The 109307-nt window shown below is 61.1% G+C and carries 111 protein-coding genes and 1 pseudogene (2 of these 112 running past the window's edge); 69 read left to right on the top strand and 43 right to left on the bottom strand.

Annotation, left to right across the window (positions count from 1 at the left end; all coding sequences use genetic code 11):
- The 3 genes in view from astA to astB are tightly spaced (at most 11 nt apart) and all read left to right on the top strand, a layout consistent with a single transcriptional unit that may run on beyond the window.
- Positions 1-354, top strand: the end of a protein-coding gene (astA, locus tag ACWHXT_RS12410; protein ID WP_447956069.1) for an arginine N-succinyltransferase. Its footprint begins 690 nt before the window's first position; only the last 354 of its 1044 coding nucleotides appear in the window; its start codon lies beyond the left edge, outside the window; it ends in the stop codon at positions 352-354.
- 11 nt (positions 355-365) lie between these two features.
- Positions 366-1838: a succinylglutamate-semialdehyde dehydrogenase gene (gene astD, locus ACWHXT_RS12405; RefSeq protein WP_447958040.1), complete on the top strand. Its 1473-nt coding sequence runs from the start codon at positions 366-368 to the stop codon at positions 1836-1838.
- Entirely contained in the window at positions 1835-3187 is a 1353-nt protein-coding gene (gene astB, locus ACWHXT_RS12400; protein WP_447956068.1) for an N-succinylarginine dihydrolase, read from the top strand. Before astD ends, astB begins: the two co-directional genes overlap by 4 nt.
- Before the next feature lie 4 nt (positions 3188-3191).
- Here astB and ACWHXT_RS12395 read toward each other — a convergent pair whose 3' ends face one another.
- Complete coding sequence (locus ACWHXT_RS12395) at positions 3192-3788, bottom strand: putative adenosine monophosphate-protein transferase Fic (protein ID WP_447956067.1); 597 nt, start codon at positions 3786-3788, stop codon at positions 3192-3194.
- Positions 3788-3952, bottom strand: coding sequence for a YhfG family protein (locus ACWHXT_RS12390; protein ID WP_447956066.1), 165 nt, complete (start codon positions 3950-3952; stop codon positions 3788-3790). The genes ACWHXT_RS12395 and ACWHXT_RS12390 overlap by 1 nt, the downstream gene beginning before the upstream one ends.
- Before the next feature lie 112 nt (positions 3953-4064).
- Between ACWHXT_RS12390 and ACWHXT_RS12385 the strand changes: the two genes are divergently transcribed.
- On the top strand, positions 4065-4490 hold the full coding sequence (locus ACWHXT_RS12385) for a GNAT family N-acetyltransferase (protein ID WP_447956065.1): 426 nt from the start codon (positions 4065-4067) through the stop codon (positions 4488-4490).
- A 44-nt stretch (positions 4491-4534) separates the two neighbouring features.
- Here ACWHXT_RS12385 and ACWHXT_RS12380 read toward each other — a convergent pair whose 3' ends face one another.
- Positions 4535-5467: an EamA family transporter gene (locus ACWHXT_RS12380; protein WP_447956064.1), complete on the bottom strand. Its 933-nt coding sequence runs from the start codon at positions 5465-5467 to the stop codon at positions 4535-4537.
- 84 nt (positions 5468-5551) lie between these two features.
- Between ACWHXT_RS12380 and ACWHXT_RS12375 the strand changes: the two genes are divergently transcribed.
- Both ACWHXT_RS12375 and ACWHXT_RS12370 read left to right on the top strand, forming a co-directional pair.
- Positions 5552-6088, top strand: coding sequence for a MarR family winged helix-turn-helix transcriptional regulator (locus ACWHXT_RS12375; RefSeq protein WP_447956063.1), 537 nt, complete (start codon positions 5552-5554; stop codon positions 6086-6088).
- A gap of 6 nt (positions 6089-6094) precedes the next feature.
- Positions 6095-6436 carry a GlpM family protein gene (locus ACWHXT_RS12370; RefSeq protein ID WP_447529457.1) on the top strand — a complete coding sequence of 114 codons (342 nt, stop codon included), beginning with the start codon at positions 6095-6097 and terminating at the stop codon, positions 6434-6436.
- A 7-nt stretch (positions 6437-6443) separates the two neighbouring features.
- Here the strand turns inward: ACWHXT_RS12370 and ACWHXT_RS12365 are convergent, their stop codons facing one another.
- Positions 6444-7328: a LysR family transcriptional regulator gene (locus ACWHXT_RS12365; protein ID WP_447956062.1), complete on the bottom strand. Its 885-nt coding sequence runs from the start codon at positions 7326-7328 to the stop codon at positions 6444-6446.
- 88 nt (positions 7329-7416) lie between these two features.
- Here ACWHXT_RS12365 and ACWHXT_RS12360 point away from each other — a divergent pair, with 88 nt between their 5' ends.
- The gene (locus ACWHXT_RS12360) at positions 7417-8166 is read left to right on the top strand and encodes an NAD(P)H-dependent oxidoreductase (protein ID WP_447956061.1); all 750 of its coding nucleotides are present in this window, start codon (positions 7417-7419) and stop codon (positions 8164-8166) included.
- A gap of 55 nt (positions 8167-8221) precedes the next feature.
- Here ACWHXT_RS12360 and ACWHXT_RS12355 read toward each other — a convergent pair whose 3' ends face one another.
- On the bottom strand, positions 8222-9211 hold the full coding sequence (locus ACWHXT_RS12355; RefSeq protein ID WP_447956060.1) for an alpha/beta hydrolase: 990 nt from the start codon (positions 9209-9211) through the stop codon (positions 8222-8224).
- Between the two features lie 330 nt (positions 9212-9541).
- Between ACWHXT_RS12355 and ACWHXT_RS12350 the strand changes: the two genes are divergently transcribed.
- On the top strand, positions 9542-10000 hold the full coding sequence (locus ACWHXT_RS12350) for a GNAT family N-acetyltransferase (protein ID WP_447956059.1): 459 nt from the start codon (positions 9542-9544) through the stop codon (positions 9998-10000).
- A gap of 50 nt (positions 10001-10050) precedes the next feature.
- On the opposite strand, the gene ACWHXT_RS12345 is transcribed toward ACWHXT_RS12350, so the two are convergent.
- Positions 10051-10425, bottom strand: coding sequence for a winged helix-turn-helix transcriptional regulator (locus ACWHXT_RS12345; RefSeq protein WP_447956058.1), 375 nt, complete (start codon positions 10423-10425; stop codon positions 10051-10053).
- A 156-nt stretch (positions 10426-10581) separates the two neighbouring features.
- Between ACWHXT_RS12345 and ACWHXT_RS12340 the strand changes: the two genes are divergently transcribed.
- The 9 genes from ACWHXT_RS12340 (at position 10582) to ACWHXT_RS12300 (ending at position 17959) form a co-directional block, all read left to right on the top strand.
- A complete protein-coding gene (locus ACWHXT_RS12340) occupies positions 10582-11196 on the top strand; it encodes an NAD(P)-dependent oxidoreductase (protein ID WP_447956057.1) in 615 nt (204 codons plus the stop codon).
- Between the two features lie 19 nt (positions 11197-11215).
- Entirely contained in the window at positions 11216-11692 is a 477-nt protein-coding gene (locus ACWHXT_RS12335; protein ID WP_447956056.1) for a nuclear transport factor 2 family protein, read from the top strand.
- A gap of 162 nt (positions 11693-11854) precedes the next feature.
- Positions 11855-12583, top strand: a complete 729-nt coding sequence (locus ACWHXT_RS12330) for a DUF1963 domain-containing protein (protein WP_447956055.1) — start codon at positions 11855-11857, stop codon at positions 12581-12583.
- 45 nt (positions 12584-12628) lie between these two features.
- Positions 12629-13279 (top strand): LysE family translocator, encoded by a 651-nt coding sequence (locus ACWHXT_RS12325; protein ID WP_447956054.1) that lies wholly within the window; start codon positions 12629-12631, stop codon positions 13277-13279.
- Positions 13280-13289: 10 nt separating this feature from the next.
- Positions 13290-13790 carry a GNAT family N-acetyltransferase gene (locus ACWHXT_RS12320; RefSeq protein ID WP_447956053.1) on the top strand — a complete coding sequence of 167 codons (501 nt, stop codon included), beginning with the start codon at positions 13290-13292 and terminating at the stop codon, positions 13788-13790.
- Complete coding sequence (locus ACWHXT_RS12315; protein WP_447956052.1) at positions 13787-14698, top strand: LysR family transcriptional regulator; 912 nt, start codon at positions 13787-13789, stop codon at positions 14696-14698. Before ACWHXT_RS12320 ends, ACWHXT_RS12315 begins: the two co-directional genes overlap by 4 nt.
- Positions 14699-14802: 104 nt before the next feature.
- Positions 14803-16200: an amidase gene (locus ACWHXT_RS12310; RefSeq protein WP_447956051.1), complete on the top strand. Its 1398-nt coding sequence runs from the start codon at positions 14803-14805 to the stop codon at positions 16198-16200.
- Between the two features lie 39 nt (positions 16201-16239).
- Positions 16240-16467: a hypothetical protein gene (locus tag ACWHXT_RS12305; protein ID WP_447956050.1), complete on the top strand. Its 228-nt coding sequence runs from the start codon at positions 16240-16242 to the stop codon at positions 16465-16467.
- Complete coding sequence (locus ACWHXT_RS12300) at positions 16460-17959, top strand: sodium:solute symporter family protein (protein WP_447956049.1); 1500 nt, start codon at positions 16460-16462, stop codon at positions 17957-17959. Before ACWHXT_RS12305 ends, ACWHXT_RS12300 begins: the two co-directional genes overlap by 8 nt.
- Here ACWHXT_RS12300 and ACWHXT_RS12295 read toward each other — a convergent pair.
- From ACWHXT_RS12295 to tmpA, 5 genes are read right to left on the bottom strand one after another with little or no spacing between them, the layout of a single operon-like run.
- A complete protein-coding gene (locus ACWHXT_RS12295; protein WP_447956048.1) occupies positions 17956-18684 on the bottom strand; it encodes a class II aldolase/adducin family protein in 729 nt (242 codons plus the stop codon). The two genes, ACWHXT_RS12300 and ACWHXT_RS12295, sit on opposite strands and share 4 nt — an antisense overlap.
- Positions 18681-19613, bottom strand: a complete 933-nt coding sequence (locus tag ACWHXT_RS12290) for a glycine betaine ABC transporter substrate-binding protein (protein ID WP_447956047.1) — start codon at positions 19611-19613, stop codon at positions 18681-18683. Before ACWHXT_RS12290 ends, ACWHXT_RS12295 begins: the two co-directional genes overlap by 4 nt.
- A 33-nt stretch (positions 19614-19646) precedes the next feature.
- Positions 19647-21251, bottom strand: a complete 1605-nt coding sequence (locus tag ACWHXT_RS12285; RefSeq protein ID WP_447956046.1) for a 5-guanidino-2-oxopentanoate decarboxylase — start codon at positions 21249-21251, stop codon at positions 19647-19649.
- Positions 21248-21847 carry an HD domain-containing protein gene (locus ACWHXT_RS12280; RefSeq protein WP_447956045.1) on the bottom strand — a complete coding sequence of 200 codons (600 nt, stop codon included), beginning with the start codon at positions 21845-21847 and terminating at the stop codon, positions 21248-21250. The genes ACWHXT_RS12285 and ACWHXT_RS12280 overlap by 4 nt, the downstream gene beginning before the upstream one ends.
- Entirely contained in the window at positions 21844-22989 is a 1146-nt protein-coding gene (gene tmpA / locus ACWHXT_RS12275) for a 2-trimethylaminoethylphosphonate dioxygenase (protein WP_447956044.1), read from the bottom strand. Before tmpA ends, ACWHXT_RS12280 begins: the two co-directional genes overlap by 4 nt.
- A gap of 100 nt (positions 22990-23089) precedes the next feature.
- On the opposite strand from tmpA, the gene ACWHXT_RS12270 reads away from it, so the two are divergent.
- Entirely contained in the window at positions 23090-24130 is a 1041-nt protein-coding gene (locus tag ACWHXT_RS12270; protein WP_447956043.1) for a GlxA family transcriptional regulator, read from the top strand.
- On the opposite strand, the gene ACWHXT_RS12265 is transcribed toward ACWHXT_RS12270, so the two are convergent.
- Both ACWHXT_RS12265 and ACWHXT_RS12260 read right to left on the bottom strand, forming a co-directional pair.
- Positions 24127-25365 (bottom strand): TauD/TfdA family dioxygenase, encoded by a 1239-nt coding sequence (locus ACWHXT_RS12265; RefSeq protein WP_447956042.1) that lies wholly within the window; start codon positions 25363-25365, stop codon positions 24127-24129. The two genes, ACWHXT_RS12270 and ACWHXT_RS12265, sit on opposite strands and share 4 nt — an antisense overlap.
- A 111-nt stretch (positions 25366-25476) precedes the next feature.
- Positions 25477-26469 (bottom strand): GlxA family transcriptional regulator, encoded by a 993-nt coding sequence (locus ACWHXT_RS12260; RefSeq protein ID WP_447956041.1) that lies wholly within the window; start codon positions 26467-26469, stop codon positions 25477-25479.
- Positions 26470-26691: 222 nt separating this feature from the next.
- Between ACWHXT_RS12260 and ACWHXT_RS12255 the strand changes: the two genes are divergently transcribed.
- On the top strand, positions 26692-27996 hold the full coding sequence (locus ACWHXT_RS12255) for a DUF2252 family protein (RefSeq protein WP_447956040.1): 1305 nt from the start codon (positions 26692-26694) through the stop codon (positions 27994-27996).
- A gap of 84 nt (positions 27997-28080) precedes the next feature.
- On the opposite strand, the gene ACWHXT_RS12250 is transcribed toward ACWHXT_RS12255, so the two are convergent.
- Together ACWHXT_RS12250 and ACWHXT_RS12245 are read right to left on the bottom strand one after the other, a co-directional pair.
- Positions 28081-29142 (bottom strand): SPFH domain-containing protein, encoded by a 1062-nt coding sequence (locus ACWHXT_RS12250; RefSeq protein ID WP_447926582.1) that lies wholly within the window; start codon positions 29140-29142, stop codon positions 28081-28083.
- A 2-nt stretch (positions 29143-29144) separates the two neighbouring features.
- Entirely contained in the window at positions 29145-29639 is a 495-nt protein-coding gene (locus ACWHXT_RS12245; RefSeq protein WP_447956039.1) for an NfeD family protein, read from the bottom strand.
- A 146-nt stretch (positions 29640-29785) separates the two neighbouring features.
- On the opposite strand from ACWHXT_RS12245, the gene ACWHXT_RS12240 reads away from it, so the two are divergent.
- On the top strand, positions 29786-30505 hold the full coding sequence (locus tag ACWHXT_RS12240; RefSeq protein WP_447956038.1) for a trimeric intracellular cation channel family protein: 720 nt from the start codon (positions 29786-29788) through the stop codon (positions 30503-30505).
- A 7-nt stretch (positions 30506-30512) separates the two neighbouring features.
- Here the strand turns inward: ACWHXT_RS12240 and ACWHXT_RS12235 are convergent, their stop codons facing one another.
- Complete coding sequence (locus ACWHXT_RS12235) at positions 30513-33332, bottom strand: hypothetical protein (RefSeq protein ID WP_447956037.1); 2820 nt, start codon at positions 33330-33332, stop codon at positions 30513-30515.
- Positions 33333-33541: 209 nt separating this feature from the next.
- On the opposite strand from ACWHXT_RS12235, the gene ACWHXT_RS12230 reads away from it, so the two are divergent.
- Entirely contained in the window at positions 33542-34249 is a 708-nt protein-coding gene (locus ACWHXT_RS12230) for a DUF3581 family protein (RefSeq protein WP_447926578.1), read from the top strand.
- Positions 34250-34269: 20 nt separating this feature from the next.
- On the opposite strand, the gene ACWHXT_RS12225 is transcribed toward ACWHXT_RS12230, so the two are convergent.
- The 3 genes from ACWHXT_RS12225 to ACWHXT_RS12215 are packed head-to-tail and all read right to left on the bottom strand — an operon-like array spanning position 34270 to position 40763.
- On the bottom strand, positions 34270-35133 hold the full coding sequence (locus ACWHXT_RS12225; protein WP_447926577.1) for a transglutaminase family protein: 864 nt from the start codon (positions 35131-35133) through the stop codon (positions 34270-34272).
- On the bottom strand, positions 35130-37520 hold the full coding sequence (locus ACWHXT_RS12220; protein WP_447956036.1) for a circularly permuted type 2 ATP-grasp protein: 2391 nt from the start codon (positions 37518-37520) through the stop codon (positions 35130-35132). The genes ACWHXT_RS12225 and ACWHXT_RS12220 overlap by 4 nt, the downstream gene beginning before the upstream one ends.
- A gap of 33 nt (positions 37521-37553) precedes the next feature.
- Positions 37554-40763: a transglutaminase family protein gene (locus ACWHXT_RS12215; RefSeq protein WP_447956035.1), complete on the bottom strand. Its 3210-nt coding sequence runs from the start codon at positions 40761-40763 to the stop codon at positions 37554-37556.
- A gap of 257 nt (positions 40764-41020) precedes the next feature.
- Here ACWHXT_RS12215 and ACWHXT_RS12210 point away from each other — a divergent pair, with 257 nt between their 5' ends.
- The 3 genes from ACWHXT_RS12210 (at position 41021) to ACWHXT_RS12200 (ending at position 45293) form a co-directional block, all read left to right on the top strand.
- On the top strand, positions 41021-42529 hold the full coding sequence (locus tag ACWHXT_RS12210; protein ID WP_447956034.1) for a circularly permuted type 2 ATP-grasp protein: 1509 nt from the start codon (positions 41021-41023) through the stop codon (positions 42527-42529).
- Positions 42510-43511, top strand: coding sequence for an alpha-E domain-containing protein (locus ACWHXT_RS12205; protein WP_447956033.1), 1002 nt, complete (start codon positions 42510-42512; stop codon positions 43509-43511). The genes ACWHXT_RS12210 and ACWHXT_RS12205 overlap by 20 nt, the downstream gene beginning before the upstream one ends.
- A 282-nt stretch (positions 43512-43793) precedes the next feature.
- On the top strand, positions 43794-45293 hold the full coding sequence (locus ACWHXT_RS12200; protein ID WP_447956032.1) for a CoA-acylating methylmalonate-semialdehyde dehydrogenase: 1500 nt from the start codon (positions 43794-43796) through the stop codon (positions 45291-45293).
- Positions 45294-45361: 68 nt separating this feature from the next.
- Here ACWHXT_RS12200 and ACWHXT_RS12195 read toward each other — a convergent pair whose 3' ends face one another.
- Entirely contained in the window at positions 45362-46048 is a 687-nt protein-coding gene (locus tag ACWHXT_RS12195; RefSeq protein ID WP_447926571.1) for a hypothetical protein, read from the bottom strand.
- A 166-nt stretch (positions 46049-46214) separates the two neighbouring features.
- On the opposite strand from ACWHXT_RS12195, the gene corA reads away from it, so the two are divergent.
- The 3 genes from corA to ACWHXT_RS12180 all read left to right on the top strand — a co-directional run bounded on the left by corA (position 46215) and on the right by ACWHXT_RS12180 (position 49537).
- Positions 46215-47183: a magnesium/cobalt transporter CorA gene (gene corA, locus ACWHXT_RS12190; protein WP_447956031.1), complete on the top strand. Its 969-nt coding sequence runs from the start codon at positions 46215-46217 to the stop codon at positions 47181-47183.
- Between the two features lie 112 nt (positions 47184-47295).
- Positions 47296-48468: an alcohol dehydrogenase catalytic domain-containing protein gene (locus ACWHXT_RS12185; protein WP_447956030.1), complete on the top strand. Its 1173-nt coding sequence runs from the start codon at positions 47296-47298 to the stop codon at positions 48466-48468.
- Between the two features lie 22 nt (positions 48469-48490).
- Positions 48491-49537, top strand: coding sequence for a proline racemase family protein (locus tag ACWHXT_RS12180; RefSeq protein WP_447956029.1), 1047 nt, complete (start codon positions 48491-48493; stop codon positions 49535-49537).
- A gap of 172 nt (positions 49538-49709) precedes the next feature.
- On the opposite strand, the gene arfB is transcribed toward ACWHXT_RS12180, so the two are convergent.
- Together arfB and ACWHXT_RS12170 are read right to left on the bottom strand one after the other, a co-directional pair.
- Positions 49710-50123, bottom strand: a complete 414-nt coding sequence (gene arfB, locus ACWHXT_RS12175; protein ID WP_447893888.1) for an alternative ribosome rescue aminoacyl-tRNA hydrolase ArfB — start codon at positions 50121-50123, stop codon at positions 49710-49712.
- A gap of 9 nt (positions 50124-50132) precedes the next feature.
- The gene (locus tag ACWHXT_RS12170; protein WP_447926567.1) at positions 50133-51080 is read right to left on the bottom strand and encodes a D-2-hydroxyacid dehydrogenase family protein; all 948 of its coding nucleotides are present in this window, start codon (positions 51078-51080) and stop codon (positions 50133-50135) included.
- A 162-nt stretch (positions 51081-51242) separates the two neighbouring features.
- Here ACWHXT_RS12170 and ACWHXT_RS12165 point away from each other — a divergent pair, with 162 nt between their 5' ends.
- From ACWHXT_RS12165 to ACWHXT_RS12145, 5 genes are all read left to right on the top strand, one after another.
- Positions 51243-51857: a flavin reductase family protein gene (locus tag ACWHXT_RS12165; protein ID WP_447956028.1), complete on the top strand. Its 615-nt coding sequence runs from the start codon at positions 51243-51245 to the stop codon at positions 51855-51857.
- Positions 51858-52094: 237 nt separating this feature from the next.
- Positions 52095-54134 (top strand): methyl-accepting chemotaxis protein, encoded by a 2040-nt coding sequence (locus tag ACWHXT_RS12160; RefSeq protein ID WP_447926565.1) that lies wholly within the window; start codon positions 52095-52097, stop codon positions 54132-54134.
- 80 nt (positions 54135-54214) lie between these two features.
- A complete protein-coding gene (locus tag ACWHXT_RS12155) occupies positions 54215-54841 on the top strand; it encodes an SDR family oxidoreductase (RefSeq protein WP_447956027.1) in 627 nt (208 codons plus the stop codon).
- Positions 54842-54849: 8 nt separating this feature from the next.
- Positions 54850-55323: a metallophosphoesterase family protein gene (locus tag ACWHXT_RS12150; protein ID WP_447956026.1), complete on the top strand. Its 474-nt coding sequence runs from the start codon at positions 54850-54852 to the stop codon at positions 55321-55323.
- A gap of 64 nt (positions 55324-55387) precedes the next feature.
- Complete coding sequence (locus ACWHXT_RS12145) at positions 55388-55726, top strand: hypothetical protein (protein WP_447956025.1); 339 nt, start codon at positions 55388-55390, stop codon at positions 55724-55726.
- Here the strand turns inward: ACWHXT_RS12145 and ACWHXT_RS12140 are convergent.
- Positions 55723-55959 (bottom strand): DUF3820 family protein, encoded by a 237-nt coding sequence (locus ACWHXT_RS12140; protein WP_447926561.1) that lies wholly within the window; start codon positions 55957-55959, stop codon positions 55723-55725. The genes ACWHXT_RS12145 and ACWHXT_RS12140 overlap by 4 nt on opposite strands.
- A 262-nt stretch (positions 55960-56221) precedes the next feature.
- Between ACWHXT_RS12140 and ACWHXT_RS12135 the strand changes: the two genes are divergently transcribed.
- Positions 56222-56647 (top strand): VOC family protein, encoded by a 426-nt coding sequence (locus ACWHXT_RS12135; RefSeq protein ID WP_106373480.1) that lies wholly within the window; start codon positions 56222-56224, stop codon positions 56645-56647.
- A gap of 33 nt (positions 56648-56680) precedes the next feature.
- Here the strand turns inward: ACWHXT_RS12135 and ACWHXT_RS12130 are convergent, their stop codons facing one another.
- Positions 56681-57574, bottom strand: a complete 894-nt coding sequence (locus ACWHXT_RS12130) for an AraC family transcriptional regulator N-terminal domain-containing protein (RefSeq protein ID WP_447529422.1) — start codon at positions 57572-57574, stop codon at positions 56681-56683.
- Positions 57575-57747: 173 nt separating this feature from the next.
- On the opposite strand from ACWHXT_RS12130, the gene ACWHXT_RS12125 reads away from it, so the two are divergent.
- Positions 57748-58809 carry an NAD(P)-dependent alcohol dehydrogenase gene (locus tag ACWHXT_RS12125; protein WP_447893879.1) on the top strand — a complete coding sequence of 354 codons (1062 nt, stop codon included), beginning with the start codon at positions 57748-57750 and terminating at the stop codon, positions 58807-58809.
- 83 nt (positions 58810-58892) lie between these two features.
- Here the strand turns inward: ACWHXT_RS12125 and ACWHXT_RS12120 are convergent, their stop codons facing one another.
- On the bottom strand, positions 58893-59681 hold the full coding sequence (locus ACWHXT_RS12120) for a class I SAM-dependent methyltransferase (RefSeq protein ID WP_447956024.1): 789 nt from the start codon (positions 59679-59681) through the stop codon (positions 58893-58895).
- Positions 59682-59865: 184 nt separating this feature from the next.
- Here ACWHXT_RS12120 and nfsA point away from each other — a divergent pair, with 184 nt between their 5' ends.
- Positions 59866-60603 (top strand): oxygen-insensitive NADPH nitroreductase, encoded by a 738-nt coding sequence (gene nfsA / locus ACWHXT_RS12115; protein WP_447926559.1) that lies wholly within the window; start codon positions 59866-59868, stop codon positions 60601-60603.
- 32 nt (positions 60604-60635) lie between these two features.
- Here the strand turns inward: nfsA and ACWHXT_RS12110 are convergent, their stop codons facing one another.
- Together ACWHXT_RS12110 and ACWHXT_RS12105 are read right to left on the bottom strand one after the other, a co-directional pair.
- Complete coding sequence (locus ACWHXT_RS12110; RefSeq protein ID WP_447956023.1) at positions 60636-63446, bottom strand: EAL domain-containing protein; 2811 nt, start codon at positions 63444-63446, stop codon at positions 60636-60638.
- A gap of 154 nt (positions 63447-63600) precedes the next feature.
- Positions 63601-64092, bottom strand: a complete 492-nt coding sequence (locus ACWHXT_RS12105; RefSeq protein WP_447956022.1) for a hypothetical protein — start codon at positions 64090-64092, stop codon at positions 63601-63603.
- A 342-nt stretch (positions 64093-64434) separates the two neighbouring features.
- Here ACWHXT_RS12105 and ACWHXT_RS12100 point away from each other — a divergent pair, with 342 nt between their 5' ends.
- From ACWHXT_RS12100 to ACWHXT_RS12075, 6 genes are all read left to right on the top strand, one after another.
- The gene (locus ACWHXT_RS12100; protein ID WP_447956021.1) at positions 64435-64701 is read left to right on the top strand and encodes a DksA/TraR family C4-type zinc finger protein; all 267 of its coding nucleotides are present in this window, start codon (positions 64435-64437) and stop codon (positions 64699-64701) included.
- Positions 64702-64802: 101 nt separating this feature from the next.
- Positions 64803-66404, top strand: coding sequence for a PQQ-dependent sugar dehydrogenase (locus ACWHXT_RS12095; RefSeq protein WP_447956020.1), 1602 nt, complete (start codon positions 64803-64805; stop codon positions 66402-66404).
- Positions 66405-66569: 165 nt separating this feature from the next.
- Entirely contained in the window at positions 66570-67613 is a 1044-nt protein-coding gene (locus ACWHXT_RS12090) for an SDR family oxidoreductase (RefSeq protein WP_447926556.1), read from the top strand.
- 71 nt (positions 67614-67684) lie between these two features.
- On the top strand, positions 67685-68089 hold the full coding sequence (locus ACWHXT_RS12085) for a hypothetical protein (RefSeq protein ID WP_447956019.1): 405 nt from the start codon (positions 67685-67687) through the stop codon (positions 68087-68089).
- 60 nt (positions 68090-68149) lie between these two features.
- Positions 68150-68986: a hypothetical protein gene (locus ACWHXT_RS12080; protein ID WP_447956018.1), complete on the top strand. Its 837-nt coding sequence runs from the start codon at positions 68150-68152 to the stop codon at positions 68984-68986.
- Between the two features lie 39 nt (positions 68987-69025).
- Positions 69026-69913 (top strand): hypothetical protein, encoded by an 888-nt coding sequence (locus ACWHXT_RS12075; protein WP_447956017.1) that lies wholly within the window; start codon positions 69026-69028, stop codon positions 69911-69913.
- Here the strand turns inward: ACWHXT_RS12075 and ACWHXT_RS12070 are convergent.
- Positions 69902-70831, bottom strand: coding sequence for a LysR substrate-binding domain-containing protein (locus ACWHXT_RS12070; RefSeq protein WP_447956016.1), 930 nt, complete (start codon positions 70829-70831; stop codon positions 69902-69904). The two genes, ACWHXT_RS12075 and ACWHXT_RS12070, sit on opposite strands and share 12 nt — an antisense overlap.
- 166 nt (positions 70832-70997) lie before the next feature.
- Here ACWHXT_RS12070 and ACWHXT_RS12065 point away from each other — a divergent pair, with 166 nt between their 5' ends.
- Genes ACWHXT_RS12065 through ACWHXT_RS12050 form a run of 4 tightly spaced genes read left to right on the top strand, consistent with a single transcriptional unit; the run spans position 70998 to position 74575 of the window.
- Positions 70998-71858, top strand: a complete 861-nt coding sequence (locus ACWHXT_RS12065) for an SDR family NAD(P)-dependent oxidoreductase (protein WP_447956015.1) — start codon at positions 70998-71000, stop codon at positions 71856-71858.
- Positions 71845-72723, top strand: coding sequence for an SMP-30/gluconolactonase/LRE family protein (locus ACWHXT_RS12060; RefSeq protein WP_447956014.1), 879 nt, complete (start codon positions 71845-71847; stop codon positions 72721-72723). The genes ACWHXT_RS12065 and ACWHXT_RS12060 overlap by 14 nt, the downstream gene beginning before the upstream one ends.
- 34 nt (positions 72724-72757) lie before the next feature.
- A complete protein-coding gene (locus tag ACWHXT_RS12055; RefSeq protein ID WP_447956013.1) occupies positions 72758-73639 on the top strand; it encodes a dihydrodipicolinate synthase family protein in 882 nt (293 codons plus the stop codon).
- The gene (locus ACWHXT_RS12050) at positions 73640-74575 is read left to right on the top strand and encodes a LysR family transcriptional regulator (protein ID WP_447956012.1); all 936 of its coding nucleotides are present in this window, start codon (positions 73640-73642) and stop codon (positions 74573-74575) included.
- 33 nt (positions 74576-74608) lie between these two features.
- Here the strand turns inward: ACWHXT_RS12050 and ACWHXT_RS12045 are convergent, their stop codons facing one another.
- Positions 74609-75544 (bottom strand): glycerophosphodiester phosphodiesterase, encoded by a 936-nt coding sequence (locus ACWHXT_RS12045; protein ID WP_447956011.1) that lies wholly within the window; start codon positions 75542-75544, stop codon positions 74609-74611.
- 288 nt (positions 75545-75832) lie between these two features.
- Between ACWHXT_RS12045 and ACWHXT_RS12040 the strand changes: the two genes are divergently transcribed.
- From ACWHXT_RS12040 to mmuM, 4 genes are all read left to right on the top strand, one after another.
- Positions 75833-76462, top strand: a complete 630-nt coding sequence (locus ACWHXT_RS12040; protein ID WP_447893863.1) for a LysE family translocator — start codon at positions 75833-75835, stop codon at positions 76460-76462.
- 52 nt (positions 76463-76514) lie between these two features.
- A complete protein-coding gene (locus ACWHXT_RS12035; protein WP_447956010.1) occupies positions 76515-77552 on the top strand; it encodes a DUF2235 domain-containing protein in 1038 nt (345 codons plus the stop codon).
- A gap of 239 nt (positions 77553-77791) precedes the next feature.
- The gene (locus ACWHXT_RS12030) at positions 77792-79222 is read left to right on the top strand and encodes an amino acid permease (RefSeq protein ID WP_447956009.1); all 1431 of its coding nucleotides are present in this window, start codon (positions 77792-77794) and stop codon (positions 79220-79222) included.
- Positions 79219-80175: a homocysteine S-methyltransferase gene (gene mmuM, locus ACWHXT_RS12025; RefSeq protein ID WP_447956008.1), complete on the top strand. Its 957-nt coding sequence runs from the start codon at positions 79219-79221 to the stop codon at positions 80173-80175. The genes ACWHXT_RS12030 and mmuM overlap by 4 nt, the downstream gene beginning before the upstream one ends.
- Positions 80176-80188: 13 nt before the next feature.
- Here mmuM and ACWHXT_RS12020 read toward each other — a convergent pair whose 3' ends face one another.
- Positions 80189-81088: a LysR family transcriptional regulator gene (locus ACWHXT_RS12020; protein WP_447956007.1), complete on the bottom strand. Its 900-nt coding sequence runs from the start codon at positions 81086-81088 to the stop codon at positions 80189-80191.
- 119 nt (positions 81089-81207) lie between these two features.
- Here ACWHXT_RS12020 and trpB point away from each other — a divergent pair, with 119 nt between their 5' ends.
- The 3 genes from trpB (at position 81208) to ACWHXT_RS12005 (ending at position 84978) form a co-directional block, all read left to right on the top strand.
- Positions 81208-82425, top strand: coding sequence for a tryptophan synthase subunit beta (trpB, locus tag ACWHXT_RS12015; protein ID WP_447958039.1), 1218 nt, complete (start codon positions 81208-81210; stop codon positions 82423-82425).
- Entirely contained in the window at positions 82422-83282 is an 861-nt protein-coding gene (gene trpA / locus ACWHXT_RS12010) for a tryptophan synthase subunit alpha (protein ID WP_447956006.1), read from the top strand. The genes trpB and trpA overlap by 4 nt, the downstream gene beginning before the upstream one ends.
- A gap of 178 nt (positions 83283-83460) precedes the next feature.
- Positions 83461-84978, top strand: coding sequence for a Fic family protein (locus ACWHXT_RS12005; RefSeq protein ID WP_447956005.1), 1518 nt, complete (start codon positions 83461-83463; stop codon positions 84976-84978).
- Between the two features lie 89 nt (positions 84979-85067).
- Here ACWHXT_RS12005 and ACWHXT_RS12000 read toward each other — a convergent pair whose 3' ends face one another.
- Positions 85068-85802 carry an SDR family oxidoreductase gene (locus ACWHXT_RS12000; protein ID WP_447956004.1) on the bottom strand — a complete coding sequence of 245 codons (735 nt, stop codon included), beginning with the start codon at positions 85800-85802 and terminating at the stop codon, positions 85068-85070.
- A gap of 320 nt (positions 85803-86122) precedes the next feature.
- On the opposite strand from ACWHXT_RS12000, the gene ACWHXT_RS11995 reads away from it, so the two are divergent.
- The gene (locus ACWHXT_RS11995) at positions 86123-86590 is read left to right on the top strand and encodes a 2TM domain-containing protein (RefSeq protein ID WP_447956003.1); all 468 of its coding nucleotides are present in this window, start codon (positions 86123-86125) and stop codon (positions 86588-86590) included.
- A 28-nt stretch (positions 86591-86618) separates the two neighbouring features.
- Here the strand turns inward: ACWHXT_RS11995 and ACWHXT_RS11990 are convergent, their stop codons facing one another.
- Positions 86619-87233: a LysE family translocator gene (locus ACWHXT_RS11990; protein WP_447956002.1), complete on the bottom strand. Its 615-nt coding sequence runs from the start codon at positions 87231-87233 to the stop codon at positions 86619-86621.
- 39 nt (positions 87234-87272) lie between these two features.
- Positions 87273-88103, bottom strand: a complete 831-nt coding sequence (locus ACWHXT_RS11985; protein ID WP_447926536.1) for an AraC family transcriptional regulator — start codon at positions 88101-88103, stop codon at positions 87273-87275.
- 174 nt (positions 88104-88277) lie between these two features.
- Between ACWHXT_RS11985 and ACWHXT_RS11980 the strand changes: the two genes are divergently transcribed.
- A complete protein-coding gene (locus ACWHXT_RS11980; RefSeq protein WP_447956001.1) occupies positions 88278-88664 on the top strand; it encodes an NUDIX hydrolase in 387 nt (128 codons plus the stop codon).
- Positions 88665-88705: 41 nt separating this feature from the next.
- Here the strand turns inward: ACWHXT_RS11980 and ACWHXT_RS11975 are convergent, their stop codons facing one another.
- The gene (locus tag ACWHXT_RS11975) at positions 88706-89197 is read right to left on the bottom strand and encodes a GNAT family N-acetyltransferase (RefSeq protein WP_447956000.1); all 492 of its coding nucleotides are present in this window, start codon (positions 89195-89197) and stop codon (positions 88706-88708) included.
- A gap of 98 nt (positions 89198-89295) precedes the next feature.
- Here ACWHXT_RS11975 and ACWHXT_RS11970 point away from each other — a divergent pair, with 98 nt between their 5' ends.
- Entirely contained in the window at positions 89296-90234 is a 939-nt protein-coding gene (locus ACWHXT_RS11970; RefSeq protein WP_447955999.1) for a LysR family transcriptional regulator, read from the top strand.
- 15 nt (positions 90235-90249) lie between these two features.
- Here the strand turns inward: ACWHXT_RS11970 and ACWHXT_RS11965 are convergent, their stop codons facing one another.
- Together ACWHXT_RS11965 and ACWHXT_RS11960 are read right to left on the bottom strand one after the other, a co-directional pair.
- On the bottom strand, positions 90250-90597 hold the full coding sequence (locus tag ACWHXT_RS11965; protein WP_447955998.1) for an antibiotic biosynthesis monooxygenase family protein: 348 nt from the start codon (positions 90595-90597) through the stop codon (positions 90250-90252).
- A complete protein-coding gene (locus tag ACWHXT_RS11960; RefSeq protein ID WP_447955997.1) occupies positions 90594-90941 on the bottom strand; it encodes an NIPSNAP family protein in 348 nt (115 codons plus the stop codon). The genes ACWHXT_RS11965 and ACWHXT_RS11960 overlap by 4 nt, the downstream gene beginning before the upstream one ends.
- Before the next feature lie 71 nt (positions 90942-91012).
- Between ACWHXT_RS11960 and ACWHXT_RS11955 the strand changes: the two genes are divergently transcribed.
- The 3 genes from ACWHXT_RS11955 (at position 91013) to ACWHXT_RS11945 (ending at position 92648) form a co-directional block, all read left to right on the top strand.
- Positions 91013-91768 (top strand): ArsR/SmtB family transcription factor, encoded by a 756-nt coding sequence (locus ACWHXT_RS11955; protein ID WP_447955996.1) that lies wholly within the window; start codon positions 91013-91015, stop codon positions 91766-91768.
- A gap of 93 nt (positions 91769-91861) precedes the next feature.
- A complete protein-coding gene (locus tag ACWHXT_RS11950) occupies positions 91862-92176 on the top strand; it encodes a hypothetical protein (RefSeq protein WP_447955995.1) in 315 nt (104 codons plus the stop codon).
- A gap of 40 nt (positions 92177-92216) precedes the next feature.
- Positions 92217-92648 carry a GNAT family N-acetyltransferase gene (locus ACWHXT_RS11945; RefSeq protein WP_447955994.1) on the top strand — a complete coding sequence of 144 codons (432 nt, stop codon included), beginning with the start codon at positions 92217-92219 and terminating at the stop codon, positions 92646-92648.
- Positions 92649-92706: 58 nt separating this feature from the next.
- Here ACWHXT_RS11945 and ACWHXT_RS11940 read toward each other — a convergent pair whose 3' ends face one another.
- The 3 genes from ACWHXT_RS11940 to ACWHXT_RS11930 all read right to left on the bottom strand — a co-directional run bounded on the left by ACWHXT_RS11940 (position 92707) and on the right by ACWHXT_RS11930 (position 94510).
- The gene (locus ACWHXT_RS11940) at positions 92707-93675 is read right to left on the bottom strand and encodes a zinc-binding metallopeptidase family protein (RefSeq protein ID WP_447955993.1); all 969 of its coding nucleotides are present in this window, start codon (positions 93673-93675) and stop codon (positions 92707-92709) included.
- A 177-nt stretch (positions 93676-93852) separates the two neighbouring features.
- A complete protein-coding gene (locus ACWHXT_RS11935; RefSeq protein WP_447926521.1) occupies positions 93853-94155 on the bottom strand; it encodes a helix-turn-helix domain-containing protein in 303 nt (100 codons plus the stop codon).
- Positions 94156-94165: 10 nt separating this feature from the next.
- Positions 94166-94510, bottom strand: a complete 345-nt coding sequence (locus ACWHXT_RS11930) for a type II toxin-antitoxin system RelE/ParE family toxin (protein WP_447955992.1) — start codon at positions 94508-94510, stop codon at positions 94166-94168.
- A gap of 244 nt (positions 94511-94754) precedes the next feature.
- On the opposite strand from ACWHXT_RS11930, the gene ACWHXT_RS11925 reads away from it, so the two are divergent.
- From ACWHXT_RS11925 to ACWHXT_RS11885, 9 genes are all read left to right on the top strand, one after another.
- Positions 94755-96104: a carboxylesterase family protein gene (locus tag ACWHXT_RS11925; RefSeq protein WP_447955991.1), complete on the top strand. Its 1350-nt coding sequence runs from the start codon at positions 94755-94757 to the stop codon at positions 96102-96104.
- A 68-nt stretch (positions 96105-96172) separates the two neighbouring features.
- Entirely contained in the window at positions 96173-96439 is a 267-nt protein-coding gene (locus ACWHXT_RS11920; RefSeq protein WP_447955990.1) for a DUF2442 domain-containing protein, read from the top strand.
- Between the two features lie 35 nt (positions 96440-96474).
- Positions 96475-96651 carry a hypothetical protein gene (locus tag ACWHXT_RS11915; protein ID WP_447955989.1) on the top strand — a complete coding sequence of 59 codons (177 nt, stop codon included), beginning with the start codon at positions 96475-96477 and terminating at the stop codon, positions 96649-96651.
- Between the two features lie 51 nt (positions 96652-96702).
- Entirely contained in the window at positions 96703-97215 is a 513-nt protein-coding gene (locus ACWHXT_RS11910) for a GNAT family N-acetyltransferase (RefSeq protein ID WP_447955988.1), read from the top strand.
- A 55-nt stretch (positions 97216-97270) separates the two neighbouring features.
- Complete coding sequence (locus tag ACWHXT_RS11905) at positions 97271-97486, top strand: hypothetical protein (protein ID WP_447955987.1); 216 nt, start codon at positions 97271-97273, stop codon at positions 97484-97486.
- A 188-nt stretch (positions 97487-97674) separates the two neighbouring features.
- Positions 97675-99291 carry an ABC-F family ATP-binding cassette domain-containing protein gene (locus ACWHXT_RS11900; protein ID WP_447955986.1) on the top strand — a complete coding sequence of 539 codons (1617 nt, stop codon included), beginning with the start codon at positions 97675-97677 and terminating at the stop codon, positions 99289-99291.
- Between the two features lie 156 nt (positions 99292-99447).
- A complete protein-coding gene (locus ACWHXT_RS11895; RefSeq protein WP_447955985.1) occupies positions 99448-99774 on the top strand; it encodes an HAD family hydrolase in 327 nt (108 codons plus the stop codon).
- Positions 99775-100263: 489 nt separating this feature from the next.
- On the top strand, positions 100264-101268 hold the full coding sequence (locus ACWHXT_RS11890) for a hypothetical protein (protein ID WP_447955984.1): 1005 nt from the start codon (positions 100264-100266) through the stop codon (positions 101266-101268).
- Positions 101269-101968: 700 nt separating this feature from the next.
- Complete coding sequence (locus tag ACWHXT_RS11885) at positions 101969-102154, top strand: hypothetical protein (RefSeq protein WP_447958038.1); 186 nt, start codon at positions 101969-101971, stop codon at positions 102152-102154.
- 85 nt (positions 102155-102239) lie between these two features.
- On the opposite strand, the gene ACWHXT_RS11880 is transcribed toward ACWHXT_RS11885, so the two are convergent.
- Positions 102240-102995, bottom strand: a complete 756-nt coding sequence (locus ACWHXT_RS11880) for a phosphatase PAP2 family protein (protein ID WP_447955983.1) — start codon at positions 102993-102995, stop codon at positions 102240-102242.
- 199 nt (positions 102996-103194) lie between these two features.
- Here ACWHXT_RS11880 and ACWHXT_RS11875 point away from each other — a divergent pair, with 199 nt between their 5' ends.
- Entirely contained in the window at positions 103195-103764 is a 570-nt protein-coding gene (locus ACWHXT_RS11875) for a DUF1993 domain-containing protein (protein ID WP_447955982.1), read from the top strand.
- Here ACWHXT_RS11875 and ACWHXT_RS11870 read toward each other — a convergent pair.
- Together ACWHXT_RS11870 and ACWHXT_RS11865 are read right to left on the bottom strand one after the other, a co-directional pair.
- Positions 103754-104077: pseudogene (locus ACWHXT_RS11870) on the bottom strand (ATP-binding domain-containing protein); the annotation flags it as partial. The gene ACWHXT_RS11875 and the pseudogene ACWHXT_RS11870 overlap by 11 nt on opposite strands.
- Positions 104078-104099: 22 nt before the next feature.
- Positions 104100-105965, bottom strand: a complete 1866-nt coding sequence (locus tag ACWHXT_RS11865; protein WP_447955981.1) for a putative bifunctional diguanylate cyclase/phosphodiesterase — start codon at positions 105963-105965, stop codon at positions 104100-104102.
- Positions 105966-106227: 262 nt separating this feature from the next.
- Here ACWHXT_RS11865 and ACWHXT_RS11860 point away from each other — a divergent pair, with 262 nt between their 5' ends.
- The gene (locus ACWHXT_RS11860; protein ID WP_447955980.1) at positions 106228-107007 is read left to right on the top strand and encodes a 2OG-Fe dioxygenase family protein; all 780 of its coding nucleotides are present in this window, start codon (positions 106228-106230) and stop codon (positions 107005-107007) included.
- 72 nt (positions 107008-107079) lie between these two features.
- Here ACWHXT_RS11860 and recD read toward each other — a convergent pair whose 3' ends face one another.
- Positions 107080-109307: the 3' portion of an exodeoxyribonuclease V subunit alpha gene (gene recD, locus ACWHXT_RS11855; protein WP_447955979.1), read on the bottom strand. Its footprint extends 70 nt past the window's final position; the window shows 2228 of its 2298 coding nt (coding positions 71-2298); its start codon lies beyond the right edge, outside the window; its stop codon occupies positions 107080-107082.

The following is a 109307-nucleotide window of genomic DNA, read 5'->3' as shown; positions in this document are numbered from 1 at the left end:
CAGGTGCACCGCCACACCCGCCCGGCGCTCGAGATGCTCAAAAAAGAGGGGCTTCGTTGGGAGGGTTATATCGATATTTTCGACGGCGGCCCCACCGTCGAAGCGTATATCGACGACGTGCGCGCCGTGCGTACCTCGCGGGTGTGCCCGGTAGAGGTCGTTAAAAACGCCGCGCCCCAAAGCGTGAGCCGCTGGCTAGCCGCGACCACCGCCATGGGCGATTTTCGCGCCGCCTGGGTGGGCCGCGGGCCCGACGACAACGGCACGCTCGTGCTCAGCGACGAAGAGGCCCGGCGCCTTGGCGTCGGCACCGGCGAATCGCTCAGACTACTCGATACCAGGGAGACGTCATGACCTCATCTTCTTTGAACGCCAAAGCGCAGCAGATGATTGGCGGCCAGTGGCAGGCCGGTGAAGGCGCGGCCTTGACCAAACGAGACCCGGTCGGCGGGCAAACGCTTTGGCAAGGCGAAGGCGCAAGTACCGACCAGGTCGGGCAAGCGGTCGCGGCCGCGCGCCAGGCCTTTGGCGGCTGGGCGCGCACGCCCTTCGAGGCGCGCCGCGCGCTGACCGAGCGTTTCGCCGAGGTGCTCAAGTCGCGCAGCGAAGAGCTCGCCCTGGCGATCGCTTCAGAAACCGGCAAGCCGCTTTGGGAGGCGCGTACCGAAGCCGGCGCGATGGTCGGTAAGGTCGCGCTCTCTGCCCGGGCGTACACCGAGCGAACCGGCGAGCGCGAGAAGGAAGTCGGCAGCGCCAAGGCCGTGCTGCGCCATCGCCCTCACGGCGTGATGGCGGTGTTCGGCCCCTATAACTTTCCCGGTCATCTTCCCAACGGACATATCGTACCGGCGCTTTTGGCGGGCAACACCGTGGTCTTCAAGCCCAGTGAGCAGACCCCGCTGACCGCGGACCTGACTCTGCAGTGCTGGTTGGAGGCGGGCCTGCCCGACGGGGTCATCAACCTGGTGCAGGGCGGGGCGGACGTGGGTCAGGCCCTGGCGGGCAGCGCCTATATCGACGGGCTGCTGTTTACCGGCAGCGCCAAGGTCGGTGGCCTGCTGCACCAGCAGTTTGCCGGCCAGTTGGATAAAATCCTGGCTTTAGAGCTTGGCGGCAACAACCCGCTGGTGGTCAAGGACGTGCAGGAAGAGCGCGCCGCCGTATTGACCATTTTGCAATCCGCGTTTCTCTCCGGCGGGCAGCGCTGCACCTGCGCCCGGCGTTTGATCGTGCCCCAAGGCGAGGCCGGCGACCGGCTGGTAGCGGCGCTTTCCGCGGCAATCGAGAAATTGCACGTGGCCGGGCCTTTTGAAGAGAATCCGGCGCCGTTTTACGCGGGGCTTGTAAGCGTTGCCGCCGCGAACGGCCTGCTCGAGGCCCAAAGTGGCCTCGAGGCGCTGGGCGGCCGGGTGATCAACCGAATGCAGCGCCTGGAAGAGAACACCAGCCTTTTGAGCCCGGCGTTGATCGACGTGACCGGGCTCGATGTGCCCGACGAGGAGCACTTCGGCCCGCTTTTGAAAATTCACCGCTACGGTGATTGGGACGAGGCGATCACGCTTGCCAACGACACCCGCTTCGGGCTCTCCGCGGGGCTAATTGGTGGCGACCAAGCGGACTGGGACGACTTTTTGCTGCGCATTCGCGCGGGGATCGTCAACTGGAACCGCCAGACCACCGGCGCCTCCGGGGATGCGCCCTTTGGCGGCGTAGGCGACAGCGGTAATCACCGCCCGAGCGCCTTTTACGCGGCGGACTACTGCGCCTACCCGGTGGCCTCGATGGAGGCCGAGTCGCTGGAGATGCCAGAGACCCTGCCGCCAGGAGTCACGCTATGAGCCACGGCCAGGCGGATGTTCGCGAGGTCAATTTCGACGGCCTGGTCGGCCCCACCCATAACTACGCCGGGCTGGCGGCGGGCAATCTGGCCTCCAAGCGCCACGAAGGCCACGTGGCCAACCCCAAAGAGGGCGCGCTGCAGGGGCTTTTGAAGATGAAGTCGCTCATGGAGGCTGGCTACGCCCAAGGGGTGCTGCCGCCCCAGCAGCGCCCGGATGTCGGCGCGCTGCGCGATCTGGGCTTTAGCGGAAGCGACGGCGAGGTGCTGGCGCGCGCCGGGCGGGATGCCCCCCAGCTTTTGCGCGCCGTCTGTTCGGCCTCCAGCATGTGGACCGCCAACGCCGCCACCGTCACGCCCAGTATGGATTCGCCGGACGCCCGCGCGCACTTTACCCCGGCCAACCTGCAGTCGAGCTTTCACCGCTTTTTGGAGCCCGACACCACCGGGCGCGTGCTTCGCTCGATTTTTGCCCATGAGCGCCACTTTAGCCATCACCCGGCGCTGCCCGCCACGCCGGCCTTTTCCGACGAGGGCGCCGCCAATCACACCAGGCTTTGCGGCGAGTACGGCGAACCCGGCGTGCACCTGTTCGTTTACGGGCGTAAGGCGTTCGGCGGCGAGCGCGAGCCTGGCCGCTACCCGGCGCGGCAAACGCTGGAGGCGAGCCAGGCCGTGGCTCGCCAGCACGGCCTGGGCGAGGCGCAAACCGTGTTCGCCCAGCAGCACCCGGACGCCATCGATGCCGGCGTGTTCCACAACGACGTGATCGCCGTGGGCAACGGGCCCGTACTGCTCTACCACGAGATGGCGTTTCTGGACGAAGAGGCGACGCTCGACGCGCTACGCGCCAAAATGACCACGCCTTTGATTGCGGTGCGCGTGCCCCAGGAGGCCGTCAGCCTGGACGACGCGGTGAGCTCGTATCTGTTCAACTCGCAGCTACTTTCCAACCCGGATGGCACCATGACCCTGGTCGTGCCCGGCGAGTGCCAGGAAAACGAGGCGGTATGGCGGCCGCTTCAGGATCTGATTCTGGCGGGCTACAACCCCATCAGCGAGGTCATCGTCAAGGACGTCAAGCAGAGCATGCAAAACGGCGGCGGCCCCGCGTGCCTGCGCTTGCGTGTGGTGCTTTCCGAGGTCGAACGCGACGCGATCGATGGCCGCGTGCTGCTCACGCCCGCGCTGTTCGAGGATCTTAGCGCTTGGGTCGAACACCACTATCGCGACCGGTTGGCCGCGGAAGATCTCGCCGACCCGCAGCTTGCTCGTGAGTCGCTCACCGCCCTCGACGAGCTCACGCAGCTTCTCGAGATCGGCTCGGTGTATCCGTTTCAGTTGAGGTAGCAGGTCAACTCGGCAGAGGTGAGCCGATACAGCGCTCAAAGAGGGATGCCAAAGGCCGATAGTTGCAATGAACACCTGCGATATTGGCCTCAATCCATTCACTGCGTTCGAGATGATGCCACGAAAGCTGATAACCACAGTTGATGATCAGGTGCTCGAAAAACAGTCTTTGGGCGCGACCGTTGCCGTCGCGAAAGGGATGCAAAACGTTTAGATCACCATACAACTCGGCACAGGCCGATATGAGATCTGCTTTGTTGAGCGTTGCAAAGTAATGCTGCTCTGCCAGTTTTGCGAAAAGCTTTTCTGCTTCGGGAGGGATGCGATTGACATTGCAAAATCGCGTATTGCCCTTGGCGATATCAATGGTACGGACATTACCCGCCCAACGATAAAGGTCATTGAAAAGCTGGTAATGAAGATGTTTTAGATATTCGAAATCGTAGGGGGGCGATGAAAGCTCAATGCTGTCAGCGTTTATCAGGGAAAGCTCAAGTTCTGCCGCTTCGAGCTCCTCGGCATCGATAATCTCCAGCTTATTGCGCAGAACACCGGTACCCGTATAGCAATAAGGATCCTGCCCGGTGCCGTATTTATCCATCAGCGAGCTTTATGCTTCCCATATTTCGCTAACACCTCGGCTTTATTCGCTTTGCGTGCTTGATAATCGACAGTGATTCCTTCCAGCGCCATACTCGCCTGATAATTGGAACGCCTTACTTTTGCCTGATAGCGGCGTTTTGTTTCCATGGATACGTTGTTCATCAATCATCCTTCGCTATGGCTTTGCTATTAGGGAGTATAGCGGATCAAGAAAGAGCGCTCATCTTATAACGGGGCGCTTTAACGTTCAGGCCGTTCAAGGACACTCTATCCCATGACGCCGCTCTTTCAGCCAACCCGCGACAAGGCGTTTGCTTCACGGCTCATTCAGCACAACATGATGTGCTATTACAAGCGGCTCGACATGCACTGGGACGACGCCGTGTTCGATCGTGATTGGCGCGAGCTCGAAAGCTATCAACTGGTGATCGACACGTGTCCGGTGGGGCTTTTATGTATCAACCGCGACGACCATGCGTACTACATTCGCGAGCTGCAGATTGCTCCAACATGGCAGCGCCAGGGGCTGGGGGCGGCGGCCATCCGCTTCACTCATGATAAAGCGCGGCGAGAGGGGGTCTCTGCCTTGCGTCTGCGGGTGTTCTGCATCAACCCGGCCAGGGCGCTCTACGAGCGCATGGGGTTTCATATCCGTAAAACCCAGGATAACACCCATTATATGGAGCGCCCGGTTTTCTGAACGCCCCTTCTCATCCTCAAAACCTTCCTGGTTGATAACCGAACTCAGGAAAGCGACCTGGCTTTACCTAAATTGAGCAGCGCGATCCCTCCGCCGATTAGCAGCGCGCCGGCCAGCAACCCTTGCGGGGCGCTTTCGCCCTGCAGAAAAATCGCCACCGGCACGCCGAACAGCGCCCCGACGGAGCCCAGCAGGCTTAAAAGCACCGGGCCGCCGCTTTTTTGTAGCAAAAAGAGCAGCAAAAACTGGCCGGCAAAAACCGCCGCTTGCAGCGCCATCAACGCCACCACGCCTGGGCGCAGAGCGGGCAGCCCAAGCGAGAAGCCGGGCAGCAGGCTCACTCCCAGCAAAAGCACCACGGCGGCGACCAGCATACCCGGGGCAAGCGCCTCGCCGGAGACTCCCGCGGGCCAGCGCAGCGTGCGGTACAGATTGCCCACGGCGAGTAGCACCGGGCCGAGCAGGGCCAGCAACACCCAGCGCACGTCGGCATCCGGGGCGGCCACCTTGTGTGCGGCCAACGTCATCGCCCCGGCCAGCGCCAAAAGCACGCCAAGGCCGCGGCTAAGCTGGAAGCGCTCTATCTTTAAAACCAGCGCGCCCAGGTAGGTGAGCAGCGGCGGCAAAGTGATGATGAGTGCCACGAACCCCGCCCCGATATGCGCGATCGCCGAGAAGAACAGCAGGTTGGAGCCCGCCACGCCGACCAGCGCCGACACCGTGTAGTACTCCAGCGTTCGGGCGTTGACCGGCGGCAGCCGCCCACGCATCGCGCCCAGTGCGAGCAGCAAAAACGCGGCGCCGCCCAGCGACCAGAACAGAAACGCTAACGGTGAAATGCCCATTTCCCCGGCCTGCTTGGCCAGGTTGGTGGAAAGCCCCAGCAGCATGCCGCCGGCGAGCAAATAGGCAAGCGGCACGAGGCGGCTCGAAGTGACCGCACTGACGGCGGCTGGGTAAGAGGTGGTTCGCTGCATGACAAGCCTCTGGTTAAGTATCTTGATATCAAGGTATCTGGGGTTTTACCTTGACGTCAAGATAAAAAAACGTAAGCTTGGCGTATGGATCACGTCGATAAAATACTCAAACAGTGGCAGCAAGAGCGCCCGGACCTGGACGTGGCGCCCATGGGCACGCTTGGCCGACTCAAGCGGCTGCATAATGCCCTGATGCGCGCCATGGAACCCACCTGGGCGGCGTTTGGGCTGAGCGACTCGAGCTTTGACGTGCTCGCCACGCTCCGGCGCGAAGGCCCACCCTACGCGCTTTCACCAAGCGATCTTATGGCCTCGACCATGGTGACCTCGGGCACCATGACCCATCGGATTCAGCAGCTCGAAAAAGCGGGGCTCGTCGAACGAGTCAAAAACCCGGACGACGGGCGCGGTTTTTTGATTTCACTTTCAACTGAAGGCTTTGCGCTGATCGATGCCGCCGTGACCGCTCACGTCGAAACGCAGCAGACGCTGGTCAGCAGCCTGGATGATGCGCAACGCGGCGAGCTCGATGCGTTGCTCAAGCAGATGCTGGAAAGTCTTGATCAGCGCACCCAGGAAAACGACACCCAGGAAAACGACACCCAGGAAAACGAGAGGTAACGCGCGATGGCGCTTTTGTTGAAATGTCTGCTTGGGGCGCTGGCGGTGCTGCTCATTGCGCTTTTGTCGCGCACCAAAAGCTTTTTCATCGCCGGGTTGGTGCCGCTGTTTCCCACTTTTGCGCTGATTGCCCACTACATCGTAGGTTCCGAGCGCGGCATGGCGGATCTGCGCACCACGGCGCTGTTCGGGCTCTGCTCGCTGATTCCCTACGCAGCTTATCTCGTTGCCATCTACTACGTAAGCTACCGGCTCACCCTGACCGGAACCCTGACCGTGGCCACCCTGGTCTGGCTGCTTTTCGCGTTACTTTTGCTATGGGGCTGGACGCGCTTTTACGCCGGCTAAAAGGCGCTCAACTATAAACAGACGTGCGCCGGATTGCTTGCGTCACCGTCTCCATAAAAGCGCGTACGCGTGCTACCTGGCGAAGATCCGGGTGGGTTAGCAGCCAAAGCGGCGTTGCGAGCGCCTCGATGGGATCGCTCAAGCGTACCAAAGCGCTATCGCCGTCGCCCAGGTAGCAGGGGAGTACCGCTATGCCAGCACCCTCGCGTACCGCTGATTGCATGCCCAGCAGGCTATCCAGCCGGTAGGCGGCGTTTTTATCCTTCATCCAGTCCTCCAGAACGGCGTCGCCCATGTGAACGTCCGGGCCTACCCAGCACTCATCGAGTAGGGCGCCGGGCGGGCGTGGGGTGGGCGTTGCCTGCCAGCGCGTGCGCTGGCCATACACTGCCAGGGCCACCTCGCCGAGCGGGCGCCCGACCAGCGCTTCCGGCGGCGTGCGGGTGGGGCGGATGGCGATGTCCGCTTCCCGGCGCGAGAGGCTGTGGCGCTGGTTGGAGATCGCCACTTCGAGGTCGATGTCCGGGTGGCGCTTGCGAAACGCAGCGAACACCGGGCTTAAAAGCCCGGCGAACAGTGTGTCGGTGGTGGTGATACGTAGCGTGCCCGAAAGCGTGAGATCCTGGCCGACGACGCGTCGTTCGGCGCCGTACACCTCATATTGTACCCGCTTGGCAGTGGCCGCCAGGTCTTCACCCGCAAGCGTTGGGGTATAGCCGTGGCGATGGCGCTCGAACAGGGTGACGTTCAGACGCTTTTCAATCGCGTTGAGCCGACGAAATACCGTCGCGTGGCTAACGTGCAGCGCTCGGCTGGCGCCGGAGAGCGAACCCTGTGAGGCGACGGCGAGCACCACCTGTAAGTCATCCCACTTCAATTGCTGTGCATTCATGCAAATCCACTTGTCATTTTTAGGGAATGGGGCGGCAAATACGAACAGGTTAGCCTGTCACTCTACTCAGTGACAGCGAAGGTTGGACATGAACGTATTGATCATTTCAGCTCACCCCGAGCGGCGCTCGTTCAACGGCGTGCTGATCGACACCGCGGTTGATCAGCTACATAGCGCGGGGCATACGGTCGAGGTCAACGACCTCTACGCCGAGCGCTTCGACCCGGTCGAGCGCGCCGAACACTACGGGCGCCACGGTGACGAGGTTTTCGCCCCGCTCGATGAACAGCGCGCGCACTACGAGCAACAGGCGCTACCGGCGGAGGTTGCGCGCGAACTCGACCGGCTCGAGTGGGCGGACCTGGTGATTTTTCAATTTCCGCTCTGGTGGCACGCCCAGCCGGCCATTTTGAAAGGCTGGTTCGATCGTGTGTTGGTTTACGGGGGGCGCTACACCAGCCGGATGCGTTACGACCAAGGCTACTTCAAGGGCAAGCGTGCGCTGCTCTCGGTTACCGCCGGCTCACCCCGACACGCCTTCCAGCCTTTTGGCCGGGCAGGCGACATGGCCGCCTGGCTCTGGCCGATTCACTCCTCGCTCTACTACGTGGGGTTCGAGGTGTTGGCGCCCCAGGTGAGTTTTGGGGTACAGGGCGGCGGTATCGAGTATCAACAACAGGATGCGCTGGTCGAACATCTACAAAGGTGCAAAGAGCGCTGGGCCGAGCGCGTGCAAAAGCTTAACCAGGAGCGGCCGATCCCCTTCGCCGGGTGGGACGACTGGGATGAGACGGGCGTGCTTGAGGACACGGCGCCGCTTCGCTGGCGGGTGGGTTAGCTGGCAAGGCGCCCCGCCATAGGCCAGGCCGGCGGGCGGAAAGAGTAGCGGGTGTTTAACGCGGCGCGTCGATAATGGCGACGCCGGTGATCTGATGAAGGGCATCCATCAGCGAAGCGCGAAAGGTTTGGCCGTGGCCCATGCCCGGAAATTCGCGGTAGCTTGCCGTGATGCCGTCCATGGCGTCGAGGCGCTCGGCCAGTCTTTCCGGGGCGTCCGGCGCCACACTCGAAATGCGTTGGATGTGCGCCTGCACGCGCGGGTCGCTCAGGTCGCGGTGGCTGTGATCGCGTTCGCGCTCGCTGCCACCCAGACTCAGCAGCACCCGTACCGGCTGGCCCGCGTAGCGGGTCGTGAAGTCGCGCTGTGGCTGGCCGAGCAGGGCGCCGTCGGCCCACCAAAGCGATGGGCTACCCGGGGCGTAGGTGGTGAATGCGTCAGGGCGGGTAAACAGCGTATGTAACACGAACAACCCGCCCAGCGAGTGGCCCCAGAGCGTTTGCTTCGAAGGGTCGGTGGCCACGCGCTTTTCGATCTCCGCGCGAACCTGGCCCTCGATTACCTCCAGAAAGGCATCGGCGCCGCCGCCTGGGTACTCCGGCGGGGTTTCGCCGTCCTCCAGGGCGCGCGTGATAAAGGTGTAGTCCTGTAGCCGTCGGCGGTCGATACGCAGGTCGTTGTCGTAGCCGAGGAATACCAATACCGGTGGAACGCCCTGCTCGTCGAGGGAGTCGAGCAGGGCGGTATCGAACTCCATCAGCGCGGCGTTGGCGTCGAGCATCCAGAACGCTGGAAACCCGTTTTCGGGAGCGCTTTCTGTCGGAATACCCAGCGTGACGCGCCAGCGGCGCTCGTTGTCGGCGCTTGCCACGTTGAAGCGCTCGAAGTGGTAGCTCTCCGGCGCGTCGTTCAGCACGGTACCTCCCGTCGTCATTCCTGGGTCGCGCTGCTGGGCGAGGGCGGTGGTACTCCAAAGCGAAGCAAGCACCAGCGCCAGCCGCCAGAGAGAGGTCGTTAGTCGGGGATATCGAGGGTTTCGTGGCATCGTTGATCCGTTATGAATCGCCTACACGACCGCGAGACGGTGGCGCATAAAAATGACTTAGAGCGTTAATGATAATTGATCGTAAAGCAGTTTGGCGATAGCCGATATCTACTCTTCATGGCCCTATGCATCGGCCGCCGACCGGAAGCTAGCCAGGCCTTGTAGGAGCAGGCTTTAGCCAGCGATTTGGTTGCGGTGCCACTGGCCGGGAAGGAAGGCGCCTTGGCCTTGCAGGAACAGGCTTTGGCCAATGGTTGTCTGTGGGGTTTGCTGGGCGGTGTCGCTATAATCGATTGAGATCTTTCAACCGACATCGGGATAAAAACCTTCATGGCGCTACGTTTTCACTGGGCACGATTCAACGAGCTAAGCACCCTCGAGTTTTACACGATCGCCCGCGCACGCGAGGCAGTATTCGTGGTCGAGCAAGCCTGCGCCTATCAGGAGATCGACGCGCTCGACCCGCTGGCGTGGCATCTGCGCGCCACGCTCGACGGGGCGCTTGCCGCCTATATTCGCCTGGTGGGGCCGGGGGATAAATTCGCCGAGCCTTCGATTGGGCGGGTGATGACCGTCCAGGCGTACCGGGGCCACCAGTACGGGCGCGCCTTGATGGCGGAGGCGATTCGCTTCACCGAAGAGCGCTACCCGGGCCTGGGCATTCGTATCGGCGCGCAGGTCTATCTCACTACCTTCTACGAATCGCTGGGCTTTCAAACGGTGGGGGAGGCCTACGACGAAGACGGCATCTTGCATATCGATATGTTAAAGCCCCCGGTCGATCGTTAAGCGGGGTTCCCTATGGCGGATGCTTTCGACGTCCGTTTACTCTGTGAGACTCATCCCCTCTGGTAGCGCGCTCGCGCTTCGCAGATGCTTTGGTGATGGGTATCCGCCCAGCCCACGAGCTGCTTCATCGGTGCCAGAAACGAGTGGCCGAGCGGGGTCAGCCGGTACTCCACTCGCGGCGGTACTTCCGGGTAGAGCGTACGCTCGATAAAGCCGTCCTGCTCCAGATGCTTGAGGGTTTTGGAAAGCATCTGTTTCGAGATATCACCAATCTCGCGGCCAAGTTCGTTGAAGCGCAGCGTGCGTACCTCGAGCGCTTCCAGCACCAGTAGACTCCACTGATCGCCGATACGGTCCAGCACATCGCGAATAGGGCAGGGCTGTTCAAAGACGTAGCCGGTAGTCGAGGCGTTCGTGTTGGGCATGGTCTGTCGTGACTCCATGGTCAGCGTAGGGTGACCTGGTAAGTAAAAAGTGACTTCTTGTGGTTCGATCCGGCGGTGGATTATGATCGGTTTATGGTCTTTTTTGTAGACCTGGTATGCTGATAAAACCATCGAGCACGTACGTGGAGGTTTCAAATGGCACAGGTAGCTCTTGTTGGCGCATCCGGTAACGCCGGTTCACGCATCCTGAAAGAACTCGTCGAGCGCGGCCATCAAGTCACGGCGATTGCCCGCCACCCCGATAAGATCAGCACGTTGGACGGCGTTAAAGCGGTGCAGGGCGACGCCGACGATCGCGCCGCTCTCGCCCGGTTGCTCTCGGGGTTCGATGCCGTGATCAGCGCGGTGCCGTTCTCGACAAGCGATCCGGACACGCTGATCGGCGCGGTCAAGGATTCCGGCGTCAAGCGCTACCTGGTGGTGGGCGGCGCCGGCAGCTTGCTGGTGGGGCCCAACCAGCGCGTGATCGACCAGCCTGACTTCCCGGATGACTACAAGCCGGAAGCCGGAAGCGGCGCGATATTTCTTGAAAAACTCCAGCAAGCGGGAGATCTTGAGTGGACCTTCCTGTCGCCCTCGGCGGAGTTCGAACCCGGTGAGCGCACCGGCCACTTCCGCCTGGGCAAGGATGAGCTGCTCGTCGATGGCGACGGCAACAGCCGCATCTCGTTTGAAGACTACGCCATCGCGCTGGTCGACGAGCTGGAAAAACCCGAGCATATCCGTCAACGCTTTACCGTTGGCTACTAACAGAAAAAAGGACACCCCCATGTTGCTCAAAAAAAGCGTTTTACCGGCCGCGGCGCTGCTGTTGTCGGCCTCTCTAGTAAGCGGTGCGGCATTTGCCCAAACCGGTGAGCGCGACCTGGAGGCCGAGGAGGCCAACCGCGAGCTGGTCGTCGAGTTCTACGAGCGCTTCTTCAACGACCACGAAACCGACGAGGCGTCAGAGGTCGTGGCCGACGACTATATCCAGCACAACCCCGGCGTGCCGGATGGCAAGGAGCCTTTCGTCTCCTACTTCTCGGACTTCTTCGAAGAGAACCCGGATTCCCACGCGGATATCACCCGTAGTGCCACCGACGGAGATCTGGTCTGGCTGCACGTACACTCCACCAACGGCGAGGACGACCCGGGCGAAGCCGTGGTCGATATTTTCCGCGTGGAAGACGGCATGATCGTCGAACATTGGGACGTCATCCAAATCGTGCCGGAAGAGTCCGCCAACGAAAACACCATGTTCTAAGCGAGCGCTAACGCACCGCTTTTCGATACAAGAACGTGAAGCCGGGCGACTGCCCGGCTTTTTGCTGCCTTAAGCACACCAATAGACGATGGCTCGAACCGGGGCGCTTATCGCTCGGCGGGTTTTAGGTTAGAGTCGCCTAATAGATGCCCGGAGCCGCCCATGAGAGAACGACTCGACACGTTGCTCGCCCCGCTGATCCAAAACGCGCAGGTAGTGACGCCCCACGCCGACCCGGCCATGAAAGAGCCTTCGCTCGAGAGCAAGTTCGGCGGCGCACCTTACGCCGAGGCAGATACCGCGTGGCCCATGTGCCGCCTCTGCGAGCAGCCGCTCTCGTTCATTTTGCAGCTGTTCGATGCCTCGGCGAACGCCATGTTCGTCTTCTATTATTGCCATCACTGCCTGCCCGCCGGAGACGACCCGCGCGACCGGGGCCTCTGGCACGCGCAGTGGTTCAAGGCGCCCGAAAGTGCGAAACAGACCCACCTGGAGCGACCCTGCGTCGATGTTGATGCCACCACGCCCTGTCGGGTAACCACGCAGACGGTGCGCGTGCTGCCGGACTGGGAAGGGCTCTATACTCACTCGCCGAAAGCCGAGACCCTTTGCGGCGAGCTCGACCCGCAAAGCCCTTGGGAGGCGCTGAACGATGCCACGACGCGGGCGGGCTGTCTCGATGAGCTAAAGAGCTGGCGCGGCGGCTATCCGCACTATTTACAGGGCGAACACGTGCCCGATTGCCCGCACTGCCAGGCGCCCATGACGTTCTTTGTGCAGATCGACTCCGAGGAGGAGGCGAACCTGGATTGGGGCGCGTGCGGACTCATCTACGTTTTTTACTGCGCGCAGCACCCGCAGACCTTCGAGTTCGTAAGGCAGAATACGTAAAAGGGCCATGCGCTCGTGCGTTCACCGCTTTAAGAGGAGTTCTTGATGACGCTCAACGACTATTTTCTGTTTATCTTCATCGTCACGCTGGTCGTGGTGTCCCCCGGGGTAAATCTTTTTTTACTGCTTCAGGCCACACCTTCTCAAGGGCGCAGCGCGGGTCTTTTAATAACGTTGGGTTTTTGTGTGGCTATTCTGATCCACGCAAGCTTGGCGCTTGTCGGGTTGGGAGCGCTCATACTAGCGTCCACCGCCTTGTTTTCCTTGGTCAAGCTGGCGGGTGCGGCGTATCTGATCTGGCTGGGAGTGAAGGCGCTGGGTAACGCTTTCAAAAGCGCCCCTTTGAAGGTTCCATCCACCAGCGAGCGCCCCACGCCCAGAACGGGTAAAGCGCAGCTAGTGTTGAAGGGGCTGCTGACCAATCTGTTGAATCCTAAGCCGGCCATTTTTTACGTCGCGGCGTTTCCGCAGTTTCTGGATGCTCAAAGCGCTGACGCTTATTGGCTAGGGGGCTTGGGTATGGGGGTGAGCCATGCGCTTGTTGCGCTGATTTTTTATAGTGTCGTGGTTGTGGCATTGGACAAGGTCGCGCGATGGCTTTGCAAGCCCCCGGTCTGGACCTGGATCCAAAGCGTATCCGGGGTAGTCTTCTTTCTGATCGGCGGGCGTCTGTTACTGGCGCGTGCTCCCTCTTGAAGAGCGAAATATGCAGAACTCTCTAACTATTGAGCGGCTCAACGCCGATAGTCCTTTTCTCCCGGTGATCGCGAGATGGACCTTTGACACCTGGGGGCAACAGTTACACCCGGAGCGCACGTTTGCCGAGGCGCTCGAAGAGACGCGCCAAGAGTGCGGCAAGTGCGGCGTACCCTCGCTGTTCGTGGCGCTGACAAGCGGCGTGGCGGTAGGCACCGCCAGCCTGATTGCCGACGATGTGACAAGCCGGCCGGAGCTTACGCCTTGGCTTGCCTCGGTGTACGTGTTACCCGAGTGGCGTGGGCGCGGGATTGCTTCGCGCCTGGTTCAACGCGTGGAGCGCGAAGCGCGTGAAAACGCTATCGCGCGCTTTTATCTTTATACGCCGGATCAGCAGGCGCTCTACCAACGTCTGGGCTGGCAGGAAATCGAGCAAATCACCTACGCCGGGGAGAGGGTAACGATCATGGCGCGCCAGTTAAACGTTGAAAACAGCGAGGAAACGTCATGATCAGCGGCCGCGCGTTGCACTATTTCGATACCGTGGCGCGATGCCGCTCGCTGCGCCAAGCGGCTGCGATGCTGCATATCGCGCCCACCGCCATCAGCCGCCAAATCGATCTGCTGGAGCATCAGCTGGGGGCGCCGCTTCTAGAACGCGGGCCCAGCGGTATCAGCCTGACCGCGGCGGGTGAGCTTTTAGCCGCCCAGGCGCAGCATACTCTGCGCGACTTGGAGCGCGTACAGGAACACATTGCCGATCTCAAGGGCTTGCGTACCGGGCGGGTTCGCCTGCAGGTCGCCGAAGGCGTGGTCGCAGGGTTGCTGGCGCCGGCACTCGCCGATATGGGCCAGCACTATCCGCGGCTCAATTTCGATATCAAGATTGCCAGCGCCGGGCAGATGGTTGAAGGGCTACGTTTGGGCAGTGCGGATATCGGCCTTTCGTTTTTCATGCCGCGCCACGAAGATATCCTCATTCTTGCGAGTGCTCGTCTCGAGCACCATGCGGTAATGGCGGTTGGTCATCCGCTTGCCGCCGAGCGCGAGATCACGCTGGCGCGCCTGGCCGAGCACCGCATCATCCTGCCCGGGGAGTCCTTCGGGGCCCGGCAAGCGCTCGAGCGAAGCGCCCACCGGGCGGGTATCAAACTCATGCCGACTTTCGCTACCGCCTCGCTCGAAACGCAGAAAGCGCTGGCCCTGAACGGCGCCGGCGTGCTAATTCTGCCGCCCATGGCGGTTGCCCGGGAGTGTCGGCAGGGCGAGCTCGCAAGCGTCCCACTTGCCCCGGACGAGCTGGAGCCGGCGCGCATGGATCTCTGCGTCTTTCGTCACCGCACGCGAAGTTTCGCCGTCGAAGCCTGCCTTTCTCGACTCGCCGAGGCGCTTCAGGCGCACGATAGTCCATCGCGTTGATCGTGCACACAAAAAGTGGACACGCCGGCGTATAAATTGAAATAGTATGTAGCGCTGACTAACGCCATTCTAGAAACGTCGATAACAACGCGAAGGACGACGGCATGTTTGAGCTTCATCAATTGACGGCTACCCAGCTGTTGAACGGCTACCGCGACAAGACGTTTTCGCCAAGCGAGGTCGCCAGTGCACTGATCAATCACATTGAGCGCCTTGAGCCCCACCTCAACGCGCTGTATGCCTATTCTCCGGAGCACTTTCTGCAGGCGGCCAACGCCTCCAGCGCGCGCTGGGCGAAAGGTGAGCATCTGGGCGCGCTCGACGGCGTGCCGGTCACGTTGAAGGAACTGGTGGCCACTCGCGGCCAGCCCATCCCGGTGGGCACAGGCCTTGGCGATCAAACGCCGGCAACAGAGGACGCTCCGCCCGCCGCGCGGTTGAACGAGGCCCAGGCGGTTTTGCTTGGCAAGACCACCTGCCCGGACTTCGGCATGCTTTCCTCGGGGCTCTCTTCCTTTCACGGGCTAACCCGTAACCCCTGGAACTTGAGCTGCAACACCGGTGGCTCTAGCTCCGGTGCTGGCGCGGCGGCGGCGGCGGGGTTCGGGCCGGTGCATATCGGCACGGATATCGGCGGTTCGGTGCGTCTGCCGGCGGCATGGTGCGGCGTCGTGGGCTTCAAGCCGACCCTTGGCCGTATTCCGATCGACCCCTACTACGTGGGACGCTGCGCCGGTCCCATGGTGCGCTGTGTCGAAGACGTCGCTCTGGTCATGCCGACAATGAGTCGTACCGACCGACGCGACGCCATGCGCCTGCCACCGGAGGACATCGACTGGCAGGATCTCTCCTTGGATCTGCACGGCCTGCGTATCGGTGTCATGATGGACGCGGGCTGCGGGCTTCCGCTCGAGCCGGAGATCGAGGCCGCGGTCACCACCGCTGCCAAGCTGCTGGAGGCGCGCGGCGCCACCCTGATGCCGGTTGATCCCGTGCTGACCCGCGAGATGCTCGACGGTCTGGACTGCTTCTGGCAGGCGCGTCAGCAAAGCGAGCTCGACAAGCTTGACGACGAGGCTCGCGCCCAAGTGCTGCCCGCGATTACCCAATGGGCAAACGCGGCCAAGGCGTCGACCTCGCTGGACGCGGTGAACGGCTTTCAACAGACCATGGTGATGCGCCGTGCAAGCGAAGCCGTCTTCGACAGGGTGGATTTCGTCATCTCGCCCACCACCCCCAACGTCGCCTTTCCCGCCGAGTGGCCCTCGCCGACCGACGACCCCCGCCGGCCCTTCGAGCATATCGCCTATACCGTGCCTTGGAACATGGGTGAACAGCCGGCGCTTTCGCTCAATGCCGGCTACAGCCAGGAAGGAATGCCTATCGGCGTCCAGCTGGTCGGCCCGCGCTTCAGCGATCACGGGGTCTTGAAACTGGCCTATCAGCTGGAAACCGCATTGGCGCTTCCCGTGCGCTGGCCACCAATCGCTCATAAATCGTGAATAACTGCCATGTCATCGAACAATTCAAAAGGAACTGCCATGCGTCGTCCGTTCGTCTTACCTACCTCCCGGGCAGGGTGGGGGCTACTGATCGCCTTTATTCTTCTGGTGATGGCCGGTACTTGGCCGGTCATCGGTCTGTTCAATCACGCCGCGCTTGTGCTGGGTGTGCCGCTTTTGATCGTGTGGAGCTACGGGGTCATCTTCGCCTGCGTAGGTGTGATGCTTGCGGGCAACCGGGTCGTCGAGAGGGATGGCCATGAATAGTTTTTGGCCGCTGGTCATTACGCTTGGGTACGTCGCCATCGCCATGACGATCGGTTTGAAAGCGCGCGCCGGCCACCGCATGGATACCCTCGAGCAGTGGGGCGTGGCCGGGCGCAGCATGGGGCCGGTCACGCTTTACTTACTGATCGCGGCGGGCAGCGTGAGCGCCTACACCTTCATGGGCGCGCCGGGCTGGGCTTATTCCAAGGGCGTGGCGGTGTTCTACGTGGCGATTTATCTCGCGTATCTGGCGTTGGTGGCCTGGTACTTCGGCCCAAAAGTGTGGCAGTTCGGTGAGCAGTTTGGTCACGTGACCCAAGCAAGCGCCATTGCGGATCGCTACCAGAGCCCGGCTCTGGGCGCGTTGGCCGCGTTGGTCATGGCGGTGGGGTCTGTCGCCTACGCGGTGCTGCAAACGGTGGGCTCGGCCTACATTTTATTCGTGATGAGCGGCGGTGCCATACCGGTTTGGCTCGGCGCGATCATCGTGCTTGCCTGCATTGCGGTGTATCTCTACGTCAGCGGCCAGCGTGCCATCGGCCGGACCAGCGCCTTTCAGGGCGCGCTCATGCTGGTGGTGGCCTGGGCGGTCGGGCTATGGGCGGTACACAGTGCGACCGGTGGTTTGAATCTTGCCGATGTGTTCGAGCGTATTCAGGCGGATCACGGCGAGTTTCTTACGCTGCCTGGGGCCGGCGGCGACATGAGCTTCAGCTTCTGGACCACCTCGATCATCGTCTCGATGTTCTCGTTCATGCCCCCGGTGTGGACCCAGTGGATGTGCGCGTCATCGGCGCGCACGATTCGGCGAAGCGCCACTTGGCTTCCGACCTACTACGTGGTTATCCTGCCCATGGTGGTGGTCGGCTTCATCGGTATCTACTCGCTGCCGGATCTGGCCCGGGCCGACACCGTGGTGCTGGAGTACGCCATGGCGAACCTGCCGGTGGTGCTGGTCGGGCTTCTGGGCGCGGGGACGCTGGCCGCCTCGATGTCCTCGAGCGAGCCGTTCATCCACTCGGTGGCGCTCTCGACCACCAAGGATGTTTTGCAGCCGCTGTTTAAACTTTCCGATGCATTCACCGCGAAGCTGGCCCGCTGGCTGCTGCTGCCGGTCATGGCCTTCATTATCGCCCCGTTGGCGATTGCCGAGCCGGGAAGCCTGGTAATGATCCTGCTGGTGGGCCTGGGTTTTGCCTCCCAGGTGCTGCCGGCGTTCATCGGCATGTTCTTCTGGCCGCGGGCTTCGAAGCTCGGCGTCATGGCGGGGATTCTGGCGGGGTTCGTCATCACGGTGGCGTTCACGACGCTTTGGTCGCATCCGCTGGGGATTCACGCCGGTTTCTGGGGCTTGATGCTCAATCTACCGGTGTTCGTGGCGGTCTCGCTTGTCACACCGGCCGTGGAAGCGAGCGTGGTCGAGCGGTTTTTCCGCATCGCCGCGCCCCGCGGCTTTGCCCGGCGGTCAAGCGCCGGGCAAGGCGGGCGTTAACGCCCGCTTTGTTCCAGCCGGCGCCGCTGGGCCTGCCAGGCGCGGCCGGTGCCGGCCGGGCCGGCGGCCCACGCTTCGAACTGCTGGGCAACGTGCTCGCCCATTTCATTGGAGGCGTGAATCAAGGCTTGCCCGGTACCCTGGGCGGCCAGCTGCGCTCGGCAGCTACGCTCCAGATCGCGCATGCGCAGAAACGCCTCACCCACGCTTTGCCCGCAGGTCAGCAGGCCGTGCTGGCGCAGAATCATCGCCGAGTTGCCGCCCAAGTCAGAAGCCAGGCGCTCGCGCTCGTCGAGATCCAGCGCGATGCCCTCGAATGCGTGATAGCTCAGCCGATTATAGAACTGTAGCGCCCATTGGTTGAGCGGTAAGAGCCCTTCCTCGAGACACGACAGCGCCACCCCGGCCACGGTATGGGTATGCAGCACGCAGTGCACTTCCGGGCGGGCGTCATGCAGGGCGCTGTGGATGGTGAAACCCGCCGGGTTGATGCCCAGCCCCGTCGGGTCGTCGAGCACCTCGCCATCGCCGTTGACGATGACCAGGTTATCGGCGCGTATCTCGTCGAAGCGCAGCCCGTAGGCGTTGAGCAGAAAGCGCTCCCCGGGCAGGCGCGCCGAGAGGTGCGTGTCGATATTGTCGTCCATGCCCTCCATTGCAATCAGCTGATACGCCGCGGCCAGGTCGTCGCGAATCTCTTGCTCGGTCAGGGTATCGTGGCTCATGGGCGCTCCTCGAAAGCGGTTTGGGCGTCTTCTCCATCAAAAGTGGTCACGCCGTCCAGAAAGGTGGCGACGCGCTCGGGGTGGTTCGCAAGCCACTCGCTCGCCACCTCTTCCAGGTCGCGCTCTTCCAGGCTGTAGGCGCTGATGTACTCGCTCTGCTCGTCGGCTGTGAAGGTGAACTGATCGAGCAGGCGGCCCATGTTGGGGTTTGCCTCGAAGTACTCTTTAGCGACGATGGTATTCACATCGTTACCGCCGTTGCGATCGCCGAAAACACCTTGCGGATCGTCGAGAATCTGCACGTCATACTCCGGCACCATCCAGTGCGGGGTCCAGCCGTAGAAGAGTATCCAGCGCTGATCATTGTTGGCGCTGGCGACTTCGCTGAGCATGCCCGGCGTGGAGGAGGAGAGCACGGACCAGTCGGCGAGGCCGTAGATGTCGTGGTCCTGGGCATTTTCGAACATCTCGGTGACCGTGGAGCCGCTTTCGATGCTGTAGATGCGCCGTTCGAAACGTTCGGCGATCTCCGGGTCGGCCAACTGTTCGGCGCTGGTGATGCCTTCATCGGCGATGTAGCCCGGCACTGCGAAGCCCATGCGCGCGCCTTCCACGTTGTTGCCCAGATCCACGATGGTGCCGGTGGCCATGGTGGCGTTATAGCTCTCTTGCTGAGCGGGCAGCCAGCCGCCCAGAAAGGCGTCGCTATCGCCGCGCTGCAGCGTGTTGTAACCCACCGTCGAGCTAAGTTCTTGAGTCTCGGTGGTGTAGCCCAGCGGCTCGATCAGTTGCGAGAGGATCTCGGTCTTGACGGTCACGCCGGGCCAGGGCGGCACCACCAGGCGAAGCTCGCGGCTTTCGTCCTGGGCCTGGGCGGTCAGCGGCAGCGCGGTGAGAAGGGTCAGCGAGGTCAGTAGCGTTCTACGCATGGCAACATCCTTTTAGTCGATTAAAGAAAGCGATCACTGAACGCTCGAACACCAGGCAGTGGCGTCGATTTCAATGATCAGCGGCGAGGCGGCGTTACTCAGGCACCCCAGGGTGTCCTCAAGCGCCAGGGGGCTGGTCACCGCCTGGTAACGGCAGCGGTAAGCGCGGGCGATGTCGGCAAAATCCGGCGGCTCCAGATCGACGCCGGTGGGCGAAACATCCTGCTCGGCCATGGAGCGGCGAATTTCTTCAAAGCCCTGATTGTTCCAGATGACCACCGCCACCGCCGTGTCGAGATCGCGGGCGGTGGCCAGCTCGCCGATGACGAACTGCAGCCCGCCGTCGCCCACCAGAGCCACCACGGGCTGATCCGGGCAGCCAAGCGCCGCCCCCAGGGCGGCGGGTAACCCGTAACCCAGGGTGCCAAAGCCAGTGGCGGCGTTGAACCAGCGCCGCGGGGCGGGCATAGAGGCCAGGTAGTTACCAGCATAAACCGGCGCGGTGGAGTCACCTACGATAATCGCCTCCGGCAGCGCCTTGAAAAACGTGCCAAAAAGCGGTGCGAACGGTGCCAGTGCCGGGTCCTGCTCGAGGGCGAGCTGGCCGCGCAGCCGGGCGATGCGCGCGCCGTCATTCTGGTAGCGCTTGAGCGAGGCGGGCAGGGCTCTAAACAGCGCCGTCAGCGCCTCATCGGCCTCGGCCAATAGCGCCAGATCCGCTTCCTGATTGCGCCCGAGCTGTTGCGGATCGATATCCACACGAATCAGCCGCCCGCCCAGTTGGAAGCCGCCGTCGAAGGTCAGATCAAAATCGGTCTCGCCAAGCTCGGTGCCTACGGCCAAAATCACGTCCGCCTCGGCGACAAGGCTTCGTACCGCGGGAAGGGTGGCGGTCGCCCCCAGATCCAGCGGGTGATGGCGGCCCAGCACTCCCTTGGCATTGATGGTGGTCAGCGTCGGGGCGCCCAGCCGCTCGACCAACCGCTGGGCGGGCATGGCGGCGTTGGCGCAGCCGCCGCCGAGCAGCACCAGCGGGCGTTCGGCGTTTGTAAGCCACTCGGCGGCGCGGGCAATGGCGACTGGCGAAGGCGCAGGCGGAAATATCGCGGCCGGACGTATCGGCGCATCGCTGACCGGTTCATCGAACAAATCGAGCGGGATCTCGATGTGCACCGGCCCCGGGCGGGCGCTCTTGAAAATGCTGAACGCGCGGGCGATGACCTCGGGCAAGGCGTTGGGATCAAGAAGTGTATGGCTGAACACGCTCACCCCGGCCAGCGTCTGCTGCTGGCTGGGCAGCTCGTGCAGCCGCCCCTGGCCGCGGCCCAGGGTTTCACGCCGGTTGACGCTCGAGATCACCAGCATCGGGATCGAGTCGGCCAACGCCTGGCCCATGGCCGTGGCCATGTTGGTCATGCCCGGGCCGGTAATGATGAAACAGGCCGCCGGGTGGCCCGTGGCGCGGGCGTAGCCGTCGGCCATGAAGCCCGCGCCCTGCTCGTGGCGCGGGGTGATGTGGCGAAGGTGAGAGCCTGGCAGGGCGCGATACAGTGCGATGGTATGTACGCCGGGAATGCCGAAGGCGGTGTCGATACCGTAGGCCTCCAGCAAGGCAATGAGTTTCTCAGCGCAGGTCATGAGCCGGGCGTTTCCTCTACCAGATCGGGCAGGCCGCCAAACGGCGGGCGCGAGAGTACGCGTTCGACCATGGGAATGAAGGTAGAAAGAGGTTCGCTGTCGTAGTGGGGGTCGAAGCTTTTCTGGTCCCACTCGTCACAAAAGTGCACCGTGCGCGCGTAGGCCGGGTGGTTGCTAAATTCGTCGCGCGCGTGGGGGTCCTGGCCGTAGAAATGGCGGTAGTGGTAGCCCTGAAATAGCTCGTGGTGGCGAATCATCCAGGTGTTGAGCGGGTCGACGAAGGGCTCGAGGATTCCCGCGGCGATCTCGGCGTGGTTGGCCGGCGCCAGGTCGTCGCCGATATCGTGGAGCAGCGCACACACCACCGTCTCCTCATCGGCGCCGTCGCGCAGCGCCCGGGTGGCGGTCTGCAGCGAGTGCTCGAAACGGTCCACCGGGTAGCCGTGGGTGTCACCCTTGAGCTTGTCCAGATGCTCGAGCACGCGGCGGCTGGCATCGGCCTGGTAGTGGCGAAAATGCTGATCGATGATCTTCCAGTCGTTGAAGCTGCTGTTCACGAAATGGGTGAATCGGGCCTGCTTGAGGGACTCGCTCATGGGGTCGCTCCTTGTGTCGGGGTCGCGCTGAGGCGCTTTTTGAGCACCTCGCGGCGGCTGGCGGTGCTGTCCCGGTCCACGTAACCCTGGCGCATATGGCGCACGCCGCCTTCCAGCTGGAAGGCCTGGCGGCCGTGCAGCAGCCGGTAGTTGTCCATGATCAGCATCTGGCCTGGGTTTAGCTTGAGGTGCACGGTCAGCGCCTCGGAGGTGATGAGGTCAAAAAAGCGCTGCCGGGCGGCGTAGTACGCGCTCAAGACCTCCGGCGCCATGGCGTCGATGCGCTCGGTGCGGTTGGAAAAACGCACCCGCTTGAGCCGGCCGTGGCTGTCGAGCTCGATCAGCGGCCCCTCGCTTTCCAGGTGTGTGTCGTCGTCGACGTACTCGAAGCGCGGTGCCAGGCGTGTGAGGCACTCGAACGCCGCCGGGTCTTCCTCCTTGAGCTGCTGGGCGGCCATGAAGCCATCCACCAGGGTGCTATCGCCGCCGTCGGCGGCGTTGCTCAGGCAGTGAAGCCAGATATAGCCCGGGATGGGGTCGCGGTAGGGGTTGTCGGTGTGGGGCTCCAACCCGCGCTGGGTCATGGTCAGGTCGAACGCGTTGGCCACGGACTTTACATCGGCAATACCGCCCCAGTTGGTGCGGCGAAGCGGGCCGATGCGATCAATGAGCGCCTGCATGCCGTCTTCCGTCGTCGGCACGTTGGAGACCAGCACGAAGCCCACGCGATAAAGCGCTTCGAGCATCTTGCCAAGCGTTGCGTCATCCTCGAGCGCCTCGTCGAACGCGGCCTGAGGCACTTGCTTAATCGTGCTATCCCAAAGCGTCAACGTTTCGCTGGCCAGGCCCGGCTTTGCGACTTGCGCAGAGGGGGCAAGGGCTGCGACGGGGAAGGTCGTCTGGTGCTGGTCGCTGAAGGTCAGCTGGATGTTGCCGGCCTCGATGTGCGCCGCTTCCACGCGCAGGTCGAGAGGCAACTGGGCGGCTTCGATCAAACGCTGGCCGGTGGTCGGGTCGAGGGTGTCGGCATCCGGGGCGCGTTCGCGCAGCCACACGGGCAGGTAGTCGTGGTACGCGTCGCCTTGCGCGATGCGAAGGTGCTGGCCCTGATCGAGCAGGGTGGCGGTAACGGGTTGAGGCATAAGTAAAATCCCTTTGAACACGGCGTCGATGGTTTTTACCTTATCGCTGATATAGACTTTCGACTTGATTAAATTCGCCTTTAAATAGACTTTTCTAGCCATGAGTGATGATGCTTTCGAGGGCTGGCCCTACCCCCGGCCGGACTCACCGCCGCTACTCGACTTCGACGAGGCCGAGCAGACCCTCAACGTATGGCTGGTGCCCAAGTTCTCGATGCTGACTCTTTTTTGCCTGCTCGAGCCGCTGCGGGTCGCCAACCGGTTCGGCCGCCCCTTGTTTGCCTGGCGCTTGCTCTCAGCCGACGGCCAGGCCGTGGTGGCCAGCAACGGCGTGCGCATCGATGTCGACGGCGCGCTGGAAGAGGTCGACGAGCGCGCCCACCTGATCGTCGTTTCCTCCTACGAGCCGGAGGCGACCATCACTGCCCAGGACCGGGCGGTGCTGCGCCGGGTGGCCGCCCACGGCGGCTGGCTTGGGGGGATTGATACCGCAGCGTTCATTTTGGCCCGGGCGGGCGTCATGGAAGGGCGCCGGGTGGCGCTTCATTGGGAGAGTGTGCCGGCCTTTCAGCGCGAGTTTCCGGGCCTTGAGATCTGCGAGGCGCTTTATGAGTTCGGCGCTGGGCGGTTGACCGGCGCCGGCGGGGCGGCCAGCATCGACATGATGCTGACCTGGATCGAGCGTGCGTTCGGGCCGGCGCTGAGCAACGCCATCGGCCGCCAGCTCGTTCATCAGCGCGACGGCCAACCCGGTGAGGGCAACGGCCACGCTGAGGCGGCGAGAGATGAAAACAGCGGGCCGCTCTCGACGCTGCCGCGAACGGTGGTGCAAGCACTGGCGCTCATGGAGGCGAATCTTTCCAAGGCGCTGGCCATTCCCGAGATCTGCCGCTTGGTGGGTCAGTCCCAGCGCCAGCTGACGCGGCTATTTCTTCGCCATTTCAACGAAACCCCCAAGCAGTGCTACCTGGGGATGCGTCTCGACCGCGCCCAGCGATTGCTGGCGGCTAGCCGTTGTCGTGTGACCGAGGCGGCGTTGGCGGCGGGCTTCACCCAGCCTTCGCACTTCACCCGCGCCTACCGAAAGCGCTTCGACGAGGCGCCCAGCACTACCGCCGAGCGGGGCAGCACGCCGGATTAGGCATGTTCCGCGGCGTCTTGTGATACGCGCTGTTCTCGCTTGAAGCGCTGAATCATGCGATAGCGTGAGCGTACTTCGTCGCGCTCGAGATAGCAGCCTTGCAGCCAGCGATGGCCGCTGCCGCCGGCGAAGGCGTCGCGAGCGTGGAGCAGGCGGCGGTTATCGAAAATCACCAGATCGCCGGGGTGGTAGGTAAAGCGCAGCGCGAACATCGGGTCGCGCAGGTAGCGCTGGAGCACCATGAGGGCTTCATAAGCGGGCTCGACCTGGTCGAAATCGACCTGTAGCGGGCCGCGCAGAAAATCCGCGATGCGCACCTCGATAAAGGCGCCGTGCTCGTCGCACTCAATCACTGGGGCGTGCCATACGTAGTCGCTTTTTTGGGAGGTGTTGGCGAAGCACCAGCGCACCGTAGTGAGCGTCTCGAAGATATTGGGCTGCTCCTCGCGCAGGGCGTCGGCGATGGCAAAGCCGTCCATCATCACCGCCTGGCCCTCCTCGACGCTGTTCTCCAGACAATGAAGCAACTGCAGGCCGGGCTGATACTCGCGAGTGGGTAGATCGACGTGGGGCGGGAGCGCAATCGAGGTGTAGGCGTTGGAGTCCGGGTTGGGCTTGGCTTTTACATCGAACAGGTCGCCGAAGTTGGTCGGGCGGACCGGGCCGATGCGCCGCGCGATGCTTGAAAGTGAGCCAGGCTCGGTGGGCAGATTACGCAGGCGCACCAGCCCCTTGCTCATCAGGCTTTCGAGTAGCGGCTTCATCAGCGCGTTGTCGTCGGCGCTACCTGGCGCGTGTTCGAGCCAGCCGCGGCCGTCCAGGGTATCCGGGGTGGCGTGTTCGCCGCCGCGCCATAACGCCACCGGCACGAGCGGGGCGTCCTGGGTATGGCCGTTGGAGTAGTCGTGGGCGCGCAACCACCCCGGGTGAAAGCGAAGGGTGCGCTGCTCGGTGGCGAAGCACACGCGTACGCCGCCGCCGGGTTCGAGCTCGGCGCTGTCCAGGATCGGCCAACCCTCCAGGCGCGAAAGATCCAGGATGCGCTCGCGGGTGGCCGGGTTGACCGTCGAATCGTCGGCGGCGTTTTCGCGCAGCCAGACGCTATGGTAGCGGCTGACGCGGCCATCTTCCCATGTGATGCGAAGCTCCTGGGGCTGGCACTCGACGACGGCGATTGCCACGTCAATGGGCCAGGCGTCGTAATCCGGCGTTGGGGGAAGGGTATGGGTTGCCATGCGCTCGCTCCTTGGCAGTGGGGATAAACAATCGCCACAGTGCCAGCGCCGGTGCGCCGTTATTATGCACAATGCGTCACAGCCTTGACCTGACGCGTCATGCTTGAACATTCAGGGCGCCAACGGGGCCACTTGGGGGTGGGCCTCGCGGCGCACGGCGCGCGGCGAGCAGCCAAAGCGCTGACGAAACGCGCGGGAGAAGCTCGAGGCGGATGTGAAACCACAGGCCAGGGCGATATCGATGACGCTGCGCCGGGTTTCGCGCAGTAGCTGATGGGCGCGCGCCAGGCGCAGCGTCAGGTAGAACTGGCGCGGACTTTGGCCCAGTTCCTGCTCGAAAAGCCGCTGCAGCTGGCGCCAGGAAATAGAGGCCTGGGCGGCGATCTCGGCCACGCTCAGCGGGTGCTCGAGATTCGCCTCCATCAGCGCCACCGCTTTCAAAAGCGCCGGATTACCGGAGCCCAGCCGCTGGGGAAGCGCGAAACGCTGGCGTTTTTCCGGGGCGCGGATCTGGGCGTGAATCAGCTGCTCGGAAACCTGCTGGGCGAGCACTTCGCCGTGACGCCGGGCGATCAGATCCAGCGACATGTCCATCGGCGCGGTGCCGCCGGCGCAGGAAAACCCCTTGGGGTGCACTTCGAACAGCGACTCCACGGCCTCGAGGTGCGGGTAGGTTTCGCGAAAGACCGGCAGGCTCTCCCAGTGCATGGTCACACGGTGCTCGTCGAGCAGGCCCGCGTTTGCCAGCACCACCGCGCCGGTATCCATGCTGCCGAGCGTACAACCGCGAAGCGCTTGGCGATTGAGCCACTGAGTCACACGGTGCGAGATCGCCTTTTCCGGTTCGAAGCTGGCGCAGACCGTCAAACTCGAGATGTCCGGGTCCGGGGTGAGGCTTTCATCGGCCATCAGGGTCATGGCGTTGCTGGCGGTAACGGGCTCGCCGGAGGCGCTGAATACCCGCCATTGGAAAAGCTCCCGCTGACCGATGCGGTTGGCAATGCGAAGCGGTTCCACCGCGGAGAAGAAGCCCATCATCGAAAAGTGCGGCAACAGCAAAAAGCCAAGGCGCTCGGGAAACGGGCCGGGGTAGTCGAGTCGCATATCGCCAGGCTCCTTCGGGGTGGCGCGAACGTGGTCAGGGTCGGCATCGCGTTGAAAGCCCCAGCATAGAGGCCTTTTCGGCGCACTGCCATGTGGGCGGCGGCGGATACGGGCACAGGCAGACACGACGGTGTCTTATTGCTTTCATGAAACCCGGCTATGCTTGAGGGCTTGCATTCGTCAACAAGACCATCGACAACGTTCACCCAACAAGGCAGTGCCATGAGCCAACGGCTAGCCGGGCGCAATCGCCCTCAACAGGTCATCGGAGCGCTTTATGGCGCCAATGAAGCGCTTTCCAGCGCCCAGCGTCAGACCCAATTCGCCAAAATGGCGGCGTCGCCAGCGCGGTTTTTTGACGCCGCGGACGTCCTTTACTGGCAGGACGTGTGGAGCGACTGGCGCTTTACGCTATTCGGCGGCTGGCCGGCAACGCAAACTTGGCTGCACGGCGACGCTCAGCTTTGCCGCTTTGCTGCATCGGCCTACCCTGGCGAGCCTGTCCGGTTTGGGCTACAGGGTGTGGACCACGCCCTGATCGGCGACTACCAGTTCGATCTTTGGCGCCTGGCCACGAGCCTGGTGCTGGAAGCGCGGGAAAACGCCGGGCTCTCCGCCAAGGCCGTCGACCAGGCCTTGAATGAGCTCGCCACGGGCTATCTCGAAGCCTTGAGCGCGCACCGCGAGGGCAAACCCCTCAAGGCGGGCGGGTTGAAAAGCGCCAAGGGCCCGCTCAAGGATTTTCTCGGCAAGGTGGCGGACAAGCAGCACCCCCAGCGCTCGCTGGAGAAATGGACCGAGCTTACGGATACCAAAGGGCGCCAGTTCGCTGCGCGGCCGGGCAAGCTTGCCAACCTGCCGGCGGACGTGGCCAGCAAGCTCAAGCGCATCATCGAAAACGAGTACCAACAAACCCTGCAAGCCAGCGCCAAGGAGGGGGATGCGAACCACTTCCGGGTAAAGGATACCGCCCGGCGGCTAAACGCCTCGGGACTCGAGCACTACTACGTGCTGCTGGAGGGCGGAGGCGATGGTCAGCACGACGATGTGCTGATCGAGGTCAGGGAGCAGCGCCCGCCCCAGGCGTATCACCTGCTGGGCAAGGCCGACCAGCAGGGCTGGCGAAAGCTCTTCCCCAACGAGGGGCTGCGCCACGCCGCCGCCTTTCACGCCCTGGCCGCTCACGACGATGCGTATTTGGGCTGGCTGACGCTGAACGATCGGGTGTTTGGTGTGCGCCGCATGCCCGGCTTTGCCAAACGCCTACCTGCCAAGAAGCTCAAGGGAGCCAAGGCGTATCGCAAGTTTGCGCGCCAATGGGGCGAAATTCTCGCCGGTTTGCACGTGCAGGGGGCCAAAGCGCTGGCGCGAGGGGAGGAAGGCTTCGCCGATGCGGTGTGTCAGCGTATCGAAGGGCGCGAGGCCGCGTTCATCGACAGCGTGTCGCGCTTTGCCAAAGGGTACGCCGACTGCGTCGAGCAGGATTACCGGCTATTTATCGAACACTTCATGACAAGCGCGAGCTGACCCTCACAGCCGGCATAAAAAAGCCGAGCATTGAGGCTCGGCTTTTCGACAAGGCGCTTTTAGTAGAACCTGCGCCCGGGCGCTTTACTGGCCGGCGGCGCCACCCACCACGCCGCTTTGAAACGCACTTTGGCGCTCGGCTCGGGTGAAATCGCTGTTTCGCAGGTGGCTTTTCACGGTGTCTTCCGGGGAGCCCGCCATTTCGCGGAACATGCCCATCGAACCCAAAAGCGCCGAGGATTCGTAGGGCACGAACACGCGCTCGCCGTCCTTGGCCATGTTGGGCAGCACCTTGATGTAGCTCTGGCCCAGCAGATACCCCACCACGGTACGCTTGTCGTCTTCACTTTCGCCGATGGCGTTGAGCACCAGCTTGATCGACTCCTGCTCGCCCTGGGCGCGCAGAATCGCCGACTGCTTGTCGCCTTCGGCGTTGAGGATAGCGGACTCGCGCTGGCCCTGGGCCATGGCGATCGCCGCGGACTTCTCGCCCTCGGCCTCGGTCACCGTGGCCCGGCGCTTACGCTCGGCGGCCATTTGCAAGCGCATGGCGGTTTCGACCTCGTCGGGCATGGCGATATCCTGCACCTCGACCCGCGAGATCTTTACGCCCCACTTGGAAGCGGGCTCTTCCATCGCCGCCTGGATTTCGTTGTTCACCTCGGCGCGGGACTCGAACAGCTTGTCGAGCTCCATCTTGCCGACCACCGAGCGCAGCGTCGTCTTGGCGAGTACCTCGACGGCCTGGCTCATGTTCGCCACCTCGTACACCGCCCGCTTGGGGTCGATGATCTGGAAGTAGAGCGCGCCGTTGATGCGCACCGTGACGTTGTCGGTGGTCACCACCGGCTGGCCCGGAAAGTCCATGACCGTTTCGCGGCGGTCGATACGCGTCTCGTCGGTGGTGATCGCCTGGTACTCTTCACCGAGCTTGCGATAGCGCAGCATGGTGATCGCGCGGGGCTGTTCGATGAACGGGATGATGATGTTGATCCCGCTTTCCAGCACGCGGTTGAACGAGCCAAGGCGCTCGACCACCATGACTTCGGACTGGCGAACGATCACCAGGCCTTTGGCGATGATCGTGATACCGATCACAACGATGATGAGGCTTATGATCAAGCCTGGGCTGATAGGTAGATCCATGGTCAGGGTTCCTCGTGGTTGGCATTATCCGGGGGGCAGGAAGGTTCGGGTGGGGGGGTAAGCACGACAAGGGCGGTGGTGCCTTCGAAGCGTTTGAAGATCACCGGTGACCCCGCGGGAAGTTCGGTTTCGCCGCTTTCGAGCACGCGCAGGCGGTAGAAGTCGCCGTTGACCTTGATGCCCGTCGCGTTATCGTAATCGCGCTTTAACGTGGTGTAGCGGTTGCCTTTTTCTACGCCGGTGCCGGTCGTGCCGTAAGCCACGCCCCGGGGTGAAAAGCGCGGGCGTATGACCATCACGCCCAAAGGCACCAGCAGGCCGGCAAATATGCCCATGCTAACGAGCTGCCAGGGAAAGTTAAGGCCCAACAGGGTGACCATCGCCGTCAACGCGGCGGCCACGCCCAGCGCCAGCAGCAGCATCGCGCCGGAGGTAAGCTCGGCCAGGCTAAGCAGCAGGGCCAGCACCAGCCAGCCGTAGGCGGGGTTCCACTCCATAGACGTTCCTCCTTCGTTAAGGCGCCGTTTCAAACCGTCAGCCAATGGCGCTCGCGCGTAGGTAAAAATGCGCGTTAATGCTAGCTTACCGCAATAAAAGCCGCCGTGCGCCCTGTTTGGGTGCGCGCAATCACGAGGAGAGTCACGTGTCGGGAGTGGTGTATTGGCTTGATATGGCCGGGGTTATCGTCTTTGCGCTGTCCGGGGTCGTGCTGGCCTGTCGTTCGCGAATGGACCCGTTCGGTATGCTGGTGCTGGCGGCGGTGACCGGCATCGGCGGGGGCACGCTGCGCGATCTGGTGCTCGGCGTTCACCCGGTTTTCTGGGTGAGCGACCCGACCTATCTGTGGGTCATCCTGGCGACCGTCGGCGTATCGCTTTTGGGCTTTCACTACATGCATCGTCTTTCGCGGCGTTTTCTGCCCGTCGCGGACGCCTTCGGCTTGGCACTTTTCGTGGTGATCGGCACGCACAAGGCGCTTTTTTTGGGGTTTTCGGGCGTGGTGGCGGTGGTCATGGGCATCATGACCGGCGTGGCCGGGGGTATGCTGCGCGACCTGCTCGCCCAGCGCGTGCCGATGGTGCTGCGCGAGGAAATCTACGCCACCGCCGCTATGGCCGGCGCCATCGTCTATGCGGGGCTCTACACCCTGGCCGCGCCGCTTTCTATCACCATCGCCGCCTCGTTGGCGGTCACGTTGGGCCTTCGCCTGGCCGCCATTCGCTGGCACCTGGCGCTGCCGCAGTTTGCCTGGGTCAACGTGGCACCCAAAGCCGATGACAGCGGCGCGCCCCTGTCGACCCCGCAAAAGGCCCGGGAGCGAGTACGCATGATTCGCCGGGAGCGCCCTGAGCGCAAGCGCTAACCCACTGTCACGGGCGTGGGTAGCGGCTGGCCTGGCGCCAGCGGTCGAACCAGCGCCTGGGCTGCAAAAGGCGCAGGCTGGGTTCGCTTTCCACCAGCTCGACGCCCAGGCCAAGCGCGCCCAGGCGAACATAGAGGCCGCCGTTGACGCTTTTTTGCTCGAGGGTGATATCCGAAAGCAGCAGCAGCGGCCCGCCGCGCAGGGTGATCCCGTGAAGCGCGATACGCTGGCCGCTCATCTCAAGCTGCGCCTCGCCTTCGATGCCGCGCACGTCGAGCAGCCGGCCCAACCAGTCGTTTTGTCGCGCGCGGGTCAAAAAGAGCCGCGCCAACAGGCCGGAGTCGCGCATTGAGAGACGCAGCGAACTCTCCAAATGAATGGGCTCGCCCCAGGTGAGCGCGGCATCGGTCATCGCCAGGCGCACCCACCAGCCGGCGTCCTGGGCGCCTTGCTCGCTGAGCCGGAACACGTTTTCGAGCTTGACGTAGGAGTCGCTTGCGCGAAAACGCCGGCTTTGCCAGTCGCCTTCGCCGAGCGCCAGGTGAAGCTCGATGTCGCCGCGCAGGCGCTGCTCGAGAAGGGCAAGCTCGGTCCCGAAGGCGCGCAGCGTAATCTCGCCTTCGGCCTGGTAGCCGGTCAGGCGCCACTCGCTTTCAAGGCTTGCCTGGCCGCCCAGCAGCGCAAAACCGTCGGTGTCCGGCAGGTAGTCGCTGTAGCGGGTGATGTCCGGCACCTCGACCACCGGCAGCGCAATGCGCGTCGTGAAGTGTTCCGGGGACGGTGACTGCCGGGCCTGGCGAAAGTGTGCGGTTTGGGTGGTCAGCGCTAGATGGCGCCCGGCGAGTGCGGCGCGGTCGTCGCCTTCGCGCAGCAGCGTGAATTGGGGAATACCCAGCGTCAGCGAGGCGTCGTCGGCGCTGGTGATCTCGGCGGTCAGCTCGCCGCGGCCGGCGGCCACGTAGTCCAGAAAGTGCGCTTCTAAAGCGTTGGCATTGACGCGCAGCCGAGTGGGGGCGAGCAGCTCAGCACCACGAAACGCGCCGTCCAGAAAGAGCTCGCCGCGCCCGGCCAGCGCCAGGCCGTGGCCCTCGGGCAAAAAGGCGTTCAAAAAGCCGAGCTGCTGAACACCGCCTTGCAGGTTGAACTGCCCCGCGGTAACGCCGCCCTGGCGCTGAAAACGCCCTTGGCGAAGCCGCAGCGCGCTCTCCAGGCGCTCCCCCGGGGCGTCGGCGCTTTCCACCTGCCAGCGAAGCGAGGAGCCGCTCAAATCGAAGGTTTCACCGTCGAGCGAGGCGCTGGCAATCGTGAGCGCAAGCTCGGCGTCGCTTGTCAGCGTGCGCGGTTGGTTGTCATCGGCCAGGCGGGTGACCCAGCGTTCGCCGGCAAGCGTGACTTCGCCGCTCAACAGGGCGTTGTCGATCGAGAGCGCCCCCTGGCTGCGGGCCTGGCCGCTGACGAGGACGAGCGCCCCGGGCGCTGGCAGCGCGGCGTCAAGGTAGGGGGTGAGCGCGGCGATGCTTGGCAGGCGCGCGTTTTGCCACGCCAGGTTGGCGCTAACGTGCTCCAGCCCCACGTCGTCCAGCGGGCTTTCAAGGTCCAGCGCTATCTCGGCATCCGCCAGCAGGGTGCGCTCGTGATGGGTCAGGGTGGCCTTATCGAGGGCGAGTCGCGCTTTTAGCGGCGCATTGGGCAGACGCTCGGCGGTAAGGACGCCGTCGCCCCGGGCCTGAAACGCCTGGTAGGCGGCGCTTAGCGCCTGGGCCTCGATGCGGATCTCGCCCCGGTAAAGCGCAGCGTCCTGCACCTCTGCGTAGGCGCGCAGCCGCCCCTGGCCGGTGAAGGCCAGCGGCGCCGGGGCGGCGGCGCTGGCGTAGCGGTCGAGCATGTCCAGGCGCGTAACGCGGCCGTCGAGTTCGAGTGTGGCGCCGCTGGGGGGCGCGAGCCGGTCGATGCGCCGATTGGGTATCGAGGTCGCCACGCTTAGCGCGGTATCGGTGGCGTAAGGGGCGCTGTCGGCCAGCACGACGTCCTCGAGTGTGGCCAAAAAGTGAAGCGCGCTATCGTCCACTCCCAGGCGTACCTGGCCGTTTCCCGTGGCGCTTTGCATGGCCTCACTTTGCGACTGGGCTACATCGAGCAGTGGCCCGGTATCCACGCTAAAGCGAAGCGCTGGCGCGCTCAGAACCAGCTCGCTTTGCTCGGTGAGCACGCCGCCCTCGAGGCCAAGCGAGGCCTCGAGCGCGCCGCTGCCGGAAAGCCCAAGCCAGGGAAGCGCCTCGAGGTAGGGCATGAAGACATCCCAGGCATCGGCGCTGGCCGAGGCGTCCAGCCGCGCTGAAAGTGCCTCGAGCAGGGCGGAGGTGAGGGTTTGCGGCTTATCAAGGCGCGTGACAACGGGCGCCAACGTGGCCCGGGCATTCAGTTGGATGTCGCGGGCGAGTATTGCGCCATCGCTTGGGCGCAAAAGGCGGCCTTGCGTGACGGCTAGCATGAGGTCACTGGCTGCCAGCGTGTCGCCGCTTAGCTCGCTGTCTCGCAGGTGGAGCTCGCCTTCGGCTTCCAGGGCGATATCGCCTACCTGAAAGCGGCGTATGCCCTCGGCGTCCAGGGCGTGAATGTGCAGCGCACCGCGTAATAGCGCCAGCAAAGAGAGCGAAAGGGTAGCGCGTTCGGCCTCGAGGCTAACGGGAAGCGCTTCGTCCTGGCGGGTCAGGGTGAGGTTTTCGACCTCCCACTGGCCCGGGTGGGGGCTCGTTGCGCGCTGCCAATGAATGTCGACGCCGTCGAGGTTCGAGAGCTTACCGGCCATCCATTGGCTGTTGAGCACCAGGGTCGTGGCAAGCCACCAGGTAACAGAAAGTACGAAGGCGCTGATTAGGACTATAATCAGTGCCAGTAGCCATCGCGGGTAAGGAGCGGTTTTGCGGGACGATCGGCTTTTGATAATGGCTCCTTTCGGCGCATGTTTTATGGCATTATGCGCGACAAGGGACTGAGATGGGTTTTCGATTTCAACGCTAGGCAGGCAGCAAAGCCATGTTCAAGGATTTTTACACGCAGCGCGGGGACTATGTGGTGATCTCCGCCGAGCAGGCCAGCCGTTTCGCCAAAGGCGTCGCCGGCGATTACAACCCTATCCATAATCCGGATGCGCGGCGTTTCTGCGTGCCCGGTGACCTGCTATTCACACTCGTTTTAGCCAGGTTTGGATTATCGCGCCACATGGAATTTCGCTTCACCAACATGGTCGCGGCACAGACACCGCTGAAGTTTTGCGAAGCCGACGACGGCCAGATCCGCGTATGCGACGACACGGGCAAGTGCTACCTGCATGTTACCCGCCAGGGCGATGTCACCTTCGAGCCGGACGTGGTCGAAGGCTTCGCGCGCTGCTACGTGGCGTTTTCGGGAAAGAACTTCCCGCACTACTTGAAGCCGCTGATGGAAGAGCATGGCGTCATGTTCAATCCTAAACGCCCGCTGGTGATCTACGACAGCATGGGCTTCTCGCTGGCGCGTCTGGACGGTTTTACGCCCAACCTGGCGCTGACCGACTCGTCGCTTTGCGTTCAGGGCAAGCGCGCCGAAGCGCTATTGGAGTTTGCCATCGAGTCCCAGGGGGAGTCGGTCGGGGTCGGATCCAAAAAGCTCGTGGTCAGCGGGCTTTGTGACTACGACGACGACCAGATGTCGGCCATCGTCGACGAGTTCTACCGGCTGAAAGCGGCCTACGAGGCCGCCTGAGCCGCCTGGTGGGCGGGTGTCTAGCCTAGCGGCAGCACGTCCACCTCGACCTCTACGTGGTGGCCGCCGCCGCCATTCATCACCCCCTTCAGCGGGGCGACATCGAAATAATCGCGCCCCCAACCCACCACCGGGTGGCGCTCACCGGCAAGCGTCCCGTTGGTCGGGTCCAATGCAAGCCAGCCCCACTGGGGAACCCAGAGCGCAAGCCAGGCGTGGGAGGCATCCGCGCCCACCAGCCGGGGCTGGCCCGGTGGCGGCTCGGTCTCCAGGTAGCCGCTCACGTAACGCGCAGCCAGCCCGATCGAGCGCAGCGCACCGATCATCAAATGGGCAAAGTCCTGACACACCCCGCGGCGGTTGGCCAATACCTCGTTGATCGGCGTGGCTAGTGTCGTGAAGCTGGGGTCGTACTCGAAGTGTTCATACACGTAGCCATTGAGCGCTATGGCCGCGTCGATGAGCCCGCGACCGGGGGTAAAGCACTGCCGAGCGAAGTCGCCAAGCTCTTGACTTCGCCGCACGAAGGGCGAGTCCAGTCGGTAAAGTTCGGTCTCGAAGCGCGGGGTGGTCTTTAAAAGTTCGGCGGTGTGCTCCCAGCTTGTCGAGGCCGCGGGCAACGCGCCCATTGCCCGCGTGTTGATCGGCGTGGTCACCGTCACATCGAGGGTTTGATGAAGCGCTTCTACCGCGAAATAGAGCACCCGGTTACCGAAGACGTCGCGGCGTTCGGCCTGGTGGTGGGGCGTGGGCGTAATGGCAAGCGTCGAGGCTCCGCACTGCTGGTGGGGCGTTTTGCGCGGCAGCATCCGTGCTTCGCTATGGCATAGCGTGACCGGCGCGCTGTAGTGATAGCGCGTGGTGTGGCGCAGGGCGTACTTCATTCGTCGCGCTCCATGTTGACCAGCTGGCGGGCGCGCTCCACGTGACTGAAGTGGCTATGGCTGATCGCATCGGAGAGGGCGTTGAGCGGCGTTAGCAGCTCGTCGAGCAACTGTCCGAGCGCCTGCTGCGCCTCCGGGGTGTCGCTTAGGTGGCTGAGCCGGTCGATGTCGGCCAGGTGAAGGGCAGCGTTGGCCTGGATCAGCAGGCGGCGCTCGGCGTTACGGTAAGGGCTGGCGCTACCCGGCAGGCGCTCGACCTGCTTATTGAGCCGCTTGAGCATGAAGCCCACCGAGCGGGGGTTGGTCTCATCGAACAGCAAAAGGTCGATGATGGCCGCCGGGTGAAGCTCGCTGCGGTAGCGCCGCCGGTAGGCGGTGAAGTTGTCGGTGGTGGCCAGCACCACTTCCCACATCGCCAGGCGGCGCTCCGGCAAGGCATTCACGGTGAGCTTCAAAAGCTCTAAAAGCCCCAGCGCGCGGTCCAAAAAGCGGCCAATGTCTAAAAATCGCCAGCCGTAGTGGTGGGGCATGGTTTCGTTGCAAAGCCCGAAAAAAGCCGCCAGTTGGGCAAAGACGCTTTCGCAGGCGCGCCGCGCGCCGCGGGTATCCAGGCTTGGATGCAGCGTATCGAGCTGATGGCGAAGCTGGTGAATAACGCGCCAGGAGTCGTCGCCCAGGTGGTCGCGCACGCTTTGCGCGTTGTGCAAAAGCTGCGAGAAAAGCGGCTGCAGCGCGCGGTGATCACTGCTGTCGAACTGGACCAGCAGCGCCGTCTGCTTGGCCAAAAAGCCGGCGGGCCGGTTAGACGCGCCCTGTGCTTCCGGCTTGTCGCAAAGGTCGAGCGCTTGCAAAAGCTCGTCCAGGACCTGGTCGGCAATGGCGTCCTGGTCGTACTCCATGAGCCGCAACAGCGCCTCGCGCAAAAGCCGCGCGCGGCTATCCAGGCGTTCGCCGTAGCGGCCCAGCCAGTAAAGGCTTTCCGCCACGCGGCTGGGCAGGTCTTCGTTGTCGCGGGTGACCACGATCGGCCCGCGGGCCTGCTTGAGCTGGCTTACGTGGGGCTGGGCGCTGGCCGCGGTCACCCATACATCCTTCACCACCGGGCTTTCGAGCGACGGCGCGCCCGGCGCGCCCTGCCAGCAAAGCCCGCCGGGCATGACCCGGTACTCCTCGCGGGGGGCGCCGGGGGCCGTCGCACCTCTGGGCGTGCGGGCCACGAAGCAGCGCAGGTTGAACGTGGCCGGGCCGAGGGTTTTGAGCTTTTCATCGAATACCGGCAGCGTTGCCGAGGCGGTCTGCGCATCGGCGGCGGCCAGCAATAGTGGCTCCCCCAGAAGGTGCTCGCAAAGCGCCGGCAGGTAATCGGCCAGCGCGCTGCTTTCGAGTACCCCAACGCCGAGGGCGTTTGAAACCGCCACCCCTTGGGTGCGCGCGGTTTGTAAAAGCCCGGGTACGCCGATACCGGAGGCGTCGTCGAGCTCCAGCGGGTCGCACTCGGCGTCGCGGCAGTAGCGCAGCACCACATCGACAGGCTTTAGCCCGCCCAGGGTACGTAGCCAGAGCTGGCCATCCCGTACCACCAGGTCCTGGCCCTTGACCAGCGCGATGTTGAGGTAGTTGGCAAGGTAGGCGTGCTCGAAGTAGCGCGGGCTTTGCGGCCCCGGCGTCAGCAGTACCACGGTGGGGTTATCGCGATGCTGGTAGGCCAGCACGGTGAGCGTTCGGTGATGGGCATCCAGAAAGCTCGCCAGGCGTTTTAACGGTGCGTTGCGATACATCTGCGGCAGCGCCCGGCCCATCAAAATACGGTTTTCCAGCGCGAAGCCGGTGCCCGAAGGCGTTTGCAGGCGGTCACTCACCGCCCGCCAGTGGCCTTCGCTGTCCAGAATGACGTTGACGCCGTGATAGTCGATCGGCGCCCGCCCGCCGGGCTGAGCGCCGTGGCAGGGCAGCAGGTAATCCGGTGAAGCCAGCAGTGCCTGAATCGGTAACAGCCCAGCGTCGAACAAGCGCCGCGCGCCGTAAATATCGTTGTAGATCGCGTTGAACAGACGGCTTCGCTGAACGAGCCCTGCCTCGAGCGCCTGCCACTGGGCCTGGTCGATCACCCAGGGCAGCGGGTCGAGCCGCCAGGCACGGCGCTGACCCTCGTCGTGCATATTGAAGATTACGCCGTTTTCGGCCAGCAGCGCCTGGATATCCTCCTGCTGGCGGTAGCGGCCCTGCTCACCAAGCGCGTCGAGGCAATCGAGCAGTTCCTGCCAGCCGGGGCGCAGCTGGCCCTTTTGATCCAGCATGGCGTCAAAAACTGCGGGCACTGTATTGCCTGGCTGTTCAAGATATCCCTCGACCAGCCCGGCGGGCGAGGATGTAACAGAGGCCGTCATACAAAGGTTCCTAAAAGGGGGAATAGTAACCCGTTACTGGGGAGCCCGGCGTAAATCCAGCGTCAACGGAAACTCCATGCTGGGCATCTCCATCGCGGGCATTTGAAAGCCTTGCCGATGACCGCTTGCGCTAAACCGGCCGAGCCGGCGCGCTTCGGCTTCGAAAGCGTTGACCGGAAAGGTCTCGAAATTGCGCCCGGTAGGGCGCGCCACGTAGTAGGTGCAGCCCGCGACCGAGCGCTCGTTCCAGGTGTCGATCACGTCGAATATCAGCGGCGCCTGGGCGGGGGTATGCGGCTGCCAGGCACGGTAGCGCACGCCGGCGACCGCTTCGCCGCTGCGTCCGGTGGCTTTCAGCGGCAGGCGACGGCCGTTGCAGGTCACGATATAGCGCTCGCCACTCATGCCGCTTACCCGGACCTCCAGGCGCTCGACCGGAGAGCCTGCGTAGCGCGCGGTAGCGTCGGCGAAGGCTTCGTCGCGCGGCACGTGCCAGGGCTCGATCGCCTGGCGCAGCTCGATATCCAGCGCCGCCGTATGCAGGCGGCCGTGCACCGGAAAGCGGAATTCGCGGAAGGGTTCGAACCATTCGAGCTTGAAGTCGAAACCGTGGCGGCGAAGGTCGTCCAGCACATCGTTCAGGTCTTCCCACAGGTAGTGGGGCAGAGCCCAGCGGTCCTGTAGCGCGCTTCCCCAGCGCACCGGTTTGGCGCGGTAAGGTGCTTTCCAGAACCTGGCCACCAGCGCGCGGATCAACAGCATCTGCATCAGGGCCATACGCGCGTGGGGCGCCATTTCGAAGCCGCGAAGCTTTAAAAGCCCTTGCGGTTTGCTATCGCTATCCAACGGGTAAAGCTGGTCGATGCAGAGCTCGGCGCGTTGGGGGTTGCCGGTCGAGTCGGTCAACAGATGGCGCAGCAGGCCCTCGGCACGCCAGGGTTCTGCCGCGTCGTCCTGGGGGATCTGTTGAAGGGCGATTTCCAGCTCGTAAAGCGCTTCGAAGCGCGCCTCATCCACCCGCGGGGCCTGGCTTTCCGGGCCGGTAAAAAGCCCGGAGAATAGATACGAAAGACTCGGGTGGTGCTGCCAAAACGTGACCAGGCTTGCCAGCAGTTGCGGGCGGCGTAAAAACGGCGAATCCTCTGGGGTGAGGCCGCCAAGGGTTACGTGATAGCCGCTGCCCGTGCCGGTGTGGCGGCCGTCGAGCATGAACTTTTCGGTGCCCAGTCGCGCCTGGCGGGCCTGCTCGTAAAGCCCCTCGGTTTGCGCCACCAACGTTTGCCAGCTAACCGCGGGCGGAACGTCGACCTCGATCACGCCGGGCTCCGGGGTGAGCAAAAAGCGTTCAAGGCGCGGGTCGTCAGGCGGGGCGTAGCCTTCGATCACCACCGGGCAGCCAATCTCCCGGGCACACTCTTCGATGCTTTCGAGCAACGCCAAAAAGTGCTCCAAATGGGTCAGCGGCGGTAAAAAGATGCACAGGCGCCCGTCGCGCGCCTCGATGCAAAGGCTCGTATGCACCAGGCTTTCGTCCCGCGCCTGCCCGGTGCTGGGCTGGCGCTGCATCGATTCGTCTTGCGCCGAGTGCGGGGTCGCGTAAGCAGGGCGCTCGACGGCCCAGGGCTTGGCCGGCTGCGCCAGGCGCAGGCCCATGGGCGAGCCGCCCGGCGCCAGGTAGAGGTGGTCGCGCTCGAGCGGCCAGCGTCCGGTTTCCCAACGGTGGCCTTGGGCAATGGCGTGACGCAGGGGCAGGACATAGCCGACGACCGCCTCCAGCCCACGCTCCAGAAGCCTTGCCAGGCGGTGTCGCTCGGCAGCGTCGGTTGGATCGATTTCGCGCGGGTCGATATCGGCGGGTAACGTTTGCGCTTTCCAACGGTAATAGGCGGCGTCCTCGAAGGCCGGCATCCAGAAGCGCGCCTCGACCCCCAGCTGCTCGGCAAGCGCGTGGGTAAAGCTTTTGGCCAGCAGGTCGTTGGCGTATACCCTGGGCGCGTCTTGCGTTCCAGCCAGCCACTTTGGGTCGCGCCAGAGGGCCACGCCGTCTTTGCGCCAGTAGCAGGCCAGCGCCCAGCGGGGCAACGCCTCGCCGGCGTGCCATTCGCCTTGCTGCTGCAAAACACCACCGCTTGCGAAGGCGCTTTGCAGCCGGTTCAAAAGCGCCTCGGCACGCTCGCGCTTGTGCGTACCCAGGGGCTCGGTGTTCCACTGCGGGCTTTCGACGTCGTCGACCGACACGAAAGTGGCCTCGCCGCCCAGGCTCAGGCGAACGTCCTCGCGGTGGAGGGCGTCATCCACCTGATCACCGAGGGCGAGAATCTGCGCCCACTGAGCCTCGGAATAGGGGCGGGTGACCCGGGCGTCTTCGTGGATACGCTCGACGCTCATCGTGACGTCGAAGCTGACCTCGCATTTTTCCGAGAACCCGGTAATCGCCGCCGCGCTCCCCGTGGTGGGCGTGGCGGCCAGCGGAATATGCCCCTCGCCGGCAAATAGCCCCGAGGTCGGGTCGAGCCCCACCCAGCCCGCACCGGGCAAAAATACCTCGGTCCAGGCGTGCAGGTCGGTAAAGTCGGTCTCAGTGCCGCTCGGGCCGTCCAGCGCCTTGATGTCCGGGGCGAGCTGAATCAGATAGCCGGAGACAAAGCGCGCCGCTAATCCCAGGTGCCGGAAAATTTGCACCAGCAGCCAGGCGCTGTCGCGACATGACCCGCTGCCAAGGGTCAGCGTCTCTTCGCAGCTCTGCACGCCGGGCTCCATGCGCACTCTGTAGCTGATGTCACCCTGTAGGCGCTGGTTGATCGCGACGAGAAAATCCACGCAGGCCGCGGGGGTTTTGTCCACCTGGGCCAGCCACTCGGTGAGTCGCGGGCCCGGGGATTCCACCTCGAGGTAGGGGCTTAGCTCGCGCGCAAGCGCTTGTGGGTAGACGAACGGCAGGGTCTGGGCGATATCGTCGAGAAAAAAGTCGAACGGGTTGATCACCGTCATGGGGACGATGAGTTCGACGGCAATGGTGAGTTCGTTGCGCGGGGTGGGGAAAACGATGCGCGCGTTGAAATTGCCAAACGGGTCCTGCTGCCAATTGACGAAGTGGTCGTTGCCGGAGATATCGAGCGAGTAGGACTCGATATGGGTGCGGCAGTGCGGCGCCGGGCGCAAGCGAACCACGTGGGGCGATAAATGAACGGCCCGGTCGAATCGATAGGTGGTACGGTGGTGCAAGGCAACGCGAATGGTCATGGGCCACCCTTGAGTTGAGCGGGTATCGGTCAAAAGCCTGAAGCGTACCGGCCTGGCAGTGGAACCTGTCGCTGATTAAAGATGGGTGGGAGTCAGTATCCCCTTAGCTTAGGCACTTTGCAGCAGAATTTGCGTTTAATGGAGGGATAGTTGAAGAGCGTTTACAGAACGTTACCCAATAAAGTGTTTTTACCGCGGATGGGCCTAAACTGAATTGATCGGACCCGTGCGTCCGTCGCCGCGCCAGGAGAGCGCCTATGAGCCAAGTGAACTGGAATCAATACGCCTGCCGCGACTACTTTGACGAACTGATCGCCGCCCCGGGCCAACCCCGCGCCTCGGCGCTCGAACTTTGCAACATGCTGGCCGACTTCAGCGCCGCTGAGCTTGCCGAGCGCAAAACCGCCGCCGAAGTCGCCATTCGCACCATGGGCATTACGTTTACGGTTTACTCCGAAGGCGCCATGATCGACCGGGCCTGGCCTTTCGATATCGTACCGCGCATCATCTCGGCCCAGGAGTGGCGTAAAACCGAGGCCGGCCTCAAGCAGCGCGTCAAGGCACTGAATCTTTTTATCGACGATCTTTACCACGACCAGAAAGTGGTCAAGGACGGGGTCCTCCCCGCCGAGGTGCTGGCGCAGTCGGTCAATTTTCGCCCGCAGTGCGTGGGCATCGACCCGCCGCACAAGGTGTGGGCGCATATTTGCGGCTCGGACCTGGTGCGCGGCGCCGACGGTACCCTCTACGTGCTGGAGGACAACCTGCGTATCCCTTCGGGCGTTTCCTACATGCTCGAAAACCGCAACGTCACCAAGCGCGTACTCCCGGAGCTATTCGCCTCCGGCAAGATTTTGCCCGTGGATGACTACGTGGCCCAGCTTTACGACATGCTGGCGGCGATGTCGCCGCGCCCGGGGGACGACCCCCAGGTGGTCGTGCTCACCCCGGGCATCTACAACTCCGCCTACTTCGAACACGCCTATCTTGCCCAGCAAATGGGCGTGGAGCTGGTGCAGGGCAGCGACCTGCTCGTCGACGAACACGACGTGGTTTACATGCGCACGGTCGAAGGGCGCCGCCGGGTGGACGTGATCTACCGTCGGGTCGACGACGAGTTTCTCGACCCGGAGGTCTTCAACCCGGAATCGAAGCTGGGGGTAGCGGGACTGATGCGGGCCTGGCGGGCGGGCAACGTGGCCCTGGCCAACGCCCCGGGTGCGGGCGTTGCCGACGACAAGGTGGTGTACGCCTTCGTGCCCGAGCTGATTCGCTACTACCTGGGGGAAGAGCCGCTGCTGCCCAACGTGCCGAGTTATCTGTGCATGTTCGAAGAAGATCGGGCGTATGTGCTCTCGCATCTGGACGAACTGGTGGTCAAGCCCGCCAACGAATCCGGCGGCTACGGCATGTTGATCGGCCCGCGCTCCACCAAAGAGACCCGCGAGGAGTTCGCCGACCTGATTCGCGCCAACCCGCGTAACTACATGGCCCAGCCGACCATCGCGCTTTCGACCACGCCAACGCTTGCCGGTGGATTGCCGCAGCCGCGCCACGTGGACCTGCGCCCCTTCATACTTTCCGGACCGGACACCTACGTGACCACCGGCGGGCTCACCCGGGTTGCACTGGTGGAAGGGTCGCTGGTGGTGAACTCCTCCCAGGGCGGGGGGAGCAAGGACACCTGGATCGTCGAAGTGGACGAACAGGACGAGGCGAGCGCCGCGCCATCGAAAGGAGAGCGTCATGCTGTCACGGGTCGCTGAGAATCTTTACTGGATGGCGCGCTACATCGAGCGCGCCGAGGACACCGCCAGGCTTTTGAGCGTCAATAGCCACCTGATGCTCGATTTGCCGCACAATCTGCCGCTGGGCTGGGGCCCGCTGATCGAAATGACCGGCACCCTCGAAGATTATCAGGCGCGTTTCGATACTTTCGATGAGAAGAGCGTGGTGCACTTTTTGTGCGCCGATACGCAAAATTCGAGCTCGATTCTTTCCGCGCTTGCCAGCGCCCGCGAGAACCTGCGCACCACCCGCGACGTGGTTCCCCGAGAAATATGGGAAGAGGTGAATCATCTCTATTTGAGCGTGGCGGATCACGCCGAAAACGCGGTAAGCCCGCGTCGGCGCGACACCTTCTTGAAAAACGTGATTCGCAGCTGCCAGACCTTGACCGGGCTGATCGAGGGAACCCTGAGCCACGGACCGGCGCGCACCTTCATCGAGCTTGGTCGCCAGCTCGAGCGGGCCGACATGACCACCCGTATTCTCGATGTGCGCTCGGCGAGTCTTTTGCCGCAAAACCCGGAGGAGCTTTTACCCTTCGAGAACCTGCAGTGGATGAGCGTGTTGAAGTCGCTGACCGCCTACCAGATGTACCGCCAACAGGTGCGCCTGCGGGTGCGCGGCCCCGACGTGCTGCGCTTTTTGCTCCAGGACACGCATCTGCCGCGGGCGATCGCCTGCAGTCTCGAAATACTCGCCCACGAGCTTCAGTGGCTGCCGCGTCAGGACCGCGTGGTCGCGACGGTATCGATGGTGCGCGCAGATGTCGTCGACGCGGATATCCAGACGCTGGCGCACTCGCCCAGCAAGCTACACGCCTTTGTCGACGAGCTGCAGGTCGGCTTCGCCAAAATCCATCAGACGTTGAGCACCACCTATTTCGTGAATAGCGAAGACGTTCCCCGGGTCACCCAGAGCCAGTCGCAAAGTAGCCATAGCGGAGAGCAGGATAGCGACTAGCCCAGGCTTTGACCGGACACCGGCACCGGCGATGAGCGCGTGCCGGTACGAACGCTTGCCGCGCCCCGGCGGCGCCAAAGCTGCCGGGGCACCCCCCCACCCAAACGCGCATTAGTGGCACAGCGCCCAAGCGCCAATTGACGTTTACGTTAACTTGCTGCTATATCTTGGCGGCAATACCTGCCCGGGTAGGCGGCGATAGCATCGGCATAACGATAAAAACGTTCACACTGGTGCGGGCGCCCTCAATAAAGCAATAACAACAGCATCAGGAGAAACGCCGTGGCTCTACGCGAGATTCCTCTTTTTATCGACGGTCAGGCCGTCACCTCGCAAAGCGGGGAGTGGCGCGATGTGATCAACCCGGCCACCCAGGAGGTCGTTGCCCGCGTGCCCTTTTGCACCCCGGAAGAGGTCGAGCGCGCCATTCAAAGCGCCCAGGCAGCGTTTAAGCAGTGGCGCAAGGTGCCCTTGAACAAGCGCATGCGCATCATGATGGCGCTGGCGGCGCTGATTCGCGAGCATACCGGCGAACTGGCCGCGCTGATTACCGAGGAGCACGGCAAAACCCTGCCGGATGCCGAAGGCGAAGTAGGTCGCGGGCTCGAAGTGGTCGAGCACGCCTGCTCGATCACTTCGCTGCAGCTTGGCGAACTGGCCGAAAACGCGGCCAATGACGTGGATGTGTATACCCTGCACCAGCCCCTGGGCGTTGGCGCAGGCATCACGGCGTTCAATTTTCCGATCATGTTGCCGTGCTTCATGTTTCCGCTAGCAATCGCCACGGGCAATACCTTCGTGTTGAAGCCTTCGGAGCAGGACCCGAGCGCTACTCTACGCCTGGTCGAACTTGCCCACCAGGCGGGTATTCCGCCCGGTGTATTGAACGTGGTGCACGGGGGCCCGGAGGTCGCCAACCAGTTGGCGGATCACCCGAGCATCAAGGCGCTTTCGTTCATCGGCTCGTCTCACGTGGGGTCGCTTTTGTACCAGCGCGCCGCTGCGGCGGGCAAACGCATGCAGGCGATGATGGGCGCCAAGAACCACTGCGTCGTGATGCCGGACGCCAACCGCAGCCAGGCGATCAATAGCCTCTTGGGGTCGGCCTTTGGCGCGGCGGGCCAGCGCTGTATGGCCAACTCTGTCCTGGTGCTGGTGGGCGAGGCACAAACCTGGCTCGAGGATATCATCCAGGGCGCGCAAAACATGCGCGTGGGCCCCGGCACCCAGCGCGATGCGGACCTGGGCCCGCTGGTTTCCCCCCAGGCCAAAGCGCGGGTGGAAGCACTCATCGAGCAGGGTGTCAATGAGGGGGCTACTCTCGAACTCGACGGGCGTGGTTACACGGTCGCGGGCTACCCGGAAGGCAACTTCGTTGGCCCCACGCTTTTCAGCGGCGTGACCACGACCATGCGCATCTATCAGGAGGAAATTTTCGGCCCGGTGCTATGCGTGGTGAACGTGGCGACCCTCGATGAGGCCATCGCGTTGATCAACGCTAACCCCAACGGCAACGGCACTTCGATTTTCACCAGCGCCGGGTGGGTGGCCCGGCGCTTCGAATCTGATATCGACGTGGGCCAGATCGGCATCAACGTGCCCATTCCGGTGCCGGTGGCCTATTTCAGCTTTACCGGCTCGCGCGGCTCCAAACTTGGCGACCTGGGGCCCAACGGCAAGCAGGCGATTGCCTTCTGGACGCAGACCAAAACCGTCACCGCCCGCTGGTTCGAGCCGGAAAACGTCTCCGCCGGCATCAACAGCACGATCTCGCTGAGCTAGCGCTCACCCTCGAAACGTATCGGCGCGGGGCCGCGCCGATACGAGATCGAACCATCGTTGAAGACGTCTTAACGCTCCAAAAGCGGCAGACTTTGCTCGAACAGCTGCTCGATCGGGCCGAGCTGGCTTTCGTGCAGGATCAACAGCGTTTTACCGCCACCGCGCTGTTCGCTAAGCGGGGTGAGCAGCGCGAATTCGCCTTCTTCGAGGTGAAATTCGTGAATCTCCCGCAGCCCTTCAGCGGTCTCACAAAGCGAGCAGCGGTAGGTGTCGTCCTCGCCGTAGACCAGGCGGTGGTACATCTTGAACTGGGTATAGAGCGCAAGGCCGCCTTCGAAAGCGGGCCAGCGCGCCGGCGTTGCCTGAATGTCGTCGTCGAGCGCGACCCCCTTGGCCACGGCGTTGGCGATGGCCTCCGAGAGAGGCCTGGCCAGCAGCGCGCCTTCGTTTGAAGGCTGGGGCGTGCTTTGGCGCGACTGCCCGAAGCCACTGGCCGCGGCGCGAAAGTCTTCGAGCGAGGCAAGCGGGTAATCGATGTGTTCCAGGTCATTGGGTTCACAGCCGCCGTTTTCCCAACCGTGTACGATCCTGAGCGTCACCTGGCCGCGGGTCATCGGCCGACCCAGCAGCATATAGAGCGCGACCTTGATATGCAGCTCGCGCTCGGGGGTGTTGTTCTCGAAAGCTTGATAGGGCGCGGCAAACAGACCGTGCAACCGTCCGTTAACGTGTTCTTTGGCTTCGGTGAAGGTCATGATGTTTTCCTCAAGGGCACGGTTTCCTCTAAAAGTATGGCTTTTTAGCCGCAATAGCATTAATTATCGCATCTATCCGTTAACGCCTGGATTCAACGTAGGCTAAAGTTATCAGCCTTTACGCCGGGTTATGGCACTTCTTAACGTTTTTTCAGGATGCAAAGCGATGATTCGCAGTATGTTGACAGCGCCGGACGGCACGTTTCAGACCGGCGGCGAGGAGCTCTTCGCGCAGTGGCAGCAAAACCCGGAGAGCCACATCTGGATCGACCTGCAGGGCGAAACGCAGGATACCGAGCGCACGCTGCTCGAGCGCTTCGAGTGCCATCCGCTGGCCATTCAGGATGCCCACAAGGAGCGCCACCCGCCCAAGATCGAAGAGTTCGAGCAGCATACGCTGATCATCTACCGGGGTATTTCCTCTTTCGATGCCGAGCTCAACTTCATCCCGCAGCAGATCGCGTTTTTTATCGGTGAACGCTTTCTGATCACGCTGCACCCGGGCGAGGCAATGAGCGTCGAGCGGCTTTTCAACGCCCAGGGCCAAGCGCTTTTGGCGCAGTCGCCGGAGCGCGCCGCGCTCAGAGTCATGTACACCTCGGCGGGGTTTTATAGCGACAGCCTGCTGGAGTTCGAAACCGCGCTGAGCGACCTGGAAGACGAGCTTTTGGACAACGGCAACGATGTGCTGATGCGTAAAATCATTACCTACCGGTCCCGATTGGTCAAAATGCGCCGTATTTTCAGCTACCACAAGGGCATTACCCAGGAGCTGACCGCCTACGACTACGAGCACCTGCCGCGGGATCAAAGCGAAACCCTGCACGCGATCAACGACGTGGCCGAGCGCTTCGAGCGCCTTTATAGCCTGACCCAGATGTACTACGAGATCTGCGGCGACCTGGTCGATGGCTACATCTCGATCTCTTCACACCAGCTGAACATCACCATGCGCGTGCTCACGGTGATTACCGCGATTTTCGTACCGCTGACCTTTATTGCCGGTATCTACGGCATGAACTTCGAGGTCATGCCAGAGCTTGGCTGGCGCTACGGTTACTTCTTCGTGTGGGGCGCCATGCTTGGCATCGCGGGCGTGTTGATTTGGCTGTTTAAACGCAAGGGGTGGTTTTAACCGCGGCGAAAGATTCGGCGCGGGGGGGATTGAGGGGGCCTTTAAATTTGATAGGGTCTTTTAAACCCACTCAGACCTTGACGGGTTTGAACTCAACCACAGGAGGCCGTTTATGGCCGATGTGCGCTCCGTTTCGGATACCATGGCCGCCATGCTGCTGACCGGCCACGGCGATGTCGATAAGCTCGAGTATCGAGAGGACGTCGCCACGCCCGCGCCGGGCCCGGGTCAGGTACTGGTCAGGGTCACCGCGACCGCCAAAAACAATACCGACCGCAAGGCCCGCGAAGGGCTCTACCCGACCAAAGGCAAGGAGGAAGTGACCTCCTTTGCGATGGGCGGTGCGCCGACCCTTGGCTTTCCGCGTATTCAGGGCGCGGACGTGGCCGGGCGGGTCGTCGCGGTGGGCGAGGGCGTCGATGCTTCGCGCATCGGTGAGCGTGGGCTTTTGGATTTCAACCTCTACGCCGATGAGCGCGGGGATATCAACCTGACCCCGGACTACTACGGCCACGGCGCCGACGGTGGCTTCGCCGAGTACGTCGCGCTGCCCTCGGATCAGTTCTACCACATCCCCAACGAAAAACTTGGCGACGCCGAGCTTGCCTCGATGGGCATGTGCTCGTATCAAACCGCTTATCACATGATGACCGCCGCCAACGTGCGCGCGGGGGAGCGCGTGCTGGTCAGCGGCGCCAGCGGCGGCGTGGGCACCGCGCTGATCCAGCTTTGCCGCATCGTCGGGGCGATTCCCTTTGCGGTGAGCCAGCCGGACAAAGCGGATGCGCTGATCGCGCTCGGTGCCGAGGCGGTGATCGACCGGGGCGATCTTGCAAGCTTCGTCGAGCGTGTGCTCGAGGCCACCCAGGGGGCGAACATCGATGCGGTCATGGACCTGGTGGGCGGGCAGATGACCGATCTCTTCATCGACACCATGATTGGCGATATGCAGGCGCGCACGGCCTACCCGCGGCTGTCGATTGCCGGCGCCAGCGGCGGCAACGTCAGTGAAATCATGTGGACGCGTATTTATCTCTACCAGGTACAGATCTTCGGCGTCTCCCACGGAACGCGCGAAGAGGCGGCGCAGCTGATGGCGTGGATCAAAAGCGGTGAGCTCAAGCCCGTACTGCACGCGGCGTTCAAGCTCTCCAGACTTCACGACGCCGAGCGCTACTTCATGAACCGCGCCAGTAGCTACCTGGGTAAGATCGTGATCGTCCCCGATGCCCAGTGGGAGGCTCACGGCGCGGCGTTCGCGCTCGAATCAAACGGAGCGTCGTGACCACTTGACCGGGAGCTTTGCCGTGAAAAAACGCCATACCATTGAACTGATGGACACCCACGCCGGCGGCGATGTCAGCCGCATCGTCACCGGCGGTATCGATGCGCTGCCAGGGATGAGCGTGCGCCAGCAAATGGAGTATTTGCGCGACGACGCCGATGGCTTGCGTCGGCTGCTGCTCGAGGAGCCCTACGGCATCCCTGAAATGTCGGTGGACCTGCTCGTGCCCGCGGTCCACCCGGAGGCGGTAGCGGGCTATATCATCATGGAGGTCATGGGGTATCCCATTTACTCGGGCTCCAACACGCTGTGTACGGCCACCGCGGTGCTCGAAAGCGGCCTGGTGGCCAAGCAGGAGGGGATTCAGCGCTTCAACCTGGAGGCCCCGGCGGGGCTCGTGCAGATCGAGGCGCGGGTGCATAACGGCGTGGTGGAATCCGTCACCTGCGGCGGCCTGCCAAGCTATATCGATACCTACCGCGAAAGCGTCGCGGTGCCGGGGATTGGCGAGGTCACCTACTCGATCGCCTATAGCGGCGGCTTCTACGCGCTGGTCGACGCCGAGGCGCTGGGCTTCAAGCTGGTCCGCGAGGAGGAGGCCGCGCTTGCCGCCTGCGCTTATAAAATCGTCGAGGCGATCAAGGCCAAGCGCGGCTTCTCCCACTACACCCTGGGGGATGTGGGGCCGCTGCCGTTTTTACACTTCATGGGGCCGGAAGAGCAGGTCGGCGAGGATTATATTCGCTCGCGCTCGACCACCTACGTCCACCCCGGCGTGATTTGTCGCAGTACCACGGGCACCGGCACCTCGGCCAGGCTTGCATTAATGCAGTACGAAGGGCGGCTCAACGTCGGGGACAAGCTCGAAACCATTTCACTTCGCGAAACCGGTTTCATCGGTACTTTTATCGGCACCCATCAGGAAGGCGCCTACCAGGTGGTGGAGAACACCATTACCGGGCGCAGCTACGTGCTGGCTACCTCGCAAATCGTGATTAACTGCGACGACCCTTTGGTCGCCTGCGGCGAGCTTCACCATATCTTGAGCGACCGCCACGGTGGCGAGTAGTGTTCGCTACACCGGCGCGACAGTGGGCTCCGGAGCAGCCCTACGCGGGGGCGCCATGAATACCTCCCTGTAGGCTACTTTCGCCATCCCTGGCGAAAGACCCCCGCTACGGGCAGCTCCTGAGCGCTGACGACGTGCTCGATCGATCATGGCTCAAAGAGCCGGGGCGTTACTAGGGCGACACCTTGCCTCGCAGCGATTTCACCGTGCCCTTGCGGGTTTTGTTGTCCACCCGCCGGCGCTTGGCGCCTTTGCTGGGTTTGGTCGGGCGGCGCGCCTTGCGCGGCGTGACCGCCTCCAGAATCAGCGCTTTGAGCCGCGCCAGCGCATCCTCTTTATTGAGCTCCAGAGTGCGATGGCTCTGGGCCTTGATGATGATGACGCCTTCCTTGCTGATCCGTTGATCGGAAAAGGCCATCAGCCGCTCCTTGTACCCCGCGGGCAGGGTGGAGCTCAAAATATCGAAGCGCAAATGCACCGCCGAGGCGACCTTGTTCACGTTCTGGCCGCCCGCGCCCTGGGCGCGGATCTGGCTGATCACGATTTCCCAGTCCGCCAGCGTCACGTTGTTGGAAATTTGAAGCATCGTTAGGGGTTATCCCGCCAGGTTGGTCACCGGTTGGTTGTCGATAAAGGCCAACAGATTGTCGAAGGCATCGTTAAAGTAGAGCTCGAAGCTGTCTTTTTCAACGTAGCCCAGGTGCGGCGTGGCGATGACGTTGGGCAGTTCGAAAAGCGGGTGCGAGGTGAGGGGCTCCTCGTCGAAGACGTCCAGAGCCGCGCGCCCGGGTCGGCCGGTTTTCAGGGCCGCCTCCAAAGCGCCCGGGGCAATCAGCCCCGCGCGGCTGGTGTTGACCAACAGTGCGCCGGGCTTCATGCGCGTTAGGTGCTCTTCGGTGACGATGTGTTGGGTCTTGTCGTTTAGACGAAGATGCAGGCTCACCACGTCGGCGCGCTCGAAAAGCGCCTGCTGGTTTTGCACCACGCCAAGCCCCGCGTCGATCGCGCGCTCCCGGCTGCCGGAGCGCCCCCACACCAACACTTTCATACCAAACGCCTGGGCGTAACGGCCGACCACGCTGCCGATACGGCCATAGCCAAAAATACCCAGCGTGCGCCCCTTGAGGCCCGTGCCCAGGGTGCGCTGCCAGCGCCCGGCCTTGAGGTTTTCCACCTCTTCGGGAATATGGCGCATCGCCGCCAGTATCAGCGCCCAGGTCAATTCCGCCGCGGCATCCGGCGAGCCCTTGCCGGCCATCACCGTGATTCCCTGGCGCTTGCAGGCCGCAATATCCACGTGCGCTGCGCCGCCACCGGTTTGGCTGATCACCTTGAGCTTTGGCAGCCGCTCGATGAGCGCCTGGGTCATCGGCGTGCGCTCGCGAATCAGTACCAGGGCGTCGGCGTCCTTGAAGCGCTCTACCTGGGCTTCGAGCTCGGTCACGGTGTCGTTGTAGATGGTCACCGTCAGTCCGTCGAGTTTTTGAAAGGCGCCCAAGTGGCGAACGCAGTCCTGGTAATCATCGGGTATCACTATATGCACGGGCGTCTTCCTTGAACTTTTGAATCGATAAACGTCTTTCACTATTAAAGCACAGACATCAGGCGGTATTGACCGCTACCCTTTAACCACTGTCGTTTTAAAACGTTTCAAATAATGCGGCCTTTAGCGGCCGGTCCACCGTCAGGCAAGAAGGAGAACGCCATGGCCCACTACGTGATGGAAGACAATGAACTTAGCGCGGGTACGATTTACCGGCTTTTCTCGGGCACGATCTGCCCGCGTCCGATCGCCTGGGTGGCCACCCGCGACGCCCAGGGGAGGGCCAATCTCGCACCGTTTTCGTTTTTCAACGTGGCAAGCGTCGATCCGCCGGTACTGGCGTTTGCGCCGCTGCTGGATGGCGAAGGCAAGGCCAAGGATACGGTGAACAACATCGAGGCGGTGGGCGAGTGCGTGGTGCACGTGGGCAGCGAGGATTTGATCGAGGCGCTCAACGCGACCAGCGCCACGCTCGACGCCCAGGAGGACGAGTTCACGCTTGCCGGGCTCGAAAAAGCCGACATGCCCGGAGTTAGCGTGGCGCGCATCAAGGAGGCCCCGGTCGCCTTTGGCTGCAAACGCTATGACGTAATTCGCTTTGGCGACAAGCCATTGGCAGGCTCGCTGGTGCTGGTGCAGGTAGTGAGCATTCACATCGACGAGCAGATATGGGATGGGCGCCATGTGGATATGGCAACGCTCAAACCCACCGGTCGGCTGGCCGGCAACGACTACGTGCGCATCACCGACCGTTTTGTGATCGAGCGGCCGAGCTAATCGAGAGAGGACTTTTTCTTGCACCCTTCGTTGTAAAATTCGCTTAAGTTTAACGAGCCTCGGCCGATAAGAGTAGCGCACTACGCCCGATGTCCATGAGGGGCAGCGAACGTGATGTCCAAACGATATGGCCACGCTCTTTATTTTAACTATAAGCGAACACGAAGAATGAAAAAGTCGTTAAGTATCCGCGCTATGCTGATTGGCCTTTTTACGGCGGCCGTGTTGGGGGCTTGTGTGCTCGCAACGACGGGCTGGTTCACCAACCAGCGCCTCGTCAACGCCCAGCATTATATTACCGGGGATGTATTGCCCCTTCAGGAAGCTAGCCGTCATCTGGTGCTGACATTGGGGGCCTTTGGTCAGCGCCACGCCGATATGCTGGCGGCGCAAAGCGCCGCGGGGCTGGGGGCGGTCACCTCACAGGACGTATTGAACGAGCGTTATCAGCGTGCCCGGGAAGACCTGTCGCGTCTCTCCCACGCAGACCAGGTGGCGCGTTTGGCGTCGCTGGATACAAGCTATGAAAAGCTGCTCGAAGGTGACAACGCACTGGATAGGGTGCGTCGGGACACGCTGAGCCTGCGCATTCGAATCGCAGCGCAAATCGACGAAATGGAGCAGCGCATCGACAGCGTCATCCAAAGCGCGCAAACCGTATCCGATCGTACGCTTTACACCCAGTCGCGCCGCGAGGCGGCCCAGCGCGATATGATGGAGGCCTGGCGAGAAGAGGGGACCACCTCCCTCCCGACCCAGCTTTTGGATGACTTGTACGCCCCCCGCGTCGATATCGGTAGGCTGAGCGGCGAGGCGCGAGTGGCCATTGCAAGACTTGCGGATTTAAGCCGTCAGATGCTGCATGCCAGTGACATCGAAGAGCTGATGGATCTGCGTAACTATGTCATCGTCCCCCAGGTAGCGCTGGCGCTTCAGTCGCTGGCGGCCATTGCCGAGGCGCCCAGTACCGAAGTGGAGCAACGCGCCGTCATCGCAGCGCTGGCCGACGAGATCACCGAACTCAACGAGCTGATGGTCGAAGACCCGGACTCGGTATACGCGTTGCGCGAAGCGCAGCTTGCGCTGGATGCACGCACCCAAGCGGCGCTTGCCGACACCACCACCGCCCTGGCGTCGATGCAGGATGATCTAAACGATATCAACAGCTACATCACCACCCAGGCCAGCGGTGCCGCCACCGCCGCCATGCGCCTGGCCGATACCGGGCGCACGCTATTGATATTGGTAACCCTGGGCGTCATTGCGCTACTGGCCATATTTGGCTGGCGCACGCTGGTTCGCGTACTGGGCCCATTGGTACTGATGCGCCGGCAAATGGAGACGATTGGTGGCGACGACGGAGAGCGTGCGGATCTTTCCAAACGTCTGGCGCTCAAGCATGACGACGAAGTCGGTAAGGCCGCGTTTGCCTTCAATCAAATGATGGATACGTTCGAAGCCATGGTGCGCCAGGTGCGCGAAAGCGCCGAAGACATTGCCCACAGCAGTGGCCAGATTGCCGGGGGCAATGAAAACCTGTCCGGGCGTACGGATCAGCAGGCAAGCTCACTGGCGCAGACGGCCTCGAGCGTGGAGCAGATGACCGCCACGGTGAAGCAGACGGCGGACTACGCCGAACAAGCGAAAAAGGCGAGCCATCACGTCGATCAGCGCGCCCGCGCCGCCGGCGGTGTGGCCAAACAAAGCGCCGAGGCGATGAGCGACATTCGCCATTCCAGCGAGCAGATTACGTCGATCGTCAAAGCGATCGACGATATTGCCTTTCAAACCAACCTGCTTGCCCTCAACGCATCGGTGGAAGCCGCGCGCGCCGGTGAGCAAGGACGCGGCTTTGCCGTGGTAGCACAGGAGGTGCGCAAGCTGGCCGGACGCAGTGCCGATGAGGCCGCGCAGATTCGCCATCTGGTCGATGACAGCGTCAAAAAAGTCAGCGAAGGCGAGCAGTTGGTTCACGCCTCGAGCAATCACCTGCAAGACATCATCGATAGTCTGGGCGAGGTGACGCATTACGTCAGCGATATCGCCAACGCCACCTCCGAGCAGTCCTCGGGTATCGAGCAGATCAACGAGGCGATCGCCCAGCTCGATCAGGTCACCCATCAAAACGCCAAACTGGTACAGGAGGCGACTCAGGCAAGCCAACGACTGGATGAGCGGGCCGGGGACATGCACGCTCTGATGAGCCGGTTCCAGGTCAGTGGCTACGCTGAAACCAAAACGCTACCCGCTAGCGAGAAAGCCCCGCAACTGGCTTGAGCGTCGACCCGGGGTTGAATTCGCCTGCCAGCGTCGGCATCTACTGCTGAACAGTTGAAGCGATACACAAGGAGTGAAGTATGACGACGCTCGTAGTCGGTGCCAACGGTCAAATCGGTAAGCAGTTTTGCGAACAGGCCCAGCAGGAGGGCGTAGCCGTCAAGGCGATGGTGCGCCGCGAAGAGCAGGCCGAGTGGTTCAAGGCCCGCGGTATCGAGGTCATCATCGGCGATCTCGAAGGCGAGATGGCCCATGCCTTCGAGGGCTGCAACGAGGTGGTCTTCACCGCCGGCTCGGGCCCGCACACCGGGCCGGACAAGACGCTGTTGATCGATTTATATGGCGCGATTCGCACGGCGGATATCGCCAAAGAGAAAGGCCTCGAGCGGTTTGTCATGGTCAGCGCGATCCGTGCCGAGCAGCCCCTCGAAGCGCCGGAGAAGATGCGCCCCTACATGGCGGCCAAGTTCGCCGCCGACCGGCATCTACAAAGCACCGGGTTGCCCTACGTGATTCTAAAACCCGGACCGTTGACCGATGACGCGCCGACGCATGGGTTTAGCGACTCGATGGAGGCGAGTGCAGGGGCGATCACCCGCGCGGACGTCGCCTACGCGCTTCTTCACGTGGTCAAAACCCCGGCGCTGAAAAACCAATCCGTGACGCTACTAAACGGCGAACGCTCCATCGACGCGCTGTTTAGCTAGCCGCTCGTATGAAACTCGACGCCCCCGTTGGCGTAATCGCCGACACCCACGGCCTGCTGCGCGACGAAGCGCTGACGCTTTTGGCAGGCTGTGGGGCGATTTTGCACCTGGGCGATGTGGGTAATAAGCCCGAAGACGCTTTGATCCTCGACCGGCTCGAAGCGCTCGCCCCGCTTTACACGGTCAGGGGCAATATCGATACCGCGGACTGGTGTGAAAAACTGCCCGCCACGCAAACGCTGCTCGTCAACGGCTGGCGGCTGCACCTGGTGCATCGGCTCGCGGACTTCGACGAGGCGGTTGCCTGCGATGTAGTCCTTCATGGCCACTCGCACAAACCGCGCAACGAATGGCAAGGCGATAGGCTTTTGTTCAACCCGGGAGCGGCGGGCAAGCGCCGTTTCAAACTGCCGTTGACGCTTGGCAAGCTTTGGCTTGGCGAGCGTCGTATCCAGCGCGCTATTATCCATCTACCTTTGTAGCGCTTGCCCGGTAGACCACCGGCCAAGCACTTCAAAACGGGTGCTTGAAAACGAGAAGAGAGCGATGCCCCCACCCACTTCGCTTGCCTGCGCCGTTCGAACGCTGCTGGCGAGCGCCCCTGAAAGCCAATTGCCGTTCACCTACCAGCAGGTTGCAGAGCAGTTAGGCCTTACCCCACCACGCACCATTGCAAGAGTGACCCAAGCGCTCGAGGAGCTAATGCGTGAGGATGCGGCGGCAAAGCGGCCGTTTATCGCCGCGCTGGTGGTCAGCCGGCGCGACGCTATACCGGCGACGGGGTTTTTCGAGCTGGCCACCACCCTTGAGCGCTTTCCTCACGACCCCGCCCGCCAACGCGCCGCCTACCAGGCGGAATACGCTAAAGCACTCGCTACGCGCTAATGCTTGCGAGCATGCCCTGGGGGAGAGCGGCGTAGCGGGTCGAGCAGCCCGCTCAAGCCATTGTGATCGATTTCGTGCATCAGTTGGAGAAGCTGGCCAATCTCGCCCGAAGGAAAGCCTTCACGTGCAAACCAGTTAAGGTACGGCCCTGGCAGGTCGGCAATGAGCCAGCCGTGGTGTTTGCCGAACGGCATCGTGTAGGTCACCAGCTTTTCAAGATCGTCGGGGTTCACGGTCAGCCTTTCTCACTTATTGATAGTCGTCGAAGACCAATGGCGTTAGGCATTGGTCGATAATCAGCGCGTCTGGATACCAGGCGCTTCCGCGTCTGGGCCATTTATTCTTCCTGTCAAAAGCCTTCGAATAGAGTGTTTTTCGAATCGGGCCCAAAAATATGATTTTGTTTTCGTAAAAAGCCGCCTAGCATGGCTTCAAAGCGGCACGTTAGCCAAACGACCCTCGCCAAGTAGTGGCGTAATATTCAAGGAGTTTGCCATGAGTCTTTCCCCGTTTCACCTTGCCATTCCCGTCTACGATGTGGCGCTGGCGCGTGCGTTTTATAACGACGTGTTCGGCCTGGAGGAGGGTCGCTCCAGCGAGAACTGGGTCGACTTCAACTTCTTTGGCCACCAACTGGTCATTCACGGCCATCCCAAAACGCCGGGCCAGGAGAGCGCGCACACCAACCCGGTCGACGGTCACGACGTGCCGGTGCCGCACTTCGGCGTGCTTTTGGAGTGGGACGAATGGGAGGCGCTGGCCGAGCGGCTGAAAGCGCAGGGCATCGAGTTCGTGATCGAACCCTACGTACGCTTCAAAGGCCAGGTCGGCGAGCAGGCGACGATGTTCTTGCTCGACCCCTGCGGTAACGCCCTCGAGTTCAAGGCGTTCAAGGACAAGAGCCAGATATTCGCCAAATAAGCCGCTATTCGATGTAGCACTGGGCGTCGGGGGTTAAACCCCCGGCGCCTTTTCGCGTTGGCGGTGCTGTAGAGGTGGGTGACCAAAATAGCGCTTGTAGTCGCGGCTGAACTGGGCGGCGCTGCGGTAGCCCACCGCCAGCGCCGTCTGGTTCACGTTATGGCTTTGCTGGGTGAGAAGCTGCTGCGCCTTGAGCAGGCGCAGGCGCTTTATGTACTGCACCGGGGATGCCCGGGTTATCTGCTTGAAGTGCAGGTGAAACGCGGAGCTACTCATGTTTACCTGGCGGGCCAGCGCCTCGACGCTGACTTCCTCGGCAAAGTGGTCGTGCAACCTGGCCAGTACCTGCACGATACGCGCGTAGTGGCCGTGCCCCTGAACCAGCGCGCGCAGCGCCGGGCCCTGTTCGCCCTTGAGCGCCTCGTAGACGACGTCGCGAATGCGCGCCGCGCCCATGGCGCTGCACGCTTCGCTTTCGTGCAGGGTGTCGATCAACCGCGCCACCGCGCCTTGCATGGCGGCGTTCATGGCGACGGATGCCATGGGGCGCGGGGCGGCGTTTTGCGGCGCACAGCCGCCCATGGCGGTGACGAGCTCCCCCAGTAGCGCTGGGTCGAGCTTGATCGAAATGCCCAGCAGCGGCGCCTGGGGGCTGGCGTCGGTTTCGCACTCGAAGGGCAGCGGTAGGGTTTGCACCAAGTACTGGCCCGGGTCGTAGTGGATTTCCCGGTCACCCAGGTAGCCGGTTTTTCGCCCCTGGGCAATGATGATCAGGCTGGGTTCGTACATGAGCGGCGTGCGCGCTTGGCGGCGCGGCAGATAGAGCAGCGAGACCTGGTCGAGCAGCGAGGCATTGAAGCCTTCGTGGCGTACCAGCGGCTCGATGAGCCGAGCAAGCGGGCTCGATGGGGCAGAAGAGGTCACCATGGGCGGGTTCCAAAAGGCCGTTTAACGAGGATTGTGCCATTTTTGCACGGTTTTTTGTTACTTGATTGCAGGGTTTTGGAGAAAAAGGCAAAAACGGTGGAGCTTCCTTCATCGCAAGATGGCCCAATAGGGTCAATAATGAAGGTACTTTCATTCGACCACTCGGAGCGTTTATGACCCAGGCACACTCCTATGCCGCTTTTGCCGCCGATAAGCCGCTGGCCCCGTTTAGTTTTGAGCGCCGCGAACCGCGCCCGGACGACGTCGCCATCGAAATTCTCTACTGCGGCGTTTGCCACAGCGACCTGCACTTCGCCCGTAACGATTGGGGTATGAGCCAGTATCCGGTCGTGCCCGGCCACGAAATCGTGGGCCGCGTGACGGCGGTGGGCGACAAGGTCAGCCGCTTCAAACAAGGCGACCTGGTCGGTGTGGGCTGCATGGTCGATTCTTGCCGCAGCTGCAGCGCCTGTAAGGATGGCGTCGAGCAGTACTGCCTGGAAGGCTTCACCATGACCTATGGTAGCGAAGACCGCCAGGACGGTACCGTAACCCAGGGTGGCTACTCCGATTCCATCGTGGTGAGCGAACACTTCGTACTGCAAATGCCCGACGGCATCGATCTTGCCTCCGCCGCGCCGCTTTTGTGCGCCGGTATCACCACCTACTCGCCGCTCAAGCACCACGGCGTAGGTAAAGGGCACAAGGTCGGTGTCATCGGCATGGGCGGTTTGGGCCACATGGGTGTGAAACTGGCCAAAGCGCTGGGCGCCGAAGTCACGCTCTTTACCCGCTCGAGCGCCAAGATAGAAGAAGCCAAGCGCAATGGTGCCGACCACGTCGTGGTTTCAAGCGATCAAGAGCAGATGGACGCGGTGGCGGAAACCTTCGACTTCATGCTCGATACCGTGCCGGTCCAGCACGACCTGAACCCTTACCTGACCTCGCTCAAGTACGACGGCACGCACATCATCGTGGGTCTGCTGGAGCCGATCGAGCCCGCTATCGAAGCGTTCAATCTGGTGTTCAAGCGCCGTGTCGTGGCCGGCTCTTTGATCGGTGGCATCGCCGAAACCGAAGAGTTCTTGAAGCTGTGTGCCGACCAGGGCATCACCTGCGATATCGAGATGCTCGACATCAACGCGATCAACGAAGGCTTCGAGCGTATGGAAAAAGGTGACGTGCGCTACCGTTTCGTGATCGACATGGCTACCTTGAAAGGCGATAAGGCCTGATTGCTCCCGCGTTGACACGTAGCTGATATCCACCGCCCACCTCGTGTGGGCGGTTTTTTACGTAGCGTTTTGCAAAACGCTTTTTAAGCCTCAGGCAGGTGGGCGACGACGCGCAGGCGCACATAGTCGGCGCTCCAGTGGCCCTGGCCGTCGCTCAAACTATGAGAAAGAAGATTCAGGGTGTTATCCACCACGGTGTTCTTCATGTTCTCATCGAGGCCGTGCAGAAAGGGCCCGGCAAAGGTGTCGAGCCAGCCGGTCATGCCGGTGGGCAGCGGCGTGGGGCGGGCTACCAGTTCGATGCTATCGACCTTGAAGCCGACGGTTTCGAGCAGGTGGGTATACTCCTGGGCGGTAGGGAAATACCAGGGATGGCGGCCCCGGGCGCTGATGCCACGAAACTGGAGCGCTGCGATCAGCGCGGTGCAAATCGCGGCGATGTTACCGTGACCACCAAACTCGGCCACGAAACGCCCGCCAGGTTTCAGCGCGCGCTTGATGCAAGCCAGCACCGTTTGCGGGTCGAGCATCCAGTGCAGAACGGCGTTGCTGAATACCGCATCGAACTCTTGATCGAAGGGGAGCTGGTAGCCGTCGATGTGCCTGGCATCGAGACCGCGCTGACGGGCGGCTTCGACCATTTCTTCGGCGGCGTCCACGCCGACGACGTCGGCACCCAGCTGGCTGATACGCTCGGTCAAGGCGCCGTCGCCGCAGCCAAGGTCGAGAATACGCTCGCCAGGCCTGGCGGCCAGAAGATCCAGCACGTCGTTGCCAAGCGCCGGCACGAAGCTTGCGTGCTCGGCGTAATCCTGGGCATTCCAGCGCTGGCCCGGGCCTTGCTGATGTTGATCTTCAAAGGTATCGGACATGGTGGGCTTCCGAGCGTAAAAAGAGAAAGTGTGTTCCAAGCACAGTATAGTCCGCTACCGGCGGCGTGATGAGCAAGCAATTAACGCTACCTTGCTCTATTTTTGCTACGTTATGGCCTCACTGTAGGATGGGATTTCTACTGTAGAAGGCCGATTTTCGAATTCGTATCCGCATCGAGGAAGTATGAACGACACGATCAAGTTAATGACGTCTCACCGCTCGATTCGCAAGTTTCGCGATCAGTCGATCTCCCGGGAGCTTTTGGTCGAGCTGATCGAAGCGGGCCAGGGCGCGGCGACCTCCAGCCACGTGCAGGCGTACAGCATCATTCACGTTAAGGCGCCGGAAAACCGCGAAAAGCTCGCAGAGCTTGCCGGTGGGCAGCCTTATATCCACCAGGCGTCGACGTTTTTGGTCTTCTGTGCCGATATGAAACGGCCCACCGAAGCCGCCGAGCGTACCGGGGCGAAAGTCGTCCGTGGCATGACCGAACAGCTACTGGTGTCCACCGTGGATGCCGCGCTGGTCGCACAAAACGTGGCCGTCGCTGCGGAGTCGGAAGGCCTGGGCATCTGCTATATCGGTGGCTTGCGCAATAATCCCGCCGCGGTCAGCGAGCTTTTACGCCTGCCCGAGCACGTCTACCCGGTGTTTGGCATGTGCATCGGCTATCCCGAGCCGGATCAGATCCCCGAGGTGAAGCCGCGTCTGCCCGTCGAAGCGGTGCTCAAGGAAGACTACTACAGCGAAGACCGCGACCAGGTCGAGGCGTTCGATGAGACCATGAAGGCGTACTACCAGGCGCGTAGCAGTGCCAACAAGGACACCGATTGGTCGCACAATCTGACGCCGCTGTTCGATACCAAGCTGCGCGCCCATATGCGCGAATTTCTCATCGAGCGCGGTTTCGAAATGAAGTAACACCCTGGCCTCGGCCCCGCCATGGCCGGCGCTCAGGTTGGCGACAAGTCATTCAATAGGGTGGCCAGCGGTATCGGCTTGCCCAGGTGAAAGCCCTGGGCGTAGTGGATGCCGTGGGCCTGCAAAAGTGGAAGCAGTGCCGGCTGGTCGACGAATTCCGCAATGGTCTGCTTGCCAAAGCCTTTGGCGATATCGGCAATGGCTTTGACGATGGTTTGGCTGTCCGGGTTGGTCAGCAGGTTGCGGATGAAGGAGCCGTCGATCTTGATGTAGTCCACCGGTAGCTGCCCCAGGTAGTGGAAGCTGCTAAAACCGACGCCGAAGTCGTCCAGCGCCGTTTTACAGCCCAGTTCGCGAAGCTTTTGAAGCACGTTATGAGCAGCCGAAAAATCGGTGATCGCAGCGGTTTCGGTGACTTCCAATATCAGGTGGCAGGGGTCGACCCGGTGGGTGTGCAGCTCCTCGGTCAAGTACTGGCTCAGCTCCTGGTCGTGAAGCGACTGGCCGGAGAGGTTGAGCGCCAGCGAAATGCCGTGGGCTTGAAGCGTGCCAAGCGCTTTCAGGCTGTGATGAATCACCCACCGGTCCAACTGGGTGATCAGCCCGCTTTGCTCGGCGATAGGGATGAAGTGCGCGGGCAGCACGAGGCTATTATTGGCGCCGCGCATCCGCAGAAGCGCTTCATAGTGCTTAACGGAATGATCCGCCAGGCACACGATGGGTTGCACCCAGATATCGAACGCGTCGTTGTCCAGGGCCTGGCGAAGCCGCTCGACCCAGTACACCCGCTCTTGAAGTTCGCCCCGGGCGTCGTCCGCGGTCGAGAGTACGTACCAGTGGGGGTCGCCGCGCTCCTTGGCTTTGTACATGGCGATATCGGCGCTGGCTAAAAGATCGGCCGGCGTACTGCCGTGCAAGGGGGAGAGCGCAATCCCCACGCTTGCGCCAATATGGTGCTTGCGCCCGGCGGCGTTGAAATCGATGGCGTTGATGAGCTGGATGACATACTCGGCCACACGGATCGCCTGTTCGCTCGAAATATCGCTCATCAGCAGCGCAAACTCGTCGCCGCCCAGGCGCGCAATGGTACTGCGCTGACCCAGGTTGGCGCTAAGCGTAAAGGCGACTTTCCTGAGCAGCCGGTCACCGACGTGGTGGCCGCTGAGCTCGTTGATCTCCTTGAAGCGGTTCAGGTCGAGCAGTAAAACGGCGACCTCGGCGTGCTCCTCGAGCGCTTTTACAAGGGCCTCGTAAAAGTAACGCCGGTTGTGAAGCTCGGTCGTGGTATCGCGTTCGGCAAGCCACACCAGGCGCGCCTCGGCGGCCTTGCGCTGGGTAATATCCAACCCCACGGTAATAAACGCCAGGGCCCCGTCGGCGGCGTGCTGAAGCGGCGCGTGATACCAAGCAACGGTAGTACGACGCTTGTCGAGCGCTTCAAACGTGCTCTCTTCAGGCCCCGGCCGCTCATCGCTGCCCGCTGGGCTTGGATGAGCGCGCTCCAAAACCGGGGCCGGCATCGGCTCGGGCTGATTGAACACCGCGTTGAAATGCCGGCCGATCAGTGCCCCTTCCTGGCAGCCCAGGGCCTCGTGGGTAAAACTGTTGGCCAGACGGATATAGCCCTGGCGGTCCTGGCCGACAATGAAGACTTGAGCGGTATTGAGCAGGCTATTGACGAAATCGCGTTCGCAGGCGAGTTCGTCCACACGTACGCAGAGCTCGTCGCTGCGCTCTTTTACATCGTTTTCCAACGCCTGTAGCTGCAGCGCCAGCGCCCGCGTTGCCTCTTCCAACACGTCGATCTCGTTGCGCCAGCGCGCGGGGGCGGGTAACAGCATGCCCTGCACGTTTTCGAACTCGCCGCGGGCCAGCGAAGGGAGCAAATGCGCCACGTGGCGAAGCCTGCCCATCGGTCCGAGCAAGATGATCAGCAGTAAAAGCTCCGCCAGTACCCAACCGATAACGCCGACCAGCAGCAGGGTTTGGGTCGCGGTTCGAATGGAGGCTATCTGTAGTGACGTGTCGGCGACCAGTAAAAAGTAGCCTGTACTGCGCCAGTCACCGTCGTCCTGCATATAGACCGCGCTGACTTCCAGGTGACGGTTATCGTGCTCGACGCTGTAGGGGGCATTCACCAGCCGGTAGATAGGGACTTTTTTCGCAACGCTTTCGATGACGGGCAGGGCCTGCTCCAAATGGGTCATGGCGATAACGCGGCCCTCCCATTCGGGAATGTTACGCGCCGGCGCTGCGTTTTGGGTCTCCGCGCCGCCGGTCACCATTAGTGCGAGGTCGCTGCCCGATACCGCTTTGACTTCGCGCATTACGTCGGCCAAATCCCGGGAAAAGATCACCACGCCGCTGCTTTGCCCCTCCAGCAGTACCGGCACCGCCGCAAATTGCTGGCACGTCAGCGCGCAGCGAAGCCGGGTCAGTGGCGCTTCCATGGTGAGGACGTCATTGATCCAGCGCCGAGCGGGGAAGATCGGCGCTTCGTCTCCCACGCCGAAGTGAAGTACCTGGTCCCCCAATCGATCGAAGACGAAAACATTGTCCACGCCGCCTTCAAGCTGCAGCGTTGGCCATTGGGCGCTCAACAGCGCGCGCAGCTGGCTTTCGCTGCCGCTTTCTAGCGCCGCGCCAAGCTCGGGTGCGGCCGCCGCCAGCCCCGTTAGCTGACGCAGACTATTGCTCGAGCGCTGCATGGCCAGGTGTATCTCGCGCTGCTGGCGCTCGTGCTGCTCCTGGCGTGCGGATTCCAACTGGCGGGTCAAGTAGTGTTGCCCAAGCCATACAAAAAGCGCCATCAATGCCAGCAGCAAAAGGCTGCTAAGAGCCACTACCCGCCATGTCAAACTTAACCAGCGGGGCGCTCGCCGAGGTACCGTAGGCTGCATGAATTGTCGTTTCCCGGTAACCAACGCCTAGGCGTCGTGAAAAATGTCACAAGAGCGTATCCCGTGTTGGCTTGCCGTGCGCGCCTGGAAGGCGGTGTTAATCGATGGAAATAACGTGAACCGTGTCATCCACACAGCGTCGTTCGAGATAGCCAAGTGCGCCCGGCGTCGTGGCCAGTTTTTCACGCATTTCGGGTAAATCGCGCACGCGGTGGGGCGCTGCTCCCATACCTGAAAACGCGACCCGATCCCAGGCAAGCTGGAGCTGATGCGGATAAACATCCAGCCACTCTTTAGCGAAGCGCGTGTGCGCCGGGTGGCGGTTAGGCAGCACGAACACCTGAACCACGCGCCCATCCGGCCAGGTTTGCTGGCGCAGGGAAAAGAGGGCGCGAACGCCATCGCGGCTTAGGCTGGAAGTGCTCACCCCGGGATGCGTCACCAGCAGTATATCTTCGGATGCCCGGGTTTGAGCGTGGACATCGCTTAAACATAGCCAAAGCGCCAAAAACAGCGCGATGCCCGCAGCACTCGTCACCCCGTTTTTCAAGAAAGGCGTGATCACGCCATAAATCGGTTGAAAGCGCATTTCATGCATCGCTCGGCAAACCTTTGGGATGCCCCCTTGGGCGGCATACATCCACGCATTCGCGCGTCAGCAACGTTGGACATGGTGCCCTCCAAAACACTTTTTATTAACGATTGATTATTAAGCTTATAGGCTTTTACGTATGACGAAAATAGACGAATGTGTATTAAGCTAATGCCGACTTGCGATAGGGCGTACCCCTTTATGGGCGTGAACCGCGAGCGGGCGCCGCCCCATCCGCTTGCATGAGTTTAAAGCGCAGATCGCTGGCGGGCGCTACACTAAAAAAGAATCGATACCGCCGCGCCTTGAGTGCGGCGACCATGACAAAGGAGAGTCACCATGGCCGGTGGATGGGCAAAAGATGGCGCCGAGCAAGAGCAAATCGAGAGCACACTGGAAGATGGTGTCGAGCGGGCGCGAAGCCAACTACCGAGCGGCGAGAGCAACACGCACTGCGAGGAGTGTCTCGAACCGATTCCCGAGCCGCGGCGCAAGGCCCTGCCCGGCGTCAAGCTTTGCATCGCCTGCCAAGCCGCCGAGGATAAAAAGGCCACCAGTGCCAGCGGCTACAACCGCCGCGGCAGTAAGGATAGCCAGTTACGTTAGCCCGCTGCGTTGACCCGGCGTATTAAAAACCTGCGACGATTGCGCTAGTGTAAAAGACCATCTCTCGCGTGGCGCCCGCCACGCCCTGAAAGGCCCTTACCATGCGCAAAAGACCTACCTGGTCCCGTATTCTCATCCATTTCGCCATCGCGCTGCTGGCGGGTATTGTGTTGGGCAGCGTTATCCAAACTCAAATCAATCTAGCGGCGCTTGGGCACATGGGCGTCGACATATCCGCTTTCCGGCGCGGGATGACGACACTTTGGGACCTGGTGACCTTTTCGCCGGTGTATGCGCTGTTGTTTTCCGTCGGGTTCATCGTCTCCCAAAGCGTGGCGCTTTTTACCTCCCGGCTGCTGTGGGCCGGCCGCTACCGGCTGCTGCTTTGCCCGTTGCTGGCGATTACGGCGCTGTTCATTACCTTCCATTTGGTGAACTATTTTGCGCCGATGCCCACCCTCATAGCCGCGACCCGCACAACGCTTGGCTTCGTCGCCATGCTCTCGAGCGCGGGGTTTGCCGGGCTGGTACTGGCACTGTTGCGCGGGCGCGGCCATTACCACCGCCACGCGGCGCAAGCGGCTAAAACGGCGGCGATCCTTTTAACCTCCACAAGCCCTGTGCTGGCTACGCCGCCGCCGGCGCTGGCCCAAAGCGCCACACCGGCCTACCAGTTGGAGACCCTCACCGAAGGCCTGGAGCATCCCTGGTCGCTGGCCTTTTTACCCGATGGCTACATGCTGGTGACCGAACGCCCCGGTCGTCTGCGGCTTTTAACCCCGGAGGGGGAACTCCTGTCCGCTATCGAGAATGTCCCGGCGGTATACGCCGCCGGCCAATCCGGGCTTTTCGACGTGCTGCTTTCGCCCCGCTTTGGCCAGGATCGAACGCTTTTTCTAAGCTACGCCTGTGGCGAGGAGGAGGCCAACCACACCTGCCTTGCCCGCGCCCGCCTGGAAGGTGAAACGCTGGAGCCGGTGGAGGAGATTTTTCGCGTAAGCCCCGCCAAACGCGGCGCTGCCCACTTTGGCGGGCGCCTGGCCTGGCTTGCCGATGACACGCTCATTTTGACCCTGGGCGATGGGTTCGACTACCGCGAGCAGGCGCAAAACAACGCCAATCATATCGGCACGATCGTGCGTTTGAATCGCGACGGCAGCGTCCCGGCGGACAACCCGTTCGTGAATGATAAAAGCGTCCGCCCGGAAATCTACAGTTTTGGCCACCGTAACGTTCAGGGCCTGGTGGTCGACCGCGATAACCGCATCATCACCCACGAACACGGGCCGCGCGGCGGTGACGAGATCAACATCATCGCCCCCGGCGCCAATTACGGCTGGCCGATCGCCACCACGGGGCTCGACTACACCGGCGCCCGGGTCACGCCGTTTACCGAGTATCCCGGCACCGAGTCACCGCTTCTCGAGTGGACGCCTTCGATTGCGCCGTCGGGCATGACCCGCTACGACGGCGAACTGTTCCCCGAGTGGCAGGGCGACTTGCTGGTCGGCGCGCTGGTGGACCAACAAGTGCGCCGCGTTACGCTCTCCGATGATGCCAGCGAAGCCGACGATGTCGAAGGCCTGTTTGGCGAGCTCGACGAGCGCATCCGCGATGTCCGTACCGGCCCGGACGGCGCGATTTATCTACTCACCGATAGCCCCCAGGGGCGCCTTGTTCGCGTAACGCCCGCCGCACCTTGATACCTGGGCCGCTGGGGTCACACCGCTCTCGCCGCGCGGCCCATCCACTCTGGGTGAGTTTGTGATTTCCTCGATCAAGACTAAAGTCAATAGAGTGCCTGTACGAACGGGACCGCGCTCGAGTTACGCAATCGGGCCGCAATGACTTTGGACAAGGAGGTTACGATGAAGCCTATCAACACGTTCGACCCGACACGGCGTAAAGTGGTTGGCGGCCTGGCCACCGGGGTCGCCGCAGCCATGGCCACGCCCGCCTTTGGTCAGTCATCGACTGCTTCAAGTCAGTCCCGCGCGGGGTCCAACGGGGGCGAAGGCGCAAGCGAAGCGCTCAAAATGCAGGACCCCACCAGCCAGTACCCGGCACCGCCGTTTCCCGAACAGCCACAGGAGTGGCCGGGCCTGGCAAGCGAAATGGAGCCGCGCCCGGACCACGGTGAAGAGAGCTACCGGGGCAGCGGCCGCCTGGAAGGGCGCCGGGCGCTGATTACCGGCGGGGACTCCGGTATCGGACGCGCCGCCGCCATTGCCTACGCCCGGGAAGGCGCTGACGTGGCGATCAACTATCTCGAAGCGGAGGAGTCCGACGCGCGCGAAGTGATCGAGCTGATCGAGGCGGAAGGGCGCACGGCGGTGGCGATTCCCGGCGACATTCAAAGCGAGGCATTCTGCCGGGAGCTGGTCGAGACCGCGGTGGAGCGCCTGGGCGGGCTGGATATTCTGGTCAACAACGCCGCGCGTCAGCAGTGGAAGCCGTCGATCACCGATATCTCCCACGACGACTTCGACGCCACCATGAAGACGAACCTCTACGCCATGTACTGGATCACCCAGGCGGCGATGGAGCATCTGGAAGCGGGGGCGGCGATCATCAACACCTCCTCGGTGGTGGCCTACGACCCGCCCAAGGTACTGCTCGACTACTCCATGACCAAGGCGGCGATCATCGCCTTCACCAAAGGCCTGGCCAAACAGGTCGCCGAGCAGGGCATTCGCGTCAACGCCGTAGCACCGGGCCCGTTCTGGACACCGCTGCAGCCCAGCGGCGGCCAGCCGGACGACGCGGTGCAGAACTTCGGCGAAGACACACCCTTCGGCCGCCCCGGCCAGCCAGCGGAGCTTGCCGGGGTGTACGTGCTGCTCGCCTCCCAGGAATCGAGCTTCACCACCGGGCACGTGTATGGCGCGGCAGGGGGCAGTGGTCAGCCCTGATACTGGCTCGGCCTGCGGGGGATGATGGTATATAATGAGCCGCTTAATTATATCCACCCGCAGGCTGCTCGATGGTCCAGATTGTTTATTCCCACCACACCGATGATCGCGAGTTCGTTCATCGCCGGATTACTACCGACCGCTTCGAGACAGCGAGCGACATCATCGATGAGTACCCCTATCAGCGCGAAGCCGAAATGTTCGAGGAGCTGGGCGAAGGGGGCGGTTTGGAGTTCCTGCTGGGCGATCTCAAGGGCCAGCACGCGCACTACCATTTCATTCCCGTCGAGGCGGACAAGGGCATTCTCGATCTTTCCATCGTCGCTAAAAAAGGCGTTTTCAATCTTCTGGGCCGTCAGGCGCTGATCCGACACTTCTATCTCGTGACGCCCGATACCGCCAAAACGCATATTCAGGAGCTCTTCGAGCACTCCGTCGAATTTCTGTATGAAAAGCACCGGCCCTTCAAAAGCTGATCAAGGCTTTTATCTTCAAGATACGAGTGATTCGACACCACGGCCGGTGAGAGGCTTTCAATGAAGTATCACGGCGCGATCATCGACGAGCGCTTGATGACCGACCACGAATACGCCTATGCGAAAAAAGTCGTGGCCGGGCATCGCTACCTCTTCTGGTTTTTGATGGGCAGCGGCGTCATCACGTTTTGCATGGGGGCGGGGCTGCCGATCGCCTTCAGCATGGGGTCGCTAACGCTCGATTGGATCGGATTTTCGCTCATCGCGTTTCTGACGCTTGGGCCGATGATGGCCGGTATCTGGATGTTCTGGCTGGGCTATAAACGCCGCGTGCGCTTCGACCCGCGCGTCTCCATCATCCGGGGTATCCTGACCATTCGTAAAAAGCGCGTGCCCAGCAACACCGGCGGGGTCAGCTACGTAAACGAGTACTACATCGGCAATGCCCTGCTGCACGGCCCGCCGGGGTCGTACTACCTTCTCGAAAAGTGCCATGGCCGGGTCATCGATGTACATGCGCTTTTTTTGCGGATGTATCCACCGCTGAACCTGAGCAAGCGGTATGAGGGGATTGAGGAGGCGCTGCTGTTCAACCTCAACGACCAAATCGACTTGAACGGCGCCTTCGAGAAGTACGGGCGAAAGATGTTCAAACGCGATGCCTGGCGCTTCAACCTTCTAAGTGGCCCGCCCATGCTCCTGTGCCTCGGGCTTGGCTTTTACCTCATCTTCAAGTACGAAATCTTCACTTTTTGGGCGTTAATGGGAATCGTCGTGGCATCAATCATCGCCGGGGGCCTGATATACGCATTGCTCGAGTATCTCTACAAGAAACTCAGAAAAGGGCTCGATGCCGACTATGTCGATCTCACGCTGGAAGAGATGCTCAAGGGTTAGGCTCGAAGGAATAAGCACGAAAAATAGACACCAGAAATCATGAAAAAACAGGTAACCAACAACGACGCCGCAAGTGACGAGGTGAAGACGCTTGGTCAGCGTGACATGACGGCATACGAGCGGTTTCACGTAAGGCAGGTGGCGCTTTACAAGCGAATGGGGCTTCACGTCACCGCACTGGTCGGCGCCGTTTTCGGGCTGATGGGCATCGCGCTTTTAGTGCTCACGCTGGGGCTTTTGATCCGCTTTCAGATCGTGGGCTTTTTGATCGCGACGGCCACGACAGGGCTTCTGGGGTATGTCGCGCGAGGGATGATCCGCGAAGGCACCAAGCGAAGGCTCAAAACGGCTACTCAGGTGAAGATGATCAAGGGCGTAATGGAGCAGCAGGCGGTCAGCTATGCCACCTATAACGGCAGAACCACTCTGTATTTCCATAGTATCGGCGACTTCGAGTTCATTCGGCCACTGGATACGGAAGTTATTTTCATGTTCTTCGTCGGGAAGCCCTTCGAGGCGCACGTGGTCGAGCTATCTTTTGAGACGCCCGACGGGGCGCCACTGGCGTTGAGAAAAAAGCGCGAGGCCATACTGCTCAAGCTTACGAGCGAGGAGGGGGATGAGATCAAGGTCGACATCGACGGTGTCTATACCCGATACGGCCGACACTATTTCTATCGCTACTTCCTGGCCCACGCGTTGATCATCGGGCCTTCGATACTGTTGAGCCTGGTGCTGATGATCCGTTACTCGGTTCCGCTCGCTGATGCTTACGGGCTCGGGTTATTTACCGGGTTGTTGGCCATCTTCGTGCCCATTGCCATCGCCTTCGCCGCCGGGTCGCTGGTCTATTTCCTGTGTTTGAGGCTTCGCAAGCTGATCAACCCCGATTACGTCAAAACCCACGAAGAGCGGCTAAAGGGGTAGAACCTTTTCACCCACCTGAAACGCGAGCCGGCCGATGAAATCCTCGACCAGTGGTGAAGTGTTCTCGCGATGCCAATTCACGTTGAGCGCCAGAGTCGAATCGGGCCCGCCCGAAAGCGGCGCCAGCGCGCAAAACACGACCCCGTCCAAACGTATTGATCGCGCGAGCGAGGCGGGCACCAGCGCAACGCCCAGCCCGCTGGCTACCAGCCCCAGCAAAGTATGAAGCTGAGCGGCCTCCTGCTTGATGACGGGAGAGAACCCCGCCGCCTGGCAAAGCGCCATCAGCCGGTGGTGGTAGCCCGGCCCCAGGGCGCGCGGCGTGAACACGAAATCGGCCTTGGCAAACGCGCTTAACGCAACCGGCCCGCCTCTGGCGGCACTAGCCGCGCCCGGGTGGTCAGCGGGCAGTGCCAGTTTGATCTCCTCTTTCAGTACCTGGCGGGATTCGATCATCGGCGGCAGCGGCAATTCGCGCATCAGCGCCACGTCCACCTCACCGGATAACAGCGCATCGCGTTGACTAGCCGAAGGCATTTCGCGAATGACGAGCTCTACCTCGGGCAGGGTGGTGCGAAAGTCGCGCAGCGCCTCGAGCACCGGGGCGTAGCCGGCAAGCGATATCGTGGCCACCGTCAGCTTTCCGGCCACGCCCTGGGCCACGCGGCGCGCCCGGCTAATGCCGCTATCGAGTTGCTCGAAGGTGGCGTAAGCGGTATCGAGAAACGCGCGGCCGGCCGGGGTCAGGGTCACGCTTCGCCGGCTGCGGAGAAAAAGCGCAAAGCCCAGGCGCTCTTCGAGCCTCGAAATGGCCTGGCTCAAGGGCGGCTGAGCCATGTGTAGCCGCGCGGCGGCCCGGTGAAAATGGAGTTCTTCCGCCACGACGATGAACTGCTTGAGCAGGCGGATTTCGATCATTGAAGGGTCTCGTCAGTAGGGGCCGCGATCCTGATACTTTAAATGATCGTTAGCGCCATCGGTAATATCGTGTACGTATCACATGCGCTTGCGATTAATATTAGATAAAAATGATTCAAAGCGTACCTTGATGGTGTTCATACACGCCAGATCGAGGAGACGAATCATGTCATTTCAAGGCAGGACAGCCATCATTACCGGCGGCGGCCGGGGGCTCGGCTGGGCCTACGCCCGGGAGCTCGCCCGCGCCGGGGCGAACGTCGTGATCAGCGATAGCGGGGCTGGCCGGGACGGCGACGGCAGCGACGCCACTGTGGTCGAAAAGGCAGCGGCGGCGCTCGCGCGGGAAGGGTATCGCGTCATCGCCCACCATGGGTCGCTGGAGGAGGAAGCCGAGTGTCGGGCGCTCATCGAGCGCACCCAGGCCACGTTCGGTGGGCTGGATATCATCATCCACAACGCCGGCTGGGTCGGCTACCAGGCAATTGAGCACGCCGGGGCGGCGTTTCTCGAGCGCTCGCTGGCCATCAATGTCTGGGCGCCGACCTGGCTTGCCAAACACGCCTGGCCTTATCTCAAGATGTCTTCGGCCCCGCGCATCGTGCTGACCACGTCTGACCGTGCCATGTATTTGGGCTACGGCCAGAAGGGCCTGGCCGCCTACTCGGCGGGCAAGATGGCCCAGGTCGGCCTCATGAATGCGTTGGCTTTCGAGGGCGCGGAGCACGCCATTTTGGTGAACGCCGTCTCGCCGGTGGCCAGAACGCGCATGTGGGGCGAAACCGGTACACCGTCGGATCTCAAGCCCGAATGGGTGACGCCGGGGGTGTTGTATCTGGCAAGCGAGTCGTGCCGGGACAGCGGCTATATTCTGCGCGCCAGCAACGGCCAGTTCAGCGCCACCCGGTTCGAGGAGAACGTCGGCGTCGACTACCCGCGGGATTTGAACCGCGTGCGTGCGGTCAGCATCGACGAGGTGGCCGAGCGGTGGAACGCGATCAAGGAGCGCGCCCATGCATATCGGTAACCTGAGCCGATGGGCAGAGGTGGGGGCCGAGCTTGGCGAAAGCCCGGTCTGGGATGAGCGCACCGGCACGCTCTATTTCGTCGATATTACTGGCGGGCGCCTACACGCTTTTGAGCCAGGCGGCGGGCTTCAGACGCGCTACACGTCAAGCCAGCCCATCGGCGCGCTGGCGCTCACCGAAACCGGTGATCTGATATTCGCCGAAGGCTCGCGGGTCGCGCTGCTCGACCGTCAGACTCGTCACGTTACCCGAACCTCGGAGACGGTAAGCACGGCCCCGAATCACCGCTTCAACGACGGCGCCTGCGACCCCCAGGGGCGCTTCGTGAGCGGTTTGATGGATCAAGACCACGCAAGCGGAAGCGGACGGCTTTACAGCTTCGATGAGCGGCTAACGCCCACGCGCATTCATGAGGGCATGGGCCTGCCCAACGGCCTGGCGTGGAACCGGGCGGGGAGCCTTTACTTCGTGGACTCCGTGGCGCGGCGCATTCTGCAGGCGGACTACTCGCCGAGCACCGGCGCCCTGAGCAATATCGCTACCTTCGCGGAGACCCCAGCTCATCTTGGGCGACCCGACGGGCTCGCCATGGATGTGGAGGGCGGCATCTGGGTGTGCCAGTTCAACGGCGCCTGCTTGCTGCGCTATGACGCTTATGGTGAACTGACCGATAGATTACCGGCGCCCGTGCCCCGGCCCACCAGCTGCTGCTTCGGGGGCGACGACATGAAGACGCTTTTCGTGACCTCCGCCCGGTTTGGCATGAGCGCGGAGGAGCTCGAACGCTACCCCGAGTCGGGCGATCTATTCGCGGTACGCCTGCCCGTGGCCGGCGAGCCGCGCTATCGTTTCAAGGCACATTAGCCCGCCCATTCGTTTCATACTGAAGGAGAACCCCATGTTCACCGGCCTGAGTGCCTTTCCGTTAACGCCCATGGACGAGCAGGGGATTCGCGAAGATGAATTCGTCGCCCTGATCCAGCGCCTGACCGCTGCCCGGGTGGACTCTATCGGCGTGCTGGGCTCGACCGGCAGCTACATGTATCTATCCCGCGAGCAGCGCGAGCGCGTTACACGGCTGGCGGTGGAAAACGCCGCCGATGTGCCGGCCCTCATTGGCATTGGGGCGCTGCGCACCCGCGAGGTGATCGAACTGGCGGAAGACGCTCAGAAGGCCGGGGCGAGCGGCGTGCTGCTGGCGCCGGTATCCTATCAAACGCTTACCGAGGCGGAGGTATTCGAGCACTACAAAGCAGTGTGCGAAACGCTGGACGTGCCGCTCTGTGTCTACGACAACCCCGGTACCACGCACTTCACCTTCAGCGACGAGCTGCATGGGCGTATTGGCGAACTCTCCCAGGTGAAGTCGATCAAGATACCGCCAGTGGCAGGCGATATCGACGCGGTTAGTGCGCGCATCACACGGCTGCGCGCTTTGATTCCAGACGATGTCACTCTTGGCATTAGTGGCGACTTCGTCGCTGCCACCGCCCTGACTGCCGGTTGCGACGGTTGGTATTCGGTGCTCGGCGGTCTGCTTCCGGAAAAAGCGCTGGCCATTACCCGCGCCGCCCAGACAGGCAATACCGAAAAAGCTCAGCGGCTGTCCAGCGAGCTCGAGCCGCTCTGGGCGCTCTTTCGCGAACATGGAAGCCTTAGGGTCATCGCGACCGCGGCGGAGCTAATGGGGCGGGTCAGCGCGCCGTGTTTGCCGCTGCCGCTCAAAACCCTCGAAGGCCCTCACCGGGAAAACCTCGCCCAGGTGGTCGAGGCGCTATAGATGACGGGGCAAAAGAACGGGCCAGGCGGCTCTGTCGAAAAGACCCTGCCGCGCAGTTGGGTGTGGGACGACACCCGGGCGTTTTTGGCCGTGGCGCGAAACGGCACGCTAAGCGGGGCGGCGGCGGAGCTTCATCTGGGCATTGCCACGCTCTCCCGACGCATCGAACGCTTGGAGCATGCGCTCGATGTGGCGCTGTTTATCCGGCTTCAGTCGGGCTATCGGCTCACCGAAGAGGGATTGGGGCTTTTGGAAAACGCCGAGGCGATGGAAGCGGCGGCCGCCGCGTTCACCTCGGGAGCGGCCCAGCACACTCCCATCAGCGGAAAAGTGCGGTTGGCCACCGCGGAAAATTTGGCCACCGAGCTGATACTGCCCGCCCTCCCTGAGCTCTACTGCCAGTACCCGGGTATCACGTTGGAGCTGGTCACCGATATCACCACAGTCAACCTGCACCGCCGCGACGCCGACCTCGCGCTTAGAATGGTCAGGCCCGAGCGCGGTAACGTGACGCTCCGACGGTTGGGCACGCTGGGCTATGGGGTGTACGCCAACGCGGAGGTGGCCGCCAGGCGCGCTGGCTCCAGTAACCCTGGCGGCTTCGACGACGAGGCCTTCATTACCTGGATGGATGATTATGCCCACCTGCCAGCGGCCCAATGGTGTGAGCGCACCCTGAAAGGGCGCCTGCCCGCGCTGACTACGACCTCCATCGCCACTCAGGTAGCGGCGGCCAAGGCGGGGCTCGGCATGGCCGTACTGCCGCATATCGTAGCCTTGAACGCGGGGCTTGTATGTGTCGCTAGAGAGATCGGCGTAGCGCAACCCATTTACCTGGTCAGCCAAGCCGATATTGCCCAGAGCGGGCGTATTCGCGCCGTGGCGGAGTTTCTGGCCGAGCTGGTCAGCCGCCATCAGGAGAGATTGGGCGGCTGAGAATAGCGCTTTTTCAGCGTTACTTTCCCGGTGTTATTCAGTCAACTCGATCAGCCGGTCGGCGTAGTCGGTGAAGAGACCATCCACGCCCCAGTCGAGCAACCGTTGCATTTCCTCAACGTCGTTGACCGTGTAGACATGCACCGCCAGGTCGTTGCCCTGGGCCTGGCGCACGAAGCCTTCGTCGATCACTTCGAAACCTTCGTACAGGTAGTTGGTGCCCAGGCCCACCGCGTACTCGGCTACCGCCTGGAAGTCTTCGTCGCTGATCTCACCGGGCCCGGGCGTTACGCCTGTCCACTCGGCCAGGCGTTCACTGTCATCTTCCTCCGGGGAGTACCACACCAGCTGAATCAGCGGAATATCCGCGTTCAGCTCATGAATTTTGAGAAGGCTCTCCTGATCGAAGGACTGAATCAGCACGCGCCCGGTATTAATCATGTCGTACGCTTCCAGGCGGCGCACCAGGCCCTCTTCTACGCCCGGGTTGAGTTCCGGCGACTTGGTTTCCAGATAAAACCGGGCATCCTCGCCGAAGCGGTTGAGTACTTCTTCCAGCGTGAGAATCTGCGCGCCTTCGAAGGCTTCATCGGCAAGCGCCGGGTTTTCCTCGTTGAACCAGGCGCCGGTATCCAGCTCTTTCAGCTCGGCCAGGGTATGGTCGTTAATATGTCCCTCGCCGTCGCTGGTACGCTCGAGGGTGTCATCGTGAAAAGCGACCAGCTCGCCATCAGCGGTCATCTGGATATCGAGTTCCAGGTAATCCGCGCCCCATTCGTGGGCCAGTTCCAAGGCGGCCATGCTGCTTTCCGGCGCATGGCCGCTGGCGCCGCGGTGGGCAATGACCTGAAACGACTGCAGATCCTTTAGCTGTTGCTCCAGCGGCGTGGTGTCGGCCAGCACGCTTGGGGAAACCAGAGCACCTGCTAAAAGACCCAAAGGCAGGGAAACGATCGCAAGACGTTGCATGATCAATCCTTTTATTGAATATACGATCAATGACCCTACAGGGTTTTAAGGGGCTTTCCAAACCGCGGCTCAGCCTGGCCCGCATCACGCCCATCGGCCAGGCGCTCGATCAGCACTTGCGCTTTTTAGGTGGGTGAGGCGAAGGGTTGGAATAGGCCTGTAACGTCGTCTTAATAAAGATCAGTTTTTGCTTGTTTAAGTCCACACCCGGTTTGGGGTGTGGTTGAATGAGAGGTTATTCGCTTTGGCTTGAAAAGCCGCACCCAAACCGATCACAAGGAGCCGTGCGTGGACGCGCTGACCTGGTTGACCTATGTAGGCGTTATTTTTGCCCTGATCATCTTTCCCGGCCCGGTCGCACTTTTATGCACCAGCCACGGGCTTAAATTCGGCCGAAAGCAGACCACCGCGACGGTGCTGGGCGGCGTGTCTGCCTCCCTGGTGTTGATGATGGTTTCTTCGCTTGGTTTGGGCGCGGTTCTGGCGGCGTCGGAACACGCCTTTTATATCCTGAAGCTCGTAGGCGGGGCGTATCTGATCTACCTGGGCATTGCCGCCTGGCGGGACGCCTCGGGCCTGGCGCTCGAAAATCCAACGCCCGAGGGGCGCCCGGGGATGTCGGTGAAAACGCTCTTTCGTCGGGGCTTTACCGTGGGCATTAGCAATCCCAAGGATCTGCTCTTTTTTGCCGCGCTGTTTCCCAACTTCATCGATGTGAGCCAACCCCAGTTCATTCAGTTCATTATTCTTGCGTTGACCTGGCTTGCAATCGATTTCACGCTTATGTCGACCTATGCGGGTCTTGGCTCCAGCATTAGCCGCTGGTTTCAAAGCCCGCGCCGCTACAAGCGGTTCAACCGGGCGACCGGCGGCCTGTTCATGGCCGCCGGCGGCACGCTGATCGCCTCGAACCAGTAGGCAGCGTTAACGCTGGTGATGCTCACTCGCCCGGGCGTCAAGGAGTGACACTTTGGCCAATCTCGTCATCTGTGCCGACGGCACCTGGAATCAGCCCGAAGAAGACCTGGAAGAGGATCATCCGACCAACGTATTGAAGCTGGCGCGGGCCATTTCGCCGTTTAGCGGCGAGGCGCGCCAGCACGTCTCCTACGGCTGGGGCGTGGGCTCCCACGATAATCGGCTGACCGGCGCGCTGACCGGCGCCGGGATCGAAAAGAACATCATCGATGGCTACCGCTACATCGTTCAAAATTACGCCCCGGGCGACGATATCTACCTGTTCGGCTTTAGCCGCGGCGCCTATAACGTGCGTGCCTTGAGCGGGCTGATCAATAATTGCGGCATTCTGAAGCGCTCAGAGGCGGACCGGATCACCCAGGCCTGGGAGATGTACCGGGACGACGCTGACGAAAACTGGCCCGGTGGGGAGGCCGCCAAGGCATTTCGCGAGGCCTATTGCCACCCCTCGCGGCGGGTTCACTTCATTGGCGTGTGGGACACCGTAGGCGCGCTCGGTATACCGCTGAGCCTGTTGGGTGGGCTCTTCAATCACGACCACGAATTTTACGACACCAAGATGGGTAGCAATATCGCCACCGCCCGCCATGCGCTTGCCGTTGATGAAAAGCGCGAGGACTTCGAGCCCACGCTTTGGGAGGCCCGCGAAGGCATCGATTTGAAACAGGTGTGGTTTGCTGGCGTGCATAGCGACGTAGGCGGCGGCAAAGCACCGGATGACAACGGCCGGCAGGCCTCGGATACGCCGCTTAAGTGGATGGCAAACGAAGCGCGGGCCGCGGGGTTGGCCATCGAACCTCATTTGTTCGAGGAACTGACCGATGGCAGTCAAGCGGTGCTCAATGAATCGCGTAAACACGTGTACCGTTTGAGAGGCAAGCTCGACCGTCCGCTGGTCAACGAAAGCAAGCCCACGGCCATTCATTTTAGTGTCAAAACCCGTTTCGAGCGCGACGAAAGCTACCGGCCCCCCAGGCTCGAGGCGCTGGTAGAAGAGCGCGGCTGGGAGGGTGTCGTGCTAGAGCACTAGGCGTATTTTAGTAGGCCTTCTCGGATCAACCCGGGCTCGCCCGTTCGTGCCGGGTATCACTGAAAGCAACCTGCTGGCCGCTCTTGCTGCCGGGCCAATAGTGTACCTGGTATGCTATCGAAGAATATAAGATTCGATTTTAATTCCTTTTTGACCACTTGAATTTGCACTAATATAGCGCGCCACACCCGTTGGACCGCAGGCCTTCAGAGGCCGCTATGCAAATATCAGGATCGATCATGAGTGAGCAAGAGGGCGCGCACTTCAAGCGCAGTATGCAGACGCGCCATTTGGTGATGTTGTCGCTGGGCGGCGTCATTGGTACCGGGCTTTTTCTAAGCTCTGGCTATACCGTGCAGCAGGCCGGGCCCACGGGCGCGGTATTGGCGTATCTGGTGGGCGGTATCGTCGCCTGGCTTGTGATGATGTGCCTGGGCGAGCTTGCCGTGCATATGCCGGACTCCGGCGCGTTCAGCGCCCACGCCAGCCGCTATATCGGCCCTGGTACCGGCTACATGGTGGCCTGGATGTACTGGCTGACCTGGACGGTGGCGCTAGGCTCGGAATTTACCGCCGCGGCGGTGTTCATGGGGCGCTGGTTTCCCGATATTCCCGGCTGGTACTGGAGCGGGCTATTCGCCGCTATCGTGTTTGGCGTCAACGCCTTTACCTCGCGCTTTTTTGCCGAGTCCGAGTTCTGGCTTTCGTTGATCAAGGTGATCGCGGTGGTGGTGTTCGTCATCGTCGGCGCCGGCGCGATCATCGGCTGGGTGCCGCTGCAGGATGCAAGCGGCGCTAGCGTGGCATCCCCTGGGCTTTCGGCTTTTTGGGGCGAGGGCGCTATGTCGCCGAGCCTGTTGGCTATCGGTACCACCTTGCTGGCGGTGATGTTTGCGTTTTCCGGTACCGAGCTCATCGGCATTGCCGCCGGTGAAACCGTCGACCCGGGGCGCAACGTGCCCAAGGCGATCCGCGCCACGCTTTGGCGGCTCATTCTGTTTTTCGTGGGCACCATCATCGTGATTGCCGCGCTCTTGCCGCAAAGCCAGGCCGGGCTGAGCCAAAGCCCGTTCGTCGCGGTGTTTCAGCGCCTGGGCGTGCCGGGGGCGGCGGACATCATGAACTTCGTGATCATCACCGCGCTTCTCTCGGCGGCCAACTCCGGGCTTTACGCCTCATCGCGCATGCTTTGGACGCTTTCCGATCAAGGCACGCTTCCCCCGGCGCTTGGCCGGCTCAACAAGCGCGGTATTCCCATGAACGCGCTGCTGCTCAGCATGATCGGCGGCTTCGGCGCGCTGTTCTCGAGCGTTTACGCGCCGGAAACCGTCTACCTGGTGCTGGTGTCGATTTCGGGGCTGGCCGTGGTGGTGGTGTGGATGGCGATTGCGCTCAGCCAGCTCAACTTTCGCCGCCAGTTCCTGCATGAAGGCGGCCGCCTTGAAGACCTGGTCTACCGCACGCCGTTCTACCCCTGGGTGCCGCTGATCGCGTTCGCGGCGTGCCTGGCGGCGTGCATCGGTATTGCCTTTGACCCGCAGCAGCGCGTCGCACTCTACTTCGGCGTGCCGTTCATCGCGCTTTGTTACCTGGTGCACTACGTGCGCCACCGCGCAGCGCCGCAAGCTTCAACCAACACCGATAAAGCTGCCAGGGAGAAAAACGTATGAGCGAGTCGAACCCGATCAAGGCCCTGCTGGCGGATGCGCCTTTCATGGTGATCGACGGGGCGCTGGCCACCGAGCTCGAGGCGCTTGGCTGTGATCTCAACGACGCGCTGTGGTCGGCGCGCCTTTTAAGCCAGGCGCCGGAGAAGATTCGCCAGGTGCACCAGGCGTATTTCGAAGCCGGGGCGGACTGCGCGATTACCGCAAGCTACCAGGCAACGATCCCCGGTTTCATGCAGGCGGGGCTAAGCGAGGCGCAGGCGCGCGCGCTGATCCAGCGTTCGGTCACGCTGGCCCGTGAAGCCCGCGATGCGGTGTGGCAGCCCGGCCAAACCGACCGGCCCCAACCGCTGGTGGCGGCCTCGGTCGGGCCTTACGGCGCCTATCTTGCCGACGGCAGCGAGTACCGTGGCGGGTATGAGCTGGACCGCGCCGGGCTCGTCGACTTTCACCGCGAACGGTTTGAACTTCTACTAAAAGCAGGCGCCGATGTGCTGGCCGTGGAAACGCTGCCGTCTCTGGAGGAAGCGCTGGCGATCACCGATTTGCTGGCCGAAAACCCCGGCGCTCAGGCCTGGATCACCTTTTCGGCGAAGGATGGCGAACACATCAGCGACGGTACGCCGATCGAGGCGTGTGCGGCGGCGCTGGCGGGCTGCCCGGGGGTGGCGGCGATCGGTGTCAACTGCACCGGGCTTGCGCATATCGAATCGCTGATCAAGGCAATCAAGCACGCCTGCGATTTGCCGGTGTTGGTGTACCCCAACTCCGGCGAGGTATACGACCCGGTGACCAAAACCTGGCACCCGGCGTCCTGCGATCACACCAGCGCGCCTTCCGGGCTTGCCCAGGGCGCCGAGCAGTGGCTGGCCGCGGGCGCTTCCGGCATTGGTGGGTGTTGCCGCACTACGCCGGCGGATATCCAGGCGCTGGCCGCGTGGCGGCGCGCGCTTTAGGCCAACTGACGCTTCAAGGCGCTGGCTCGTTCAGCGCCTGCTTGAACCAGGCCGCCAGCCTATCACCGGCCCGCGGGCTCGTTTGGCGCGGCAGCCATAAACAGAGCCGGGCAGGGGTTTCCACGCTGCCCCAGGGCGCTACTAGCCGTCCGCTTTTCAAGTCGTCCTCCACCAGCAGTTTGGGCGCAATGGCCACGCCCAGCCCCGCGGCTGCGGCTTCCATCAGGTAGTAAAGGTGATCGAACCCCTGGCCTTTCGTAAGCGCCTCGCTTAAACGCCCCTCTTCGAGCCCCTTGGCGCTTGCCCAGGCGGGCCAGGCCTGGGGGCGCGAGGCGGTGTAGAGAAGCGGCGCGTTATAAAGCGTTGCGGACGCGTTAGGGTCGAGGCGGGCGGCGACCTCCGGGGTGGCCACCGCGCAAATCTCCTCGACCATTAGCTCGATCACCTCACCCTGCACGGGCCAGGGCGGCTCGATAAAGCCAAGCGTTGCACTGGTGCTCTGTTGGACGAGCTGCTCGGTTTCGCTGACCACCACCTGCAGGTTGAGCTCGGGAAGGGCGCTTTTCAGGCGGCCAAGCCGGGGGATCAGCCAGCGCGCCAGCAGGCTGCCCGGGCAGGCCAGGGTGAAGGGGGCATCTTCAATTTCACGCTTGAGAAGAGCGCAACTATCGCGCAGCCGCCCAAACGCCTCGCCCAGCCCGCTTTGCAGCGTCTCGCCGTGGTGGGTCAGCGTAATGCCGCGGCCCGCCTTCCCAAAAAGCGCCGTGCCGAAGTGTTCGTCCAGGCTTTTGAGCTGGCGACTAACCGCGCCATGGGTCACGCTGAGCTCGTTAGCGGCGGCGGTTACGCTACCCAGCCGGGCAGTGGCTTCGAATGCGCGCAGGGCGCTTAAAGGCGGCAGGCTCTGGTGCATGATTATCTCGGAAAAGTTGATTAAAGCTCACAGGTAACCGATATCTTATCGATTTTTATCGCGGCGTGCCCGGGTTAGCTTGGATGGCACTACTTTCTCTTTCGGCATTCGAGGTCGTGATGAACCAACCCTTTACTCCACCCGCCAGCCTGCCCGATGGCAACGGCATGTTCGGAAGCTTCGGCGGCCGTTTCGTCGCAGAAACGCTGATGCCGCTGATCAATGAGCTGCGGGACGAGTACGCCGCAGCCAAGAACGACCCGGAATTTCAGCGAAAGCTTACTTATTTTCAAAACGATTACGTGGGCCGTCCTAGCCCGCTTTACTTCGCCGAGCGGCTGACCGAGCACTTTGGCGGTGCCCGCATCTACTTAAAGCGCGAAGAGCTCAACCACACCGGCGCGCACAAGATCAACAACTGCATCGGCCAGGTGCTGCTGGCCAAGCAGATGGGCAAAAAGCGCATCATCGCCGAGACCGGCGCGGGCATGCACGGTGTGGCCACCGCCACCGTGGCGGCGCGTTTTGGAATGTCGTGTGTGATCTACATGGGCACCACGGATATCGAACGCCAGCAGCCCAACGTGTTCCGCATGAAGCTTTTGGGTGCGGAAGTCATTCCCGTCACCTCCGGCACCGGCACGTTGAAAGACGCCATGAACGAGGCCCTGCGTGACTGGGTGACCAATGTCGACGACACCTTCTACATTATCGGCACCGTGGCGGGCCCCCACCCGTACCCGGCCATGGTGCGGGATTTCCAGGCGGTGATCGGCCATGAAACTCGCCGCCAAATGGAGGAGAAAGAAGGGCGCCTGCCGGATTCGCTGGTGGCCTGCATCGGCGGAGGCTCCAACGCCATGGGGCTTTTCCACCCGTTCCTTGGCGATGACAGCGTGCAGATGATTGGCGTGGAAGCCGGCGGCAAGGGCGTGAGTTCGGGCAAACACGCGGCGAGTCTCAACGGCGGCACGCCCGGCGTTTTGCATGGCAACCGCACGTTTTTGCTGCAAGACGAGGACGGCCAGATTATTGACGCCCACTCGATTTCCGCAGGGCTCGATTACCCCGGTATCGGCCCTGAGCACGCCTGGCTTCACGAGCAGGGCCGGGTCGAGTACGTCTCGGCCACCGACGAGGAAGCGCTCGAGGCCTTCCAGATTTGCTGCCAACAAGAAGGCATCATCCCGGCGCTCGAAACCGCCCACGCCCTGGCCGAAGTGGCCAAACGCGCGCCCACGCTTCCCCGCGAGCACCTGATGGTCGTCAACTTAAGCGGCCGGGGCGATAAAGACATGATGAGCGTCGCTCACTACCTCGGAGATAAATTCAAATGAGTCACGCTGCTCGCCATAAGGCCACGTCGCGCTTGGAAAGCTGCTTTGCCGCGCTAAAAGAAGACAACCGCCCGGCGCTGGTCAGCTACCTGACCGCCGGCGACCCGGACGCCGACACCTCGCGGCGTTTGCTGCACGGCCTGCCGGAAGCGGGGGTGGATATCATCGAGCTGGGCATGCCGTTCAGCGACCCCATGGCCGACGGCCCCGCCATCCAAAAAGCCGCCCTGCGCGCGCTCGATGGTGGCCAGACCCAGGCCAAAACCCTTGAGATGGTGCGCCGCTTTCGTGAAGAGAACGCCACCACGCCGATCGTGCTGATGGGCTACTACAATCCCATCTTCTGCTACGGCGTCGAGCGCTTTTTGACCGACGCCGCGCGCGCCGGAGTGGATGGCCTGATCGTGGTGGATCTACCGCCGGAGCACGACGACGAGCTCTGCCAGCCCGCCGCCCGCCACGGCATCGACTTCATCCGCCTGGCCACGCCCACCACCGACGCCAAACGTCTGCCCACAGTGCTGGCCAATGCCTCCGGCTTTATCTACTACGTCTCCGTAGCCGGTGTGACCGGCGCCGGTGCGGCCACGCCGGAAAATGTCGAGCGCGCGGTTGCCGATCTTAAACGCCATACCCGGCTACCCATCGGCGTGGGCTTCGGTATTCGCACCCCGGAACAGGCCGCGACCATCGGGCGCTTCAGCGACGCCGTGGTGGTAGGTTCCGCGCTGGTCGACCGTATCGAGCAGGCCAGTACCGGTGACGAGGCGGTGAGCGAGGTGCACGGCTTGGTGCGTGAACTGGCGACGAGCGTACGCCGCTGCCGGGAAGAAGCCCGCGAGCCGCAAATCAGTTAATTGATACGTGCTGCGTTAAAGCGGGTTGTGTCCTGCTTTAATGCAGCGTGTAGGCGGTTGTTTGAACAATAACGGTGTCGTTATGCCGTGCGGGTTAATAAAAAAAATGGTTTTAGTTGCTTGCTGAATATTTTCTTGTTGAAGTGAACAAAATATTTTGGTTTTGGGATGCTCTGCAATGAAAACGGTAGGCTATGCATACCTTCATGAGTACTTGAATCTGGCCGTATGCCCGCCTGAGTATCCTGCCAGGGTGCGCCCTGTTACGCGCATTATGTTTTTGGAACAAGAGATAGCGGTGCCTGCCGTGCGCGCTCCTGATGCCTCGTTACTTAACCACATACTTTTCGCCCTTAAGCACGAAGGTATCAATCTGGCCATTCTGGCCGGTGCCTTGCCCCACTTGTCAGTTAAGCCGCTTCAAGACGCGCTGCACGCCTCTCCCAACGGCATCTATTTAAGAAAGTTAGGCTATTTATACGAGGCGATGGTCAAACCACTGCCGTTCGAGATTGCTGTAAGCGGTCGTGCGGTGCCTCTGTTTGATCCCGGCCGCTACATTACCGGGCCCACGGTGCGCGATAGCCGCTGGCGTATCGATTTCAATGGACTGGGAACGCTCGATTATTGTGCCACCGTGCGGCGTACGCCCGAGATTGCTGGACTGCTTGAAGAAGACATTCTGGCTCAAGCATCCATCTTCATGGACTCATTGCCCCCGGGAATGTTGGACCGCGCGATTCAGTGGGCCTACCTGAGTGAAACGCAATCGTCGTTTGCCATTGAAAGAGAATCGCCCACGCCGGATAAGCAGCAGCGCTTTATGCAGCTTCTTCGCCAGGCTCATGAGCTTAAGCCGCTGACACAAACGTATCTTGTGGAGCTGCAAAACAGCACTATCAACAATGCTTTCGATAAAGCGGCTTCATTTCGACATGAGCAAAACTACCTGCACAACGGCTCATCCGGAGCACTAGGTGTTAGCTACCTGCCGCCACCGCCCACCCTTTGCCATACGTTAATGAAGGCGCTGATGGACTGGGCAAATCAATGCTCAGAGCATGACGCTGAAAAGGGTGTTTCCCCGCTGGTGATTGCGGCGATACTCTCCTTTGGCTTCGTCTTTTTGCACCCTTTCATGGACGGTAACGGACGTATTTCACGCTTTCTGATACACCACACGCTGTGCCGGATGGGCGGGCTCTATCATGACAATCTGTTGCCCATTTCAGTGGCCATGAAGCGCCATGAAAATGATTACCTGAGTGCACTGGAGAAATTTTCGAAACCAGCTCGCGAATACTGGCGAGTCAGGTGGATAGATGCTGATGAATACCACTTTAATTACCAGGGCCTGAATGCGCTCTACCGGTACTGGGATGCTACACCCGCGGTGGCGTTCACGCTAAAAATGGCAAAAGCTGCCTTGGAAGATGAGTTAAAAACGGAAACACGCTATTTGGCGTGTTTTGATCGCGTTTATGCAGCAATAAACGAAACCTATGATATTCGAGGTAGCGACTTGGCGCGCCTTGTGATGATGTGCCTGAGTAACGACGGGCGCCTTTCAAATAACCGCCGTAAACAGTTTCGCTATCAGGTACCCGATGATGCGCTAGAAGCGATCGAAGCCGAAGCGAAGCGCGTACTTGAAGAATACGCAGATAGTGAGAAGGCTGCTGATACACGAGAATAGATCATTTGTTGAGCTGACACGCTGATAAAAGCAATCATCAGCGTGTCAGTTTTTAGCGTTAAACACTGCCGGGAAGAGGAGGCGGTAAGCTAAATAGCGCCGCCGTTGGCACGCAGCGTTTGCCCGTTCACCCAGCCCCCGGCCGGGGAGGCCAAAAAGGCGACCACATTGGCGATATCCTCGGGCTCGGCGAGGCGCTCGAGCGGTGGCATTTTCGCCAGCCGCTCGACCAGCTCGTCGGATTTGCCTTTCAGGAAAAGATCCGTGGCGGTGGGGCCGGGGGCCACCGCGTTCACGGTGATACTGCGCCCGCGAAGCTCCTTGGCTAGAATCGCACTTAGGGTTTCCACCGCCGCCTTGGTGGCGGCATACACCGCGTAGTTCTCGAGCTTAAGCCCCACCACGCTGGTCGATAAATTAACGATGCGACCGCCATCTTCCAGGTGTTTCGCTGCCTCGCGCAGGGTGTTGATCGAGCCTTTCAGGTTGGTATCGATCTGCGCGTCGACGTCACCTTCGTCCATCTCGGCCAGCGGGGCGAGCCGCATGATGCCGGCGTTATTGACCAGCACGTCGAGGCGCCCCCACTGGGCAAGCGTTGCATCGAACAGCGCGCGTACCGCCTGGGCATCGGCAATATCCGCTTGAACGGCGTGGGCCTGGCCACCGCTGGCTTCGATCTCCTCGACTACCTGCGCCGCCGCCTTGGTGTTGCTTGTGAAGTTAACGACCACCGCGAAGCCATCACTGGCCAGCTTTTTGGCAATACTCGCGCCGATACCGCGCGAGCCACCGGTGACCAGGGCTACTTTTTGATCGTGCATTGCGTGCTCCATTGAGCGCATGGGGAAGGCATGAGTAGCAGCATAGGCGAAAAACCTTTCACTACCATTACCTCGATGCCATCGCCACGTGGTTCTCCTGATTTGCGTATTGCAGGTACAGGCGTTTTAGCGTTATCTAAACGATAGACACCCCATGTCTGAACGCGCCCGCCTGCAAGATCTGGCCCGCGTATTCAAAGAGTTTTCCAAAGTAAACTATTGAAAATAATAAACTGTCAGGCCGCTGTCGTGTTGGTGACGTTGTTGGAAGCGCTATCGGCTTCGATGATGGTTTCTGGAACAGCAGCAAGGATTACACAATGATCGTTAGAAAACTCAGGTTGCAGCGTGGTTGGTCCCAGGATCAGTTGTCTCAACTCAGTGGATTGAGCGTTAGAACCATCCAGCGAATAGAGAGCGGGCATAAACCGGGGCTTGAGTCTCTTAAATCCTTGGCTGCTGTATTTGAAATCAATGTCGCAGACCTCGAGAGAGAACCCGAAATGAACAGCGAAATCACACTAACCGACAATGAGAAATCCGTTATAGAAAAGGTAAGGGCCATCAAGGATTTTTATGCCCATCTTATTTCTTACGTGCTGATCATCTCACTGCTGTTTGTCATTAATCTCGTCAGTGGAACGGGGTATATGTGGGCATGGTGGCCGGCCATGGGGTGGGGCATAGGCATTATCAGCCATGGCTTGAGTGCTTTTGAAGTACTGAACTTCTTCGGGCCGGAGTGGGAGAAAAAACAGATCGAGAAGAGGCTGGGCAGAAAGCTGTAAGCTGCTTCTTCTCGACTGCTCCGTTTCGCTAGCTGATCGAAGTAGCAAGCGGCAGCCACACGTGCTCGAACCCGATCGATAGTGCCACGGCGGCCAAAAGCCCGGCCATGACCCCGTTGAAGCCCTTCACGACGCCAGGGCTTTGGATGCGTAGGCCGATCAACTGGCCCGCCAGCATATAGCTTGCCGGGGCGCCGGCGGCCAGCAGCGCGAGCGCTACCGCCCAGACGGCCAAGCTAGCGCCTTGAATACCCGCTGCGGGAAATTGCAGCGTGGTGATGGGCAGGGTGGCGACCAGGGCCTTGGGGTTGAGTAGCTGCATGAAAAGCCCGTCGCGAAAACTCAAAAGGCGCGGGGTAGCGGCCTCGGTTTCAAGCTTTTCGCTGGCGCGGGCGATTTTGAAGGCAAGGTACAATATGTAGGCGCAGCCCAGGGCGCTAACCGCCACCAGCGCCTGGTCGTCGATCCATGCAGCCCCTGCCCAGCCCAGCACCAACAGGTAAACCAGCATGGCGCTGCCCACGCCCAGGCAGAAGCCGACCGAGCGCCTGGCCTGGCCGTTGATTCCCATATTCAAGCCGAGCAGATTCACGGGCCCGGGCGTGTACATGACGCCCAGCGCGTAGGCAATGATTCCCAGCATGGTAAAACCTCGTGCGGTGGTCGGTCGTTTGGCCAGTGATTAGCGGACAATGTCGCGCTGGTACTGGTGGGGCGTCACGGCGTAAATGCGCTTGAAGCGGCGGATGAAATGGCTGAGATCGGCAAAGCCAAAACGCAGGGCGACCTCATTCAGCGAAACGCCCTGGGCGAGCGCCGCGCGGGCGGCGTTGATGCGGCAGCTGATCACGTACTGGTGCGGCGTGATGCCGTAATGCGCTCGAAACAGGCGCAAAAAGTGGTACTTGGAAAGATGCGCCGCCTGGCTTATTTCATCGAGGGAAATATCCCGTTCCAGGTGGGCGTGAATATACGCCTTCGCCCGAGTCAGCAGGGCCTCGGGGCGTGTGGTGAGCGTATCGGTAGACGGCGCGCCGCCCAGTTGCACGCTTCGCTCCACGATCTGGTAAAGCGCGTTTTCCTGGTCGATGGCGCTGCCTACGTTACGGGTCACCAGCCGCGCCAGTTCCATGATAGCGCCGCGCAAGCGGGTATCCTGAATGAGCGTATTGGGGGAGCGAAAGCCGGCGCTGGTATGGCGGCCCAGCACCTCGGCAAACAGCGGATTCACCTGCGCCGGGTCGGCGTACAGCATCAGGTAACCCAGCGTGTGCTCGCCGCCGGGCTGGCCGTCGTGTACTTCCTCGGGGTTGAACACAATGACGTTGCCCGGCGGGCTTTTGTGAAACTGCCCGCCACTAAAGAAATCCTGGCGCCCGGAAAGCGTCACACCGAAGGCGTACTCTTCGTGAGCGTGGCGGTCGTAGCGAAAGTCGTCGAGCGCCGCGTGCAGCACCGTCAGGCCCGGCACGTGCTGGCTCTTGATGAACTGAAATTGGCTAGCGTTAGGCATGGCGCGCTCCCTGGTGCGTTACCCCGCTAGCTTAAGCCAGCATGGCCATTCTGTGCTTGTACATAATTGCTCAATCGATGAGGCTTGAAGGGGCGAGTACGGCCAGTGGGATGGCGTCAGGCCTGGCGCTATGCCGTATCCAACAAGGCTAACTGATCGATAACAAGGAAAAGCATGTTTCCAGTCTCCATTAAAGGCGTCTTGCTACTGCCCTCAAGTGAGGTCGTGCTGGCGCTCAATGATCGCAACGAGTGGGAGTTGCCCGGTGGTCGTATCGAAGTCGGCGAGAGCTCCTCTGAGTGTATGGCGAGAGAGTTCAAAGAGGAGCTGGATGTCGAGGTAGTCGCTCAGGGCATTATCGACAGCTACCTGTTCGAGGTCATTCCCGGCAAGCACGTGTTCATCGTGACCTATGGCTGTCGGCTGGTGGGCGGCTTTGAGCCGCGGGTTAGCCATGAACATGCCAAAATCGATACTTTTCCTGTCGATGATTTACCCGGCAACTTACCCAAGGGCTACGTTCGCTCCATTGATGCGTGGCGGCGCGTCGCTAACCGGTAGCGGCGCTGTTCGCCATGGGCTCATAGCGGTGGCACGCGCCTTTATAACGCCATCATCATCTCGTGCCACGCCATGCCACCGTGGTCGGAATCGGAGGGTTTGACGTAGCGATACCCCATACGCCGGTAGAGCTCGACGTGGTGCTCCTTGCACATCAGGTGAATGGTTTCCTTGCCAAGCCCTTTCATGCGCTCCACGAAGGCGCGCATCAGGGTAGAGGCGTAGCCCTTGCCCTGGTAGGCGGGGTCGATCACCACCGACATGATGACCACGTTAGGCGCGGCGGGGTCGTGACCCACCAGCTCCTTGAACGCCTCGTCGGACATGACGACCTCATGCGCGCAGCCGCTGTTGATAAAGCCGATGACTTCTTCGTCCAGCGTCATGACCAGAAACCCCTCCGGGTACTGCGCGATGCGCGTGGCGATCTTCTCTTTTGTAGCGCCTTCGTCGCCCTCATAGGCGGCGGCCTCGATTTCGTAGCAGCGGTCGGCATCGGCGGGCGTGGCGGTGCGCAGGGCGGGTTGATTCATGAGGTGGGCTCCTTGGTGTTCCGTTTGATTCGTTGACAACAGGATAAAGAAAATCAAAGATGTATGCCCTGCATTCTATTCAAGCAGTGATGCACGCCATGCACTCCACTCTTCGCCGTCTCGATCTGAACCTGCTACTGGTCTTCGATGCCCTGTACCGCCGCCGCAGCGTGACGCTGGCGGCCGATGAGCTTGCCATGAGCCCGTCGGCCTGCAGCCATGCGCTATCGCGCCTGCGCGATGCACTCGCCGACGAGCTCTTTGTTCGTACCGGCAGCGCCATGCAACCTACGGCGCAGGCCGAACGGATGGCCGGTGGTGTGGCGCAAGCGCTGCATCTTTTGTCGGACAGGCTCGTGGGGGCAGAGCCGTTCGTGCCTGCTACCAGCGTACAAACCTTCACTTTCGCGGCGACCGATTATACCGCCTACGCTCTGTTACCTCCGCTGGTCGCTCGGCTGGAGCGTCTTGCGCCCTGGTTGCATCTTAGGATCATCCACGCCGCCCACCGCGAATCGCTCAACGATCTGCGCGAAGGGCGAGTTCAGTTCGCGCTGAGCGTCTCCCATGGGCAGTCGGTGCTGCCTGAGGGTATCGAAGCGCTGGACTGCCTGGCGGATGACTATGTGGTAATCGCCCGCCAGGGTCATCCACGCATCGATGAGTACCTGTCGCTCGAACAGTATCTGGCCGAGCGGCATATCGCCGTCCTGCCCTGGAATGATGCGACTAGCGTGGCCGACGCCGCTTTGACGCGGCAAGGACTCCAGCGGGATGTCGCCGTTGAGTTGCCGAGCCTCATGGCCGCGCCCTATCTCCTCGCGCGTTCCGATTATCTGTTCATGCTGCCACGCCGAGCCGCCCAGCAGTGGGTAGCTTCGGTGCCTTTCACCGTGCACGACGTCCCCTTCGAGATGCCAGGCTACACGCTGCGTGCGCTTTTTCACGTTCGTCACGCCGGCCAGCCTGGCCACCAATGGATACGCGAACAGTTGCTGGCCGCACTGCAGAGTAATGATGCGGATTTGACAGGCTGAGAGCGGCGTTCGTGATTAGAGAAGGTGGGCGGTATTTGAATCCACGGGGGCCTCGCGGCGATCGTTCATTCCATAATCGCGAATAACCGCCGCAACGCGCAGCCGGTAGTCGGCAAAGATAGCTTCCCGCCCGGCTTTCTGAATGGTGCGGTGGGTCTCGAACGTGCGCCACTGCTTGACCGCGTCTTCATCGCGCCAGAACGAGAGCGACAGAACCTTACCCGGGTGGGCAAGGCTTTCGAAGCGCTCGATGGAGATAAAACCGTCGACCTCCTGCAAGTGCGGGGCCAGGGCGCTGGCGGCGTTTAAATAATCATTCTTACGGTGCGGGTGGGGGAGCGCTTCGAACAGGACGGCGATCATAGCGCGCTCCAGGCATCCCTGGGTTTTATGCCAAGCGTCCCGGGTACCGCTTCGACGAAGCTGCGTTCTTCCTTGAGAATGAAGCGTCGGGTCTGCGCCAGGGCAAAGTTTGTCTGCCCGGCGTCGTCCTCTTGAAGCCTTGCGCGATAGGCTTCGTAAGCCGCCAGGCTGTCGAAGGCCACCAATCCCCAAGCAACATGATTGGTGCCCTCGTGGGGCAGAAAATAGCCGATGAGATGGCCGCCACAGCGGGGAATGATTTCGCCCCAGTTCTCGGCGTATTCCTTGAAAGCACTAAGCTGGAAAGGGTCGATCTCGTAGCGAATCATGCAGGTAATCGTCATGGCGTTCTCCTTGGAAGTCGCAAGAACGATACCGCGTTGTTGACCCAGGATGGTTCGATTAGAATCGAACCATGAGTGAAGGCCCCAACATCGTGCGCGTTGCCGCGCTTATCGGAGATAACACCAGAGCCGAAGTTCTTTCGGCGCTGATGTCCGGCTGTGCGTTAACCGCCACGGAGCTTGCGGATACCGCCGGGGTCACCAAACAGACCATCAGTTTTCATTTGGGCAAGTTGCTCGAGGCCGAGCTGCTCGCGGTGGAAAAGCAGGGCCGCCACCGCTATTTCAGGTTGGCGGGCCCAGAGTTGGCAAGTCTTCTCGAATCGCTGATGGGCCTGGCGTTTAAAAGCCAGAGCACACCCCGTTTTACCGGCCCGCGCGACCCGGCACTGCGTAAGGCGCGTATCTGCTACGACCATTTGGCGGGGGAGTTGGGCGTGGCGATGTACGAGCGGATGCTGCAAGCCGCTATCTTGCAGCCGCATACGGACGGGTTAACGCTTACCGACCAGGGTCGCAGCTGGTTTATGCAGTGGGGCATCGACGCCGACATTCTTGCCCGCGCCAAGCGCCCGCTATGTCGAACCTGCCTTGACTGGAGCGAGCGCCGACACCACTTGGCAGGCGCCTTGGGCAGCGCGCTGCTGACCCGCATCCAGGCGCTCGGCTGGGCGAGACGTGAACATGAATCGCGCATCATCACGTTCAGCGAAGCCGGTGAAAAAGCACTTTGGGCTACTTTGGCGCTGCCCGATGAGCAATCGGCCAGGGCAGAGCAATCGTTTACCCACGAAACGGTAACGCCGTTAGCCCTTGGACTTGAATAACACGCAGGCCCCGTTTTGCTTGTTTGTTTAACCTACACTCGCCATTATCGTCGCCCTCTGCCCGCCAAGTGCGGCAATTTTGAAAGGATTTTCATGGGTAAGCTGATTTCACTGATCGTGGTGCTGGCACTGGGGTATGCGGGCGTTTATTTCTACTACGGCCACGCCGTGAAGCAGGAGGTGCAGCAGGCGCTCGATGAGCGCGGGCTCTCCGGCGTGAATGTGGAAAGCGTCGAGTACGGGCTTTGGGCGCCGGTGAGTACCTCGACGGAAATAACGCTGAACGTGAGCTATCGTGGCTCGCAAGCGGCACTGAACCTGGGAATCGAAGGACACCCGGTGTTTTCTGACGAGGTCAGTGTGACCCTCGATGGCCTTCAGGCGCTGCGCCTGGGTATCAGCTTCTAAGCGCGGCCTTTCTTGACCACGAACGAACGAGAGTAGATCGATGCACTACCGCCCCATGACCCTCGACGATTACGCCGCCGCCGTGGCGCTTTGGCAGCAAACGCCGGGCGTGCGGCTACGCGAAGTGGATTCCCGCGAGGGCATTGCGCGCTACCTTGAGCGCAACCCGGGGCTGAGCGTGGTGGCCGAGCGTGATGGTGTACTGGTGGGCACCATCATGGGCGGCCACGACGGCCACCGCGGGTTTATCCAGCACCTGTGCGTCGCGCCCGGCGAGCGTGAGCAGGGCATTGGCCGGGCGCTGGTAAAGCGCTGCCTGGATGGGCTGAAAGAGGAGGGCATTCACAAGTCGCATTTGATGCTGCTGGTGGATAACGCCGCCGGTAAGCGCTTTTGGGAAAACCTGGGCTGGGAGTTTCGTAGTGATATCTCGCTCTACTCGTTCATCAACGGTGCCGGGCCCAACGCCTAATAAAACGCCCCGCCGTTAAAGGCAGGGCGTTGGCGTTATAACGCTTTTCAAACCACGTTTACAGCCCCTGAGCCCCTCGGCGCAGCCAGCCGTGCACGAAGATCAGCTTTTGCAGCGTGGTTTCGGTCAGCATGAAGGGGTACACATCCGAAAGTCCCATGGCGCGGTTGACGTGGTTAACCCCGGCGATCAGGGCCATTGCGATGTGAATCAAGCGCTCCGCGTCCGGCTCGGCGTAGGCGTCCCACTTGTGATCGCGCGGCAGTTCCGGCGAATCCATGCCGGATGACACGAAGCTGTCGGTGATATCGGTCAGGTGCAGAATGTGCGAGACGGTTTCCGCCCAGTCTTCGTGGGGGTGGGCCGAGGCGTAGGTCGAAACGAAATCCGTGCGCCACTCTTCCGGCGGGCCTTCGTTGTAGTGGTGCTTGAGCGCCTCGCCGTAGTCGGCGCGTTCGTCGCCAAACATCTCGCGAAACTCGTTCATGAAGTCTTCACGCAGGCTCAGCCGCCACCAAAGCATATGGGCGATTTCGTGACGCATGTGGCCAATCATGGTGCGGTAAGGCTCATCCAGCGCTTCACGACGGGTGGTCACCAGCACCGGGTCGGCCTCTGCGATGCTGATGGTCACCACGCCATCCACGTGGCCCATCATCACCGGCTTTTTGCCTTCGGCCAGCAGGTGGAACACCGGCGGCGCGCCCGGGTCTTCCGTACGAAACCAGTTCCAACGGCCCAGGTTGTCGATCACCCAGCGCTTGGCGGCTTCGGTTTGCGCCCAGTTGGCAATGGCGTTGGGAATGGTCGGGTCCGGCGCCACGGCGGTCATCGCGCAGGCGCGGCAGAGCTGGCCCTTTTGCGCGGCAATCCAGTTACAGCCAATCACCTCGCGGTTGGCGCAAAACGGCGGCATGGGAATGAACGCCCGAGCCTGCGGGTCGTAGGCCACCGGGATACCATCGGCGGTCACCAGGTTATCGAACCAAAGCGAACCCGCACCGACCGGATTAGAGAAAACGCGCATGGGCGAAGCACTCTCAATAAAGGAGTCTTGAGTCTAGGCGGTGTTGGGCGAGTGCGTCCAATGACTTCTTTGCTCAAACGCCTGCTGTAGAGATTGCTTCAATGGGCAGGGAGGGTGAAGGCCAAACCATCAGTTAGTCAAAAAGTGGTTTGGCTAAAGAAACTGCATAAAAATTAATTATATAGGGAACTCATGATGACTGCCGTCGGGTAGCTCGATATCCACTCGGGCGCGGCCGCCCAATGCTTCGACATAGCGCTTAAGAGAGCTAAGACGCATATCCTGGCCAACCTTTTCAAGCCCTGCAACGGTTGGCTGTCGGACACCCATTGCATCGGCGATTTCAGTTTGTGTCTTTTCTGCCAGCAGACGAATTTCAGCCAGCCTGATTTCAAATAGCATATCGCTCGCCTTCGCCTCAGCAGCGGCAACGATCTCTGGTTTTTCTTTTGCCAGCAAGTCTTCAAGTTTGCGTGCCATGGGGACTACCTCACTTTAAAGTTTCCAGATGCGCCGCATACTCTTTGTCGGCGACTGGAATCATTTCATCGTAAAAGCGCTTGTCGTTTCCGCCTTTATCACCAGCACATAAAATGATGCCAGTACGCTTTGGGTCGAACGCAAAGAATGCTCTGATAGGGCGGCCACCGCTCTGTATGCGCAGTTCTTTCATATTGGAAAACTGCGAGCCGTTCACCGTGTCAGCATGAGGTCGCGAGAGCATAGGACCCCGTTCGCGTAACAGAAGAAGAGAGGCCAGGACATTCTCCCGGTCAGCTTCTTCAAGCGAGAAAAACCACGCTTCAAAGGTGTCTGTTTGCTCTATCGGCCACATGAGTACCTCGGAATTTAATAGGTTATATGCTATATAGGCAATAACCTATTGGCAAGTATTTAAGCAGTAAGCAAGCTCCTTACCCATTACCGTTTCAAACCCAGGCTTAAGTACGTTTCAAGCCGCCACCACTGTTGTATTCAGCGGATCGCCCAAGTGCTCAACCGAGCACTTGGGCGGTTTATCCACTTGGGTGTCGTGGCAATGCTATGCTGCCCTTGTTTTTTAAAGCCAAGAGACCCTCATGGACTACGCCGAATCGACCGCGCAGGACGCGCCCCGTTTTAAAGCCCCGGCCGGGGAGATCATTGGCTGGTATGATCGTGGCGTCATTCGAGCCACGGGCATTGCTTACGCCCGTACCGAGCGCTTCTGCCCACCCACCGATGAGCCGCCTGCCACCGCACCGATTCATGCCACCCGGTGGGCGCCAGCGGCGCCGCAAAACACGATTCCAGAGCTCAACGAAGCGCTCGGTGTGGCCGCCGACGAGTTTCACGCAAGCGAAGGCGCGCTGCACCTGTCGGTTACCGTGCCGGAGAGCGCATCAACCGCGCCGCGCCCGGTCATGGTCTGGATTCACGGCGGCTCTTATGTGTTTGGCGCAGGGGATCTGGCGGTGTTCGATGTACGCCCGCTGGCGCTTGAGCAGGATGTCATCGTGGTGTCGATTACCTACCGGCTGGGCCTTTTAGGGTTTCTGGGCGGCTACGCAGGGCGGCCCGCCAACCTGGGGCTTCTGGACATGATCTCCGCGCTTCGCTGGATCAATACCAACATTGCCGCCATGGGCGGCGACCCTTGTAACGTCACGCTGTTCGGTCACTCCGCCGGGGGCGATGCGGCGGCGCACCTTATGATTGCCGAGGGCGTCGAGGGGCTTTTTCAGCGCGCGATCATCCAGAGCGCGCCGCTGGGTATTAGCCGGGGCCGCGCAAAGATGACCGCCAAAATGGGCAAGAAGGCCGCTGAGCTTAAAAGTGACGCGCCGCTGGACGAAGTGCTGCGCGTGCAAACGAAAGTAGCCGAGGCCGCCCGCGGCTTTGGCATGAAGGCGGCCATGCCCTTTGGCACCCAGTACGGCCACTACCCGCTGCCTGCTGAAACCGACATCGACCAGGCCTGGCGCCGCGCGGCGGAAAAATTCGACGTGTTCATTGGCACCACCGCCGAGGAAACCGCGCTGTTTCTGGTCATGTCGCCAAGGTTAACGCGGCTGCGCCACACGCCGCTGGTAGGGGAGGCTATCGGCCGGGCGATGGTGGCGGCCACCACGCGCAAGGTATACCAGCGCGACGCGCTTAAATTTGCCCGTCGCCACGCTCAAGCCGGCGGGCATGCTTTTGTGTACCGGCTTGATTGGAACAAGGGCCGCACGCCGTTTGGCGCCGCCCACACGATCGACCTACCGCTACTACTGGGCGAGCCCGCCAGCTGGCAGTACGCGGATATCGTCAAACACGTAGATGAAAGCACGCTGCTCGAACACGGCCAGCGCCTGCGCAAGCTATGGGCGGATTTCGCGCGGGATGGGCGGCTGCCGGATAAAGGCCGGGTCGAGCCGGGGATAGTAGAGTGGTGGCAGGTCCAATAACGCTGTTCTGTTGCTGTATAGACTTGAAGGTATGATTATCCAACAACATTGCACCGCTGGAGTGAATCATGCTGCATATCCAATCTGTGGAGTACGTAACGGGTTACAAGATATGGGTTGCCTTTGATGATGGGACATCCGGTCAAGTGGACCTTGATGGCGTCTTGAGCGGTCCTGTATTTGAGCCGCTAAAGGATATGGCATTTTTCCGAGAACTCACGTTGGACCCTGAACTTGAAACGATTGTTTGGCCAAACGGGGCCGATTTAGCGCCGGAACTTCTTAAGAGTTTGCATAGCCAGCAGGTTAAAACATCGTCTATCCCGCGTGGCTAGCATCACTATCTACGGCGTCGATATACCGCTACTACATGGTCGAGCCCGCCAGCTGGCAGTACGCGGATATCGTCAAACACGTGGATGAAGCCACGCTGCTCGAACACGGCCAACGCCTGAACAACAAGCTGTGGGCGGAGTTTGCGCGGGGTGGGCAGCTGCCGGATAAAGGCAAGATCGAGCCGGGGGTAGTAGAGTGGTGGCAAGCATAAAAAAATGCGTTTGCGTTTCTACCCCGGCTTGGCGCTTCAAGTGGACCTCTAATGACGACTTTACCTGTGTTTGATACTGAACGCCTGACGATCAAGCCTCGAACACTCGCAGACCTTCCAGATTGCCTGGCGATGGACCGCGACCCAGAGGTTACGAAGTTCGTTTCAGGTCCTTGGGATGATCCTGAACGTCATGAAGCCTTCGTAAGAGAGCGGATAGAAACCGACTTCGGCGAAGGTCTCGGCTACTGGTCTGTATTCCTGCGCGAGCACCCAAACCAATTCCTTGGATGGATACTTCTGATTCCTTATGAGGGAGTCGGCCCTGAAACCGAAATTGGCTGGCGGTTCAGTCGATCTGCTTGGGGAAAGGGCTTTGCAACAGAGGCCGCCAGGCCTGTGCTAAAACATGCATGCGAAACGCTGGCGCTTTCCAAAGTGGTCGCCGACATTGATCAGGCAAACCTTGGGTCGATTCAGGTTGCCATGAAGATAGGCATGCAGGATGAAGGCGTAAAGAAGATCAATAACACCCGCTGCCGCTCATTTGTGATTAGGTCATGAACGTCAGCGTAATCTTCTAAGTATCTCGTTATGCAAACAAGAACGCTGCCTTTAAATGAAGTGGCGCGACCTGGACAGCGCAGTGTTCATTACCAACTTTGTCAGCTGGACGCTTCGCTCCTATACGGTGCACCTTGGCCACCGCTATACCAAGGACAGCGAGATCCACATTCGCCATGTCGAAAGCGGCAATCAGTTCGCCGAGATGGTCAACGCCGAGCACCACCGCCAAGTGGGCAGTGAATCACCGAGTATCAACGTGGTGGGCTAAGCGGCTGCGCGCGAATGCCCGCATTTGACACTCGTAATCATCATTGGCTAACGTGCCCAAACCCGCAAGATGTTCCATATCTCATAAAGGTGTTCGTCCAATGAACCATTGATGCCTGCCGTTGCAATGACGGCCAGTCTCCACCAGCCCCTAAACGCGGGGAGGTCTTGGCATCCTGGGAATACCACATGACGAACACTTCTATCACCTTGAACGGTGTCTCCTGCGTTTTGCCGGATGGCAGAACGCTTTTTACCGACCTTCATGAGCAGTTCGATAGCCGCCCCACGGGCCTGGTGGGGCGCAACGGTGTGGGCAAGACTGTGCTTGCGCAAATGCTGGCGGGGCTTTTACCGCCGACCACCGGCCACTGCCAGCTTCCTGCCAACGTGCACTACCTTGCCCAGCAGGTTGCCGCCCCCTCGGCAAACGCGACCGTGGCGGAGCTTGCCGGTGTACACACAACGCTTGATGCGCTGGCACGAATCGAAGCGGGCAGCGCTGCGCTTGAGGATTTCGAGACGGTGGATGAGCGTTGGGACATGCCCCAGCGGCTGCGTTCTGAGCTTGAACGCAGCGGCCTGGGGTATCTCGAAGCCCGTACCCCCGCCGATACCTTGAGCGGTGGCGAAGCCATGCGGGTCGCTCTGATCGGCGCCATGCTATCAGAAGCGGACTTTCTGATTCTTGACGAGCCGAGCAACCACCTCGACCGACCCAATCGGCAGGCACTCATCGAGCAACTAAAGCGCTGGCCGAAGGGGCTGATCGTGGTCAGCCACGACCGCCAGCTGCTGGACGCCATGGAGCGGATCGTGGAGCTCTCCCCGCTGGGGCTACAAAGCTACGGTGGCAACTACACCTTCTACAGCGCGGCGAAGGCGCGCGAGCAGCAAGCGGCGCAGGCCCGGCTCAGCCAGCACAAGCTAGCACGCCAACGCGAAGAGCGGGCCATGCACAAGCAGCGCGAGCGCCAGGAGAAACGCCAGGCGCGGGATAGCCGCCAGGCCAAGGGCGCCAACCAGGCCAAGGTATTGCTCGATGGCCAGAAAGAGCGCAGTGAACACTCCATGGGCGCACTACGCCAACAGCACACCGCCAGCCGCGAAGAGCTCAACCAGCGCGTACGCGAAGCCGCCCGCCAGGTCAAAAACGAAGTGCCCATCGCCCTGCATGAAGTGGCACTGCCACGGGGCACGAATCGCCGAGTGGCCGAGTTGGAAAGGGTAGAACTCCCCTTCGTTGCGGGGGCCACACGTCACATTAGCCTGACGCTGCAAGGGCCGCAGAGAATCGGCATCGTGGGGCCGAATGGCGGCGGTAAATCCACGCTGCTGCGGGTGATGGCCGGGCTGGTGGCGCCTTTATCGGGCACCTGCCAGGTCACGCCCCAAAACGCCTATCTCGACCAGCGCCTTGATCGTTTTGATCCGACCCAAACCGTATTCGACCAGCTGCGGGCGGCCAACCGTAAAGCGAGTGACGGTGAGCTTCGCATGCTGCTGGCCCAGCTTGGCCTGGATGCGCAGAAAATCACCACACCCAGCGGCGTGCTGAGTGGCGGTGAACGCTTGAAAGCAGCGCTCGCGTGCCTGCTCTACGCCGACGCGCCGCCCCAGCTATTGATGTTGGACGAGCCCAACAACCACCTGGACCTGCCTTCCACCCAGGCATTGGAAACCATGCTGCGCAGCTACCAGGGCACGTTGCTGGTGGTCTCCCACGACGACGCCTTTCTCGAAAACCTTACGCTCACGGACTATTTGCAAGCGACGGAGCAAGGCTGGCAACTAACGCCGGTGTGACCTTTCCCCTGTGCCCCTCACTGCCAGCGCCCTATCACTCATAATACTTAAAGGTACTACTGTTCTTTCCAGGCGTTGGGTAAAGTAACTAACGCATGCTGAGCGCCGTGCAACGGCCAGAACTCATAACGACGTTCCCCTTCAGCGGAGGCGGTAATGAAAGCGATCCTGTTCGACGTATTTGGCACCGTGGTCGATTGGCGCTCCAGTTTGATCCGCCAGTTCGAGGCGCTGGAAAAAGAGCTGGGCTTAGAGCTACCCCGCGAGGCGCTGACCGATCAATGGCGGCAGCAATACGCGCCTTCCATGGACCAGGTACGCAAAGGCGAACTCCCCTGGACTAAGCTCGATGACCTGCACCGCGAAAGCCTGGTCAAACTGCTTGACCAACACGGGGTAGCGCTGGACGAGCCAACCATCGATCGCGTTAACCTTTTCTGGCACCGGTTGACACCCTGGCCGGACGTACCGCGCGGCCTTTAACGCCTAGAAGAGAACTACATCATCAGCACCCTGACCAATGGTAATGTTACGTTGATAGTCGATCTTACTCGCCATGCTAAGCTGCCTTGGGATATGATCTTCTGCGCTGAGCTGTTCGAGCACTACAAACCGCATGCGGAAGTCTACTTGGGCGCTTGTGGCCTGCTAAACCTGCCGGTGATGCTGTGTGCGGTGCATAATACTGACCTTCGTGCCGCCCGTGGCTTGGGACTCAAAACGGTATTTGTAACTCGGCAAACTGAGTATGGGCCGTATCATTGTAATTACTTGAAGGCAGAGGAGGAGTGGGGTTTAGTGCTAGGTAACTTTATCGCATTGAGTGAGCGGTTGCGCCAATAATCGTAAGCTATTTGTATCAACCTCCTTAAAAGAAGGAGGTTAAGCAATACTGCACTTTGTCATAAATTTTACTAAGAAATAATTTTTATATATTTCTAATCTTGATGATGAGTTTATAATGGAGTTGTTATGGATAATCTGCCAGTAAATGAAGATAAAAATAAAAAGCAAGTGATTTTGGGTGATGAAGGTTCTCAGCAGGCTATGAGTTTTAAACTTGCTCAAGCTTTTTATAACGAGATTACAGGGAGGTCAGAAAGGCTAAAAGAAGATTTTAACTCATCTTTTATACTGACAATGGATAATATTCAGCAGTTACATCACCGTATATTACAATCTACTTCGCAGTATAATGTTGCTACAGCTAATGCGTCGTTCTCTATTGAGTATCTTAATGAATCGAGCGAAAGATTTAGTTCTATAGAGCGTTTCGTGGCACATGCTGGTTCGAAAGGTATAGCTATTGAGGAGGTTAATATAAGTTATAATATTTTGGTTATATTGCCTCAAACTGAAAAGCCTCAAGAATACCGGATCAATATAAGTTTAATATCTAGGTGCGCTAAACTTGAGAAAATGAAAAAAGATATTGAGAATTTGCCAGTTTCTATACCAATGTGGCAGTTTGAAAGTAAAGTCACATGTCGTGCTTCAATTGATTTTGTAGATATTTCTGTTGCAAATGCTTTTATGTCGGTAATTAAAAGTTGGAATGACTGTCTTGAAGTAACCGAAATGAATTATGCCTTAAAGAAAATCAGACCTTTTTCGAATTTTTTACCAGCGATTTGCAAATACGGACTTCTCGTAGTTGGAGCTTATTACACTTATAATGCACTTAATGATTTCTTTCAAGCACCTAGCTCTGAATCAACTGCTAAGTTTGTTTTGCTTGCCATTTTGTTAAACTATGTTTTGCTAAGGTTGGGGAATTTTATTGGCCAGAAATCTGAAAAGCATTTGGACAAAATTTATCAATTATCTTACATAAAGCTTTCAGGAGCAGATGTTAAATTGGCTAAGGATTCCTCTTCAAGTTTTAGATCTAGTGTTACAATTTCATTAGGCTATTTGGCTTTAACATTTTTGATTGGTGTTGCGTCATCGGTGTTTTCAAATGTTGTTTTAAGTTAGTATTTTTGGTAGAGCTAGAATTTTTAAATTTTATTGATTTAGCTTCATCGTCTTTAGTTAGTGGAAGCTTAGCTTGATTTTTGTTGAATATTTGATTGGTTAATAGAGTTTTCAAAAGTTAATATGTGGCTAATTTTTTAGAGTGTTTTATTGATGAGGATGTTTTTATATAAAGCGCGCCCTAAAGCTACAACTTACTTTAGGTTAATAGAAATTAGGATTTGTATAAAAAAATTCCTCTTAATTTTGTATTGAGCAACTCTAAGGAATGATTTCTATATCACTAACCCAGACTTTGATCTTTACCTACATCCAAAAGCTGCGCGCGCTGTCGAGTTGGCTAAAAAGGGTCGAGGCATAGATGCACGAAGGTGAGGCCGAAGTGCTGTTTTACGCATGGCTTGCGTCGGATATGTACCCGCTATCCACCGAAGTACGGTTTGCTTGTTTACAGGCGCAATAGGCGATCTAGCGGCTTCAGAGTAAAGAATTACTTGCCTAGATTAAAGCAATGCTCGATGAAGTTTGAAACGCTAGTGAGCAGCCCCGCATGTTTGAAGATGTGCGGCCTCGTATTGATTATTGCTCGATGGCTTGGCTCCGATGCGCTGGATATAAGCGCGGATAAGCCCTTGGTACACGAGCTACTCAACGACGTGATGCCCGATTAACCGCTGGGCAGTATGCGCGGGGCTGGACGCTGGGGCAGTTCTACCTCCACATCATGACCGCTTATTCCATCCTGCAAAGCGAGAAAGTCGAGCTGGACAAAGCAACTATGTCGCGCATATGTTCACCTATATTCACCCAGAAACGATGCCCAAAGGCTGATCTGCATGCCGGTTCCTCTGACCCGCATGACTTACCGTACTACCGCCTCATTTAACACCCCGCGCTTGTTTTCCAACAGTTGCAGCCATTGCCGAGCGCGCATGATACCGGTGTACACCAGTTCCCGCATGCAAATCGAGTTATTCAGCACCCGCCTCACTCTCTTCCGCCTCAATCTGCCCGCGCCCCTGCATCCAGTGCATCACGCCCCAGCACAGCGCGGCCCAGCTCGCTCCGGCGGTCCAGCCAGCCAGCACATCGGTGGGCCAGTGAACGCCCAGGTAGACGCGACTTATGCCCACGAGCAGGGTCAGCAATATCGCCAGTATCAGAAGATACGCTTTTAGGCGCAGCGCGGGCTGTATGCGGATGAGCAGCGCGGCCAGCGTCAGGTAGGTCACGGCCGACATCATGGAGTGGCCGCTGGGAAAGCTCGCCGTGTAGACCATGGCTTCGTGCGGCACAAGATCCGGGCGGGCGCGGTCAAAGCCCATCTTCATCAGGGTGCTGAGCAGTATACCGCCGGGTACCGCCACCAGGGCGAAGAGCGCCGCACGAAAGTGCCTGGCGAGTAGCAGATACCCCAGTGCCCCCAACGTGAGGAGCACCAGCACGCCGACACCGCCTAGCGCGGTAAAGTCCCGGCCCATTTCCTCGACCCAGCCCGGGCCGATCGGGTCGTTAAGGTCGGCGGGGTTGCGAAGCGCGAGCAGCAAGCGCTCGTCGAAGCTCTGGGTGTCGCCCTCTATGACTTCACCGGCCAGCGCGACGAAGCCCCAAATGCCGCCGGAAATGACCGCCAGGCACACCAGCATGGCGAGTTCGTGGCGCCCCAGCCGAGATAGCAGGGAAACGCCCTGACGCCCGATACGGCTTATTGTCGTTTGATACTTCATTGGCAGCTCCTTTGCTTTGACCCGTCACCCGCCCCGTCGATTGAGGCGGGCATAGTGTAGCCCAAAGCGGCCGTTCAAGAGTTCGGCAGTAGTAAATCGGTTTATCTGGCGTGTTGGCTGTCATTCGCAAGCGGGTAGATTTATAAAATGAGCTCGCGATAGCCACCACTGCGCCGCTATCCATTCAATAGGAAGAACAATGATGTCATTCACGCAACTGCTGGTCCCCACCTATACCCAAATGCTCGGCGCGCTCTCAAACTGGCTGAAAAAAGCGCAAAGCCAGCTGCCGGACGCCGAGGCACAAGCGCTGCTTTCCGCACGCCTCGCGCCGGATATGTTTCCGCTTTCCACGCAGGTACGCTTTGCCTGCGTACAGGCGCAAGAGGCGGTCCACCGCCTGCAGGGTAAAGACCTACCGGCCTCGATCAAGAAGCTGCTCGACGAAGGGCGTAACGCGGGTGAACAGCCCGGCACGCTTGAGGATGCCCAAAAGCGTATCGATGAAACTCTTGCGTTACTTAATGGCCTGGCGCCCGATGCGCTGGATGTCAGCGCGGACAAGCCACTGGTACACGAGCTGCCCAACGGCATGATTCTCGATTTAACCGCCGAGCAGTACGCGCGGGACTGGACGCTGGGGCAGTTCTACTTCCACATCATGACCGCCTACTCCATCCTGCGCAGCGAGAAGATCGAGCTGGGCAAAGCCGACTACGTCGCGCATATGTTCCCGTATATTCGCCCGGAAACGCTGCCTAAAGGCTGATCGACGCCGCGGCTCCACTGACCCGCCTCACTTCCCGCACTACCGCCTCATTCAACACCCCGCGCTTGGCTTCCACCAGGGTCAGCCATTGCCGGGCGCGGGTGATGCCGGTGTACATCAGCTCCCGGGTCAAAATCGGATTGATCGTGGTGGGCAGTAGCAGGGCGGTGTGGACGAACTCCGAGCCCTGGGATCTGTGTACGGTCATCGCGAACACGGTTTCCACCGAGTGCAGACGCGAGGGCAGCACTCAATGGGTGGGGGGCTCTGTGTCACTGGTTGGAAAGACGACGCTTAAGAGCGGTCTTCCTGGCGCTCCTGATGAAGAGCGAGGCTCAGCTCGAAAGCCCATTGTGGCCAGGCACGAAACCGCCCAGCAGGCGGTCGATATCCTTGGCAGGCATCGGACGGTAGAAGAAGAACCCCTGGACGAGGTCGCAATGCATTTCGCGAAGCAATGACAACTGTTCGGCGTTCTCGACACCCTCGGCCACCACTTCCAATCCCAACCGATGACCGATGAAGATGGTACCCTCCATGATGGCTCTATCCTTCGGTTGTGTGGGAACGTCGTGGATGAAGGAGCGATCGATCTTCAGGGCGGTGACGGGAAAGTGCTTGAGATAGCTCAGGGAGGAATAACCGGTCCCGAAGTCGTCGATAGCAATGCGAAAACCGCGATCATGGAGGCGCCGCAGGTCCTCGAGGACGGTCTCGTCGGCTTCGATCAGGACATGCTCGGTCAATTCGATGCCGATATCCCGCGGACCTAAGCCGTGACGCTGCAGCGAGTCCTCGAAGCGCTTGAGGGCATCGGGACGCACCAGTTGACGGCCCGAGACATTGATGTCGATACGGTGCTCATGAAATCCCTTGGCACGCCATTCCACCTGCTGGCGGCAAGCCTCTTCAATGACCCATTCGCCCAGACGATGGATCACACCGGAACGCTCGGCCAGCGGGATAAACTCGGCAGGCGAGATCGACGGGCCTTCGGCAGGCGCCCAGCGTAACAAGGCCTCGAGATTCTCTATTCGCCCGCTGGCCGCCGAGACCTGGGGCTGGTAGTGGAGGAAGAATTCACCGTTATCCACGGCTTCCTCGAGTCGCGTCGAGAGACAGTGCTGGCGAACCAGCTCATCATGGAGCTTCTGTTGGAAGAAACGTACAGTACCCCGACCCTCCAGTTTGGCACTATTCTTGGCAACATCGGCATTACGGATCAATTCGCGTGACGATTCACCATTCCCGGGAAAGAGCGCCACACCCAGGCAGGCCGTGACCTGACGCTCCCGACCATTCAGGACGAAAGGTTCGCGAAAGATATTTTGGACATGACGCATGACCCGTCTGACATCGGCGTCCAGGTAGACGGCGGGAAAAGCCAGCACGAATTCATCGCTAGAGACACGGGACACCAGGTCAGTGACTTGCTGGCACTTTTTCAGTCGCCGAGCCAGCTCAATGAGCAGGCGATCACCCTGATCATAGCCAAGGGCATCATTGATCTCGGCGAAGTGATCGATATCCAGGTAGATGGTTGTCAGGCCATTGCCCTGGCGTCGACAAGAATCCAACAGACTGTCCAGGTCGGCCTCGAAGGTCTGGCGGTTAGGGAGATGGGTGAGCCTGTCGAAACGGGTGGCGAATTCCAGGTCACGGTGGGCGCGCTTTTGGTCGGAAAGATCGACATCCACGCAGAACATCAAGGGTGAGTCGGTATGCTCATTGAGCATCAGATGCTGCGAAAAGACCGATACCAGTTCACCGGTTTTGTGCTCAAGCTCGAGTTCTTCGGCGGGTATATCGATCCCTTCTTTGGTCCAGGCACAATGCGCCTGGATTACCCCGTCACGCATGAAGGCAGGAATGATCAGATCTTCCAGTAACTGTCCCTGGGCTTCCTCAGCGGTATAGCCATAGAGACGAGTGCTACCCTCATTCCAGTAAATCACTCGCCGATCGCGATCATACCCCTGAACCGCCACCTTAGGCAGATTCTCCAGCAGGGCGCGGAATCGCTGCTCACTCTCCAGATACTGGTGGCGTACTAACTTGACGTCTTCCCTGCCTGCATCATGCGAATCGATATCAATAGTGGAAGGTGTCGTTGACACCAACGTGAGCGCATCGGAAAACTCCCTGCGGTTCTCCTTCGGGCGTTCCGGATCTCTGTGATGTCGGGAATGGCTGGCAGTCATGGAATCCACTTAAAGAAGAAGCACTGTCTAGAGCCATTATTATGGCAAACATAGTCATTTGTTGTGGTTATCTTACACCTATGTGTAGTAGGTAACCTACACATGTACGTCATCAGCGGTCTGATCCTTTTTTCAAAAAAACACTCTTTTTTAGTGCATTTTTTGACATATCGTTGCAGATCTTTTCATTTCTCTCCTGTTGACCGCGTTCTTACACCGGCAACACAGGGCAATTCCGCCCAGTTAACAGGAGAATACCACTATGAAACTCGATACCCTCAAGCACGGTTTCGATCCCACCTCCATGCCTTCCGATTATTGGAATGCGGGAGTGGCCGAGGCGCTGAGGAATCAGGCGTGGGCGAAAACCGATATTCGCGAGCGAATCGATTTGACCGCCTGGCAGGGGTTTACCGCTGACCTGCCGCGCGATCCCTATGTCAACCAGCGCTGGAAGCGTATGTCATGGCTTTCCCTGAACGATCAGGGCGATGTCGGGGATATGGGCCAATGTCCCATGGCCCAGGGGGGAGCCTTCAATGACGCGGAGAGCATGGCGGATCGCCTACGCTACTATGATCCGCTGACCAGTGAATTCATGGCACGCCCGGATGTGAAGGCTTTCGTGCACGCCTGGGCAAAGCTTTGGAGTATTGGTGCGCACGAACCCATTCTGATGCAGATCACCGGGGTTCGCGGGGAAGGCAGCATCGACCCCCTTCAGGGACAGGGGATTCATGCCGATGGCTGCAAGGCCCTGAGCATTCTGGTCCTCAATCGGGAAAACGTGGCGGGTGCTGAAAATCACCTCTATGGCGACAAGGCTGGCACGCAACCCTTGGTCGATATCACCCTGGATCCGGGTGATATCCTTCATCTGCGCGATGACCGGCTATTCCACAGTGTCGACGGGATCGAACAGCTCGAGAGCGAAGCACCCTTCGAGCGGTTCATCATCATCATCAACAGCCGTTTCGTGGACGACTTCCAGAACCGGATGTTGCGTCGCCACTTCCCGGAAGCGGTCCTCAATGAGAGCTAATAACGCTCGGTAAATTTAGAACCTGGCAACACCCACGCCCCCGGAACTCCGGGGGCGTCTTGGTTGTGGCCCCTATGCGCCAGTTCCGCTCACCCGCATTACTTCCCGCACTACCGCTTCATTCAACACCCCGCGCTTGGCTTCCACCAGGGTTAGCCACTGTCGGGCGCGGGTGATGCCGGTGTACACCAATTCCCGGGTCAAAATCGGGTTGATCGTGGTGGGCAGCAGCAGGGCGGTGTGGACGAACTCCGAGCCCTGGGATTTGTGTACGGTCATCGCGAACACGGTTTCCACCGAGTGCAGGCGTGAAGGCAGCACCCAGCGGATGGGTTTGTCCGGGTCACTGGTCGGGAAAGCGACTCTCAACAGCGGCTTGTCGGGCACGCGCGGGTCCGGTACGGCGAGTGTTATGCCGATGTCGCCGTTCATCAGTTTCAGGCCGTAGTCGTTTTGGGTGACCAGCACCGGGCGGCCTTCGAACCAGCCTTTTTCCAGCGTGTAGTCGTTGCCTTGAAGTACGCCTTCACCGCGCAGCGTTTGGGCGATGCGCAGGTTCAAACCCTCTACGCCCCAGGGGCCTTTGCGCAGCGCGCAGAGTAGCTGAAAGTGGCTATAGGCTTCGAGCACCGCGCTTGCCCAAGCGTTGAACGCCGCCGGGTTGTCCTCGAAGGATTCTCCGTCGGGGCGCTGATCCACAAGCGTTGCCAGGTAGTGCCGGTAGCCGCTGGGCGGGGCAATGGGCTCACCCTTGTGGCTGGTGCGGCGCTGGCCGGCGTTGGCAAAGCCGCTTAGGCTTCCGTGAATGACCAGTTTATCCAGCGCGGCGTCGTCGCTTAATACCAGGTGGTGCAGGTCCGGGTAGCCGTGGCGCAGTACGTTTCGCACGTGCTGCTGCTTTTGTGCATCGCTTGCCGCGTGGCTTGGCTGGTTGATCGCTTTCGCTAGCTGGCCGATGCCGCTTTGTTCATCGAAGCGGTGGCTGACCCGCAGCATGGTAATCGCCTGGTCCTGGGGCTGGCCGGCGGGGTCGATGAATTCGGCGGGTATCGGCTGGCCGATGGCGGCTTCCAGCCACTGGGCGGTTTGCGGGGTGTAGTGGGCGGCTTCGGCGCGGCGGCATAAATCGCCCAGTACCGCACCGGCTTCGACCGAGGCGAGCTGGTCTTTATCGCCCAGCAGCACCAGCTGCGCCTGGGCGGGCAGGGCGCTGAGCACGGCGGTCATCATTTCGATATCCACCATCGAGGCTTCGTCGATGACCAGCACATCCAGCGCCAGCGGGTTGTGGGCGCTGTGGCGAAAGTGTCGGGTGTCCGGCCGGGCGCCCAGCAGGCGGTGCAGGGTGGTGACATCAACGGGGATGGACGCGTGCAACTGCTCGGCGCTGGCGTGCGCGCGGCCATCACCCCACAGCTTGGCCAGTGCCTGGGTGGGCAGCTTACTGACCTGGCCGGCGATGGATTCGTTCAGGCGCGCGGCGGCCTTGCCGGTGGGGGCGGCCAGGCGAATGCGCAGCGGCTGTTCGGTGTTTGCCAGTTGCAGAGTTTGCAGCAGGGCGAGCAGGCGTACCACGGTGGTGGTTTTGCCGGTACCGGGGCCGCCGGTGATGACGGCGAAGCGGCTGCGGGCGGCGAGGGCGCAGGCGGTTTTTTGCCAGTCCAGTTCGGGGCTTGGCGGGAATAGGGTGTTTAGGGTTTGGGGGAGTAAATCAGGTTCAGTGGTGCGGCCGGGATGACTAGCGTCATCCTTCGCCGACGTGTCGGACCACCAATGAATCGGGCTCCTACAAGTGGTTGCCAGTTCGGAGGCATCTTCGTTTGCGGTGAGGCGGGTGGCGATTTCCGCATGTAGGGTTTGTTCGAACTGCCAGTAGCGGCGTAGGTAGAGCCTTGGGCCGCTTACGACCAGCGGGGTGTTGCCGGGGCCGGGGCTTGCCAGGGTGGGGTGGGCAAGTGCTGCTTGCCATTTATCTTGTGTGAGGGTGGCCAGTACCTGGCTTGGCAGCGGCGGTGGCTCTAAAAGGTCGTCACCTTCCGGCGGTAGCGAAAGCGCGAAATCCGGTGCGGTTAGGGTGGCGTTAATATCCAGGCATACGTGGCCGCGGCCGAGCTGGTGGCTGGCCAGGGCCGCGGCGAGTAGCAAAAGTGCCGGGGCGTCCGGGGCCTCCAATGCGAGAAAGCGCGCCAGCGCCCGGTCCAGGTCGCGCAGCCAGCCGCGGGCTACCCAGCGCTCCAGAAGATCCAGCAAGGCCTGGGTGTCATCAAGCGCCGGGTGGGGCGCCCCCGGTGGGGCTGCGG

It is taken from the genome of Vreelandella halophytica, from assembly GCF_968193635.1.
The sequence above is the reverse complement of the archived record's forward strand: the minus strand, read 5'-3'. Positions and strand labels throughout refer to the sequence as shown.

What these genes read in the sequence shown, in the direction of transcription:
- ACWHXT_RS11905 (WP_447955987.1), top strand. Translation starts at nt 97,271, where the DNA reads ATGAAGTGGCGCGACCTGGACAGCGCAGTGTTCATTACCAACTTTGTC.
- ACWHXT_RS12295 (WP_447956048.1), bottom strand. Translation starts at nt 18,684, where the DNA reads ATGAGCCACGATACCCTGACCGAGCAAGAGATTCGCGACGACCTGGCC.
- ACWHXT_RS12185 (WP_447956030.1), top strand. Translation starts at nt 47,296, where the DNA reads ATGGCCGATGTGCGCTCCGTTTCGGATACCATGGCCGCCATGCTGCTG.
- ACWHXT_RS11980 (WP_447956001.1), top strand. Translation starts at nt 88,278, where the DNA reads ATGTTTCCAGTCTCCATTAAAGGCGTCTTGCTACTGCCCTCAAGTGAG.
- ACWHXT_RS11940 (WP_447955993.1), bottom strand. Translation starts at nt 93,675, where the DNA reads ATGCGCGTTTTCTCTAATCCGGTCGGTGCGGGTTCGCTTTGGTTCGAT.
- corA (WP_447956031.1), top strand. Translation starts at nt 46,215, where the DNA reads ATGATTCGCAGTATGTTGACAGCGCCGGACGGCACGTTTCAGACCGGC.
- ACWHXT_RS12280 (WP_447956045.1), bottom strand. Translation starts at nt 21,847, where the DNA reads ATGAGCGAGTCCCTCAAGCAGGCCCGATTCACCCATTTCGTGAACAGC.
- ACWHXT_RS12020 (WP_447956007.1), bottom strand. Translation starts at nt 81,088, where the DNA reads ATGCACCAGAGCCTGCCGCCTTTAAGCGCCCTGCGCGCATTCGAAGCC.
- trpA (WP_447956006.1), top strand. Translation starts at nt 82,422, where the DNA reads ATGAGTCACGCTGCTCGCCATAAGGCCACGTCGCGCTTGGAAAGCTGC.
- ACWHXT_RS12365 (WP_447956062.1), bottom strand. Translation starts at nt 7,328, where the DNA reads ATGAATGCACAGCAATTGAAGTGGGATGACTTACAGGTGGTGCTCGCC.
- ACWHXT_RS12270 (WP_447956043.1), top strand. Translation starts at nt 23,090, where the DNA reads ATGAGTGATGATGCTTTCGAGGGCTGGCCCTACCCCCGGCCGGACTCA.
- ACWHXT_RS12320 (WP_447956053.1), top strand. Translation starts at nt 13,290, where the DNA reads ATGCAGAACTCTCTAACTATTGAGCGGCTCAACGCCGATAGTCCTTTT.
- ACWHXT_RS11985 (WP_447926536.1), bottom strand. Translation starts at nt 88,103, where the DNA reads ATGCCTAACGCTAGCCAATTTCAGTTCATCAAGAGCCAGCACGTGCCG.
- ACWHXT_RS12325 (WP_447956054.1), top strand. Translation starts at nt 12,629, where the DNA reads ATGACGCTCAACGACTATTTTCTGTTTATCTTCATCGTCACGCTGGTC.
- ACWHXT_RS12310 (WP_447956051.1), top strand. Translation starts at nt 14,803, where the DNA reads ATGTTTGAGCTTCATCAATTGACGGCTACCCAGCTGTTGAACGGCTAC.
- ACWHXT_RS11925 (WP_447955991.1), top strand. Translation starts at nt 94,755, where the DNA reads ATGGACTACGCCGAATCGACCGCGCAGGACGCGCCCCGTTTTAAAGCC.
- ACWHXT_RS12330 (WP_447956055.1), top strand. Translation starts at nt 11,855, where the DNA reads ATGAGAGAACGACTCGACACGTTGCTCGCCCCGCTGATCCAAAACGCG.
- ACWHXT_RS12080 (WP_447956018.1), top strand. Translation starts at nt 68,150, where the DNA reads ATGAAGTATCACGGCGCGATCATCGACGAGCGCTTGATGACCGACCAC.
- ACWHXT_RS12315 (WP_447956052.1), top strand. Translation starts at nt 13,787, where the DNA reads ATGATCAGCGGCCGCGCGTTGCACTATTTCGATACCGTGGCGCGATGC.
- ACWHXT_RS12125 (WP_447893879.1), top strand. Translation starts at nt 57,748, where the DNA reads ATGACCCAGGCACACTCCTATGCCGCTTTTGCCGCCGATAAGCCGCTG.
- ACWHXT_RS11990 (WP_447956002.1), bottom strand. Translation starts at nt 87,233, where the DNA reads ATGCTGGGAATCATTGCCTACGCGCTGGGCGTCATGTACACGCCCGGG.
- ACWHXT_RS11970 (WP_447955999.1), top strand. Translation starts at nt 89,296, where the DNA reads ATGCACTCCACTCTTCGCCGTCTCGATCTGAACCTGCTACTGGTCTTC.
- ACWHXT_RS12130 (WP_447529422.1), bottom strand. Translation starts at nt 57,574, where the DNA reads ATGGTGACCTCTTCTGCCCCATCGAGCCCGCTTGCTCGGCTCATCGAG.
- ACWHXT_RS11975 (WP_447956000.1), bottom strand. Translation starts at nt 89,197, where the DNA reads ATGAATCAACCCGCCCTGCGCACCGCCACGCCCGCCGATGCCGACCGC.
- ACWHXT_RS11960 (WP_447955997.1), bottom strand. Translation starts at nt 90,941, where the DNA reads ATGACGATTACCTGCATGATTCGCTACGAGATCGACCCTTTCCAGCTT.
- ACWHXT_RS12060 (WP_447956014.1), top strand. Translation starts at nt 71,845, where the DNA reads ATGCATATCGGTAACCTGAGCCGATGGGCAGAGGTGGGGGCCGAGCTT.
- astB (WP_447956068.1), top strand. Translation starts at nt 1,835, where the DNA reads ATGAGCCACGGCCAGGCGGATGTTCGCGAGGTCAATTTCGACGGCCTG.
- ACWHXT_RS11950 (WP_447955995.1), top strand. Translation starts at nt 91,862, where the DNA reads ATGGGTAAGCTGATTTCACTGATCGTGGTGCTGGCACTGGGGTATGCG.
- ACWHXT_RS12045 (WP_447956011.1), bottom strand. Translation starts at nt 75,544, where the DNA reads ATGCAACGTCTTGCGATCGTTTCCCTGCCTTTGGGTCTTTTAGCAGGT.
- ACWHXT_RS12195 (WP_447926571.1), bottom strand. Translation starts at nt 46,048, where the DNA reads ATGACCTTCACCGAAGCCAAAGAACACGTTAACGGACGGTTGCACGGT.
- ACWHXT_RS11915 (WP_447955989.1), top strand. Translation starts at nt 96,475, where the DNA reads ATGGTCGAGCCCGCCAGCTGGCAGTACGCGGATATCGTCAAACACGTG.
- ACWHXT_RS11910 (WP_447955988.1), top strand. Translation starts at nt 96,703, where the DNA reads ATGACGACTTTACCTGTGTTTGATACTGAACGCCTGACGATCAAGCCT.
- ACWHXT_RS11890 (WP_447955984.1), top strand. Translation starts at nt 100,264, where the DNA reads ATGGATAATCTGCCAGTAAATGAAGATAAAAATAAAAAGCAAGTGATT.
- ACWHXT_RS12385 (WP_447956065.1), top strand. Translation starts at nt 4,065, where the DNA reads ATGACGCCGCTCTTTCAGCCAACCCGCGACAAGGCGTTTGCTTCACGG.
- ACWHXT_RS12265 (WP_447956042.1), bottom strand. Translation starts at nt 25,365, where the DNA reads ATGGCAACCCATACCCTTCCCCCAACGCCGGATTACGACGCCTGGCCC.
- ACWHXT_RS12225 (WP_447926577.1), bottom strand. Translation starts at nt 35,133, where the DNA reads ATGAAGTACGCCCTGCGCCACACCACGCGCTATCACTACAGCGCGCCG.
- ACWHXT_RS11935 (WP_447926521.1), bottom strand. Translation starts at nt 94,155, where the DNA reads ATGGCACGCAAACTTGAAGACTTGCTGGCAAAAGAAAAACCAGAGATC.
- ACWHXT_RS11965 (WP_447955998.1), bottom strand. Translation starts at nt 90,597, where the DNA reads ATGATCGCCGTCCTGTTCGAAGCGCTCCCCCACCCGCACCGTAAGAAT.
- ACWHXT_RS11880 (WP_447955983.1), bottom strand. Translation starts at nt 102,995, where the DNA reads ATGAAGTATCAAACGACAATAAGCCGTATCGGGCGTCAGGGCGTTTCC.
- ACWHXT_RS12095 (WP_447956020.1), top strand. Translation starts at nt 64,803, where the DNA reads ATGCGCAAAAGACCTACCTGGTCCCGTATTCTCATCCATTTCGCCATC.
- ACWHXT_RS12305 (WP_447956050.1), top strand. Translation starts at nt 16,240, where the DNA reads ATGCGTCGTCCGTTCGTCTTACCTACCTCCCGGGCAGGGTGGGGGCTA.
- ACWHXT_RS12335 (WP_447956056.1), top strand. Translation starts at nt 11,216, where the DNA reads ATGTTGCTCAAAAAAAGCGTTTTACCGGCCGCGGCGCTGCTGTTGTCG.
- ACWHXT_RS12050 (WP_447956012.1), top strand. Translation starts at nt 73,640, where the DNA reads ATGACGGGGCAAAAGAACGGGCCAGGCGGCTCTGTCGAAAAGACCCTG.
- ACWHXT_RS12135 (WP_106373480.1), top strand. Translation starts at nt 56,222, where the DNA reads ATGAGTCTTTCCCCGTTTCACCTTGCCATTCCCGTCTACGATGTGGCG.
- arfB (WP_447893888.1), bottom strand. Translation starts at nt 50,123, where the DNA reads ATGCTTCAAATTTCCAACAACGTGACGCTGGCGGACTGGGAAATCGTG.
- ACWHXT_RS12145 (WP_447956025.1), top strand. Translation starts at nt 55,388, where the DNA reads ATGCCCCCACCCACTTCGCTTGCCTGCGCCGTTCGAACGCTGCTGGCG.
- ACWHXT_RS12290 (WP_447956047.1), bottom strand. Translation starts at nt 19,613, where the DNA reads ATGCGTAGAACGCTACTGACCTCGCTGACCCTTCTCACCGCGCTGCCG.
- ACWHXT_RS11860 (WP_447955980.1), top strand. Translation starts at nt 106,228, where the DNA reads ATGAAACTCGATACCCTCAAGCACGGTTTCGATCCCACCTCCATGCCT.
- ACWHXT_RS12070 (WP_447956016.1), bottom strand. Translation starts at nt 70,831, where the DNA reads ATGATCGAAATCCGCCTGCTCAAGCAGTTCATCGTCGTGGCGGAAGAA.
- ACWHXT_RS11875 (WP_447955982.1), top strand. Translation starts at nt 103,195, where the DNA reads ATGATGTCATTCACGCAACTGCTGGTCCCCACCTATACCCAAATGCTC.
- ACWHXT_RS12065 (WP_447956015.1), top strand. Translation starts at nt 70,998, where the DNA reads ATGTCATTTCAAGGCAGGACAGCCATCATTACCGGCGGCGGCCGGGGG.
- ACWHXT_RS12350 (WP_447956059.1), top strand. Translation starts at nt 9,542, where the DNA reads ATGGCGCTACGTTTTCACTGGGCACGATTCAACGAGCTAAGCACCCTC.
- ACWHXT_RS11945 (WP_447955994.1), top strand. Translation starts at nt 92,217, where the DNA reads ATGCACTACCGCCCCATGACCCTCGACGATTACGCCGCCGCCGTGGCG.
- ACWHXT_RS12120 (WP_447956024.1), bottom strand. Translation starts at nt 59,681, where the DNA reads ATGTCCGATACCTTTGAAGATCAACATCAGCAAGGCCCGGGCCAGCGC.
- ACWHXT_RS12210 (WP_447956034.1), top strand. Translation starts at nt 41,021, where the DNA reads ATGAGCCAAGTGAACTGGAATCAATACGCCTGCCGCGACTACTTTGAC.
- ACWHXT_RS12300 (WP_447956049.1), top strand. Translation starts at nt 16,460, where the DNA reads ATGAATAGTTTTTGGCCGCTGGTCATTACGCTTGGGTACGTCGCCATC.
- ACWHXT_RS12150 (WP_447956026.1), top strand. Translation starts at nt 54,850, where the DNA reads ATGAAACTCGACGCCCCCGTTGGCGTAATCGCCGACACCCACGGCCTG.
- ACWHXT_RS11920 (WP_447955990.1), top strand. Translation starts at nt 96,173, where the DNA reads ATGCTGCATATCCAATCTGTGGAGTACGTAACGGGTTACAAGATATGG.
- ACWHXT_RS12345 (WP_447956058.1), bottom strand. Translation starts at nt 10,425, where the DNA reads ATGCCCAACACGAACGCCTCGACTACCGGCTACGTCTTTGAACAGCCC.
- ACWHXT_RS12100 (WP_447956021.1), top strand. Translation starts at nt 64,435, where the DNA reads ATGGCCGGTGGATGGGCAAAAGATGGCGCCGAGCAAGAGCAAATCGAG.
- ACWHXT_RS12370 (WP_447529457.1), top strand. Translation starts at nt 6,095, where the DNA reads ATGGCGCTTTTGTTGAAATGTCTGCTTGGGGCGCTGGCGGTGCTGCTC.
- ACWHXT_RS11895 (WP_447955985.1), top strand. Translation starts at nt 99,448, where the DNA reads ATGAAAGCGATCCTGTTCGACGTATTTGGCACCGTGGTCGATTGGCGC.
- ACWHXT_RS12340 (WP_447956057.1), top strand. Translation starts at nt 10,582, where the DNA reads ATGGCACAGGTAGCTCTTGTTGGCGCATCCGGTAACGCCGGTTCACGC.
- ACWHXT_RS12055 (WP_447956013.1), top strand. Translation starts at nt 72,758, where the DNA reads ATGTTCACCGGCCTGAGTGCCTTTCCGTTAACGCCCATGGACGAGCAG.
- mmuM (WP_447956008.1), top strand. Translation starts at nt 79,219, where the DNA reads ATGAGCGAGTCGAACCCGATCAAGGCCCTGCTGGCGGATGCGCCTTTC.
- ACWHXT_RS12285 (WP_447956046.1), bottom strand. Translation starts at nt 21,251, where the DNA reads ATGACCTGCGCTGAGAAACTCATTGCCTTGCTGGAGGCCTACGGTATC.
- trpB (WP_447958039.1), top strand. Translation starts at nt 81,208, where the DNA reads ATGAACCAACCCTTTACTCCACCCGCCAGCCTGCCCGATGGCAACGGC.
- ACWHXT_RS12390 (WP_447956066.1), bottom strand. Translation starts at nt 3,952, where the DNA reads ATGAACAACGTATCCATGGAAACAAAACGCCGCTATCAGGCAAAAGTA.
- ACWHXT_RS11865 (WP_447955981.1), bottom strand. Translation starts at nt 105,965, where the DNA reads ATGACTGCCAGCCATTCCCGACATCACAGAGATCCGGAACGCCCGAAG.
- ACWHXT_RS12255 (WP_447956040.1), top strand. Translation starts at nt 26,692, where the DNA reads ATGAGCCAACGGCTAGCCGGGCGCAATCGCCCTCAACAGGTCATCGGA.
- ACWHXT_RS12230 (WP_447926578.1), top strand. Translation starts at nt 33,542, where the DNA reads ATGTTCAAGGATTTTTACACGCAGCGCGGGGACTATGTGGTGATCTCC.
- ACWHXT_RS12075 (WP_447956017.1), top strand. Translation starts at nt 69,026, where the DNA reads ATGAAAAAACAGGTAACCAACAACGACGCCGCAAGTGACGAGGTGAAG.
- ACWHXT_RS12220 (WP_447956036.1), bottom strand. Translation starts at nt 37,520, where the DNA reads ATGACGGCCTCTGTTACATCCTCGCCCGCCGGGCTGGTCGAGGGATAT.
- ACWHXT_RS12355 (WP_447956060.1), bottom strand. Translation starts at nt 9,211, where the DNA reads ATGCCACGAAACCCTCGATATCCCCGACTAACGACCTCTCTCTGGCGG.
- ACWHXT_RS12360 (WP_447956061.1), top strand. Translation starts at nt 7,417, where the DNA reads ATGAACGTATTGATCATTTCAGCTCACCCCGAGCGGCGCTCGTTCAAC.
- ACWHXT_RS12005 (WP_447956005.1), top strand. Translation starts at nt 83,461, where the DNA reads ATGAAAACGGTAGGCTATGCATACCTTCATGAGTACTTGAATCTGGCC.
- nfsA (WP_447926559.1), top strand. Translation starts at nt 59,866, where the DNA reads ATGAACGACACGATCAAGTTAATGACGTCTCACCGCTCGATTCGCAAG.
- ACWHXT_RS12205 (WP_447956033.1), top strand. Translation starts at nt 42,510, where the DNA reads ATGCTGTCACGGGTCGCTGAGAATCTTTACTGGATGGCGCGCTACATC.
- ACWHXT_RS12155 (WP_447956027.1), top strand. Translation starts at nt 54,215, where the DNA reads ATGACGACGCTCGTAGTCGGTGCCAACGGTCAAATCGGTAAGCAGTTT.
- ACWHXT_RS11900 (WP_447955986.1), top strand. Translation starts at nt 97,675, where the DNA reads ATGACGAACACTTCTATCACCTTGAACGGTGTCTCCTGCGTTTTGCCG.
- ACWHXT_RS11930 (WP_447955992.1), bottom strand. Translation starts at nt 94,510, where the DNA reads ATGTGGCCGATAGAGCAAACAGACACCTTTGAAGCGTGGTTTTTCTCG.
- ACWHXT_RS12260 (WP_447956041.1), bottom strand. Translation starts at nt 26,469, where the DNA reads ATGCGACTCGACTACCCCGGCCCGTTTCCCGAGCGCCTTGGCTTTTTG.
- ACWHXT_RS12165 (WP_447956028.1), top strand. Translation starts at nt 51,243, where the DNA reads ATGGCCCACTACGTGATGGAAGACAATGAACTTAGCGCGGGTACGATT.
- tmpA (WP_447956044.1), bottom strand. Translation starts at nt 22,989, where the DNA reads ATGCCTCAACCCGTTACCGCCACCCTGCTCGATCAGGGCCAGCACCTT.
- ACWHXT_RS12215 (WP_447956035.1), bottom strand. Translation starts at nt 40,763, where the DNA reads ATGACCATTCGCGTTGCCTTGCACCACCGTACCACCTATCGATTCGAC.
- ACWHXT_RS12030 (WP_447956009.1), top strand. Translation starts at nt 77,792, where the DNA reads ATGAGTGAGCAAGAGGGCGCGCACTTCAAGCGCAGTATGCAGACGCGC.
- ACWHXT_RS12085 (WP_447956019.1), top strand. Translation starts at nt 67,685, where the DNA reads ATGGTCCAGATTGTTTATTCCCACCACACCGATGATCGCGAGTTCGTT.
- ACWHXT_RS12380 (WP_447956064.1), bottom strand. Translation starts at nt 5,467, where the DNA reads ATGCAGCGAACCACCTCTTACCCAGCCGCCGTCAGTGCGGTCACTTCG.
- ACWHXT_RS12090 (WP_447926556.1), top strand. Translation starts at nt 66,570, where the DNA reads ATGAAGCCTATCAACACGTTCGACCCGACACGGCGTAAAGTGGTTGGC.
- ACWHXT_RS12245 (WP_447956039.1), bottom strand. Translation starts at nt 29,639, where the DNA reads ATGGAGTGGAACCCCGCCTACGGCTGGCTGGTGCTGGCCCTGCTGCTT.
- ACWHXT_RS12105 (WP_447956022.1), bottom strand. Translation starts at nt 64,092, where the DNA reads ATGCGCTTTCAACCGATTTATGGCGTGATCACGCCTTTCTTGAAAAAC.
- ACWHXT_RS12000 (WP_447956004.1), bottom strand. Translation starts at nt 85,802, where the DNA reads ATGCACGATCAAAAAGTAGCCCTGGTCACCGGTGGCTCGCGCGGTATC.
- ACWHXT_RS12250 (WP_447926582.1), bottom strand. Translation starts at nt 29,142, where the DNA reads ATGGATCTACCTATCAGCCCAGGCTTGATCATAAGCCTCATCATCGTT.
- ACWHXT_RS12395 (WP_447956067.1), bottom strand. Translation starts at nt 3,788, where the DNA reads ATGGATAAATACGGCACCGGGCAGGATCCTTATTGCTATACGGGTACC.
- ACWHXT_RS11955 (WP_447955996.1), top strand. Translation starts at nt 91,013, where the DNA reads ATGAGTGAAGGCCCCAACATCGTGCGCGTTGCCGCGCTTATCGGAGAT.
- ACWHXT_RS11995 (WP_447956003.1), top strand. Translation starts at nt 86,123, where the DNA reads ATGATCGTTAGAAAACTCAGGTTGCAGCGTGGTTGGTCCCAGGATCAG.
- ACWHXT_RS12375 (WP_447956063.1), top strand. Translation starts at nt 5,552, where the DNA reads ATGGATCACGTCGATAAAATACTCAAACAGTGGCAGCAAGAGCGCCCG.